Raw genomic sequence first — 114713 nt, forward strand, 5'->3', positions numbered from 1 at the left:
CGGCGACCACCGAGATCTACACGTAAGGAGTCGTCGGCAGCGTCAGATGTGTATAAGAGACAGCCCCTGTGCCCACCCCCCGCCATCGGGCAGCATGGCCCGCATGTCCCTCCTGACGCGCGACGAAGCGCAGACCCGATCCCAGCTCCTCGACGTCCAGCGCTACGCCGTCGACCTGGACCTCACCACCGGCGACACCACCTTCGCCTCCCGCACCCGCGTCCACTTCACCGCGCGCACCGCCGGGGACACCTTCATCGACCTGAACCCCGACCGCCTCCACACCGTCACCCTCGACGGCACCCCCCTCGACCCCGCCACCCTCGACGGCAACCGCTTTCCCCTCACCGGCCTCGCCCCCGGCCCCCACGAACTCACCGTCGAGGCCGACATGGCCTACTCCCGCACCGGCGAAGGCATGCACCGCTTCACCGACCCCGCCGACGGCGAGACGTACCTCTACACCCAGCTCTTCCTCGACGACGCCCGCCGCGTCTTCGCCGCCTTCGACCAGCCCGACCTCAAGGCCCACTTCGACCTCACCGTCACCGCCCCGCCGCACTGGACCGTCCTCGCCAACGGCACCACCACCCACCACGGCGACGGCCGCTGGACCGCCGCCACCACCCCCCTCATCTCCCCCTACCTCGTCGCCGTCGCCGCCGGGCCCTGGCACACCGTCCGCACCGACCACCGCGGCCTGCCCTTCGGCATCCACTGCCGCCGCTCGCTCGCCCCCCACCTCGACGCCGACGCCACCGAACTCCTCTCCACCACCACCGCCCTCTTCGACCGCTACCACGAGAAGTTCGACGAGCCCTACCCCTTCGACTCCTACGACCAGGCGTTCGTCCCCGAGTTCAACGCCGGCGCCATGGAGAACCCCGGCCTCGTCACCTTCCGCGACTCCTACGTCTTCCGCTCCGCCGTCACCGACGCCGAACGCTGCTCCCGCGCCGTCACCATCGCCCACGAGATGGCCCACATGTGGTTCGGCGACCTCGTCACCCTCACCTGGTGGGACGACATCTGGCTCAACGAGTCCTTCGCCGAGTACATGGGCTACCAGACCGTCGCCGAAGCCACCCGCTGGACCCACGTCTGGACCGACTTCGCCGCCGGCCGCAAGGACTGGGGCTACGACGCCGACCAGCGCCCCACCACCCACCCCGTCGCCCCCGACCCCGAGGCCGTCCCCGACACCGCCTCCGCCCTCCTCAACTTCGACGGCATCTCCTACGCCAAGGGCGCCGCCGCCCTGCGCCAGCTCACCGCCTGGCTCGGCGAGAAGGACTTCCTCGCCGGCATCAACCGCCACTTCACCCGCCACCGCTTCGGCAACGCCACCCTCGCCGACTTCCTCGACAACCTCGCCTCCGCCACCGACCGCGACGTCCACACCTGGGCCGCCGCCTGGCTGCGCACCAGCGGCGTCGACACCCTCACCGCCCACGCCACCGACACCGGCACCCCCGCCGCCCCCACCTGGCAGCTCACCGTCGACCGCGACGGCACCCGCCCCCACCGCATCACCGTCACCACCTGGGACCACACCCCCGAGACCGGACCCCCCACCCGCCGCGACCACCTCGACCTCGACCTCCCCCAGGACCAGCCCCTCACCCTCCCCGGCCACCGCCCCGACCTCGTCGTCCTCAACGACCAGGACCTCACCTACGCCAAACTCCGCCTCGACCCCACCTCCTGGACCACCGCGTCGGCCACCCTCGCCACCCTCCCCGACCCCCTCACCCGCGCCGTCCTGTGGAACACCGCCCGCGACCTCGTCCGCGACGGCCAACTGGCCCCCGCCGCCTACCTCGACGCCGCCCGCACCCACCTCCCGCACGAGAGCGACCTCGCCGTCACCACCGGCGTCCTCGGCTTCGCCTCCCGCCACGTCGCCGGCGTCTACACCCACCCCGACGACCGGCCCGCCGCCCTCGCCACCCTCACCGCCCTCTGCCGCGACCTGCTCCGCCGCACCGAAGGACTCAGCACCGAGGACTGGACCCGCGGCCAGGGCGGCGCCCACCGCACCGACACCCACCCCGGACTGCGGCTTGTCGCCGTCCGCCACTTCATCGACAGCGCCACCCAGCCCGCCACCCTCACCGCCTGGCTCGACGACGGCCTCGTCCCCGGCGGCCCCGACCTCGACCCCGCCCTGCGCTGGCGCATCCTGGGCCGCCTCGCCGTCCTCGGCGCCGTCGACGAAGCCGCCATCGACGCCGAACTCACCGCCGACCCCAGCGCCACCGGCCAGGAAGGCGCCGCCCGCTGCCGCGCCGCCCTCCCCGACCTCGACGCCAAACGCCGCGCCTGGGAGGCCATGTTCGAGGACGACACCCTCTCCAACTACCTCTTCACCGCCACCGCCCAGGGCTTCTGGCAACCCGAACAGACCGCCCTCGTCCGCCCCTACGTCCACCGCTACTACCAGGAAGCCCCCGGCCTCGCCCGCCGCCGCGGCGCCGCCCTCGCCACCGCCGCCGGCGCCGCCGCCTTCCCCGCGTACGCCGTCGACGACGAAGCCCTCGCCCTCGGCCGCGCCGCCCTCGCCCAGGACGACCTCGTCCCCGCCCTCCGCCGCCGCCTCGCCGACCAGATCGACGACCTCGCCCGCGCCCTGCGCGTCCGCTACCGCCAGGCCCAAGCCACCGGCTGAACCAGAGCCCGGCGAGGACCGGGCCGCGACACCGAAGAGGGCGGCGGGTCAGTGGACCCGCCGCCCTCAGCCGTACCCCCGCGCCCCAGGAACCGTCGGCCACGCCCTACCAGACCCACCCCGCGACCCGCCCGCCAACCCCGCCGTAATCCCCCTTTCGGATCCGTTTCCCGCACTCGCCGCCCGCCCGCCCGCCACCCCCCAACAAGCTGGAACTCCCTGCCCGCGTGCGTCCGAAGGACCAGCAGAAATTGAACACCCCGCCCCTCGCCGGAGGCACCGCCGGACCCGACGCGCTCGCGCCCCTCCTCGCCGCCGTCCTCGACGCCCTGCGCACCGGCGCCCTCGACCGCGGCGGACCCCTCCCCGCAGGCGGCCCCACCACCACCGCCCGCCGCGTCCACACCGCCGCCCACCCCCTCCTGCCCGACCACGGCACCGGCCCCGAAGCCGCCCTCGGCCCCCTCGTCCACGCCCTCACCCGGGGCGCCGCCGACCCCGCCGACCCCCTCTGCGCCGCGCACCTCCACGCCCCGCCCCTCGCGCTCGCCGCCGCCGCCGACCTCGCCGCCTCCGTCCTCAACCCCTCCCTCGACTCCTGGGACCAGGCCCCCGCCGCCTCCGCCCTCGAAGCCGAACTCACCCGCACCCTCGCCCGCGAGACCTACCCCGCCGCCGACCACCCCGACGCCCTCCTCACCACCGGCGGCACCGAGGCCAACCAACTCGCCCTCCTCCTCGCCCGCGAACGCCACCCCACCCCCCTCCACGTCGTCCACGGCGCCAACGCCCACCACAGCCTCCCCCGCGCCGCCTGGCTCCTCGGCCTCCCCGCCACCCACACCGTGCCCACCCCCACCGGCACCCTCGACCCCGAAGCCCTCCACCACACCCTCGCCTCCCTCACCGGCCACCCCGTCCTCGTCACCGCCACCGCCGGAACCACCGACTCCGGCGCCATCGACCCCCTCCCCGCCCTCGCCGACGTCTGCGCCGCCCACGGCGCCGACCTCCACGTCGACGCCGCCTACGGCGGACCCCTCCTCTTCAGCGAGCGCCGCAGACACGCCCTCCACGGCCTCGACCGCGCCCACTCCGTCACCCTCGACCTGCACAAACTCGGCTGGCAACCCGTCGCCGCCGGCATCCTCGCCGTCCACCGCACCAGCCGCCTCGACCCCCTCCAGCACACCGCCGACTACCTCAACTCCCACGACGACACCGAAGCCGGCCTCCCCGACCTCCTCGGCCGCAGCCTGCGCACCACCCGCCGCCCCGACGCCTTCAAGATGGCCGTCACCCTCCGCGCGCTCGGCCGCGACGGACTCGGCGCCCTCGTCGACCAGGTCTGCGACCTCGCCGACACCCTCGCCGACAAGATCCACCACCACCCCGCCCTCACCCTCCACGCACGGCCCGCCCTCAGCACCGTGCTGTTCCGCCCCGCCGACGCCGACGACGAGCAGGTCGCCGCCGTCCGCCGCACCCTCCTCGACGACGGCCACGCCGTCCTCGGCCGCGCCCACGCGCAGGGCCGCCTCTGGCTCAAAGCCACCCTGCTCAACCCGCACACCCAACCCGGCGACCTCGACCGGATGCTGAAACTGGTGGAAGGACACACCCCCCGATGACCGCGCAGCGCACCCCCGACCACGACCAGCCCCACGACCTGGTCGGCATCGGCATCGGCCCCTTCAACCTCTCCCTCGCCGCCCTCGCCCACGGCATCCCCGACACCCCCCGCACCGCCTTCTTCGAACAACGCCCCGCCTTCCACTGGCACCCCGGCATGCTCATCGACGGCGCCACCCTCCAAGTCCCCTTCCTCGCCGACCTCGTCACCCTCGCCGACCCCGCCAGCCCCTGGAGCTTCCTCAGCTACCTCCGCCACCGCCAGCGCCTCTTCCCCTTCTACTTCGCCGAGCGCTTCCACATCCACCGCGCCGAGTACGACGCCTACTGCCGCTGGGTCGCCGAGAACCTCCCCGGACTCCACTTCGGCCACCAGGTCGACGCCGTCCGCTGGAACCCCGAACGCGCCCTCTTCGAAGTCGACTACACCCAGACCGGCGCCGACGGCGAAGCCGAAGCCCTCGGCCGCGTCCACACCCGCAACCTCGTCCTCGGCGTCGGCACCGCCCCCCACATCCCCGAACCCCTCAAACCCCTCGCCGACGCACCCGTCGTCCCCGTCGTCCACTCCGCCGACTACCTCACCCACCGCGAACGGCTCCTCGGCGCCGACCACATCACCGTCATCGGCTCCGGCCAGTCCGGCGCCGAGATCTTCCTCGACCTCCTGCGCGCCCGCCCCGAAGGCCGCGAGAAGCTCCACTGGCTCACCCGCACCGAGGCATTCACCCCCATGGAGTACTCCAAGCTCGGCCTCGAACACTTCACCCCCGACTACACCCGCTACTTCCACTCCCTCCCGCAGACCGCCCGCGACCAGCTCCTGCCCCGCCAGTGGCAGCTCCACAAGGGCATCGACACCGAGACCATCGCCGCCATCCACGACGAGCTCTACCGCCGCACCCTCCACGGCGGCTGGCCCGACGCCACCCTCACCCCCGGCGTCGCCGTCCGCACCGCCGGACGCGTCGCCACCACCCAGGTCGAACTCCACCTCGAACACCTCACCCAGGGCACCCGCTCCCGCCTCACCACCGACGCCGTCGTCCTCGCCACCGGCTACCGCGAACGCCCCCTCGACCGCCTCCTCGGCGCCCTCGACCCCTACCTCCGCCGCGACCCCGCCGAACGCCCCCGCATCGACGACCGCTACCGCCTCCACCTCGACCCCGCCATCAGCCGCACCGGCAGCGCCGTCTACGTCCAGAACGCCGAACGCCACACCCACGGCGTCGGCGCCCCCGACCTCGGCCTCGCCGCCTGGCGCTCCGCCACCATCCTCAACACCCTCACCGGCACCCAGCCCTACCCCCTCCCCGACCGCACCGCCTTCACCACCTTCGGCCTGGAACGCCCCGGCGCCGAACCCCACCCCCGGCACACCCTCACCCCCCTCGCCGAACCCCACTGACCCGGGCCCGGCGGACACCCCGGCCACCAGACGGCCACCAGACGGCCGCGCGGCCGGAGGCAACCCCGCCCCCGGCCGCGCCACCCACACCCGCCGGCGCCTCAGAACACCGGCTCACCCTCCCGCGTCAGCCGCCACCCCACCGACGCGAACTCCGCCGGGTCCACCGTCCCCTTCTCCCGCACCCACTCGATGATCGTGTTCCGGATCTCCTCCGGGTCGGCCCACACCTGCTCCGCCGACGCCACGTGCGGGAACGCCCCGCCGCCGCTCGCCCGGTAGTTGTTCACCGCCAGCACGAACCGCGCGTCCGCCGCCACCGGCTCCCCCTCGAACGCCAGCCCCACGATCCGCGACCCCGCCGGCTGCGCCACGTCCACCTCGTACGTCACCCCCGACAACGCGTCGTAGTTGTAGTCCGGAATCCCGTCCGCGTTGGTCAGCGCCGCCGGGTCCACCGGCGCACCCGGCGCCGTCCGCACGTAGTACCGCGCCGAGAACTCCAGGTACTCCTTCAGCTGGGCCCCCGTCAGCACCCGCGCCTCCAGCGTGTTCTCGAACGGGTACAGACCCGCCGCGTCCTTGATCGTCACCTCACCCGCCGGCATCCGCGCCGTCCGCGAGAAACACGACGCCTGCGAGATCAACGGCAGCTCCGCGTACGCACCGCCCGCGAGACCCGCCCGCACCGTCTCCGTCTGCACATGGTTGATCAGGTCGATGATCGGCACGTCCTTCACCGGACCCTCGGCCGCCGACATCTCCGTCACCGACGTCCCGATCACCTGGTTCACGTAGGCGACCACCTTCTTGTGCTCCGCGGCCAGCAGCCGCACGATCCGCGGGTCCTCCTCGGCCGTGTTGGAGTTCCGCACCTCGGACGCCACCCGCTCCACCACCCAGCGGCCCCGCTCCCACACCACCTCGATGTCGAACAGCGTCAGCCGCTGCCCCCACTTCAGCGGCTCCGAGAGCACCACCGGCCGCCCCGACTCCTTGTTCTCCACCACGTACTCGGGGATCTCCTTGTGCGCGTGACCCACCAGGATCGCGTCGATCCCCGGCACCTCCTCGGCCACCTGCGCCGCCGCGTTCTCCACGTACGGCAGCTGGTCACCCCACGACGAGGTGCCGCTCGTCCCCGAGTGCGCCGACACCAGAACCACGTCCGCCCCCATCGACCGCAGCTTCGGCACCCACTTCGCCGCCTGCTCCACCAGCCCCGGGAAGACCATCCGGCCCTGCACGTTCACCTTGTCCCAGATCGCCACCCCGGGGTTGGTCAGCCCCAGCACCGCCACCCGCACATCCCGCCCGAACGGCGTCCGCATCCGCTTGATCACGTACGGGGCGAAGGCCGGCCGCAGCGACTTCGCGTCCAGCGCGTTGGCCCCCAGCAGCGGGAAACGGCACTGCTCCTCGAACTTCCGCAGCACCTCCATCCCGTAGTTGAACTCGTGGTTGCCGAGCGCCGCCGCGTCGTACCCGATCGCGTTCATCGCCCGCGCCATCGGATGCACCGGACCCCGGCGCTCCGTGATCGGGTCGACCTTCGCGTAGTAGTACGACAGCTGGGTGCCCTGGATCGTGTCACCCGCGTCGATCAGCAGCGTGTTGCGGTGGCCGCGCTCCTCGCGGATCTCCTTGACCATCGTGGAGATCTTGGCCAGGCCGACATCGTTGTGGTCCGCGTCGTCGAACTCCGCGTCCGTGAAGTAGTCCCAGTTCAGGACGTTGCCGTGCAGGTCCGTCGTGCCCAGCACGGTGAACGCGTACCGCCGCTCTCGACCGTGCCCGCCGTGGCCGCCTCCCTGCCCCGACCCGCCCGCCGCCGAGGCCGTACCCGCCCCCGCGCCGAGCGCCAGCCCCGCGCCCACCGCCGCCGAACCACCCACGAAACCCCTGCGGTTGACCGCCATCATCCACTCCTCGTTCGCTGAGACAACGCGCGTAGATTCTGGCGCAGAGGCCCCCTCCGCAACACCCCTCCCAGGTTTCCATCCGGTGACGCGGAGCCCATTCGTCCACACCTTCGCCCTTTCGCTCGAAAGGGGGTGCCGAACAGCTCGGGAACGCTCATCGGAGCGTGCCCGCGCACAATTCAACAGTTGTCAATACCCTTTCGCCAAAAGGTCGTTGAGCAGTCATGCGCGGCCAATCGTCTACCCGCCGGTAGGCCCTAGGGTCGAACCATGCGCCGAGCAAAAATCGTCTGCACCCTAGGACCGGCCACCGACTCGTACGGGCAGATCAAGGCCCTCGTCGAAGCCGGAATGGACATCGCCCGCCTCAACCTCAGCCACGGCCTCCACGCCGAGCACGAAGAACGCTACGCACGCGTCCGCAAGGCCGCCGACGAGACCGGCCGCAGCGTCGGCATCCTCGCCGACCTTCAAGGACCGAAGATCCGCCTCGGCCGCTTCACCGAAGGCCCTGTACTCCTTGAACGCGGCGACGACTTCACCATCACCGTCGAACCCGCGGCCGAGGGCGACCGCCACAGCTGCGGCACCACCTACCCCGGCCTCGCCGCCGACGTCACCCCCGGCGAACGCATCCTCGTCGACGACGGCCGGGTCACCCTCGAAGTCACCGCCGTCGACGGACCCCGCGTCCGCACCACCGTCGTCGAAGGCGGCATGGTCTCCGACCACAAGGGACTCAACCTCCCCGGCGTCGCCGTCTCCGTCCCCGCCCTCTCCGACAAGGACATCGAGGACCTCCGCTGGGCCCTGCGCACCGGCGCCGACGTCATCGCTCTCTCCTTCGTCCGCAGCGGCCGCGACATCGAGGACGTCCACCGCGTCATGGACGAGGAAGGCCGCCGCCTCCCCGTCATCGCCAAGATCGAGAAGCCCCAGGCCGTCGAGAACATCGAATCCATCGTCGCCGCCTTCGACGGCATCATGGTCGCCCGCGGCGACCTCGGCGTGGAGATGCCCCTGGAGCAGGTGCCGATCGTCCAGAAGCGCGCCGTCAAGCTCGCCAAGCGCAACGCCAAGCCGGTCATCGTCGCCACCCAGATGCTCGACTCGATGATCGACAACTCCCGGCCCACCCGCGCCGAGGCCTCCGACGTCGCCAACGCCGTCATCGACGGCACCGACGCCGTGATGCTCTCCGGCGAGACCAGCGTCGGCAAGTACCCGGTCGAGACCGTCCGCACCATGGGCCGCATCGTCGAGGCCGCCGAGAGCGACATCCTCGCCAAGGGGCTCCCGCCGCTCACCGAGGTCAACAAGCCCCGCACCCAGGGCGGCGCCGTGGCCCGGGCCGCCGCCGAGATGGGCGACTTCCTCGGCGCCAAGTTCCTGGTGGCCTTCACGCAGAGCGGCGACACCGTCCGCCGCCTCTCCCGCTACCGCTCGCCGATCCCGCTCCTCGCCTTCACCCCCGACCCGGCCACCCGCTCCCAGCTCAACCTCACCTGGGGCGTCGAGACCTTCCTCGGGCCGCACGTCGACTCCACCGACGCGATGGTCGACCAGGTCGACGAGTACCTCCTGAAGGTCGGCCGCTGCCAGCGCGGCGACACCGTCGTCATCACCGCCGGCTCACCCCCCGGTGTCTCCGGCTCCACCAACCTGGTCCGCGTCCACCACATCGGCGAGGACGACACCGCCCCCGCCACCCGCCCCTGACCCCACCCGGGTCCGCCGCCGCACGGGCCGGGGTGCTGGGGGGCAGGTCAGTACTTCGGCCCCACGTGGGCGTCCATGAGGGCCACGGAGGGTTTGCGGGCTACGGAGATGTTGAGTTCCCTGCCCGAGTGGCGCAGGACGCCCCATTCGACGCCGAGTGCGTCCAGGGTGTCGCTGTAGAGGCGGCGGATGTCGTCCGAGCGGTTGGTGAAGAAGTACCGCGTGTACTCGTACCGGCGGCGTTCCCCGCTCGCCAGTGTGCGCTCCGTCCAGTTGGTGAAGCGGCATCCGTCGGAATGGAAGAGACCGCGCACGAACTCCCAGGGATGGGCGTCCACGAGTTGCCGCTGCCAGGGCTCCAGGATGATGGGTCGTTCGTGCTTCTTCCCTGGCCCGTGCTGCGGAAAGGGGCAGCGCCAGTGCTTGCTGGAACTGGAGACCGCCACGCACCCGGGGTACTGGGTGCGCCAGACATTGTTCGGCAGCGCCTTGCCCATGGCGTCGGCGCAGGCGTCGATGAGCCCCGGCCAGGCGTCGGCACAGGCTATGCGCAGGACGTAGACGCCTTTCCGGCTGAGACTGAGGCAGCCGTCGCCCAGGTAGAGGCCGAGGAGGTAGACGTAGGCGGCCTGGTCGGCGGGGAGGGCCGGAGTGTCCGCGCAGCGGTAGCAGGTGGCGGGCCGCATGTGAGGCAGGGGCTCCACGCGTACGGTCCAGCTGCGGATCGTGGCCCGGGCGATGCCTGTCTGCTTGCTCACGCTGTTGAGACTCATCCCCGTGTCGAGGAGGGAGAGAGCGTGCTTTCTGGTGGTGCGATCGTACATACGGACGATCTTGTGCAGTGCGACTCGAAAGCAGTCGAATACGCGAAAAAGTCACCCTTTCGAGTGAAAGGGTGACTTCTGTGGTTTCACCTTTGAAAGTAAGGCTGGTGCCCCGGGTCGGACTCGAACCGACACCGAATGGAGTTTGAAGCCATCGTCTCTGCCAATTGGACTACCGGGGCCTACGAATCGAAGGTTGCTCTCGACCCGCTGGCGTCGAGTTTACCGCAGCTAGGTAGGCTCTCCATAGTAGGACCAGCAGAACCGCGCGCCCCGCCCTGAGCCAAGGAGCACCCCCGTGAGCGTCCCCGAGCCCGAGTCCCAGCCCGTCTCAGACGGTGACGTGTCGCACGTCCCTCCGCTGACGACCCGCGTGGTGATCGCCGAGGACGAGGCGCTGATCCGGCTCGATCTCAAGGAGATGCTGGAGGAGGAGGGGTACTCCGTCGTCGGCGAGGCCGGTGACGGGGCCAAGGCGGTCGAGCTGGCCCGGGAGCACCGCCCGGACCTGGTCATCCTCGATGTGAAGATGCCGGTCCTGGACGGCATCTCGGCGGCCGAGAAGATCGCCGAGGAGTCCATCGCCCCGGTGCTGATGCTCACCGCCTTCTCCCAGCGCGACCTGGTCGAGCGCGCCCGGGACGCCGGGGCCATGGCGTACCTGGTGAAGCCGTTCAGCAAGAGCGACGTGGTGCCGGCGATCGAGATGGCCGTCTCGCGCTTCACCGAGCTGCGGACGCTGGAGAAGGAGGTCGAGGACCTCTCCCAGCGCCTGGAGACCCGCAAGCTGGTGGACCGGGCCAAGTCGATCCTCCAGACCCAGTACGGACTGACCGAGCCGGCCGCCTTCCGGTGGATCCAGAAGACCTCGATGGACCGCCGCATGTCGATGCGGCAGGTCGCCGAGGCGGTCATCGAGGACGACGAGGAGAAGCGCGCCGCCAAGGGCTGAGCCCGGCGCCGTACGCGCACGAGCGGGCCCGCACCCCCCGAGGGTGCGGGCCCGCTCGCGTACCGCCGTGGGGTCAGTCCTCGCCGAGGTAGGCCTTGCGGACGGACTCGTCGTGGAGGAGGTCGGCGCCGGTCCCCGAGAGGACGATCTTGCCGATCTCCATGACGTGGCCCTGGTCGGCCAGCGAGAGCGCGGCCTGGGCGTTCTGCTCGACCAGCAGGATCGTGGTGCCCTGGGCCTTCAGCTCCGCGATGGTCTCCATGATCTTCTGCATCATGATCGGGGAGAGGCCCATCGAGGGCTCGTCCAGCATCAGCAGCTTGGGCTGGGACATCAGGGCGCGCCCCATGGCGAGCATCTGCTGCTCACCGCCGGAGAGGGTGCCCGCCGCCTGCCTGCGGCGCTCCCCGAGGATGGGGAAGCGCTCGTAGGAGCGTTCGATGTCGCGCTCGATGCCCTCGGCGTCCTTGCGGAGGAAGGCGCCGAGCTTGAGGTTCTCCGCGATGGTGAGGTTCGGGAAGATCCTGCGGCCTTCGGGCGAGTGGGCGAGGCCCTTGGCGACCACCTTGTGGGCGCCGACCCCGGTGATCTCCTCGCCGTCGAAGACGACGGAGCCGGAGACCGGCTTGAGGAGCCCGGAGAGGGTGCGCAGGGTGGTGGTCTTGCCGGCGCCGTTGGTGCCGATCAGGGTGACGATCTCCCCGGCGTGGACGGAGAAGGAGATGCCCTTGACGGCCTCGATCTTGCCGTAGGCGACCTTGAGGTCCTTGACCTCCAGCAGGGCGGTCATTCGGTGTCCCCTTCTTCTTCCGTGCGGGGCTTGCTGGTGGTGCTGGTGGCGCCGTCGGCGGCCTTGGCCTCGGCCGCGCGGACCTCGGCCACCTCCTCGTCGCCGGGGGCGCCTTCGAAGGGGGTGCCGAGGTAGGCGGCGACGACGCGTTCGTCGGCCTGGACGACGTCGGGGGTGCCCTCGACGAGCTTCTCGCCGCGGACGAGGACGGCGACGCGGTCGCAGAGGTTGAAGATGAACCGCATGTCGTGCTCGATGACGAGGACGGCGATGCCCTGGTCGCGGATGGCGAAGACCAGTTCCTGGGCGGCCTGGGTCTCCTGGGGGTTCATGCCCGCGGTGGGCTCGTCCAGGAGGAGCAGGCCCGGCTGGCTGGCCAGGGCGCGGGCGATCTCCAGCTTGCGCTGCTCGCCGTAGGGGAGGTTGCGGGCGAGGTGGTCGCGCTTGTGGGCGAGACCGGTGAACTCCAGGAGTTCCATCGCCGCCTCGTGGGACTCGCGCTCGGCCTTCTTGAAGCCGGGGCCGCGCAGGAGGGCCGACCAGAGCCCTTCCTTGGTGCGGGTGTGGCGGCCGACGAGGACGTTCTCCAGGACGGTCATGTTGGCGAAGAGCCGGATGTTCTGGAAGGTCCGCGCGATGCCCGCCTGGGTGACCAGGTGGGAGCGGGGCGGGAGCACCTTGTCCTTGTAGGAGACGGTGCCCTCGGTGGGGACGTAGAGCCCGGTCAGGCAGTTGAAGAAGGTGGTCTTGCCGGCGCCGTTGGGGCCGATGAGGCCGACGATCTCGCCCGCGTTGACCTGGAGGGAGACGTTGTTGACGGCGGTGAGGCCGCCGAACCGCATGATGACGCCGTTGGCGTCGAGGACCGGGGTGGTGGCCGGTGCCGGGTTGGTGCTGGTGGTCATGGTGGTTACACCCCCGCCTTGCTGAGGCCGATATCGCCCTTGGGTGTGTCTAGTTGCCCGGTCTCCTTGAACTCCAGCTGCTTGCGCCGGTCGGCGACGAGGCCCTCGGGGCGGAAGCGCATCAGGAGGACGAGCGCGATGCCGAAGAGGAGCAGCTGGTAGTCGGCCATGAACTGGAGCTTGGCCGGGATCAGGTAGAGCAGGGCGGCGCCGATGAGCGGTCCGCTGACCGTTCCCATGCCGCCGAGGATGACGGCGGCGAGGAGGAAGGCGGAGTTGGGCGGCATCGACTCGACGAACTTGTACTGGGCGGGGGTCACGGTGTACGTGACGTGGGCCTGTACGGTGCCGGCGAGGCCGGCCAGGGTGGCGCCGAGGGCGAAGGCGAGGAGCTTGAGCCGGAAGGCGTTGATGCCCATGGCGCGGGCGGCGGTCTCGTCCTCGCGGATGGCGACCCAGGCGCGGCCGATGCGCGACTGGTCGCTGCGGCGGAAGACGAGGACGACGACGATGGTGACGAGCAGCATCAGCAGGTAGTAGTTGGAGAACCTGCCGAGTTCCACGCCGAGGACGGTGTGGCTCTCACCGAAGTTGAAGCCGAACATCTCCAGGTCGGGGATGTTGGGGATGCCGTTGGGCCCGTTGGTGATGTCGGGTCCGCTGGTGCCGTCGAGGTTCTGCATGCCGATGCGGAAGATCTCGCCGAAGCCGAGGGTGACGATGGCGAGGTAGTCGCCGTGCAGCCGCAGCGTCGGGGCGCCGATGATGACGCCGAAGATCAGGGAGGCGAGGGCGCCGAGGAGGACGGCAGCCCAGAACGGCACGTGGACGTCGAAGGGGGAGTTGGGGGAGCCGGAGACCAGGGCCGCGGTGTAGGCGCCGACGCCGAGGAAGGCGACGTAGCCGAGGTCGAGGAGGCCGGCGAGGCCGACGACGATGTTGAGGCCGAGGGCGACGGTGGCGAAGATGAGGATGTTGGTGCCGACGCTGGTGTAGGCGTCGCTGGTCTGGGTGAACGGGAAGGCGAAGGCCGACACGAAGGCGGCGGTGACCGTCACGTTCTTGTGCTTGACGGTGAGGCCGGTGAGGCGGCGGCTGAGGCCGGACTTGTTGAGGGCGGCGACGCCGAAGCCGATGAGGAGGAGGAAGCCGAGGAAGTCCTCGGCGCCTTCCGTGCCGATGCCGTAGGTGAAGGCCAGCAGGCCGATGCCGAAGGCGACGGCGATGAGGAGGATCTCGGCCCAGCTGGGGAGTTCCTTGGCGGCTGCGGGGGCCGGGGCCTTGAAGAAGGCGGCGAACGTGGCCCAGCCGCTGGTTCCGGTGGGTTCGGCCTCGCGGGGGAGGGCGAAGGAGAGGGCCACGGTCAGCGCGGTGGCGACGGCGGCGAGCCAGGCGCCGGGTTCGAGGTTGACCAGGCCGCCGAGTTCGACGGCGATGGCGATGACGGTGAACCAGGTGGTGGCGAAGGTGGCGAGCGCCATGAGGCGGACGGAGGCGTACTTGCCGCCGGGGGTGGCCCAGCGCAGTCCGGGGATGCCGAGTCCGCCGAGAACGAGGACGGCGGTGAGCAGGGCGCCGGTGAGGGTGAGGAGCTGGAGGCCGCCGGGGTAGCCGTCGACGGTGAGGTTGCCGGGGAACTCGGCGGTCCAGGTCCAGGCCAGGAAGGTGCTGGCGAAGGAGAGGACGGCGCCGCCGAGGGTGGCGTAGCTCAGGGCCTTGGGGGCCTTGGGGGTGGCGGGTGCCTGGGTTTCGGTGGTGGTCTGGGTGGTCATCTGTATCACGCCCGATCCGCGCCGCGGCTGCCGAGGATGCCCTGGGGCCTCAGGAGGAGGACCAGGATCAGCAGGACGAAGGCCCAGACGTCCTTCCAGGCCCCGCCGCCGAACATGCTCATGCCGGGCACGTTCTCCATGTAGGCGGTGGCGAGGGTTTCGGCGACGCCGAGGACGAGGCCGCCGATCATGGCGCCGTAGATGTTGCCGATGCCGCCGAGGACGGCGGCGGTGAACGCCTTGAGGCCGGCGATGAAGCCCATGCGGAACTGGACTTCGCCGTACTTGAGGCCGTGGGCGACCGCGGCGATGGCGGCGAAGGCGGCACCGATGCCGAACGCGGTGACGATGATGCGGTCGGTGTTGATGCCCATGAGCTTGGCGGTGTCGGGGTCCTGCGAGGTGGCCTGCATGGCCCGGCCGGTGCGGGTCTTGGAGACGAAGACGCCGAGGGCGATCATGCAGACGGGGGCGGCGATGAGGAGGAAGAGGTCGCCGCGGCTGATGGAGAAGGCACCGAGGTCGATGCGTCCGCCCTCGAAGTGCGGGAAGCTGAGGGCGCCGTCCCGGGCCTTGGGGTAGAAGGACCAGACGAGTTGCTGGAGGACGAGCGAGAGGCCGATCGCGGTGATGAGCGGGGCGAGGCGGGGGCCGCCGCGCAGAGGCCGGTAGGCGAACCGTTCGGCGCCGATGGCGACGGTGACGGAGAAGACCATGCCGAGCAGGATCATGACGGGGAGGGCGACGAGGACGCCGGTGCCGTCGGGGAGCCAGAGCCAGGCGGTGAGGGCTCCGAAGCCTCCGATCATGAATATCTCGCCGTGGGCGAAGTTGATGAGCTGAACGATGCCATAGACCATCGTGTAACCGATTGCGATGAGTCCGTACAGCGCGCCGAGTAGCAGGCCGTTGGCAAGTTGCTGCGGCAGATCGTGCACCGCGGGGCCTCCGAGTGAGTGTGGTCAGATACGGCCGCGCGGGGGCGCTGGTGGCGCCCCCGCGCGGTTCAGGGATGTTCGTTCCGGGGCGGTGGGGAGAGGATCAGCCCTCGTACTCGCCGCTGTTGACCGGCTTGTGGGCCCCGTCGGTCACCTGGTAGAGGGAGAGCTGCTTGTTGGTGGTGTCGCCGTACTCGTCGAAGCCGACCTCGCCGGTGACGCCGCTGAACTTGACCGACTGCATGGCCTCGGTGACCTGCTTGCGGGCGTCCTTGGCGTCGGTGGGCAGCTTGCCGTCGTTCTTCTCGGCGACGGCCTTGACGGCCTGGATGATGGCCCAGGCGGAGTCGTAGGCGTAGCCGCCGTAGGCCTCCCAGGTGTTCTCGTACCCCTCGGCCTTGTAGTTCTTCATGAACTCCTTGGCGGTGTCGAGGGTGTCGAGGGGGGCGCCCACGGAGCTGGCGAAGTCGCCCTCGGCGTTCTTCTTGGCGAGCTTGATGTACTCACCGCTGAAGAGCGCGTCACCGCCGACGGTGGGGATCTTGGCGCCGGCGTTCTTGATCTGGCTGGCCAGGGGGGCGCCGGCCGGGTACTCGCCGCCGTAGTAGACGAAGTCGGCCTTGGACTTGGCGACCTTGCTGGCGACGGAGGAGAAGTCGCGGTCCTCGGGGTTGATGTGGTCGGAGCCGACCACCTTGCCGCCGAGCTTCTTGAACTCCGTGGAGAAGGTTCCGGCGAGGCCCGCGCCGTAGGTCTTCTTGTCGTCGATGACGAAGACGGACTTGAGTCCCTCTTCCTCGTACATGTACTTCGCCGCGTACGGGCCCTGGATGGCGTCGGTGGTGGAGGTGCGGAAGTACGTGTCGTACAGCCGCGCCTTCTTGCCGGACTGCCAGTCCTTGCCCTGGGTCAGCTCGGGGTTGGTGTTGGCCGGGGAGACCTGCACCATGCCGGCGTCGGCGAAGACCTTCTGCATGGACTGGCCGACGTCGGAGTTGAGCGGGCCGACCGCGCCGAGGACCTTGTCGTCGGCGATGAACTTGGTGGCGTTCTGCTGGCCGGTGGCGGCCTGGGCGGCGTCGTCCAGGGCCTGGAGCTTGAAGGTGACGCCGTCGACTTCGTTGTTCTTGTTGGCCGTCTTGACGGCCAGCTCGGCGGAGTTCTTGATGCCCTGGCCGAGCGCGGACAGGTCGCCGGTCAGCGGGGCGTCGAGGCCGATGACGACAGTCTGCTTGCCACCGCCACCGCCTCCTCCTCCGGCGCTGTCGTCGCGGGACCCGCAGGCGGACAGGGTCAGAGCCCCGGCGGTGACGGCGGTGGTGATGACGAGCAAGGAACGGTGGCGCACGATCAGTCCTCTCCCCTAACACGGCGTTTCCGTCGTGGAACGCCGGTCCTGCGCAGACCGAAGTGAATGGAAATCCGGTGGCGCGGTGACTGGCCGTGACTCTAAGCGCGCAGGTGGGCATGGTGGAGAGGTCAGGCCAATGATGTGACTCTCTTGTTATGACGGGGGCGTAATGCGGAGAGGCCCGGGGAGGGCGTTAAAGGGAAAAATCCCCCTCTTCTGTTTGTCCGGATGGTGAGAACGGGCAGAGTGGGCCGGGTTACGGGCTTGCAGAGGTGGGGAGTTGGGGCGGGACGCCCGGGGGTGGTCCGCGAATGGGGCGTTTCGGTCCTGCCGGGGAGGGCGGATTCCGGGGTGCCGTATTGCGTGGAGGTTACCTAGTGTTACACCCGGAAAATGGATGCTTGCATTCCGGGCCACTGTGTCGCAATTGCTCTCATGCGCACCTATGGGGAGTGGGCGGGGCTTTTCCTCCGCCGGAGAAAAGGGGCAGGCGGGTGGAGAGGGTCGGATAGGGGTTTCCGGGAGCGGTGGGGCGGAGTGTCCGATATTCGGAGAGGAGTGTTCGGAATCCGGGATTCAGGCGGTGCGGGGCCGGTGTACGGGCAGCCACCGCTCGGCGTGGGCGACGGCGGCGGCCAGCGGGAAGAGCCGCGCGGTGGCCCCGCCCACGGTGCCGCGCGCCACCGGACGGCTCCTCTCGAAGTCGGCCCCCAGCTCCGCGAACCCCTCGTCGCTGACGGAGGTGTCGGTCACGGTCGTCCAGTGGGGCCCCGAGGGGGTGCGGACGGCGAAGGAGTTGCGGACCCTCGGCCCGGCGATCCGGTACTCGGCCAGATGGAAGGCGGTGCAGCTCGCGTACCCGGTGCCCAGCAGCAGGACCCGTGCCCCGGCCTCCTCCAGGCGGGCGAGCGGGCTCTGCTCGCCGAGGCGGCAGTCGAGGGCGTGGCCCTCGACGAGGGCGCGGGCGCCCGGTCCGAGGGCGGCGAAGGAGGTCTGCGGGTGGGCGCTGCGCAGGGCGCCGGGCCAGGTGCGCAGGGTCTCCGGGACGACGCCCACGCCCCGGCTGGGGGTGGTGCGCGGGTCGTACGGCGGCATGTGCGCGCGGATCGCGGGCCACCAGGGTTCCGGGACGGGCGGGGCGCTCCAGCCGGCCGGGTCGGAGTTGTCGCCGGAATGGGTGGGGGCGGTCAGGGTGCCGTCCGGGCCCACCGCGTCGAGCAGGGCCTGGACGAGGGCGACGGCGCCGCCGCACACCCAGCCCAGCGAGCTGAGGGAGGTGTGGGCGAGGAGGGTCTCGCCCGGCCGGACGCCCAGGTCGCGCAGGGCGGCGGCGAGGGAGGCGCGGGTCTGGAGGGGGCCGGCGACCGGCGCGGGGGAGGGCATGGGCCGGGAGTCTGCCCCGGGGGCCGGGCGGGGGGCCACCGAATTCGGGCGGCCCCCGCCGGCGGAGGTCGCGTCTCAGCTCTGCGGGGCGGCCCCGCCCGCGTCACGGAGCATGCAGGTCAGGCGGGCCGAGCAGAGGCGCTTGCCCTGGTCGTCGGTGATGGCGATCTCGTACGTGGCGGAGGAGCGGCCGCGGTGCACGGGGGTGGCGACGCCGGTGACCAGGCCGGAGCGGGCGCCGCGGTGGTGGGTGCAGTTCAGGTCGACGCCGACGGCGAGCTTGTGGGGGCCGCCGTGGAGCATGGCGCCCACCGAGCCGAGCGTCTCGGCGAGGACGGCGGAGGCGCCGCCGTGCAGCAGGCCGTAGGGCTGGGTGTTGCCCTCGACGGGCATGGTGCCGACGACGCGGTCGGCGGACGCCTCCAGGATCTGGACGCCCATCCGGGTGCCGAGGTGTCCGGCGGAGAAGAGGGCGGCGAGGTCGACGCCGAGCGACGCGTACTCGTCGAGAACCTCCTGCGGGAACTTGACGGTCTGCTGTTCACCCATGGTCCGGCTCCGTTCACGAAAGCTGCTCTGAGCAAGCGCTCATTCACGGCTACCGTAACCGCCGGAAGGCCGCCGCGGCAGGGGGTCCCGCCGGGCGGCCTCCGGAGCCGGGCCCTCAGCTGCCGGACGGCTCCAGCCGGATCACCACCGACTTGCTGGCCGGGGTGTTCGAGGTGTCGGCGGTGGAGTCCAGCGGCACCAGGACGTTGGTCTCCGGGTAGTAGGCGGCGGCGCAGCCGCGCGCCGTCGGGTAGTGCACCACCCGGAAGCCGGGCGCGCGCCGCTCCACGCCGTCCTTCCACTCGCCGACCAGATCGGCGTACGCGCCGTCGGCGAAGCCCAGCTCCCGGGCGTCGTCCGGGTGGACCAGCACGACCCGGCGGCCGCCCCGGATGCCGCGGTAGCGGTCGTCGAGGCCGTAGATCGTGGTGTTGTACTGGTCGTGCGAGCGCAGGGTCTGGAGCAGCAGGCGGCCCTCGGGCAGGTGCGGGTGCTCGACCGGGGCGTCGGTGAAGTGGGCCTTGCCGCTGGGGGTGGGGAAGCGGCGCTCGTCGCGCGGGGCGTGCGGCAGGGCGAAACCGGCCGGGTCGGCGACCCTGGCGTTGAACTCCTCGAAGCCGGGGACGACGCGGGAGATCCGGTCGCGGATCAGCGCGTAGTCCCCCTCGAACTCCTCCCACGGGGTGGCCGACCCCTCGCCGAGGACGGCGCGGGCGAGGCGGCAGACGATCGCGGTCTCGGAGAGCAGCGCGGGTCCGGCCGGCTCCAGGCGGCCGCGGGAGGCGTGGACCATGCCCATCGAGTCCTCGACGGTGACGAACTGCTCGCCGCCCGCCTGGACGTCCCGCTCGGTGCGGCCGAGCGTCGGCAGGATCAGGGCGTGGGCGCCGGTGACCGCGTGCGAGCGGTTGAGCTTGGTGGAGACGTGGACGGTCAGCCGCGCCCTGCGCATCGCCGCCTCGGTGACCTCGGTGTCGGGGGAGGCGGCGACGAAGTTGCCGCCCATGGCGAGGAAGACCTTGGCCTCGCCGTCGCGCAGCGCGCGGATGGCGCGGACCACGTCGAGGCCGTGGTGGCGGGGCGGGGTGAAGCCGAACTCGCGCTCCAGCGCGTCCAGGAAGGCGGGGGCGGGGCGCTCGAAGATGCCCATGGTGCGGTCGCCCTGGACGTTGGAGTGGCCGCGGACCGGGCAGACGCCGGCACCCGGGCGGCCTATGTTGCCGCGCAGCAGGAGGAAGTTGACCACTTCGCGGATGGTCGGCACGGAGTGCTTGTGCTGGGTGAGGCCCATCGCCCAGCAGACGACGGTGCGCTCCGAGGCCAGCACCATCCGCAGCGCCTCCTCGACCTCGGCCCGCTGGAGCCCGGTCGCGGTCAGCGTCTCCTCCCAGCCGGTCTTGGCGGCGGTGGCGGCGAACTCCTCGTACCCCTCGGTGTGGGCGGCGACGAACTCCTCGTCGACGGCGCCCGGCGTCTTCAGGATGAGCGAGTTGAGCAGGCGGAACAGGGCCTGGTCGCCGCCGAGCCGGATCTGGAGGAAGAGGTCGGTCAGCGCGGTGCCGCGGGCCATGCCCTTGACGGTCTGCGGGTTCTTGAACCGCTCCAGGCCGGCCTCGGGCAGCGGGTTGACCGTGATGATCTTCGCGCCGCCCTGCTTCGCCTTCTCCAGCGCCGAGAGCATCCGGGGGTGGTTGGTGCCCGGGTTCTGCCCGGCGACGATGATCAGGTCGGCCTGGTACAGGTCCTCCAGGAGCACGCTGCCCTTGCCGACGCCGATGGTCTCGGTCAGCGCGGAGCCGGACGACTCGTGGCACATGTTCGAGCAGTCGGGGAGGTTGTTGGTGCCGAACTCGCGGGCGAAGAGCTGGTAGAGGAAGGCGGCCTCGTTGCTGGTGCGGCCCGAGGTGTAGAAGAGGGCCTCGTCGGGGGAGGAGAGGGCCTTCAGCTCACCGGCGATCAGCTCGAAGGCCCGCTCCCAGCTGACCGGCGTGTAGTGGTCGGCGCCCTCGGCCAGGTGCATCGGTTCGGTGAGGCGGCCCTGCTGGCCCAGCCAGTAGCCGCTGCGCTCCGCGAGGTCGGCGACGGAGTGCTCGGCGAAGAAGGCCGGCGTGACCCGGCGCAGGGTGGCCTCCTCGGCGACGGCCTTCGCGCCGTTCTCGCAGAACTCCGCCGCGTGCCGCTTGTCCGGCTCGGGCCAGGCGCAGCCCGGGCAGTCGAAGCCGTCCTTCTGGTTGACCCGGAGCAGGGTCAGGGCGGTGCGGCGCACGCCCATCTGCCGGGCGGACATCCGCAGGGAATGGGCGACCGCGGGCAGACCCGCCGCGGCGTGCTGGACCTCCCCGACCTCGGGGGCGTCCTGGACGGGGTCACCGGTGGGCGGCTTGGCTGCCATGCTGCGCTCCCCTTCGAGCGTGGTGCCGGGCCGGCGGGGGCCGGTCCGGGCGCCTTCTGTGCTGGACCTTCCACGATCCTGTCATGCCGGTCCGGCGGCCGTCAGTGACCTGCGGTGAGCTTGTTGTGAGGAGGCCGGGGAGCGGCGGCGCGGGGCCGGTTGTCACAGCGGCGTGGCAGGATCGGAGGCGTGGCAGAGACAGCATCGAAGAAGAAGTCCGCAGTGGTCGCCGATCCGGCAGCCGACCGCCCCCGCCTCATGCTCATGGACGGGCACTCCCTGGCGTACCGGGCGTTCTTCGCGCTGCCCGCGGAGAACTTCACGACCGTGACCGGCCAGCCGACCAACGCGATCTACGGCTTCGCGTCCATGCTGGCGAACACCCTGCGTGACGAGCAGCCGACGCATTTCGCCGTCGCCTTCGACGTCTCCCGCAAGACGTGGCGGTCCGAGGAGTTCACGGAGTACAAGGCGAACCGCTCCAAGACCCCCGACGAGTTCAAGGGCCAGGTCGAGCTGATCGGCGAGCTGCTCGACGCGATGCACGCGCCGCGCTTCGCGGTCGACGGCTTCGAGGCCGACGACGTCATCGCCACCCTCGCCACCCAGGCGGAGGCGGCGGGCTTCGAGGTCCTCATCGTCACCGGCGACCGCGACTCCTTCCAGCTGATCAGCGACCACACCACGGTGCTCTACCCGACCAAGGGCGTCTCCGAGCTGACCCGCTTCACCCCGGAGAAGGTCTTCGAGAAGTACGGGCTGACCCCCGCCCAGTACCCGGACTTCGCCGCCCTGCGCGGCGACCCCTCCGACAACCTCCCGGGCATCCCCGGCGTCGGCGAGAAGACGGCCGCGAAGTGGATCAACCAGTTCGGTTCCTTCGCCGAGCTGGTGGAGCGCGCCGAGGAGGTCAAGGGCAAGGCCGGGCAGAACTTCCGCGACCACCTGGAGGCGGTGAAGCTCAACCGCCGCCTCACCGAGATGATCCGCGACGTCGAGCTGGACCGCACCGTCACCGACCTGGAGCGCGCCCCGTACGACCGCAAGGCGCTCACCCTGGTCCTGGACACCCTGGAGATCCGCAACCCCTCGCTGCGCGAGCGGCTGCTCGCCGTCGACCCGGGGGCGGCCGAGGAGGAGACCGCCACCGAGCCGGCCGTCGAGATCGACGGCGCGGTCCTCGGCGCGGGCGAGCTGGAGCCCTGGCTCGGCGAGCACGGCGGTTCGCTGCTCGGCATGGCCACCGTCGACACCTGGAAGCTCGGCGAGGGCTCGGTCACCGAGGTCGCGCTGGCCGCGCCCGGCGGGGCCGCCGCCTGGTTCGACCCGGCGCGGCTGGACGAGGCCGACGAGAAGGCGTTCGCCCAGTGGCTGGCCGCCGCCGACCGCCCGAAGATCCTGCACAACGCCAAGGGCGTCATGCGGGTCTTCGCCGAGCACGGCTGGCGCGTCGAGGGCGTCACGATGGACACCGCCCTCGCCGCCTACCTGGTCAAGCCGGGCCGCCGCTCCTTCGCGCTGGACGCACTCTCCCTGGAGTACCTGGGCCGTGAGCTGGCCCCGGCCACCGCCGACGGGCAGCTCACCCTCGGCGCCGACGACGAGGCGGAGGCGCACGCCCTGATGGTGCAGGCCCGCACCGTCCTCGACCTCGGCGCGGCCTTCGGCGAGCGACTGGAGCAGGTCGGCGCGACGGGGCTGCTGGCCGACGTGGAGCTGCCCACCTCGATCCTGCTGGCCAGCCTGGAGCGGGCTGGCATCGCCGCCGACCGGGACCATCTGGAGGCGATGGAGCGGCAGTTCGCCGCCGCCGTCCAGCAGGCGGTGAAGGAGGCGCACGACGCGGTCGGCCGCGAGTTCAACCTCGGCTCGCCCAAGCAGCTCCAGGAGGTCCTCTTCGGCGAGCTGAACCTCCCGAAGACCAAGAAGACCAAGACCGGTTACACCACCGACGCCGACGCTCTCGCCTGGCTCGCCGCGCAGACCGACCACGAGCTGCCGGTGATCATGCTGCGCCACCGCGAGCAGGCCAAGCTCCGCGTCACCGTCGAGGGCCTGATCAAGTCGATCGCCACCGACGGCCGCATCCACACCACCTTCAACCAGACCGTCGCCGCCACCGGCCGGCTCTCCTCCACCGAGCCGAACCTGCAGAACATCCCCGTCCGCACCGACGAGGGCCGCGCCATCCGCCGCGGCTTCGTGGTCGGCGAGGGGTACGAGTCGCTGATGACGGCCGACTACAGCCAGATCGAGCTGCGCGTCATGGCCCACCTCTCCCAGGACGAGGGCCTCATCGAGGCGTTCACCTCCGGCGAGGACCTGCACACCACGGTCGCCTCCCAGGTCTTCGGCGTCGAGCGGGACGCCGTCGACGCCGAGATGCGCCGCAAGATCAAGGCCATGTCGTACGGCCTGGCGTACGGGCTCTCCGCCTTCGGCCTCTCCCAGCAGCTGAACATCGACGCGGGCGAGGCACGCGCGCTGATGGACACCTACTTCGAGCGGTTCGGCGGTGTCCGCGACTACCTGCGGCACGCCGTGGACGAGGCCCGCGCCACGGGCTACACCGAGACGATGCTCGGCCGCCGCCGCTACCTCCCGGACCTCAACAGCGACAACCGCCAGCGCCGCGAGACCGCCGAGCGGATGGCGCTCAACGCCCCCATCCAGGGCACCGCCGCCGACATCGTCAAGATCGCCATGCTGCGGGTCCACCGCGCCCTGACCGAGGCCCGGCTCAGCAGCCGGATGCTCCTCCAGGTGCACGACGAAATCGTGCTGGAGATCGCCCCGGGCGAGCGGGAGCGGGTCGAGGAGATCGTCCGCCGCGAGATGGCGGACGCGGTGCGGCTCCGCGCCCCGCTGGACGTCTCGGTCGGCGTCGGCCAGAACTGGGAGGCGGCCGCGCACTGACGCGGCCGCGCCGTACGCGCGAGTGCCCAAGGGCCGTCCGCCCGGGAGGAGTTCCGGGCGGACGGCCCGTCGGCGTTCCGGCGGCGCCGCCGGGTGGAGGAATCGTGCCGGTTCCCCGCCCGCGTACAACCCTCCTGTGTGCTGCTGTGTCGAAAGGGTCAGCCGGTGCGTAGCTGACGTGCCGACCACGCGCATGTGGCCAAGTGGTGAATACCGGTCAGCGACGGGTGCCCGTGCGCGGCAGGGTCCCGTAGGGTCGCCAGAGCCGTCCGACCGGGCGCCGGCGCTCCGGGGACGGTTCGTCGACGCGGGAGGGGTTCCAGACAATGGCGGCACTGTTCGGACGGCGGATGCGGCGGGGAGCGGCCAGTACGGCCGTCGCGGCGGCGGCGATGGCGGCACTCTCCGCCTCCGGGGCCCCCTCGGCCGTGGGTGAGCAGCCGGCGGCTTCGGCCGCCGAGCGGCCCTCGGCGGGCGCGTCCGGCCAGGAGGACCCGTCGGTCACCGGCGACTCCCCGTACCACACCGACCTGCCGCCGCTGAAGGGCCCGGGGCGGAACGATCCGCCGGACGAGACGCCGGCCACCGGTTCCGCCGAGTCCGGGATACCCGCGACCGTCCTCGACGCCTACCGCAAGGCCGAAGCCTCCCTCGCCGCCAGCAACCCCCGCTGCCGCGTGCCCTGGGAACTCCTCGCCGCCATCGGCAAGGTGGAGTCCGGCCACGCCCGCGGCGGCCGCCTCGACACCAACGGCACCACGCCCTCCCCGATCCTCGGCCCCGTCCTCAACGGCGTCGGCTTCGCCAACATCTCCGACACCGACGGCGGCGCCTACGACGGCGACACCCTCCACGACCGCGCCGTCGGCCCCATGCAGTTCATCCCGCAGACCTGGGAGAGCTGGGGCCGCGACGGCAACGGCGACGGCAGGCGCGACCCGAACAACATCTACGACGCCGCCCTCGCCGCCGGCAGCTACCTCTGCGCCCACGACCGCGACCTGACCGTCGAACGCGACCTGCACCAGGCGATCCTCGGCTACAACCGCTCGCAGGAGTACCTGCGGACGGTCCTGCACTGGTACGACTACTACCGCAAGGGCGCCCACGAGGTCCCCGACGGCAGCCAGCCCGCTCCGGGCGCCCCGACCGGCAGCGGCGGCACGACGCCGTCGCCCGCCCCGGTCCGCCCCGGCACGCCGAGCCCGTCGCCCACCAAGCCGGGCAAGCCCACCAAGCCCGCCAAGCCCGGCGACGGCAGCTCCTCCAAGCCGACGCCGCCGCCGACCACACCCCCGCCGACCACGCCGCCCCCGACCACCCCGCCGCCCACGACGCCCGCGCCCGCCACCCGCCTGGTCGACCTCGGCGACGGCGCGCTCAGCGCCCCCGCCGGGGAGCGGTTCGCCGAGCGCCCGGCCGTGCGGGCCGAACGCGCCGACAAGAAGCCGGCCGCCCAGGCCAAGGTCCGCTTCACTCTGACCGGGGAGACCGGCACCACCTTCGAGGGCGGCGCCACCACCGTCACCGTCACCACCAAGGCCGACGGCGTCGCCAAGGCCCCCGCCCTGCTCGCCGGCGGCAAGCCCGGCGCCCTCACCGTCAAGGCCACCCTCCTCGGCACCACCGAGCCCGTCACCCTCGGCCTGCGCGGCGAGGTCACCGCGCCCCGCGCCGACAAGCTGGTCCGCACCGACGAGACGGAACTGACCTGCGAGGCCGGCGCCACCTTCGAGGGCCGCGTCGCCCTGACCGCCACCCGGGACGGCCAGGCGGCCCCGGGCGTCGCCGCCACCGCCACCGTCCTCGCCGGCGCCGACCCCGCCGACGGCGAGAAGGCCGCCGACCAGGGCCCCTACTTCCTCACCCCCGGCGACGAGCCCGCCGAGGACCGCCGCACCCGCGAACTCACCCTCACCACCGACGCCAAGGGCAACCTCCTGCTCCCCGAACTCCACACCGACGACACCACCGGCACCTTCCGCCTCCGCGTGGAGACGACGGGCGGGGCGGTCATGGTGCTGGAGCTGAAGGTGACCGACCCCACCTGACGGGCAAGTCCACCCCGCACCGCCCCCGGTCCCGTGCGAACCGGGGGCGGTGCGGTGCGGCGCGCACAAGGCGGTGCGGGATGCCCGTCCCGGCGAGCCGCCGGCCGCTTCCCTGGCCAGGCCCGGTGTGCCTGCGGGTGCCCCTTGCGGCTCTGGCCGACCGCCCCCCGTCCGAGCCGTGGCGCGGCCGCCGTCAGCCCCCGCCCCGCCCCTCCCGCTCCGCCCGTGCCTTGGTGTGGCGGGTCGGTGTCGCCGTGGCCGGGTTCTCAGGCCAGGGGTGTTTCGGGTAGCGGCCGCGGAGTTCGGCGCGGACGGCGCGGTAGCCGTCCGCCCAGAAGGAGGCCAGGTCGGCGGTGACGGCGGCGGGGCGGCCCGCGGGGGAGAGGAGGTGGACGAGGACGGGGACGCCGGCGACCAGCGGGGTCCCGGTGAGGCCGAAGAGTTCCTGGAGCTTGACGGCGAGGACCGGGCGCTCGGGATCGGTGTAGTCGAGGCGGACGCGCGAGCCGCTCGGTACCTCCAGCCGCTCCGGGGCCAGTTCGTCCAGGCGGCCCGCCTCACCGCCCGCCCACGGCAGCAGGCGGCGCAGGCAGCCACCCGCGTCGATGCGGCCCAGGTCGGCGCGGCGCCGGGCCCGTCCCAGCTCCGGCTCCAGCCACTCCTCGGCGCGGGACAGCAGGGCCTCCTCCGAGACGTCCGGCCAGGCGCCGCCCACCGCCCGGTGCAGGAAGGCGAGGCGCCGCCGCAGTTCGGCGGCCTCCCTGCTCCAGCGCAGCAGCCCGAGCCCCTCGCGCTCCAGACCCGTCAGCAGCGCCGCCCGGACCTGACCGGCGCCGCCCGTGCCGGTCAGCGGCCGTACCGCCAGTTCGACGGCGCCCAGCCGCTCCACCCGGCGGGCGACCACGTCGCCGCCGGTCCAGCCGATCTCCTCGCCGTCCCGGTGCAGCGGCGCCGCCGCCCACCGGGCCGTCGCCTCGTCGACCGGGGCCGCCAGCCGCACCCGGGCCCGCGCCCGGTCCACCGGCCGGTCCGCGACCGCCACCGCCAGCCAGCGGCTCTCCCGCAGCGCCGAACCGGGGCCCAGTTCCGCGCCGGTGCCCGAGACCATGAGGTAGCCGTCGCCGGCGCGGGCCCGTGCCAGCCGTTCGGGGAAGGCCAGCGCGGCGACGAGCCCGGCCGCCGCGTCGTCACCGGCCGTGCCCTCGCGCGGGGCCCCGCGTACCGAGGACGCCAGCCGCTTCGCCTCGCGGCGCCAGCGGGCCGCGTACGCGTCCTGGCCCCGGCGCGCGGTCCGCCAGGCGGCGGCCAGGTCGTCGCCGTAGGCGCGCGGCGGCTCCTCGCTCAGCAGGGCGACCAGCTCGGCCGCCCGCGCGCCGCCGACCTCGGGCGCCCCGTCGAGCAGCGCCCGGGCCAGCCGGGGATGGACCCCGACGCCGGCGAACCGCTCGCCCCGCGCGGTGACGGCGCCCTGGTCGGTCACCGCGCCGAGGGCGGTCAGCACCTCGCGGGCGGCGGCCATCGCTCCGGCGGGAGGCGCATCGAGCAGGGCCAGGCCCGAGGCGTCCGGGTCACCCCAGGAGGCGGCCTGGAGGGCGAAGTCGGTGAGGTCGGCGACCTTGATCTCCGGCGGCGGGAAGCGCGGCAGCCGGGCGTCCTCCGCCTCGGCCCAGCAGCGGTAGACGGTCCCCGGCGCCTCCCGTCCCGCCCGGCCCGCGCGCTGGCGCCCCGACGCCTGCGAGGCCCGGACCGTGGTCAGCGCGCTGAGGCCGCGGGCGTGGTCGGTACGTGGTTCGCGGGCCAGCCCCGAGTCGACCACCACCCGCACCCCGGGCACCGTCAGGCTCGACTCGGCGACCGAGGTGGCCAGCACCACCCGGCGCCCCGGCGACCCGGCGAGCACCGCGTCCTGCACCGCGGCCGGCGCCCGCCCGTGTACCTGGAGCACCTCCACCTCCGGCAGCGCCCCCAGCTCCCCGGCCACCCGCCCGATCTCCCCGACCCCGGGCAGGAAGCACAGCACGTCCCCCTCGCGCTCGGCCAGCGCCCGCCGCACCGTCGCCGCGACATGGCCCAGCAGCGCCGGGTCGACCCGCATCCCGTGCGGCGGCCGGATAGTCCCGGGCGGCGGCGCCCACACCGTCTCCACCGGGTGGCTCACCCCCTCGGCGGTCACCACCGGCGCCCCGCCCAGCAGCCGCGCCCACCCCTCGGCGTCCGTGGTCGCCGACGCCGCCACCAGCCGCAACTCCGGCCGCAGCGCCGCGCGTACGTCCAGCAGGAAGGCGGCGGCGGTGTCCGCGTCGAGGTGCCGCTCGTGGCACTCGTCGATGATCACGACGTCGACGCCCGGCAGCTCCTGGTCCCGCTGGAGGCGGCGGACCAGCACACCCGTGGTCACCACCTCGACCCGGGTCTCCGGCGAGACCACCCGCTCGCCGCGCACCGTGTGCCCGACGCGGCGCCCCGGCTCCTCGCCGAGCAGCCAGGCCATCCGCCGGGCCGCCGCCCGCGCGGCGATCCGGCGGGGCTCGGCGACCAGTACCCGGCGCGGCGGCCCGTCCCCGAGCAGCCCGGCGAGGGCGAGCGGGACCAGCGTCGTCTTGCCGGTACCGGGCGGCGCGCACAGCACCGCCGTACCCGGCCCGTCCAGCGCCTCGCGCAGCGCGGGCAGCACGGAGCGGACGGGCAGCTGGGCCAGGGCGTCGGTACGGATCATGCCCCCAGTCTCGTACGGACGTCCGGGCCGGTCAGTCGCGGGCGCAGACGAAGATCGCGGTGCCCGGGATCAGGTTGCCGCGCAGCGGGGACCAGCCGCCCCACTCCTGGGTGTTCCAGGCCGGCCACTCCGGCTCGACCAGGTCCACCAGGCGCATCCCGGCGCCGACCACGTCGCGGACCCGGTCCCCGAGGGTGCGGTGGTGCTCGACGTAGACGGCCTGCCCGTGCTCGTCCTGCTCGACGTAGGGGGTGCGGTCGAAGTAGGAGGCGGCGACGGAGAGCCCCTCGGGGCCCGGCTCGTCAGGGAAGGCCCAGCGGACCGGGTGGGTCACCGAGAAGACGAAGCGGCCGCCGGGCCGCAGCACGCGGCGCACCTCGCGCACCACCTCGACCGGCTCGGCGACGAAGGGCAGCGCCCCGTAGGCCGAGCAGGCGAGGTCGAAGGAGCCGTCCGCGAAGGGCAGCGCCCCGGCGTCCGCCTCGACCAGCGGCACCTCGCCGCCGATCCGCAGGGCGTGCTGGAGCTGGCGGTGCGAGAGGTCCAGGGCGACGGGGCGGGCGCCCTCGGCGGCGAGCCAGCGGGAGCACTGGGCGGCGCCGGCGCCGATCTCCAGGACGTCCAGCCCGTTCAGGCTCCCCTCGGGGCCCAGCAGTCGGGCGTCGGCCTCGTCGAGCCCCTCGGGGCCCCAGACGAAGCGGTCGTCGCCGAGGAAGGCGCCGTGCTCGCGCTGGTACTCGTCGGCGTTGCCGTCCCACCAGCCGCGGCTGGCCCGGCTGCTCTCGGCGGGGGAGGCGGTGCGGCGGGTCGCCTCCGGTTCCGGGGCCTCGTCGGCGGCGGACCGGGGCGGTACGGGCTCTTGGATGATCGGCTCCCTCGTCGTACTCTCCGTACTTCCACCGGAGCCGCGCCCCGGTGCGGCGGCCGGGCGCGGGACGGGCCACGTGGCCTCAGGCAACGGGAATTGTGCCGGGTTTGCGGCTTGCGCCCCGGGTGTGCGCCTTCGCGCATTGACCCTGTCCGGCTGCCCCCGTATGCTACAAGTTGCGCTGCGAGCCTGCGCTCCTCAGACCTAGCAGGATGTGCTCGCTTCTGTTGTGTGTCCCCTCGGTTGTACGAGGCGAGGACCCCCGGTTTCCCGGAGGTCGCGCCTCTGAAGGCTGTCCGACTGCTGCAGAGTGAAACCGGCTCCGTGCGCGGCAGTACCTACGACTTCATGTCCGTACCGGAGCCCTTTCCCACATGACGAGCAGCACCGAGACCACCGCCACCACCCCGCAGGTTGCGGTCAACGACATCGGTAACGAGGAAGCTTTCCTCGCCGCGATCGACGAGACGATCAAGTACTTCAACGACGGCGACATCGTCGACGGCGTCATCGTGAAGGTCGACCGGGACGAGGTCCTGCTCGACATTGGTTACAAGACCGAAGGCGTGATCCCGAGCCGCGAGCTCTCGATCAAGCACGACGTCGACCCCAACGAGGTCGTCGCCGTCGGCGACGAGATCGAGGCCCTGGTTCTCCAGAAGGAGGACAAGGAAGGCCGCCTGATCCTGTCCAAGAAGCGCGCTCAGTACGAGCGTGCCTGGGGCACGATCGAGAAGATCAAGGAAGAGGACGGGATCGTCACCGGTACCGTCATCGAGGTCGTCAAGGGTGGTCTCATCCTCGACATCGGCCTCCGTGGCTTCCTGCCGGCCTCCCTCGTCGAGATGCGTCGCGTCCGCGACCTCCAGCCCTACGTGGGCAAGGAGCTCGAGGCCAAGATCATCGAGCTGGACAAGAACCGCAACAACGTGGTCCTGTCCCGCCGTGCCTGGCTGGAGCAGACCCAGTCCGAGGTCCGCCAGACCTTCCTCACGACCCTCCAGAAGGGTCAGGTCCGTTCCGGCGTCGTCTCCTCGATCGTCAACTTCGGTGCCTTCGTGGACCTGGGTGGCGTCGACGGTCTGGTCCACGTCTCCGAGCTGTCCTGGAAGCACATCGACCACCCGTCCGAGGTTGTCGAGGTCGGCCAGGAAGTCACCGTCGAGGTCCTCGACGTCGACATGGACCGCGAGCGTGTCTCCCTGTCGCTGAAGGCGACCCAGGAAGACCCGTGGCAGCAGTTCGCCCGGACGCACCAGATCGGCCAGGTCGTTCCCGGCAAGGTCACCAAGCTCGTTCCCTTCGGTGCGTTCGTCCGCGTCGACGAGGGCATCGAGGGTCTGGTCCACATCTCCGAGCTGGCCGAGCGCCACGTGGAGATCCCGGAGCAGGTCGTCCAGGTCAACGACGAGATCTTCGTCAAGGTCATCGACATCGACCTCGAGCGCCGCCGCATCAGCCTCTCGCTGAAGCAGGCCAACGAGGCCTTCGGCGCCGACCCGTCGGTCGTCGAGTTCGACCCGACCCTGTACGGCATGGCCGCGTCCTACGACGACCAGGGCAACTACATCTACCCCGAGGGCTTCGACCCCGAGACCAACGACTGGCTCGAGGGCTACGAGACCCAGCGCGAGGCGTGGGAGACCCAGTACGCCGAGGCGCAGCAGCGCTTCGAGCAGCACCAGGCCCAGGTCATCAAGTCCCGCGAGGCCGACGCCCAGGCTGCGGCCGAGGGCACCGACACCGCTGGTGCGGCCCCGGCCGCTTCCGGTGGCACCGGTGGCGGCGGCGGCTCGTACTCCTCGGAGTCCGCGGACAACTCCGGCGCCCTGGCGTCGGACGAGGCCCTGGCTGCCCTGCGCGAGAAGCTGGCCGGCGGCCAGAGCTGAAGCACCACGCTCTGACCGGCTGACAAGCCCGCACGGAAGGCCCGCTCCCCTCGGGGGGCGGGCCTTCCGCCATTTATGGCGGCGGGGTGCGGCGGGTGGTTACGGCGTGACGGGGATGTTGGTGAGCCCCTTGCCGCCGGTCACCGTGTTGGAGGCGTGCACGGTGGTGGGGCACTCCGCCGAGCGGTGGGTGACGTTGACGGCCAGCTGGTGCGGGCCGGTGGCGCCCGTCAGGTCGCTGTGGTTGTCCCGGAAGACGGTGCCGCAGCCCCAGCCGGGCTGCTGCTGGTGGGTCTCGAAGCCGTTGTTGGTGGTGTTGCGGCCGGTGTTCCCCGCCACCAGCACGCCGTTGCCCTTCACGTCCACCCACGAGTCGTCGTAGTTGGCGCCGGTCAGGCCCCGCCCGTCGAAGGTGTTGCCCAGGACGCGGGCGCCCGTGGTGCCCTCCTTGATGTCGACGGACTCGCCCCGGACGTCCGGGCCGATGGTGTTGTTCTCGATGGTGATCCGGTCGCTGCGGTCGGTGAGGGTGTTGGCGGTGCCGACGTAGACCCCCTCGCCCATGCCGCGGCCGTCGCGCCCGGTGTCGTAGATCCGCGAGTCGCGCAGGGTGCCGTCGCTGCTGGACTGCCGGAAGTGGACGCCCTCCATGGTCAGGCCGTGGACGGTGACCCCGGTGACGAGGACGCCGTCCGCCGCGTCCACCATGATTCCCTTCTGCCCGCCGGTGACGGTCAGGTTCTCCACCGTCCAGTGCGCGGCCCCGTTCAGGTGGAGCCCGTACCCGCCGGAGGCGGTCAGCACGGCGCGGGGAGAGCCGGTCAGGGTGATGCGGGCGCCGGCGGTGGCGGGGACGGTCGCCTTGAAGTTGCCGGTGTACGTGCCGTCGGCGAGGCGGATGGTGTCGCCGGGGCGGACGGCGGTGAGGGCGGCCTTCAGCTCCTTGGCCGTGGTCACCTCGATCACGGCGGCGGGGGCTGCCGTCGCGGTGCCGGGGCCGCCGACGAGGAGGGCCGCCGAGGCGAGGGCCGTGGCCAGCAGGGCAGGGGCGGTGCGCATGAGGGATGCCTTCCGACGGACCTGTCGGGGGAGGTGCGGGGCCGGTGGTCGCGCCGGGCGGTGACGCTAGGGACGGGGCGCGACCCTGTCAAGGTCTGGACCAATGCGGGGGCGGATGTGGTGCCTTCACCCGGTGAAAGCGGGGCCACGGCGGGAATGACGGTGCCCGGTGGGACGTTCTGCACTAGGGACACGAGGAGGAACGGTCACAGTGCAGGATCGAGACCCGCAGGATCTGTACGCATGGGAGCCGAAGGGGCTCGCCGCGGTGGACACCGCGCTGGCCCAGGAGTCGGCCGGGCTCGTCATGCTCTACCACTTCGAGGGATACATCGACGCCGGGCAGACCGGGGAGCAGATCGTCGACGAGCTGCTGGAGAACCTCCCGCACCAGCCCGTCGCCCGCTTCGACCACGACCGGCTCATCGACTACCGGGCCCGCCGGCCGCTGCTCACCTTCAAGCGCGACCGCTACACCGACTACGAGGTCCCGGCGCTCGAACTCCACCTGGTGCAGGACGCCACCGGCGCCCCCTTCCTGCTGCTCTCCGGGCCCGAACCGGACGTGGAGTGGGAGCGGTTCGCCGCCGCCGTCCAGCAGGTGGTCGAACGCCTCGGGGTGCGGCTGACCGTCAGCGTCCACGGCATCCCGATGGGCGTCCCGCACACCCGCCCCGTGGGCCTCACCCCGCACGGCAACCGCACCGACCTGGTCCCCGGCCACCCCACCCCGTTCGACCAGGCGCAGGTGCCCGGCAGCGTCGAGGCGCTCATCGAGTACCGCCTCATCCAGACCGGCCACGACGTCCTCGGTGTCGGCGCCCATGTCCCGCACTACGTCGCCCGGTCCGCCTACCCGGACGCCGCGCTGACCGCGCTGGAGGCGATCACCGCCGCCACCGGCCTGGTGCTGCCCACCGTCGCGCACACCCTGCGCACCGAGGCGCAGCGCACCCAGACCGAGATCGAGCGGCAGGTCGGCGAGGGCGACGAGGAACTCGTCGCGCTGGTCCGGGGGTTGGAGCACCAGTACGACGCGGTGGCCGGTGCCGGGTCGCGCGGCAACATGCTGGCCGAGCCCGCCGACCTGCCCTCCGCGGACGAGATCGGGCGCGAGTTCGAGAAGTTCCTCGCGGAGCGCGAGGGGGAGTAGCCCGCGGGGCGGGGGCGGCCGGACGTTAGGCTGCCCCCGCCCTGCCACCGGTGCGGGGCCGGGCGAGTGGGAGGAGACGCGGCGTGCTGATCGTGGGGCTGACGGGCGGGATCGGGGCCGGCAAGAGCGAGGTGTCCCGGCTGCTGGTGGAGCACGGGGCGCACCTGGTCGACGCGGACCGGATCGCCCGCGAGGTGGTGGAGCCCGGGACGCCGGGGCTGGCCGCCGTGGTCGAGGCGTTCGGGGAGTCGGTGCTCGCGGCCGACGGTTCGCTGGACCGCCCCAAGCTGGGTGAGATCGTCTTCGCCGACCCCGAGCGGCGAGCCGTGCTGAACGGGATCGTCCACCCGCTGGTGGGGGCCCGGTCGGCCGAGCTCCAGAGCCAGGCCCCCCAGGACGGCGTGGTCGTCCACGACGTGCCGCTCCTCACCGAGAACGGCCTGGCCGAGCTGTACGACCTGGTGATCGTGGTGGACGTCGAGCCCCGGACGCAGGTGGAGCGGCTGGTGCGCTCGCGGGGGATGAGCGAGGAGGAGGCCAGGGCGCGGATGGCCGCGCAGGCCGGACGCGAGGAGCGGCTCGCCGTCGCCGACATCGTGATCGACAACGAGGTGTCGCTCGACGCGCTGCGGGGGAGGGTCGCTGAGGTGTGGACCGAACTCGACGCCCGGGCCAAGGCCGGCCGCTGACCCGCCGCCCGGCGGGGAACATTTCGGCGCGGGGGCGTGTTCGCGGGTGAGGACGAGGAAAGGGGCCGGGGTGGCCGAGGGTAGTCCGGAGACGGATGTCATCGATTATCGGGCGGCCGAGCAGCTGCTCGCGGCCCGGGACCCACGGGGTGCCGTGAAACTGCTGGACTCGGTGATCGCCCGCCATCCCGAGCACACGGCGGCCCGGCTGCTGCGGGCCCGCGCCTTCTTCCTCTCGGCGCAGCTGCGCGCGGCGGAGCTGGAGTTCACCGTGGTGCTGGAGCGCGAGCCGGACAACGCCTTCGCCCACTTCGCCCTCGCCCGCACCTACGAGCGCGCCAACCGCCCCGAACAGGCCCGCCGTCACTTCCGCCTCGCCGCCGCCCTCGATCCCCGGCCCGACTACCTGGCGGCGGCCCGCTTCGACGACTAGGACCTGTCCGGTCCGTGCGCCCTGACCTGCGGAAATACGGTGGTGCCCCGGAGCGGCCCTCCCGTAGGGTGCGGCGCATGAACCAGGTAGCCCGTCCCGCCGTCCGTCCCGTACGCGCCGATGAGTGGCGGGAGGCGAAGGAGCTGCGGCTGGCCGCGCTGCGGGACCCGGTGGCCCCGATCGCCTTCCTGGAGACGTACGAGCGGGCCGTCGCGGAACCGGACTCCTTCTGGCGGGAACGGACCGAAGGGGCGGCCGACGGGACGCGGGTGCGCCAGTTCGTCGCCGAGGGCCCGGACGGGACCTGGGGCGGCACCGTGACGGTGCTGGTCGAGGACGAGGGCGCGGACGACGCGTTGGGCGGGACGGTGCGGCGGCGGCAGACGCACCTCGTCGCTGTCTACGTCCGCCCCGGGTGCCGGGGCGCCGGGGTGATCGACGCGCTCATCGAGGCGGCCGTGGCATGGTCGTGGTCGGTCGCGGAGGTGACGCGGGCACGGCTCTACGTGCACGAGGACAACGCGCGGGCCGAGCGCGTCTACCGGCGGTGCGGTTTCCGGCGCTCCGGGGAGACCGTCCCGATGCGGGGCGAGCCCACCAAGGTCGAGCGGGAGATGATCCTCGACCGGCTCTAGGGTGCGCCCGGAATGCGCACGCCCGGCTCCTCCCTCACCTCGCGCTTAGTTCGGCTCGCTGGGCGAGGGACGCGAGTCTGCTCGTCGTCGCCCTCACGCGTCGGCGGGTCGATGACACCGGGCTGCTCCACTCCGACTTCGCGGACACCCAGCTGCGTTCCGCCCCGTGGTCAGCGGCGGAGGAACCGCCGGATCTCGCTCACTGATCGTCCCGCCGCTTCTCCGGGGGCCGGGTCGAGCGGCCCGGCGGGACGAGCTGCGGCGGCTGGGTGTGGTGGCGGATGCGGCGGGTGACGACCACGAGGTCGAGGACCGCTACCAGCCAGAGGACGGCGCAGAGCGCCGCCCAGCGGGGCTCGTCGACGAGGGCGAAGGCGACCACTCCCGCCAGGGTCCAGACGACGCCGAAGACGCCGAGGGCCCGGCGCATGCGCAGTGGACTGCGTGCCGTCGTCGGTTCGGTTCCCGTGCGGCCTGTGCGCATCGCTCTCACCTCCGCTCCCTTTCCATGGTGCACCCGGGGGAGGGGGTGGCGGGAGCGGCTCAGCCGTCCAGGCCGCGCAGCCGCTCCATCTCGCGGCGGTCCCGCTTGGTCGGGCGGCCCGCGCCCCGGTCGCGTACGCCGGCGGGGGCGACCGCCTCGCGCGGCGGCGGGGGCGGGCTGTTGTCGACGTAGGCGGTGACGGCGACCGGGGCGCCGACCCGCTTGCGCAGTACGGCGCTCACCTTCACCAGGCGGTCCCGGCCGCCGTACCGCAGCGCGACCTCGTCGCCGACGCGGACCGGCTGGGCGGGCTTGGCGCGCTCGCCGTTGACCCGGACGTGCCCGGCGCGGCACGCGGCCGCCCCCGCCGACCGGGTCTTGACCAGCCGTACCGCCCAGATCCAGGCGTCCACCCGTACCGAACCGCCGCCCTGCGAAGCCTCCGTAGCCATGCGTCGAGCATAGAACGGGAGCCCCGGCGTGCCGTCCCGCTGCCGCCACGGACCCCTGCGGATATTGCGGGCTGTTCCGGACGAAGCAGGTGATCCCGCCGAGGTGGCGGGCCGGTGAGGGGGCGGTATGGAACCGGGGAGCACGCCCGCGCGGAAGTTCGCCTTCCCCAGCGCGATCACCGTCCTGGCCGCCGTCACCCTCGCCGTCTGGCTGCTGGCCTTCCTCATCCCCTCCGGCCGGTACGAGCGGAACGCCGACGGCGCGCCCGTCGAGGGGACGTACCGGCGGGTCGAGAGCGGGCAGAGCCTCACCGACCGGTTCGACGACCTCTTCCTCGCCCCGGTCAACGGCCTCTACGGCATTCAGGACGCCGCCTCGGGCGAGGTCGGCCCCGACTTCAGCGGCGAGCTGTACGGCAGCGCCGGCGTCTTCCTCTTCGTCCTCGCCATCGGCGCCTTCATCACCGTCGTCCTCGCCACCGGCGCCCTCGACCGGGGTATCAGCCGCCTCGCGCACCGGCTGCGCCGGCGCGGCACCCTGCTGATCGCCGGGATCATGGGGATCTTCTCGCTGCTGGGGACGGTCGAGGGCTGGGCCGAGGAGACCCTGGGCTTCTACGGCCTGATCGTCCCGCTGATGCTGGCCCTCGGCTACGACCGGATGGTGGCCACCGGCACCATCATCCTCGGCTCCGGCGTCGGCGTGCTCTGCTCCACGGTCAACCCCTTCGCCACCGGCGTCGCCTCCTCGGCCGCCGGCATCTCGCTGGGTGACGGCATCGTGCTGCGCGCCGCGATGTGGCTGGTGCTCACCGCCGCCACCATCGCCTACGTCGCCCGGTACGCGGGCCGGGTGCGGCGCGACCCGGCCCGCTCGCTCAGCGGCTTCCTCCCCGGCGACCGCGAGCAGGCGGCCGAGGCGGCGGGGGAGCCGCCGGGACTGACCGGGTTGCACCGGGCCGTGCTGGTCGTGGTCGCCCTGGTCTTCGCCTTCATGGTCTTCTCCGTGGTGCCCTGGTCCAGTGCGCTGACCGGGGACGCCGACGCCGAGCCGTACGGCTTCGAACTCGGCTGGTCCTTCCCGCACCTCGCCGCGCTCTTCCTGGCCGCCGCCGTGCTGGTGGGGCTGGTGGCGCGGATGGGGGAGCAGCGGCTGAGCGCGACCCTGGTCCAGGGCGCGGGGGACTTCATCTCCCCGGGCCTGGTCATCGTGCTGGCCCGCGGGGTCACGGTGATCATGAACAACGCGCAGGTCACCGACACCGTGCTGCACTCGGTGGAGAGCGCCGTGCGCGGCACCTCCTCGGCGCTCTTCGCGGTCGTCGTCTTCGTCGTCAACCTCCCGCTGGCCTTCCTGATCCCCTCCAGCTCGGGCCACGCCACGCTCTCCATGCCGATCCTCGCGCCGCTCGCCGACTTCGCCGGGGTTTCCCGGGCCGTCGTGGTCACCGCCTGGCAGTCGGCCAGCGGCTGGATGAACCTGTGGGTGCCCACCACCGCCGTCACCATCGTTGCGGGGTCGCGCTGGCCAAGGTCCGCTACCTGCGGTTCGCCGCGCCCCTGCTCGCCGTCCTCGCCGTGCTGATCTGCGGGTTCCTGGCGCTGGGGGCCGTGCTCAGCTGACCGGGCCCGGCGCCCTGAGCGGATAGGTGACCCGGTCCCGCCAGCCGAGCCCGTCGTGGACGATGAGGCGGACGCCGGTGACGCGGCAGGTGACGGGCAGGGCCGGGGCCAGCCGCGCCCGGACCGCGCCGAACTGTTCGCCGTGGGCCACCGTGACGTGCGGCTCCAGCCCCTCGGGCCCGAAGATCCCCCGGTACGGCACGGCCTCGGGCCAGTGGGCGCGTACGGCGCCGGTGAGCGCGGCCAGCGGGCCGGCGGGTTCGGGGGCGAGGAAGAGCACGCCCGGCTCCTCGCGGAAAGCGGCGAAGCGGAGCGTGAAGGGGGCGTGCGAGGCGAAGAGGGCGCGCAGCGTCGCTTCCGTGCCGCCGGGGTCCGCCGAGCCGGGCCGGACGCGGGCGACGGGGAGGAAGGGGTAGAGGACCGTGGCGTGGGCGCGGATGCCGGTGGTCACCAGCGGGTCCAGTGCCGGGAGCGGAACGGTGAGCGCGGTGTCCCCGGCGCGGTCGCCCCAGCCGTTCTCCTCGGCGGGGCCGTCCTGGCGGGCGGAGAGCTGCTCGGTCACGAGGAGCCATGCTCGCATCCGTACCGCTGCGCGCGGGGTGCGGGTTCCGGGTGGGTCAGTCCTCGCCGCGCCGGGGCGGCGGGAAGTGGCCGGCGCCGACCGTCCGCGACCAGGCGGGGGTGGTGCCGGTGAGCCGGCAGAGCGCCAGGTAGAGCGGGATGGGCGGGGTGTACGGCGCGTCGCCGTCGGGGCAGTGCAGCAGCACCGGCGCGGCGTCGGTCTCCGGGAGCAGCGCGCCGGGCGAGTAGTAGGAGGGCATCGGCCATTCCAGCGCGACGTCCGAGCCGGCGGGGACCACCCACCACCACAGGCCCTGGTCGGCGTAGACGCAGCCGACGCGGGGGAGGCGGGTCATGATCCGGTGCGAGAAGTCCTCAGGGATGCCGACCGCGTCGCAGCCCAGCTGGGTGCGCATGCCCGGCGGCAGCTCCAGGCGCCGGGGCGGCGGGGGGACGCTCTGCCGGGTCCGGGAGAGCCGTGTCAGCGTGTCCATGCTCAGCCGTCGCGATGTGAGTGTCCGCAAGTTTCAGGCCCCGCTTCCCAGGTCGTGCGACGGTCGCGCCGGTAGTTCCGCCCAGACGGTGAGCCCCGTGCCGGTCTCCGCCTCCAGCGCGCCCCAGGCGCTGGCGAGGGCGGCGACGAGCAGCAGGCCCCGGCCGTGCTCCTCGGCGGGTCTGCCCTCGGCGGGGCGCGGCCCGGAGCCGGCGTGCCCCTCGTCGCGGACGGCTATCCGCAGGCACTCGCCCTCGCGCAGGCTGCGCAGCTCGCAGGTGATGCGGCGGCTCGTGGTGTGCACGATCGCGTTGGTCACCAGCTCGGAGACGACCAGGTCGGCCGCCTCGCGGGTGTCCGGGCACACCGGCCAGCCCGCCAGTCGCTCGCGGGTCAGTCTGCGGGCCTCGGAGGCCGAGCGCGGATGGGCGGCCACGTCGAAGCTGCAACAGCGTTCGGCGGCGGCGCCCTGCGGGGGGAGGACGGCGGGAGCTAAGGGGGCGGGCGGAGTCACGTCAGCCACTATCGCCCCGCCACAGACACTTGGCAAGGGTCACTCTGAAAAGTTCACAGTGCAGTGTCCTGAGGGCGATACGCATGGCACACTGCTCGCTAACAGCTCGTCAGTGGAGGTCGACGTGAGCGAACCGCGGTCCGCACCGACCGTCGGCCAGGTCGTGCTGGGCAGACGCCTGCAGGACCTGCGCGAAGGCGCGGGACTGAAGAGGGAGGAGGCGGCGCGCGTCCTACGGGTCGCCCCCGCCACCGTGCGCCGGATGGAGACCGCCGAGGTCGCCCTCAAGATCCCCTACCTGCACCTCCTGCTGAAGGCGTACGGCGTCGGCGACGAGGAGGCGGAAGCCTTCATCACCCTCGCCGAGGAGTCCAACCGCCCCGGCTGGTGGCAGCGGTACCACGACATCCTGCCCGGCTGGTTCAGCATGTACGTGAGCCTGGAGGGCGCCGCGACCCTCCTGCGCAGCTACGAACCGCACTTCGCCCCCGGACTCCTGCAGACCGAGGAGTACGCCCGGGCCGTCCTGGTCTCGGGGGCGGTCGGGCAGACCAGCCCGGACGACATCGAACGCCACGTCGCCCTGCGGATGCAGCGGCAGAGCCTGCTGGAGCGCGAGGACGCGCCCCGGCTCTGGGTGGTGATGGACGAGACGGCGCTGCGCAGGCCCGTCGCCGAACCAGCCGTGATGCGGGCCCAGATCGACCGACTGCTGGACATGGCCGAACGGCCGCACATCACCCTGCAGATCAGCGAGTTCGCGTCCGGACCCCATCCGGGCACGTACGGCCCCTTCGTCCTCTTCCGGTTCGGCGAGCCCGAACTCCCGGACATGGTCTACAGCGAGTACCTGACCGGTGCCGTCTACCTCGACGCCCGCGCCGAGGTGGTCACCTACCTGGAGGTCATGGACCGCATGGCGGCGCATGCCGCGACAGCACATCGCACCAAGGAAATCCTCAAGGATCTCCGCAAGGAGTACTAATGGACCGGTCCCCCATATACAGCGGCATGCCCGCCCGCGAACTCGGCACCTCCGGCTGGCGCAAGCCCTGGAGCGGCGGCAACGGCGGCAACTGCGTGGAGGCCATGCGGCTGGACGACGGGCGCGTCGCGGTGCGCCAGTCCGCCGACCCGGACGGGCCCGCGCTCATCTACACCCACGGCGAGATCAGCGCCTTCATCCAGGGCGCCAAGACCGGCAAGGCCGACTTCCTGATCTCCTGACCCTCGTCCCCGCGCCCCTACGGGCCCTCGTGCGCCACCCATCGTCGTGAACCGGCCAGGTGCCCGAGGGCCCTTGCCGTCCCCGGGCCGATCACGTGTACTCGGCTCCTGCGCACCGGCCCCGCCGCCGGGTCCGCGTCCGATCGCTGATACTCGTCCACAGGGAGCGTGCATGACCGGGCAGGAACAGAACTCCGTGTACATCGACACCACGAAGCCCCACCCGGCCCGCATCTACGACTGGTTCCTGGGCGGCAAGGACAACTATCCGGTCGACGAGGAGATGGCCCGCCAGCTCCTCACCCTCGACGCCCGCGGCCGCGACATGGCCAGAACCAACCGGGCGTTCATGCACCGCTCCACGCGCTGGCTGGCCGGCCCCGGCGGGATGCGCCAGTACCTCGACATCGGCACCGGCATCCCCACCGAACCCAACCTCCACCAGCTCGCCCAGCAGAGCGCGCCCGACTCGCGGATCGTCTACACCGACAACGACCCGATCGTCCTGCGCCATGCCGAGGCCCTGCTCCGCTCCACGCCCGAGGGCGTCACCGAGTACCTCCAGGCCGACGCCAGGGAGCCCCGCAGCATCATCGAACAGGCCGCCAAGGTCCTCGACTTCTCCCGGCCCGTCGCCCTCTCGCTCAACGCCCTCCTCCACTTCGTCTCCGACGAGGACGGCGCCTACGAGCTGGTCCGCGACCTGGTGGCGCCGCTCGCCCCCGGCAGCCACCTCGCCCTTTCGCACGTCGCCTCCGACTTCGACCCGGAGGGCGCCGAGAAGGCCCGGCAGCTCTACGCCCAGCGCGGCCTGACCCTGGCCCCGCGCACCCGCGAGCAGTTCAGCCGCTTCTTCGACGGCCTGGAGCTGGTCGAGCCCGGTATCTCGCTCGCCGCCGAATGGCGCCCCGAGCTGGGCGAACGCGTCGAGGTGACCGGCGACGACCCGATCCCGGGCTGGGTCGCGGTGGCCCGCAAGCCCTGACGGCCGCGTAGCCGGGTGCCTCAGCCGAGCGGGGCCGCCGCGAAGCAGGCGCAGGCCGCCGCGCAGGCGGCGCCCCGGACGTGGTTCCACACCGTCCACTCGGCGACGAACTCGCGCCACGGCGCCTCGCTGCCCGGGTCCTCGGCGTCCAGGGCGGCGAGGCGGTCGTTGCGCGGGACGTTGGCCGCGACCGTCACCCCGAACCCGCCGACCAGGTACAGGGCCGCGCCGAGGACGGCCACGACCAGGCCGTTCTCCGGGCGCAGGACCAGCGCCAGCACGGCCAGCACCGCCGAGAGCGCCGCCGTGCCGAGGAAGACCGCCAGGAACCAGCCCTTCACGATCACCACGTTGATCCGCTGCATCGCCGCGATGCCCTGCGCCGCGGGCAGCCCGGCGAGCGTGCGCATCACCGAGGTCGAGAAGGCGAAGAAGACCCCCGCCACCACGCCGCTGCCCACCGCGGCGACCACGGCCGACGCGGCGAAGATTCCCTCGGACATGGCGGCTCCTCGCTGAGACGGCCCCTGACGGAGCCTCGGATCGACGGTTCAGCATCCTCGCCCGCCCGCCCCTCCCCGGCAAGGGCCCTGGGGTCCCCGCCGCCCGCCGGGGCAGGATGGGACCGTGCGCTTCGAACCGATCAGCCGGGACCGCCTCGCCGATGTCCTCGCCGCCCGTCTGGACGACTTGACCCCCGCCGAGGACGCCACCCGCACCCGGGTCGCCGTCGACGGCGCGGACGCCGCCGACCCCGGGCGGCTCGCCGCCGAACTCGCCGAGCGGCTGCGCGCCCGCGGCCGGCCCGTCCTCACCGTCCCCACCCACGGCTTCCTGCGCCCCGCCTCCCTGCGGTACGAGTACGGCCACCGCGACCCGGACAGCTACCGCGACAGCTGGTTCGACGAAGGCGCCCTGTGGCGCGAGGTGTTCGGCCCGCTGGAGACCGGCGGCAGCGGCACCGTCCTGCCCGACCTCTGGGACCCCGCCACCGACCGGGCCACCCGCAGCGCCCGCCGCGCCCTGCCGCCCGGCGGCGTCCTGCTGCTGTCCGGGCCGATGCTGCTGGGCCGCTGGTTCCCCTTCGACCTCACCGTCCACCTGCACCTGACGCCCGCAGCCCTGCGCCGCCGCACCCCGGCGGACGAACAGTGGACCCTGCCCGCCCTCGCGCGCTACGCCGAGGAGGCCGAACCCACCACCGCCGCCGACGTCGTGGTCCGCCTGGACGACCCCGAGCGCCCGGCCTGGACGGGCTGACCGGACGTCAGGAGGCCCCCCATCGGCACCTGATGTCCGAACATCGCGGTGAATCGCCTTGTGGCGCGTACCCCGGAGTCCCAGACTGAGCGCCATGTCCCAGACCACCGAACCGTCCTCCGCCGGACAGCGCCCCCGCCTCGACCACCTGGTGCTGTGGGTGGCCGACCCGGCCGCCTCGGCCGTCTTCTACCAGGAGACGCTCGCCGCCCAGCCCGTGCGCCTCGCCGAGTTCACCGCGGGCGAGGTCCCCTTCCCCTCCGTCCGGCTCAACGACGACACCATCCTCGACCTGATGCCGCACACCATGGCCCCGCGCACCGAGGTCTTCCCCGGCGCCCACAACGGCTCCGGCCACCCCCTGAACCACTTCTGCGTCGCCCTCACCGGCACCGGGTTCGACGCCCTGGCGGCCCGGCTGGAGCGCCTGGGCGCACCCGTCTCCGAGACCGGCCGGGGCTCCTTCGGCGCCCGGGGCGCGGCGACCCGCAGCTTCTACTTCGGTGACCCCGACGGGAACGTGATCGAGGCCCGCCACTACGACGAGGAGCCGGGCGCCGCCCGTTCCTCCGGCGAGGACGCCGGGGCCTGAGCCGGTCCGGGCAGACCGCCGTCGGGCCCGGCGCTCTCCCCGGCGGGGGCCCGGGTCAGCGCCGTGAACAGGGTGAGCGCCGTCAGCGGCAGCAGCAGGGCGGCCGCCAGCAGGTTCAGCACGCTGTACCCGGCGCCCGCCATGACCAGCCCGGCCACGGCTCCGCCGATCCCGGCCGAGGCGTTCATGGTCAGGTCCGACAGGCCCTGCACCGCCGGGCGCACCCCCTGCGGCACGGCGTCGGTGAGCAGCGCCGACCCCGCGACCAGCCCGGCCGACCAGCCGAGCCCCAGCACGAACAGTCCGGCCGCCGTCCGCCCGTGGCTGGCGCCCGCCGTCCCCGCCAGCAGGGCCGCGCAGCCCAGCAGGGCCACACAGAGCCCGATCACCGGCAGCCGGCCCCGGTCCGCGAGCCGGCCCATCAGCGGTGAGAACGCGTACATCCCCGCGATGTGCCCGCTGATGACCAGGCCGATCAGTTCGATCCCGGCGCCGTGGTGACCCAGCTCCACCGGGGTCATCGACATCACCGAGACCATCACGGTGTGGCTGACCGCGATGACGGCCAGCGCCAGCCGCGCCTGCGGCGAGGTGCGCACGGCGGCCGCCGCCGCCCGGAACGACCGGCCCTTGGGCGTCCGGTCGGCCTCCGGGGCCAGCGCCCGCGCCGTCAGCAGCGGATCGGGCCGCAGCAGCACGGCGACCAGCAGGGCGGCGGCGAGGAAGACGACCCCCGCCCACAGGAACGGGCCCGCCGCCTCCGGCACCCCGAGCCCGGCGACGCTGCGGCCCGCCGGGGCGGCCAGATTGGGGCCGAGCACCGCGCCGATCGTGGTCGCCCAGACCACCAGCGAGATCGCCCTGGCCCGGCGGCCGGGCTCGGCCAGGTCGGCGGCGGCGAACCGGGACTGGAGGTTGGCGCAGGACGAGGCGCCGAAGGCGGCCATGCCCGCCAGCAGCAGGGCGAAGTGCTCCAGCACCGCGCCCGCCACCACCACCCCGGCGCCGGCCGCGCCGATCAGATAGCCGAGCACCAGCCCCGGCCTGCGCCCGCGCGCCGTCATCAGCGCGGCCAGCGGGACCGAGAGCAGGGCCGTGCCCGCCACGGTGGCGGTCGGGGCGAGCCCGGCCACCGCCTCGGTGCCGCCGACCTGCCGGGCCAGCAGCGGGGAGAGCGCCACCCCCACGGCGACCCCGAGTCCGCCGAGGATCTGCCCGGCCACCAGGACCCCGGTCGTCCGGCGGCGCAGGGCTGCCAGCTCCTCGGGGCCGGGCGGCGCGGGTCGGTGCGTGCTGGTCGCGAGGCCGTCGGCTATGTCCACCGCAGCAGTGTGGCAGCGCTCCCGGCGGACGGGAACGCGATTTCGCGGCTCAGAAGAGCGGGGCCGGGAGCACCCCTTCCAGGGCGAGCAGCCGGCGCTTGGTCTCCAGGCCGCCGCTGAAGCCGCCGAGCCCGCCGTCGCTCTCCACCACCCGGTGGCAGGGGACCACCACCGGCAGCGGGTTGGCGCCCATCGCCATGCCGACCGCCTGGGCCCCGCCCGGACGGCCGCTGCGCCGGGCCAGTTCCCCGTAGCCGGTGACGGTGCCGTACGGCACGGAGGTGGCGAGCAGGCGCAGGGCCTCCTGGGTGAATCCCTCGGTCAGCGACCAGTCCAGGTCGAGGCGGAACTCCCTGGTCCGTCCGGCGAAGTACCCCGCCAGCTGCTCGCGCGGGGCCGCCAGCGAGGGCGCCTCCGGTGCCTCGACCGGATCGGTGCCCAGGTGTGCGGCCAGACGGGTGAGGGTGCGCCGGAGCACCGCCCCCTGGGCGTGGAAGGCCACCTGGAGCAGGCCGCGGTCGGTCGCGGCGAGCAGAAGCGGGCCGACCGGGGTGTCGAGCACCGTCCAGTCGGCCCGTCGAGCGGGAAGGTCCCGGGAGTCGTCGGTCACGCGTCCACGGTACGGGCGGCCACCGACAGCCGGGTCAGCCGATCGCGTCCTTCACGACGTCCGGGAAGTTGGTGATGACACCGTCGACCCCGGCGTCGCGGACCTTGCGGGCGGTGGCGGCGTCGTTGACGGTCCAGGTGTAGACCTCCAGCCGCTTGCCGTGCGGGCCCTTGAGGGCCTGGACGGCGTCCACGTACGAGGGGGTGACCGTCGAGTGGGTGGGGTTGATCTGGTCGGCGAAGGCGGCGTACGCGGGCAGCTCGGCCTCGGCCGGGGTGCCGAGGAAGCCGGTCTTCACGTCGGGCCGCAGCTGGTGGACCCGGCGGACCGCGTCGGCCCCGAAGCTCTGCACGACCAGCCGGTCCCGCACGTGCCCCCGGTCCAGCCAGCCCGCCCGGCGCAGCGCGGTCAGCGTCTCCCGCTCGATGCCCGGGTACAGCTCGGGGGCCTTCAGCTCCAGCAGGAGGCTGAGGCGCTGCCGGCTCATCCGCTTGAGGAACTGGTCGAGGGTGGGCACCTTGGCGCCCTTGAACTCGGGGCCGAACCAGCTGCCCGCGTCCAGCCGGGCGATCTCCCGGGCGGTGAAGTCCTTCACGTTCCACGGCGAGCGGCCGGGGAAGACCTCCTCGACGTTCGTGGTGCGGGCGAGCGTCGTGTCGTGCACCACCACCAGGACCCCGTCCTTGGTGCGCTGCACGTCGTTCTCCACCCAGCGCACCCCCAGCTCGCGCGCCTTGTCGACGCCCGCGAGCGTGTTCTCGGGGGCGTATCCGGAGGCGCCGCGGTGCGCCACCAGAGTGGGGCCGCCGCCGTCCGGGGCGGCGGCGACGGGGCGGACGGAGAAGCGGGGGCTCGCCTGGGTCCCGGAGGACGCCTGGGCGGTGGGGGTGGCGGCGGTCGCGGCGCGGGTGGGGACGACGAACGCGGTGCCTGCCATCAGCAGGGCGGCCGTGAGGGAGAGGGGGCGAGCGAACACGGGGGGGACTCCTCACTCAAAGTGATCGTGGACCGCTCGAGAGTGACAGCCAGGGGCCAATTGCGGACAGGTGCGGGATGGCCACACGTTGAACAAAGTGGTGCGTCTCGGTGCGGTGAGGCGATGAAGGTGTGTCGGAGCTGCGATTCTTTGCCGCAAAATCGGTCGTACGTTCGCTGTGCGTCATACTCTCTGCCGCAGTACGCCACGCCCTCCGCCTGGGACTATGCGGAGGGACACGCGCGGCCGGGGGGCCGTGCCGGACTGTCGGGGCCAGGGCGCATGATGGCGCGAACACTTCGCCGCGCGGTCGCCGCGCGGTCGCCGCGCGGAGTGGACAGGAACCGGAAGGATCTCTCGCAGGGGAGGAAGGCAGACCGGTATGCAGGGGACGGTCGACGGATTCAGCTACGGCCTGGTGACGCCGGTGGCGGCGTACCTGATGGCCTGCCTGGGCGGGGCGCTCGGGCTGCGCTGCACCACCAGGTCGCTGCTGGTGACCCGGACCTGGCGGCCGGGCTGGCTCGCGCTGGGCACCGGAGCGATCGGCTCCGGTATCTGGACCATGCACTTCATCGCCATGATGGGCTTCTCCGTCACCGGGACCCCGGTCCGCTACGACGTGCCGACGACCTTCGCCAGTCTGGGCGTCGCCATCGTCATGGTCGGCATCGGGATCTTCGTCGTGGGCTATCGAGGCGCCACCGGCTCCGCCCTGTTCACGGGCGGTACGGTCACCGGTCTCGGCATTGCCTCCATGCACTATCTGGGGATGGCCGGAATGCGTCTCAACGGTAGCCTGGAGTACTCCATTCCGCTCGTGACGGCCTCCGTCCTCATCGCCGTCGCGGCCGCCACAGCCTCCCTCTGGGCCGCCGTCCAGGTCCGCGGATTCCGCTGGAGCGTGGGCGCCGCCCTGCTCATGGGGGTCGGCGTGAGCGGTATGCACTACGTCGGGATGGCCGCTGCGTCCGTCCATCTTCACCCGGTCGCCGACACCGCGGGTGACCCGGCCGGGCGACTGATCGCCCCGCTCATGATCGGCCCGCTGCTCTTCCTGCTCCTGGCCGGCGTCGTGGTGGTGCTCGACCCGCGGATGGTCAGCGGCGCCGTCGCCCCCGGCCCCCCGCCGCCGCCCGGCTACCGCGTCCCGGTCCGCGACAGCTACCGCCTGCCGCCCGCCGAGGACCGCCGCACCGTGCCGTGCCCCCGCCCCGAGCGGCCCGCCCGCGCCTCCCGCGACCACCGCACCGCCCGGCCCCCGGCCCGCCCCGCCGCCCGCCGCAGAACCGGCCCGCACGCCGGGCAGCGGCGCTGACGCCGACGGTTGTCGGTGGGGGGTCGTACGGTGGATTCCATGCGGCCTGTATCGAAGATCGAACGCACGGTGGCGCCCTTCGAGGTCGTCAGCCCCTACCAGCCCAGCGGCGACCAGCCCGCAGCCATCGCCGACCTGGACCGCCGGGTCCGCGCCGGTGAGAAGGACGTCGTCCTGCTCGGCGCCACCGGTACCGGCAAGTCCGCCACCACCGCCTGGATGATCGAGAAGCTCCAGCGCCCCACCCTGGTGATGGCCCCCAACAAGACCCTCGCCGCGCAGCTCGCCAACGAGTTCCGCGAGCTCCTCCCGAACAACGCGGTCGAGTACTTCGTCTCGTACTACGACTACTACCAGCCCGAGGCGTACGTCCCGCAGTCGGACACCTACATCGAGAAGGACTCCTCGATCAACGAGGAGGTCGAGCGGCTGCGCCACTCCGCGACCAACTCGCTCCTCACCCGCCGCGACGTCGTCGTGGTCGCCTCGGTCTCCTGCATCTACGGTCTGGGCACCCCGCAGGAGTACGTCGACCGGATGGTCCCCCTCAAGGTCGGCGAGGAGATCGACCGCGACGCCCTGCTGCGCCGCTTCGTCGAGATCCAGTACACCCGCAACGACCTCGCCTTCACCCGCGGCACCTTCCGCGTCCGCGGCGACACCATCGAGATCTTCCCGGTCTACGAGGAGCTGGCCGTCCGCATCGAGATGTTCGGCGACGAGATCGAGACGCTGACCACCCTCCACCCGCTCACCGGCGAGATCATCAGCGACGAGCAGCAGCTCTACGTCTTCCCCGCCTCGCACTACGTCGCGGGCCCCGAGCGCATGGAGCGCGCGGTCAACGACATCGAGCAGGAGCTGGGCGAGCGGCTCACTGTCCTGGAGAAGCAGGGCAAGCTGCTGGAGGCCCAGCGGCTGCGGATGCGCACCACCTACGACATCGAGATGCTCCGCCAGATCGGCTCCTGCTCCGGCATCGAGAACTACTCGATGCACTTCGACGGCCGCGAGCCCGGCACCCCGCCGCACACCCTCCTCGACTACTTCCCCGAGGACTTCCTGCTGGTCATCGACGAGTCGCACGTCACCGTCCCGCAGATCGGCGCGATGCACGAGGGCGACGCCTCCCGCAAGCGGACCCTCGTCGACCACGGCTTCCGGCTCCCCTCCGCCCTGGACAACCGTCCCCTGAAGTGGGAGGAGTTCCAGGAGCGGGTCGGCCAGACGGTCTACCTCTCGGCGACCCCGGGCAACTACGAGCTGTCCCGCTCCGACGGCTTCGTCGAGCAGATCATCCGCCCCACCGGCCTCGTCGACCCGGAGGTCGTCGTCAAGCCCACCGAGGGCCAGATCGACGACCTGGTGCACGAGATCCGCACCCGCACCGAGAAGGACGAGCGGGTCCTCGTCACCACCCTCACCAAGAAGATGGCCGAGGACCTCACCGACTACTTCCTGGAACTCGGCATCCAGGTCCGCTACCTCCACAGCGACGTCGACACCCTGCGCCGCGTCGAGCTGCTGCGCGAGCTGCGCGCCGGCGAGTACGACGTCCTGGTCGGCATCAACCTCCTCCGCGAGGGGCTCGACCTGCCCGAGGTCTCCCTGGTCGCCATCCTCGACGCCGACAAGGAGGGCTTCCTGCGCTCGGGCACCTCCCTGATCCAGACCATCGGCCGCGCCGCGCGCAACGTCTCGGGCCAGGTCCACATGTACGCGGACCGGATCACCCCGGCGATGGAGAAGGCCATCGACGAGACCAACCGGCGCCGCGAGAAGCAGATCGCCTACAACACCGAGAACGGCATCGACCCGCAGCCGCTCCGCAAGAAGATCAACGACATCGTCGCCACCATCGCCCGCGAGGACGTCGACACCGAGGCCCTGCTGGGCACCGGCTACCGCCAGACGAAGGACGGCAAGGCCAAGGCCCCCGTCCCGGACCTCGGCGGCGGGTACGACGCCCCGAAGGCGGCCAAGGGCGGCAAGAAGGCGGCCAAGAAGGCCGCCGGTACGCCCACCGACCGCCCGGCGGCCGAGCTGGCCGGGCAGATCGAGGAGATGACCAACCGGATGCGCGCCGCCGCCGCCGACCTCCAGTTCGAGGTCGCCGCCCGGCTGCGCGACGAGGTCGGCGAGATGAAGAAGGAGCTGCGGCAGATGAAGGAGGCCGGCCTCGCCTGAGCCGGCCTCCGGGGGTGTGTTGCAAGAGCGACACAATGCGTGGCCGGGGGGTACGGGGGCCGGCCGCCCGGTGCGTAGGGTGCGACGTGGCGGCCGCCCGGACCTGGCGGCCGGGGATTGCGTAGAAGAGGGGACACGCGCGTGACGGTCAATCTGAACAAGGGCCAGGGCATCAGCCTGGAGAAGAAGGACGGGGGAGTCCTCTCCGCGGTACGCATGGGGCTCGGCTGGCAGGCGGCCCCCCGGCGCGGACTCTTCGGCAGCCGCACCCGTGAGATCGACCTCGACGCCTCCGCGGTCCTTTTCGCGGACAAGCAGCCGGTCGACGTGGTGTTCTTCCGCCACCTCGTCAGCGACGACGGCTCCGTGCGCCACACCGGTGACAACCTCGTCGGCGGAGCCGGCCAGGGCGGCGACGACGAGTCGGTCCTCGTCGACCTCCAGCGGGTACCCGTCCACATCGACCAGATCGTCTTCACGGTGAACTCCTTCACCGGGCAGACCTTCCAGGAGGTGCAGAACGCCTTCTGCCGCCTGGTCGACGAGACCAACGGCCAGGAGCTGGCCCGCTACACCCTCGACGGCGGCGGCCAGTACACCGCCCAGATCATGGCCAAGGTCCACCGGGCCGACGGCGGCTGGCGCATGACGGCACTGGGCACCCCGGCCAACGGCCGGACCTTCCAGGACCTGATGCCGTCGATCCTGCCGCTCCTCTGACCCACCCGGACGTACGGAAGGCGGAGGCGGAGCCCGGGGAGGGCTCCGCCTCCGCCTTCCGTGGCACGGCACCACCACACGACACGCACCGCGGACACCGCACGAGCCGGGGACCGGCGACGCGCCCGGGGCACAGTAGGGGGACAGGGACGATGACGGCTGAGCTGGTCCGAGGGCAGAACCAGGCCCTGCCGTGGACCCGGCTGGAGATCGGCGTGGAGGCCGACCGGGCGCTGGCGCTCGGCGCGGTACTCGTCGGCGAGGCGGGCCACGCCCTCGGCGGCGCGGAGGGCATCGCCCTGCCCGGCGTCCCGCCGCCGCCCGGCCTCGCCGCGCCTGGACCGCCCGCCCCCACGCACCGCCTCGCCGTCGACCTCGGCGCGCTGCCCTCCGCCGCCACCCGCCTCGACCTCTTCCTCGCCCTGCCCGACGGCCCCGGCGCGCCCGCCCGCTTCGGCGCGCTGGCCGCCCCGCGCGTGCTCCTGCTGGGGCCCGGCGGCGAAAAGGCGGCCGGGTTCGCGGTCACCGGGCTGGCCGAGGAGACGACGGTCGTCGCCGTCGAGCTGTACCGCAGGAACGGCGCCTGGAAGATCCGCGCCGTCGGCCAGGGCTACCAGGGCGGCGTCCCCGCCCTCCTCACCGACCGGGGGATCGACCCCGAGACCGCCCGCCGCCTGGCCGCCGTCGCCCAGGCCCACCCCGTCGCCCCGCTTCCGCCCGCGCCCCGGCCGGACCCGGAGCCGGTCCCGGCCGGTCCCGCCACGCCCTCCGGCGGCCGCGTGGACTACACCCACCCGGGCCGCCGCCCCACCGCCCCGGCCGGTCGCCACCCGTACGCCACACCGGCGCCCGCCGCCCCCGCGCCGCCCACCGCCCCGGCCGCGCCCGTGGCCGGGGACGCCTCCGGCTGGAGCATGGAGGAGCGGCTCCACAACCAGGTCTGGGGCATGTTCGAGGACCTGGCCCGCACCGTGGCCGCCTACCGGGGTGCCGTCGAGTTCGCCGAGGACCGCCGCGAACGCGAGCTGGACGCCGTACTCGACGACCCCCGCGGCCGTACCGGCCAGGGAGCGGCGGCCGCCCGCGCGGCGGCCTCCGAGCGGTACGAGACGCTGGTCGCCCGGGCCCAGGAGGCGCTCGACCGCGACCTCGCGCAGCTCGCCGGCGAGTCCCAGGTGGTCGAGCCCGCGCTGTCTCCCGCCCTGGCGGGCTGGGAGAGCCCCGTCTGGCACGCCTACCGGCCGCCGGAGCAGCCGCCGCTCTCGGTGCGCCTCGGTGACCTGGGGCTGCCCGAGGCGCCGGAGCTGCGCATCCCGATGCTGGTACGGCTCCCGCTGGAGCGCGGGCTGTGGATCGACGCCGGGCGGCTGAGCGACGGGGAGGGGGAGTCCCGGCCCGCCGGGCTGCGGGCGCTCGCCGCCGGTTCCGCCGCGCTGCACGCCACCCGGCTGCTGGCGGTGCACCCGCCCGGCGGCCTCACCGTCCACCTGCTCGACCCGGCGGGCTCCGGCGCGGCGGCCTTCGCCGGGCTGCGGAACGCCGGGCTGCTGGCGCCCGCGCCGCCCGCCGGGGCGGCCGGGGTCGCGGAGGTGCTGGAGCGGCTGACCCGGCGGGTCGACCTGGTGCACATGGCGGTGCGCGGCGGTGCCCGCGACGCGCTGCCGCCCGGCCTCGACACCGCCGAGCAGCTCCTGGTCGTCCACGACTTCCCGCACGGCTTCGACGACCGGGCCGTCACCCGGCTCCGGTACCTCGCCGACGAGGGCCCGGCGGTCGGCGTCCACCTGCTGCTGGTCGCCGACCGTGACGACGCCGCCGGGTACGGGCCGCTGCTCGACCCCCTCTGGCGCGGGCTGCTGCGGATCACGCCGCTCCCCGACCGCCATCTGGCGGATCCCTGGGTCCATCACCTCTGGACATTCACGCCGCCGTGTGTGCCGAGGGGCAGCGCGGTGCTGGAGACGGTGGTCGGTGCCACGGCGCGGGCCCGGCGCCCGGGCCGCTGACACGGCTGCGGCCCAAGGGGCCCGATGCGGTCCTGAGCTGCGACTTTGGTGATCGTTTAGCTCCGTCTTTACCAACCGTTGGCAATTCGCGTAGGCTTCCCGGTGCGGAGGGGAGTACTCCTGGCGCGGCGAGCCCGTCAATACGGATCGGTACGGATATTCCGGCCCGATCCCGGGCCGTCGATCCGATGACCGCGCGCCTCGCGCGGTTCTCGGGTGGAAGAGACCTCCGGCAGCGATGACGCTGAGAGATGCCGTTACGTACTGCCGGAGGCGCAGTGGAAGTTTCCGTGACCCTATGGGTCCTTACTGTTGTCGGCCTGATCGTGCTGATCGGGGCCGACTTCTTCATCGGGCGCAAGCCCCATGACGTGTCCATCAAGGAAGCCGGGATCTGGACGATCGTCTGGATCGTCCTGGCCGCCCTGTTCGGCGTGGGCCTGCTCATCTTCGGAGGCGGGCAGCAGGCCGGTGAGTTCTTCGCCGGCTACATCACCGAGAAGTCGCTGAGTGTCGACAACCTCTTCGTCTTCGTGCTGATCATGGCGAAGTTCTCGGTCCCCTCGCAGTACCAGCAGCGCGTGCTGCTGATCGGCGTCCTCATCGCCCTGGTGCTGCGCGCGATCTTCATCGCGGCGGGCGCGGCGATCATCGCCAACTTCTCGTGGGTCTTCTACATCTTCGGCGCGTTCCTGATCTACACCGCCTGGAAGCTCATCCAGGAGGCCAGGTCCGGCGACGACGACGAGGACTGGGAGGAGAACCGCCTGCTCAAGGCGGCCGAGCGGCGGTTCGGCGTGGCCGACCGCTACCACGGCACCAAGCTGTTCATCGAGAAGAACGGCAAGAAGATCATGACGCCGATGCTGGTCGTCATGCTGGCGATCGGCACCACCGATCTCCTCTTCGCCCTCGACTCGATCCCGGCGATCTTCGGCCTGACCCAGGACCCGTACATCGTCTTCACCGCCAACGCCTTCGCCCTGATGGGCCTGCGGCAGCTGTACTTCCTCCTCGGGGGTCTGCTCCGCAAGCTGGTCCACCTCAGCTACGGCCTGTCGGTGATCCTCGGCTTCATCGGCGTCAAGCTCGTGCTGCACGCGCTGCACGAGTCGGGCGTCCACGTGCCGGAGATCTCCATCCCGGTCTCGCTGGGAGTGATCTGCGCCGTCCTGGTGGTCACCACGATCACCAGCCTCTACGCCTCGCGGAAGCAGGCGGAGGCCGAGAAGGCCGGTGCCGTCACCGGTTCCGGCGGCGAGGACGACAGCCGCAAGGACAGCGAGAGCTGACGGGTGCGGCGGGCCGCGCCGGCCCGTCGTGATAGATGTCGGCCCAGGCCGAATGAGCCCGCGTCCCCTTCGGGGGGCGCGGGCGCACCCGTTTCCGGAGGACCGCGATGACCCGCCCCGCCCACACCCTCGCCACCGCGCCGATCATGATTCTCAACGGCCCGAACCTGAACCTGCTGGGGCAGCGGCAGCCGGAGATCTACGGGTCCGAGACGCTGGCCGACGTGGAGCGGCTCTGCGCCGAGGAGGCGGCGGCGCTCGGCGGCACCGTCGACCTGCGCCAGTCCAACCACGAGGGCGTCCTGGTCGACTGGATCCACGAGGCCCGCACCGGCGCGGCCGGCCTTGTCATCAACCCCGCCGCCTACTCGCACACCTCTGTCGCCCTGCTCGACGCGCTCAACGCCTGCGACGGGCTCCCGGTGATCGAGGTCCACATCTCCAACATCCACCGCCGCGAACAGTTCCGGCACCACAGCTACGTCTCCCTGCGCGCCGACGGCGTCATCGCCGGCTGCGGCATCCAGGGCTACGCGTTCGCCGTCCGCCGGATCGCGACCTTGCTGGCCGACCAGAGCTGACCCGGGCGACCTCCCGCCCGGGGCACCTCCAGCCGGTCACCTCCGGCCCGGGCCACCTTCAGCCCGGCTAGATCCCGCCTGGCCACCTTCAGCCCGGCCGGCGTTTGAGGCCGTCTTTGACCTGAACGGTCGAGCGATGCGGCACCACATCCAGCCCGGCCGGCGCTTGAGGCCATCGGTGACCGGCACGGTCGGACGTGTCCGCACCAGAACCCAGCCCGGCCGGGCTGTAGGCCCCGGCCGGGTTGTAGGTCCCGGCCTGGCTGAAGGCCCCGGCCGGACTCACCAACCCCGCTCGCGCCAGGCGGCCAGGTGCGGCCGCTCCGCCCCCAGCGTGGTGTCGTCCCCGTGCCCGGGGTAAACCCACGTCTCGTCCGGCAGCGCAGCAAAGATCTTGGTCTCCACGTCACCCAGCAGCTGGGCGAAGGCATCCGGGTCCTGGTGGGTGTTGCCCACCCCTCCGGGGAAGAGGCAGTCCCCGGTGAAGACGTGCGGGTGGCCGTGCGGGTCGTCGTAGACCAGGGCGATCGAGCCGGGCGTGTGCCCGACCAGGTGGAGGACGGTCAGCTCCACCCGGCCGACCCGCACGGTGTCCCCGTCGTCCAGCAGCACATCGGTGGGAACCGGAATCCCCTCCGCGTCGTACCGCCCGGCCTGGGTCCGCGCATCGGTCGCGGCCACCACCTCCGCCAGCGCCTGCCAGTGGTCGCCGTGGCGGTGGGTGGTGACGACGGAGGCGACCGAGTCCCGGCCGATCAGCTGCAGCAGGGTCCCGGGCTCGGCGGCCGCGTCGATCAGGAGCTGTTCGCCGGTGGCCCGGCAGCGCAGCAGGTACGCGTTGTTGTCCATGGGGCCCACGGCGACCTTGGAGATCATCAGCCCGGTCAGTTCGTGCACGTCGGCGGGTCCGCCGACCTTCACCGCTCCGCTGTACGTCATGGCCGTCACCCTACCGAGGCGGGTGCCGCCGCCCCGGCTGTGCGGGGCTCACAGCGGCGGCAGGGCGGGCAGCGGGCCGCCGTCGGTCTTCAGGCCGTCCGGAGCACGGCGTCCGGCGAGCCAGCCGAGCAGATCGGCCGGGGTGCCGGTGACGGTGAGCGGCTCCTCGCCCGGGGCGGCGGCACGGCCACTGGTGAGGGCGGGGGAGCCGGCCGGGCGGAGCAGCAGCGGCGGTACGTCCGGGTGGCCGGTGAAGCGGTCGGCGAGGAAGGCGTTCTCGGCGTCGGTGAACTCCGCCGGCAGGTCCTCCAGCTCGCGCCCGGCACCCAGGTCGACCTGGTGCAGCTCCACCTCGACCAGCCGCCGGAAGGGGACGCGGGCGAGCCGGTCGGTGACACCGTTGCGCAGCTCCACCACGCGCTCCCAGTCCCCGGGCTCGGCCAGGGCGGCTGCGAGCCGGGCGGCGCTCAGCCGCACCTCCTCGGCGAGGGCCTCGGCGGGCAGGGTGGCGCCCGCCTCGATGTCGGCGTCGCGGGCCTCGGCACTGGCGTACATGGGGCGGCCCGCGACCACGTTGAGCAGGGCGTCGGCGTTGCGGGCGAGATGGCTGAGGACGTGGCCGCGGGTCCAGCCCGGCAGCCGCGAGGGCTCGGCCAGCGCCGCGTCGTCCAGCGTGCCCGCGACGGTGAGGAGCCGGGCGGTGGCCTCGTCCAGCCTTGTGAGATCGCGCACAGGATCAGTCATGGGACGACCCTAGCGGCACCGGATCGGTCCACTCGTTCGGGTGAAGCAGGCGCCAGGATCCTGGGAATCGAATGTACGTGCTATACGCTCGGTTCCCGGAAGAGGCATCCTGGATGTAGCCGGGATGCGATCCCCCGACGACGGCCCGGTGCCGCCCTCGGTCCGAAGTCCCCCGCCCCCGATCGCTCATCCCTTCCACCGCTGCCGCGGCACTCCCGTACGTTGTTCCCGGGGGTTCCGCTCCCGCTTCACTCCAGAAAGGTGCGGACCGGCGTGGCCGACCGTCTCATCGTCCGTGGTGCCCGCGAGCACAATCTGAGGAATGTCTCGCTCGACCTGCCGCGTGACTCCCTCATCGTCTTCACCGGGCTCTCCGGGTCGGGCAAGTCCTCGCTCGCGTTCGACACGATCTTCGCCGAGGGCCAGCGGCGGTACGTCGAGTCCCTCTCCTCGTACGCCCGGCAGTTCCTCGGCCAGATGGACAAGCCCGACGTCGACTTCATCGAGGGCCTCTCGCCCGCAGTCTCCATCGACCAGAAGTCCACCTCGCGCAACCCGCGCTCCACGGTCGGCACCATCACCGAGGTCTACGACTACCTCCGCCTGCTCTTCGCCCGGATCGGCAAGCCGCACTGCCCGGTCTGCCACCGCCCGATCTCCCGCCAGTCGCCGCAGGCCATCGTGGACAAGGTGCTGGGCCTGCCCGAGGGCAGCCGCTTCCAGGTGCTCTCCCCGCTGGTCCGTGAGCGCAAGGGCGAGTTCGTCGACCTCTTCGCCGACCTCCAGACCAAGGGGTACAGCCGCGCCCGCGTCGACGGCGCCACGGTGCAGCTCTCCGACCCGCCGAAGCTGAAGAAGCAGGAGAAGCACACCATCGAGGTGGTCGTCGACCGCCTCACGGTCAAGGAGAGCGCCAAGCGCCGCCTCACCGACTCGGTGGAGACCGCCCTCGGCCTCTCCGGCGGCATGGTCGTGCTCGACTTCGTCGACCTCCCCGAGGACGACCCCGAGCGCGAGCGGATGTACTCCGAGCACCTCTACTGCCCGTACGACGACCTCTCCTTCGAGGAGCTGGAGCCGCGCTCCTTCTCCTTCAACTCGCCGTTCGGCGCCTGCCCCGACTGCACCGGCATCGGCACCCGCATGGAGGTCGACCCGGAGCTGATCGTCCCGGACGAGGACAAGTCCCTGGACGAGGGCGCCATCCACCCCTGGTCGCACGGGCACACCAAGGAGTACTTCGGCCGGCTGGTCGGCGCCCTCGCCGACGCGCTGAACTTCCGCACCGACGTGCCCTTCGCCGCGCTCCCGCAGCGCGCGAAGAAGGCCCTGCTCCAGGGCCACAAGACCCAGATCGAGGTCCGCTACCGCAACCGCTACGGCCGCGAGCGGGTCTACACCACCGCCTTCGAGGGCGCCGTGCCCTACGTCAAGCGGCGCCACTCCGAGGCGGAGAGCGACTCCAGCCGGGAGCGGTTCGAGGGGTACATGCGGGAGGTCCCCTGCCCGACCTGCGAGGGGACCCGGCTCAAGCCGATCGTGCTGGCGGTCACGGTGATGGGCAAGTCCATCGCCGAGGTCTCCGCCATGTCGATCACCGACTGCGCCGACTTCCTCGACAAGCTCACCCTCTCCGGCCGCGACCTCAAGATCGCCGAGCGCGTCCTCAAGGAGGTCAACGAACGCCTCCGCTTCCTGGTCGACGTCGGCCTCGACTACCTCTCCCTCAACCGCCCGGCGGGCTCCCTCTCCGGCGGTGAGGCCCAGCGCATCCGGCTGGCCACCCAGATCGGCTCCGGCCTGGTCGGCGTGCTCTACGTCCTGGACGAGCCCTCGATCGGCCTCCACCAGCGCGACAACCACCGGCTGATCGAGACCCTGGTCCGCCTGCGCGACATGGGCAACACGCTGATCGTGGTGGAGCACGACGAGGACACCATCAAGGTCGCCGACTGGATCGTGGACATCGGCCCGGGCGCCGGTGAGCACGGCGGCAAGGTCGTCCACTCCGGTTCGCTGGACGAGCTGCTCGCCAACAAGGAGTCGATCACCGGCCAGTACCTCGCCGGCAAGCGTTCCATCCCGGTACCGGAGATCCGCCGCCCGGTCGACCCGGCGCGGCAGCTGACGGTGATCGGTGCCAAGGAGAACAACCTCCGCGACATCGACGTCTCCTTCCCGCTCGGCGTCCTCACCGCCGTCACCGGAGTCTCCGGCTCCGGCAAGTCGACGCTGGTCAACGACATCCTCTACACCCACCTGGCCCGCGAGCTGAACGGCGCCAAGAGCGTCCCCGGCCGCCACACCCGGGTCGAGGGCGACGACCTCGTCGACAAGGTCGTGCACGTCGACCAGTCGCCGATCGGCCGCACCCCCCGCTCCAACCCGGCCACGTACACCGGCGTCTTCGACAACGTCCGCAAGCTCTTCGCCGAGACGATGGAGGCCAAGGTCCGCGGGTACCTCCCCGGCCGCTTCTCCTTCAACGTCAAGGGCGGCCGCTGCGAGAACTGCCACGGCGACGGCACCATCAAGATCGAGATGAACTTCCTGCCCGACGTGTACGTCCCCTGCGAGGTCTGCCACGGGGCGCGCTACAACCGGGAGACCCTGGAGGTCCACTACAAGGGCAAGTCCATCGCCGAGGTGCTGGACATGCCCATCGAGGAGGCGCTCGGCTTCTTCGAGGCGGTCCCCACCATCGCCCGCCACCTGCGCACGCTCAACGAGGTCGGCCTCGGGTACGTCCGCCTCGGACAGCCCGCGCCGACCCTCTCCGGCGGCGAGGCGCAGCGCGTCAAGCTCGCCGCCGAGCTGCAGAAGCGCTCCACCGGGCGCACGGTCTACGTCCTGGACGAGCCCACCACCGGCCTGCACTTCGAGGACATCAGCAAGCTGATCACCGTCCTCTCCGGTCTGGTCGACAAGGGCAACTCGGTCATCGTGATCGAGCACAACCTCGACGTGATCAAGACCGCCGACTGGGTCGTCGACATGGGCCCCGAGGGCGGCAACGGCGGCGGCCTGGTCGTCGCCGAAGGCACCCCCGAGGAGGTGGCCGGCGTCCCCGCCAGCCACACCGGCAAGTTCCTCCAGGACGTCCTCGGCGCCGACCGGATCAGCGAGGCCTCGGCCGCGCCCCGCTCCGGCGGTGCCCGCAAGACGGGGGCCACCCGCAAGGCGGTCGCGGCCAAGAAGCCCGCCGCGAAGAAGGCGGCGGCCAAGAAGACGGCGGCCAAGAAGGCCCCGGCGAAGAAGGCACCGCGCACCACCAAGTGACGGCCGGGGGAGTGGCGGCGGGGTGACCGGAAACCACCACCCCGCCTCGCGCCCCGGCCCGTCCGCGCAACGCCGTCCGCCGCCTCCGCGTCCTCACCGGCGCGGGGGCGGCGGCGGCCTGCCCGGCCGCCCCGCAGGAAGCGGGGTGAACAGCCGCTAATGTGACATTCATGATCGCGATGGGGAGTACCGCCCGCTCCCTGGCCGGGCGCGTCGCGGCCGCCGCGCGCAAGCCCTACTGGCAGCGCCCCGGCCCCACCTATCTGGTCCGCCGCTGGCCCGACCTGACCGCCACCTGCGTGGCCACGGTCTTCTTCTGGTTCTCCCTGACCCCCTCGCTGGTGCCCCGCCCCTGGTTCCTCCAAGGGCTCATCGGCGGCATCAACGCCGCCATCGGCTACGCCCTCGGTGTCACCCTCAGCTGGCTCTTCCGGCTCCTGGTCGCGCGCCGGCCGAGCCAGGCCGTCCGCGCCCACGCCTGGCAGGCGTACTTCCTGATCAGCCCCGTCTGCACGGTCTGGCTCATCTCCGAGAGCGCCCACCTGCAACGCCAGCTCCGCGCCCTGCAGGGGCTGCCGCCGTCGCTGACCTGGCACACCCCGATGATCGCCCTGATCACCGTCGCGCTCTGGGCGGTGCTGCTCCTGCTGGCCCGCGCCGTCCGGCTCGGCGCCAGCCGCCTGATCCGGCTGCTCGGGCGGCTCCTGCCCCGGCCCGCCGCCGTCGGGCTCGGGCTGCTGCTCTCCAGCCTCGCCGTCCTCTTCTGCGTCCAGGACCTGGTCTTCGAACGCGGCGTGGTCGACGTCGCCGACCGCATCTCCAAGGCCACCGACGGCGGCACCAAGGAGGGCGTCACCCCGCCCACCTCGCGGCTGGTCTCGGGCGGCCCCGGCTCGTACATCCGCTGGCGGGATCTCGGCTTCCAGGGGCGCAACTTCGCCGGTTCCGTCCTGACCAGCGAGGAGATCACCGACTGGACCGGGCGGGACGCCGTGGACCCCGTCCGGATCTACGCAGGATCGGCCGCCCCGGAGGCGTTCGCCTACGACGAGGACCCGGTCGCCGCCCAGGTCGACCTCGCCATGAAGGAGCTGGACCGGACCCGCGCCTTCGAGCGGGACGTCCTCGCCATCGCCGGGACCACCGGCACCGGCTGGGTCAACGCCAACGTCGTGGAACCCCTCGAATACATGCACGACGGCAACACCGCCACCGTCGCCCTCCAGTACTCCTACCTGCCCAGCTGGCTCTCCTTCCTCGTCGACAAGGAGAAGGCCGCGCACGCCACCCGCGAACTGGTCGACGCCGTGCGGGCCCGCTGGGCCGCCCTGCCCCCGGACGAGCGCCCCCTTCTCGTCGTCACCGGCGAGAGCCTCGGCGCGTACGCCGTCGAAGCCTCCTACGAGCGGCCCGGTGAGCTGCTGGACAACGTCGACGGGGCCCTGCTGCTCGGCCCGCCCAACTTCTCGCCGATCTCGCAGGAGATCCGCGCCCACCGCGACCCGTCCAGCCCCGTCTGGCGGCCCCTCTACGAGGAGGGGCGCCACTTCCGCTTCGCCCAGTTCCCCCGCCGGGACCTCGCCCGCCCCGCCGGGCCCTGGCAGGAGCCGCGCGTCGTCTACCTCCAGAACGCCTCCGACCCCGTCGTCTGGTGGTCCTACGACCTCCTCCTCCAGCGCCCCGCGTGGCTGGACGACCCGCTCGGCCCCGACATCACCCCCGAGATCACCTGGTTCCCCTTCGTCACCTTCTGGCAGACCAGCGTGGACATGGCCGTCAGTTACGGCGTCCAGGCACCGCACGGCCACCGGTACGGGGCGAGCCCCGTGGACGGCTGGGCGGCGGTGGCGCCCCGCGAGGGGTGGACCGACGCCGACACCCGCCGCCTGCACGACTTCATCGCCTCCCGGGACACCCCCTACTGACCGGGTCCGGGGCAGGCCCCGGCTAGGGTCGGGACCGCACCGAGCCGCCCACGGACCTCAGCGGAGGCACCATGTCCGCCCACCCCCTCTCCCGCCGCACCGTCCTGCGGGGCGCGGCCCTGGTCCCGGCCGCCGGGCTGGGGGCGGCGGCCTGCGCCCCGCCGGACGACGGGCGCGCCGAGGGGCCCGCCGAGCCGGTGGAACTGGGCTCCGCCGACGCCGTGCCGAAGGGCGGGGCGGAGATCTTCCGCGAGCACCACGTGGTCGTGAGCCGTTCCGAGGCGGGGGAGTACCGCGCCTTCAGCGCCGTCTGCACCCACCGGTCCTGCCCGCTGCACCAGATCAAGGGCACCGTCTCCACCTGCACCTGCCACGGCAGCCGGTTCGACGTCACCACCGGAGAGGTGCTGCGGGGCCCCGCCGTCGCCCCGCTCACCGAACTCGACGTCTCCGCCGACGGCGGCCGCCTCGTCGCCCGCCCCCGGCCCGCCTGACCCGGCCGCCCCTCGTCCCGGCCCCGTCACTGCGGGTGACGTCGGAGTGTCGGTGGCCGACAGTAGGGTGTCTGACATGGCCGACCCCTCCAGCTACCGTCCGAAGCCGGGGCAGATCCCTGACTCCCCGGGCGTCTACCGCTTCCGCGACGACCACCGCCGGGTGATCTACGTCGGGAAGGCGAAAAGCCTGCGCCAGCGCCTCTCCAGCTACTTCCAGGACCTGGCCGGCCTCCACCCGCGCACCCGCACCATGGTCACCACCGCCTCCTCCGTGGAGTGGACGGTGGTCTCCACCGAGGTCGAGGCGCTCCAGCTGGAGTACACCTGGATCAAGGAGTTCGACCCCCGGTTCAACGTCAAGTACCGCGACGACAAGAGCTATCCGTACCTCGCGGTGACGATGAACGAGGAGTTCCCCCGCGTCCAGGTCATGCGCGGCCAGAAGAAGAAGGGCGTGCGGTACTTCGGCCCGTACGGCCACGCCTGGGCCATCCGCGACACCGTCGACCTGCTGCTGCGGGTCTTCCCCGTCCGCACCTGCTCGGCCGGCGTCTTCAAGAACGCCGCCCGCACCGGCCGCCCCTGCCTGCTGGGGTACATCGGCAAGTGCGCCGCCCCCTGCGTCGGCCGCATCAGCCCCGAGGACCACCGCGATCTGGCCGAGGAGTTCTGCGACTTCATGGCCGGCCGCACCGGCGCCTACCTGCGCCGCCTGGAGCGGCAGATGCAGGAGGCCGCCGAGGAGATGGAGTACGAGCGGGCCGGGCGCCTGCGCGACGACATCGAGGCGCTGCGCCGCGCCATGGAGAAGTCCGCCGTCGTCCTCGCCGACGCCACCGACGCCGACCTCATCGCCGTCGCCGAGGACGAACTGGAGGCGGCCGTCCAGATCTTCCACGTGCGCGGCGGCCGGGTTCGCGGCCAGCGCGGCTGGGTCACCGACAAGGTCGAGGCGGTCGACACCGCCGGCCTCGTCGGCCACGCCCTCCAGCAGCTCTACGGCGAGGAGCGCGGTGAAGGCGTCCCCAAGGAGGTCCTGGTCCCCGCCCTTCCCGAGAACACCGAGGCCGTCTCCCAGTGGCTCGGCGACCGGCGCGGCACCCAGGTCTCCCTGCGCATCCCGCAGCGCGGCGACAAGAAGTCCCTGATGGAGACGGTCCAGCGGAACGCCCAGCAGTCCCTGGTCCTGCACAAGACCAGACGCGCCTCCGACCTGACCACCCGCTCCCGCGCCCTGGAGGAGATCGCCGAGGCGCTGGAGCTGGAGAGCGCCCCGCTGCGCATCGAGTGCTACGACATCTCCCACTTCCAGGGCGACGACGTGGTGGCCTCGATGGTGGTCTTCGAGGACGGGCTGGCCCGCAAGAGCGAGTACCGCCGCTTCCAGATCAAGGGCCGGGCCGGCGACACCCAGCTCTGGCACGGCCAGGGCCAGGACGACGTCCGCTCGATGCACGAGGTGATCACCCGCCGTTTCCGCCGCTACCTGAGCGACCGGGAGCGCACCGGCGAGTGGACCGAGGAGCAGGACGCCACGGAGGGCGGTGAGGTCACCGCCTCCCTCACCGACGAGGACGGCCGCCCCAAGCGGTTCGCCTACCCGCCGCAGCTCGTCGTGGTCGACGGCGGCCAGCCCCAGGTCGCCGCCGCGCAGCGGGCCCTGGACGAACTGGGCATCGACGACATCGCCGTCTGCGGCCTCGCCAAGCGCCTGGAGGAGGTCTGGGTCCCCGGCCAGGACGACCCGGTCGTCCTGCCCCGCACCAGCGAGGGCCTCTACCTCCTCCAGCGCATCCGCGACGAGGCCCACCGCTTCGCCATCACCTACCAGCGGGCCAAGCGCTCCAAGCGCATCCGCACCAGCCCCCTCGACGACGTCCCCGGCCTCGGCGAGACCCGCAAGCAGGCCCTGGTCAAGTACTTCGGCTCGGTCCGCAAACTCCGCGCCGCCACCGTCGAGCAGATCTGCGAGGTCCCCGGCATAGGCCGCAAGACCGCCCTCGCCGTCGCCGCCACCCTGGCGCAGTCCGCTCCCTCGGTCGCGGTCAACACCGCCACCGGCGAGATCGTCGGGGACGACGACACCGACGAGTCACCGGAGAACAGGGAGGCTCCCGCGACTTCGGGGGAGAGCGACGGCCCGGACACCGGGGGCGGGACAGGCCCGTCCACTCCGGAGAGCCGGGGAGCGGACCGTCCGGCGACCGGCTCCGAGGGGGAACAGGACAGTCCGGCGGACGGCTCGGCCCAGGGGGACAGCCCCTCGGCGGAGCCCGTCGAGGGGGAGCCCGCCGGTTCCGGTGAGGCGGAGCCCGGCGCCGAGGGCCCGGGCGGGCCGCTCGCCGCCGGCCTCCCGCAGGACGAGCCCGCTCCGCAGGAGACCGCCCCGGCACCGCCCGCCCTGGGCCTGCCGCAGGACGGGCCCCGGTCGTACGGCGACGCGCTTCCGCTCGTCCACCCGGCCCCGTCGGCGCCCCAGCCGGGCGACGCGCGGACCGCGCGGGTGCCAGGGGAGGGGGACGCCGCGCCGATCCAGGGGGTGGCTCCGCAGCCCGCCCAGGGGGAAGCGGCCCCCGGCGGGGGCGTCGCGGCCGGGCCGGGTGGCAATTCCCCGGGCCCGCACCGCGCGGCCGGTTCCCCGGATGGCGGTGTGGCGGGACAGACTGGAGATCCGGAGGTGTCCGGCCCGGCCGAGCAGGAGAGGCCGGGCGACCGGACAGCACCGGACGGCGGGCCTGACCAGGCGCCGCCGCAGACCGCACCGAAGAACCGGGGGCAGCAGACATGACCGAGCACGACGGAGACGAGGCACAGGTGGGTACGGGCACGACCGGCGAGGCGGTGGAGGCCACCGAGACGGCCATCCCCGAGCTGGTGATCATCTCCGGGATGTCCGGCGCGGGGCGCAGCACCGCCGCCAAGTGCCTGGAGGACCTCGGCTGGTTCGTCGTGGACAACCTGCCGCCCGCCCTCATCCCCACCATGGTGGAGCTGGGCGCCCGCTCGCAGGGGAACGTCGCCCGGATCGCCGTCGTCGTGGACGTGCGCGGCCGCCGCTTCTTCGACAACCTCCGCGAGTCCCTCGCCGACCTCGACGTCAAGAACGTCACCCGGCGGATCGTCTTCCTGGAGTCCTCCGACGACGCGCTGGTGCGTCGCTTCGAGTCGGTGCGCCGCCCGCACCCCCTCCAGGGCGACGGCCGCATCGTCGACGGCATCGCCGCCGAGCGCGACCTGCTGCGCGAGCTGCGCGGCGACGCCGACCTGGTCATCGACACCTCCAGCCTCAACGTCCACGAGCTGCGCGCCAAGATGGACGCCCAGTTCGCGGGCGACGAGGAGCCCGAGCTGCGGGCCACGGTGATGTCCTTCGGCTACAAGTACGGCCTGCCCGTCGACGCCGACCTCGTCGTCGACTGCCGCTTCCTGCCCAACCCGCACTGGGTCCCCGAGCTGCGCCCCTTCACCGGCCTGAACGAAGAGGTGTCGAACTACGTCTTCAGCCGCCCCGGCGCCAAGGAGTTCCTGGACCAGTACACGGAGCTGCTCCAGCTGATCGCCCGCGGATACCGCCGCGAGGGCAAGCGGTACGTGACGATCGCCGTCGGGTGTACCGGCGGCAAGCACCGCTCCGTGGCCATGTCCGAGAAGCTCGCCTCGCGTCTCGCCTCCGAGGGCGTCGAGACCGTCGTCGTCCACCGCGACATGGGCCGGGAATGACCGGCCGCCCCTCGCGCCTGCGGCGGATGCGGCGGACCACCCCGCCCGCGGCACCTCTGGGGTGGACGCCCCGCCCGCGCCCCCGGGGCCGCGGCGCCCAGCCCAAGGTCGTCGCCCTCGGCGGCGGCATGGGGCTGTCCGCCTCGCTGACCGCGCTGCGCCGCATCACCGGGGACCTGACCGCCGTCGTCACCGTCGCCGACGACGGCGGCTCCAGCGGCCGTCTCCGCGACGAACTGGGCGTGCTGCCCCCGGGGGACCTGCGCAAGGCGCTGGCCGCGCTCTGCGGGGACGACGACTGGGGCCAGACCTGGTCCCGGGTGATCCAGCACCGCTTCCACTCCCGTGGCGACCTGCACGACCACGCCGTGGGCAACCTGCTGATCGTCGCCCTCTGGGAGCAGCTCGGCGACCACGTCCAGGCGCTGGACCTGGTCGGCACCCTGCTCGGCGCGCACGGCAGGGTGCTGCCCATGTCCGCCGTCCCCCTGGAGCTCCAGGCGCTGGTGCGGGGCCACGACCCGGCCCGCCCGGACGACGTGGACACGGTGCGCGGCCAGGCGACCGTGGCGCTGACCCCCGGCGAGGTCCAGTCGGTGCACCTGGTGCCGCACGACCCGCCGGCCGTGCCGGAGGCGGTCGAGGCGGTCCTCGACGCGGACTGGGTGGTGCTCGGTCCGGGCTCCTGGTTCTCCTCGGTCATCCCGCATCTTCTGGTGCCCGAACTGCTCGACGCGCTGCTCTCCACCAAGGCCCGCCGGGTCCTCTCGCTCAACCTCGCGCCGCAACCCGGAGAAACCGAGGGGTTCTCCCCGCAGCGTCATTTGGAGGTTTTGGCCCGACACGCCCCTAAACTCGCCCTGGACGTGGTGCTCGCCGACGAGGCGGCCGTGCCCGACCGTCTCTCCCTCGACGACGCCGCCCGGCGTCTGGGCGCGACGGTCGAGCTGGCGCCCGTGGCCCGCCCTGACGGCAGCCCCCGGCACGACCCGGAGCTGCTGGCGGCCGCGTACGACCGTATTTTCCGGATGCATGGAAGGATCGGCCCATGGCGATGACGGCAGCGGTGAAGGACGAGGTCTCCCGGCTTCCCGTCACCCGCACCTGTTGCAGGAAGGCGGAGGTCTCCGCGCTCCTGCGGTTCGCGGGTGGGCTGCACCTGGTGAGCGGCCGCATCGTGATCGAGGCGGAGCTGGACACGGCGATGGCCGCCCGGCGCCTCAAGCGGGACATCCTGGAGATCTTCGGACACAGTTCCGAACTGATCGTGATGGCCCCCGGCGGGCTGCGCCGGGGTTCGCGGTACGTGGTGCGGGTGGTGGCCGGCGGTGACCAGCTGGCCCGGCAGACGGGGCTGGTCGACGGCCGGGGCCGCCCGATCAGAGGGCTGCCGCCGCAGGTCGTCTCCGGCGCCACCTGCGACGCCGAGGCCGCCTGGCGGGGTGCCTTCCTCGCCCACGGCTCGCTCACCGAGCCCGGCCGCTCCTCCTCCCTGGAGGTCACCTGCCCCGGCCCGGAGGCGGCCCTCGCCCTGGTCGGCGCGGCCCGCAGGCTCTCCATCGCCGGCAAGGCCCGCGAGGTGCGCGGCGTGGACCGGGTCGTGGTCCGCGACGGCGACGCCATTGGCGCCCTGCTGACCCGCCTCGGCGCCCACGAGTCGGTCCTCGCCTGGGAGGAGCGGCGGATGCGGCGCGAGGTGCGCGCCACCGCCAACCGCCTGGCCAACTTCGACGACGCCAACCTCCGCCGCTCGGCGCGGGCCGCCGTCGCCGCCGGCGCCCGGGTCCAGCGCGCCCTGGAGATCCTGGGCGAGGAGGTCCCCGAGCACCTCGCCGCCGCCGGCCGGCTCCGCATGGAGCACAAGCAGGCGTCGCTGGAGGAGCTGGGCGCCCTCGCCGACCCGCCGCTCACCAAGGACGCCGTCGCCGGACGCATCCGGCGCCTGCTGGCCATGGCCGACAAGCGCGCCCAGGACCTGGGCATCGCCGGCACCGAGGCCGGTCTCAGCGAGGATCTGGCCGACCACCTCGTCGGCTGACGCACCCCCTGGTCAACGCGGGCGGCCCCGGCTCGCCCGTACGGATGAAGCACCGACCGGCCCCGCCTCCCGGACACGGGAGAGCGGGGCCGTTCCGGTCGCGGCCGGGGGCAACCGCGCGTACCCTGCGGCCGGTTGACGGAGCGTGACGAGAGGGCCGTGGCGGGGGTGCGCGGAACCGCCGTACCGGCTACCGGACAGTAGCGCCGGGGACGCCCCGGGCGGTCTCCTCCGATGTCACTCCCCGGGCCCCGGAGAGGTAGGGTCGGAGGCGGTCGGGGACATCCCATACAGCTCGCCGGCGTCGAAAACCGGCGTACCAACGAGGAGATCGGCTCGTGACGATCCGCGTAGGCATCAACGGCTTCGGCCGCATCGGTCGCAACTACTTCCGCGCGCTTCTGGACCAGGGCGCGGACATCGAGATCGTGGCTGTCAACGACCTGGGTGACACCGCGACCACCGCACACCTGCTGAAGTACGACACCATCCTCGGCAAGCTCTCCGAAGAGGTCTCGCACACCGAGGACACCATCACGGTCGGCGACAAGACCGTCAAGGTGCTCTCCGAGCGCAACCCGGCCGACATCCCCTGGGGTGAGCTGGGCGTCGACATCGTCATCGAGTCGACCGGCATCTTCACCAAGAAGGCCGACGCGGAGAAGCACCTCCAGGGCGGCGCCAAGAAGGTCATCATCTCGGCTCCGGCCAAGGATGAGGACATCACCATCGTGATGGGCGTCAACGAGGACAAGTACGACCCCGCCACCGACAACATCATCTCCAACGCCTCCTGCACCACCAACTGTGTGGCGCCGATGGCCAAGGTTCTGGATGAGAACTTCGGCATCGTCAAGGGCCTGATGACGACGGTGCACGCGTACACCAACGACCAGCGGATCCTGGACTTCCCGCACAAGGACCTGCGCCGCGCCCGCGCCGCCGCGGAGAACATCATCCCGACCACCACGGGCGCCGCCAAGGCCACCGCGCTGGTCCTGCCGCAGCTCAAGGGCAAGCTCGACGGCATCGCGATGCGCGTCCCGGTCCCCACCGGCTCCGTCACCGACCTGGTGGTCGAGCTGAAGCGCGAGGTCACCAGGGACGAGATCAACGCCGCGTTCGAGAAGGCGTCCCAGGAGGGGCAGCTGGCGGGCAAGCTCGTCTACACCGCCGACCCGATCGTCTCCTCGGACATCGTCTCGACCCCGGCCTCCTGCACCTTCGACTCGCTGCTGACCATGGCCGAGGGCACCACGGCCAAGATCATCGGCTGGTACGACAACGAGTGGGGCTACTCCAACCGCCTCGTCGACCTCACCGTCTTCGTGGGCGAGCGGCTCTGACCGCTCCCCGCACGGCAGGCAGCACCGCACGATGAGTGACAGGGTCCGGACCCGCGCGACGCAGCGCGGTCCGGGCCCTGTCGCACGCCGGACGCGCCCGCCCCACGACCATGCAGCACGAGAGCAGAGCCACGAGTCCAGGAGAGCAGTCATGAAGACGATCGACGAACTTCTCGCCGAGGGCGTGAGCGGCAAGCGGGTCTTCGTCCGCGCCGACCTCAACGTCCCCCTCGCCGACGGGCAGATCACCGACGACGGCCGTATCCGTGCCGTCCTGCCCACCGTCGAGGCCCTCACCGGCGCCGGCGCCAAGGTGATCGTCGCCTCGCACCTCGGCCGCCCCAAGGGCGCCCCCGACCCGGCCTTCTCGCTGCTGCCCGCGGCCGAGCGGCTCGGTGAACTCCTCGGCAAGCCGGTGGCGTTCGCCCAGGACACCGTCGGCCCCGCCGCCCACGCCGCCGTCGACGGGCTGGAGCCCGGCCAGGTCGCGGTCATCGAGAACCTCCGCTTCAACCCGGGCGAGACCAGCAAGGACGACGCCGAGCGCGCCACCTTCGCCGACGAACTCGCCGCGCTGGCCGACGTCTACGTGGGCGACGGCTTCGGCGCCGTGCACCGCAAGCACGCGTCCGTCTACGACCTCCCGGCCCGCCTGCCGCACTACGCCGGCTACCTCATCGCCACCGAGGTCGGCGTCCTCCAGAAGCTGACCGAGGAGGTCCAGCGCCCCTACGCGGTGGTCCTCGGCGGCGCCAAGGTCTCCGACAAGCTCGGCGTCATCGACAACCTGCTGGAGAAGGCCGACCGCATCCTGATCGGCGGCGGCATGGTCTTCACCTTCCTCAAGGCCAAGGGGTACGAGGTCGGTGCCTCGATGCTCCAGGAGGACCAGATCCCGGTCGTCCAGGAGTACCTGAAGCGCGCCGAGGAGAAGGGTGTGGAGTTCGTCCTCCCCGTCGACGTGGTCGTCTCCGGCGGCTTCCCCGACCTGAAGGCCAAGGAGCCCACCCACCCCGACACCGTCCCCGCCGACGCCATCCCCGCCGGTCAGGTGGGCCTGGACATCGGCCCCGCCACCGCGGAGCTGTACGCCGCCAAGCTCGCCGACGCCCGCACCATCTTCTGGAACGGGCCGATGGGGGTCTTCGAGCACCCCGACTACGCTGGCGGCACCCGGGCAGTGGCCCAGGCCCTGCTCGACTCCCCGGCCTTCACGGTCGTCGGCGGCGGCGACTCCGCCGCGGCCGTCCGGCTGCTGGGCTTCGACGAAAACGCATACGGACACATCTCGACCGGCGGCGGCGCCAGCCTCGAATACCTCGAGGGCAAGACGCTCCCCGGCCTCGCCGCACTGGAGGACTGAACCACCGTGACTGACACCCAGGGACGTACCCCGCTCATGGCGGGCAACTGGAAGATGAACCTCAACCACCTGGAGGCCATCGCCCACGTCCAGAAGCTGGCGTTCGCCCTGTCCGACAAGGACTACGACGCCGTCGAGGTCGCGGTCCTGCCGCCCTTCACCGACCTCCGGTCGGTCCAGACCCTGGTCGACGGCGACAAGCTCAAGATCAAGTACGGCGCCCAGGACATCTCGGCCCACGACTCCGGCGCCTACACCGGCGAGATCTCCGGCCCGATGCTGGCCAAGCTCAAGTGCACCTTCGTGGCCGTCGGCCACTCCGAGCGCCGCCAGTACCACAACGAGACCGACGAGCTGTGCAACGCCAAGGTGAAGGCCGCCTTCAAGTACGGCATCACCCCGATCCTCTGCGTCGGCGAGGGCCTCGACGTCCGCAAGGCCGGCGAGCAGGTCCCGCACACCCTCGCCCAGGTCGACGGCGGCCTCAAGGACGTCCCCGCCGAGCAGGCCGAGACGATCGTCATCGCCTACGAGCCGGTGTGGGCCATCGGCACCGGCGAGGTCGCCACCCCCGAGGACGCCCAGGAGGTCTGCGGGGCGATCCGCGGCCGCCTGGCCGAGCTGTACTCGCAGGAGCTGGCCGACAAGGTCCGCATCCAGTACGGCGGCTCCGTCAAGGGCGGCAACGTCGCGGCGATCATGGCCCAGCCCGACGTGGACGGCGCCCTGGTGGGCGGTGCCGCGCTGGACACGGACGAGTTCGTCAAGATCGTCCGCTTCCGCGACCAGTGAGCCCGCGCTTCCGCGACCAGTGAGTATGCGGTAGAGCGGAATCGTCGTACCCTTGCGGGGGCCGGGGGCACCCGGCCCCCGCAGTCCATCCAGTTCCGAGGAAGTTGGTCCAGCCGTGGTTATGGGGTTCTCGATCGCCCTGATCGTCTTCAGCCTGCTGCTGATGCTGCTGGTGCTGATGCACAAGGGAAAGGGCGGCGGCCTCTCCGACATGTTCGGTGGCGGCATGCAGTCCTCCGTGGGTGGCTCCTCGGTCGCCGAGCGGAACCTCGACCGGATCACGGTCGTCGTCAGCCTGCTCTGGTTCGCCTGCATCGTGGTGCTCGGCCTGCTGATGAAGCTGGACTGAGCCACCCGGCACCGTCGACGCCGGTCCCGATCCGGGCGTGCCGCCTATCATGAGGCGTGCGCCCGGCGGGTGCCGGGTCCGCGGAGCCCTCAACTCCGCTCCCTGGACCCCCGTCGCGGCATCCGTACACTGGTGCGCCCGCGGCGGAGCCGGTCACGCTTCGCGGCACCATCACGCAGGGAGTGACGACTGTGGCAAGTGGCAACGCGATCCGCGGCAGCCGGGTCGGAGCGGGGCCCATGGGGGAGGCCGAGCGGGGCGAGTCCGCACCGCGCCTGCGGCTCTCCTTCTGGTGCGCCAACGGACACGAGACCCAGCCGAGCTTCGCCAGCGACGCGCAGGTCCCCGACACCTGGGACTGCCCCCGCTGCGGCTTCCCCGCCGGCCAGGACCGGGACGACCCCCCGGCGCCGCCGCGCACCGAACCGTACAAGACGCACCTCGCCTACGTCCGTGAGCGGCGCTCCGACGCCGACGGGGAGGCGATCCTCGCCGAGGCCCTGGCCAAGCTCCGCGGCGAGATCTGAGCCGTCCGCCGTCCGGCCACCGGCCGTTGTCCCGGTGGCCGTCTCCCGGCCTCTCTGTGGCACCACCGCGAGCGCCCCGCCATCAATTAGGTTGGTGGGGCAGCGGGGCAAGCCCAGACGAGAGAAGGCGGAAAGTCACCGATGAACCCAGCAAGCCGAACCGGGCTGTCCCAGCGGCCGCAGTGGACCGCGCTCGCCGACCACCGCGCGGCGCTCGGCGAGGTGAGCCTGCGTCAGCTCTTCGCCGACGACCCGGACCGCGGTGAGCGGTACACCCTCCGCGTCGGCGACCTGCACATCGACTACTCCAAGCAGCTCGTCACCGACGAGACGCTGACGCTGCTGCGGGAGCTGGCCGAGGTCACCGACGTGGCCGGGTGGCGCGACGCGATGTACCGCGGCGAGCGCATCAACACCACCGAGAACCGCGCCGTCCTGCACACCGCGCTCCGCGCCCCGCGCGGCGCCGTCGTCGAGGACGGCGGCCCCGGCGGCCCGAACGTCGTCCCCGAGGTCCACCAGGTCCTCGACCGCATGGCCGACTTCGCCGGCCAGGTGCGCTCCGGCGCGTGGACCGGCGCCACCGGACGCCCGCTGCGCAACATCGTCAACATCGGCATCGGCGGCTCCGACCTCGGCCCCGCCATGGCCTACGAGGTGCTGCGCGCCTTCTCCGACCGCGACCTGACGGTGCGTTTCGTCTCCAACGTCGACGGCGCCGACCTCTACGAGTCGGTCCGCGACCTCGACCCGGCCGAGACGCTCTTCATCGTCGCCTCCAAGACCTTCACCACCATCGAGACCGTCACCAACGCGACCTCGGCCCGCCGCTGGCTCCTCGACGGCCTCGGCGCCGGCCCCGAGGCCGTCGCCCGGCACTTCGTGGCGCTCTCCACCAACGCCGAGAAGGTCGCCGAGTTCGGCATCGACCCGGCCAACATGTTCGAGTTCTGGGACTGGGTCGGCGGCCGCTACTCCTACGACTCGGCCATCGGCCTCTCGCTGATGATCGCCATCGGCCCCGAGCGGTTCCGCGAGATGCTCGACGGCTTCCACCTGGTCGACGAGCACTTCCGCACCGCGCCCCCCGAGGAGAACGTGCCGCTGCTGCTCGGCCTCCTCGGCATCTGGTACGGCAACTTCCACGACGCCCAGTCGCACGTGGTGCTGCCCTACTCGCACTACCTCTCCCGCTTCGCCGCCTACCTCCAGCAGCTCGACATGGAGTCCAACGGCAAGCGCGTCCAGCGCGACGGCGAACCCGTCGCCTGGCAGACCGGTCCGGTGGTCTGGGGCACGCCGGGCACCAACGGGCAGCATGCCTACTACCAGTTGCTCCACCAGGGCACCAAGCTGATCCCCGCCGACTTCATCGGCTTCGCCCGGCCCGTCGAGGAGCTGCCGGACGGCCTCGCCGCCCAGCACGACCTGCTGATGGCCAACTTCTTCGCCCAGACCCAGGCGCTGGCCTTCGGCAAGACCGCCGAGGAGGTCCGCGCCGAGGGCGTCCCCGAGGAACTGGTGCCGCACCGCACCTTCCCCGGCAACCGGCCCACCACCACCATCCTCGCCGACGAGCTGACCCCCTCGGTCCTCGGCCAGCTCGTCGCCCTCTACGAGCACAAGGTGTTCGTGCAGGGCGCCGTCTGGGGCATCGACTCCTTCGACCAGTGGGGCGTGGAGCTCGGCAAGGTCCTCGCCAAGGAGGTCGAGCCGCTGCTGACCGCCAAGGACGGCGAGCGCTCCACCGACTCCCTGGACAGCTCCACCGCCGCCCTCGTCGCCCGCTACCGCGTGCTGCGGGGCCGCTGACCTCCGTCCGTACGCGCCAGGGCCCGGCCTCCCCGAGGGGAAGCCGGGCCCTGGCGCCGCGTAGTTCGGCCTGGCTCAGGCGGACGCCTGCGGGTACAGCTCGCGCGGCAGCTGCGAGGCGGCCGCGCCGTCCAGCAGCCACAGCGTCCGCGACCAGCCGTACGCGCCGGCCGCCGGAGCCTGGATCTCCCCGGCGCCGGAGAGGGCGATGGCCGCGGCGTCGGCCTTGTCCTCGCCCGCCGCCAGCAGCCACACCTCGCGGGCCGCGCGGATCGCCGGGAGCGTCAGCGTGATCCGGGTCGGCGGCGGCTTGGGCGCGCCGTGCACCGCGACCACCGTGCGCTCCGTCTCGCGCACCGCCGGCAGCTCCGGGAAGAGCGAGGCCACGTGGGTGTCCGGGCCGACGCCGAGCATCAGCACGTCGAAGTCGGGCACCCGGCCGTGGTCGTGGTGCCCGGCCGAAGCGGCCAGCTCGGCGGCGTACGCCTCGGCGGCCGCCTCCGGGTCGTCGCCCCAGGGTCCGTCCGAGGCCGGCATCGGGTGGACCCGGTCCGGGTCGAGCGGGACGGCGTCGAGCAGGGCCGCGCGGGCCTGGGTGACGTTCCGCTCGGGGTCGCCCTCGGGCAGGAACCGCTCGTCGCCCCACCACAGGTCGACCCGGCGCCAGTCCACCGCGTCCCGCGCCGGGGAGGCGGCGAGCGCGGCGAGCAGGCCGTTGCCGTTGCGGCCGCCGGTGAGGACCAGCGAGGCGTGGCCGCGCGCCGCCTGGGCGTCGACCACGTGCGTGATCAGCCGGGCGGCGGCCGCCTCGGCCATCAGCTCCTTGTCCCGGTGGACCACCAGCTGCGGGGTACGGGTCACTTGGCGCCCTTCTTCGCGGCGGTCGCCTTGGTCGTCCGCTTCACCGGCGCGTCCTTGTGGCCCTCCGCCCGGTGCGGGGCGTCGGGCGTGTCCGCGACCCGGGGCACCTCGTGCTCGTCCAGGCGCTCCACCCCGTACCGCAGGGCGGCCGCGTAGGTGTCGTCCGGGTCGAGGCGGCGCAGCTCCTCGGCGATCAGCTCGGCGGTCTCGCGGCGCTTGAGGGCGACCGCCCGCTTCGGCTGGCCCTCGATGGAGAGGGTGGCCAGCGCCCCGTCGGCCCGGTCCAGGACGATCGGGCCGCAGTCGGTCTCCATCCGTACCCCGGTCAGCCCGGGGCCCGGGGAGGCCTTGCGGGCCACCGGCACCTGGAGCCGCTCGGCGAGCCACATGGCGAGCAGCTCGCAGCTCGGGTTGAACTCCTCGCCCTCCACCTCGACGGCGGTGACCTGGCAGACCACCTGGTCGAGCGCGGCGGCCAGCATCGAGCGCCACGGGGTGATCCGCGTCCACGCCAGGTCGGTGTCGCCCGGCGTGTAGGAGGCGGCCCGCTCGGCCAGCTCCTTGATGGGCTGCTCGGCGGCGTAGGTGTCGGTGACCCGGCGCTGGGCGAGGGCGCCCAGCGCGTCCTTGGCCGGGTCCAGCGGACCGTTCACCGGCCACCAGGCGACGACCGGGGCGTCGGGCAGCAGCAGCGGCAGCACCACCGACTGGGCGTGGTCGACGATCTCGCCGTAGAGCCGCAGGATGACCGTCTCGCCGGTGGAGGCGTCGGCGCCCACCCGGATCTCGGCGTCGAGCCGCGAGGTGGTGCGGTTGCGCGGGGAGCGCGAGACCCGCTTGATGACGACCAGGGTGCGCGAGGGGTGCTCGCGCGACGCCTCGTTGGCCGACTTCAGCGCGTCGTAGGCGTTCTCCTCGTCGGTGACGATGACCAGGGTCAGCACCATGCCGACGGCGGGGGTGCCGATCGCCCGGCGCCCCTGCACCAGCGCCTTGTTGATCTTGCTGGAGGTGGTGTCCGTCAGATCGATCTTCATGGCCGGCGCCAGCTCCGTCCGTCTCGTGCGAGCATCTCGTCCGCCTCCTTGGGGCCCCAGCTGCCGGCCGGGTACTGCGCCGGCTTGCCGTGGGTGTCCCAGTACTCCTCGATCGGGTCGAGGATGCGCCAGGAGAGTTCGACCTCCTCGGTGCGCGGGAAGAGGTTGGCGTCGCCGAGCAGCACGTCGAGGATGAGCCGCTCGTACGCCTCGGGGCTGGACTCGGTGAAGGACTCGCCGTAGGCGAAGTCCATCGACACGTCCCGGACCTCCATCGAGGTGCCGGGCACCTTCGAGCCGAACCGCACCGTCACGCCCTCGTCCGGCTGGACCCGGATGACCAGGGCGTTGTGGCCCAGCTCCTCCGTGGTCGTGGTGTCGAACGGGGAGTGCGGGGCGCGCTGGAAGACCACCGCGATCTCGGTGACCCGGCGGCCCAGCCGCTTGCCGGTCCGCAGGTAGAAGGGGACGCCCGCCCAGCGGCGGTTGTCGACCTCCAGCTTCACGGCGGCGTAGGTGTCGGTCTTGGAGCGGGGGTTGATCCCCTCCTCCTCCAGATAGCCGACGGCCTTCTCGCCGCCCTGCCAGCCCGCCGAGTACTGCGCGCGGACCGTGTCCTTGCCCAGGTCCTCGGGGAGCCGGACGGCGCCGAGGACCTTGGCCTTCTCCGCCACCAGCGCGTTGGCCTCGAAGGAGGCGGGCTCCTCCATGGCGGTCAGCGCCATCAGCTGGAGCAGGTGGTTCTGGATGACGTCGCGGGCGGCGCCGATGCCGTCGTAGTAGCCGGCCCGGCCGCCGATGCCGATGTCCTCCGCCATGGTGATCTGCACGTGGTCGACGTACGACCGGTTCCACAGCGGCTCGAACATGGTGTTGGCGAAGCGGAGCGCCAGGATGTTCTGGACGGTCTCCTTGCCGAGGTAGTGGTCGATCCGGAACACCTGGTCCGGGGCGAACACCTCGTGCACGATCTCGTTGAGCTCGCGGGCCGAGGCCAGGTCGTGGCCGAACGGCTTCTCGATGACGGCGCGGCGCCACGAGCCCTCGGGGGCGTCGGCCAGGCCGTGCTTCTTGAGCTGCTGGACGACCTTGGGGAAGAACTTCGGCGGGACGGAGAGGTAGAAGGCGAAGTTGCCGCCCGTGCCCTGCTCCTTGTCCAGCTCCTCCATGGTCGCCTTGAGGGTCTCGAACGACTCGTCGTCGTCGAAGGTGCCCTGGACGAACCGCATGCCCTGGGCCAGCTGCTGCCAGACCTCCTCGCGGAAGGGCGTGCGGGCGTACTCCTTGACGGCGTCGTGGACGACCTCGGCGAAGTCCTGGTCCTGCCACTCGCGCCGGGCGAACCCGATCAGGGAGAAGCCCGGGGGCAGGAGGCCGCGGTTGGCCAGGTCGTAGACGGCCGGCATCAGCTTCTTGCGGGACAGGTCGCCGGTGACGCCGAAGATGACCAGGCCCGACGGCCCCGCGATACGCGGGAGCCGTCGGTCCGCGGCGTCACGAAGCGGGTTCGCTCCGTGCAGTGCGGTCAAGGGGATCAGCCCTCCGAGGAGGCGAGCCGGTCCAGCTCGGCCTTGGTCGAGGTGAGGAGGTCCTTCCAGGACGCCTCGAACTTGTCGACGCCCTCGTCCTCCAGGAGCTGGACGACCTCGTCGTACCCGATGCCCAGCTTCGCCACGGCGTCGAGCACGGCCTGCGCCGACTCGTACGTGCCCGAGACGGCGTCGCCGGTGATCTCGGCGTGGTCGGCGGCGGCCTCCAGGGTCGCCTCCGGCATCGTGTTGACGGTGCCCGGCGCGACCAGGTCGTCGACGTACATCGTGTCCTTGTACGCCGGGTCCTTGACGCCGGTCGAGGCCCAGAGCGGGCGCTGCCGGTTGGCGTGCGCCTTCTCCAGCTCGGCCCAGCGGGCGGAGGCCGGGGTGGTGCCGTCGAGCGAGCCGAAGACCTTCTCGTACGCCTGGTAGGCGAGACGGGCGTTGGCCAGGGCCGAACGGCCCTTCAGCGCCTTGGCCTCGTCGGTGCCGATCGCGTCGAGCCGCTTGTCGATCTCGGAGTCGACGCGCGAGACGAAGAAGGACGCCACCGAGTGGATCTTCGAGAGGTCCAGGCCCGCGGCCTTCGCCTTCTCCAGACCGGCCAGGTAGGCGTCCATCACCTCGCGGTAGCGCTCCAGCGAGAAGATCAGCGTGACGTTGACGCTGATGCCCTTGCCGATCACCTCGGTGATGGCGGGCAGCCCGGCGCGGGTGGCGGGGATCTTCACCAGCGTGTTCGGCCGGTCCACCAGCCACGCCAGCTGCTTGGCCTCGGCGACGGTGGCCTTGGTGTTGTGCGCCAGCAGCGGGTCGACCTCGATCGACACCCGGCCGTCCTGGCCGTCGGTGGCGTCGAAGACCGGCCGCAGGATGTCGGCGGCGTCGCGGACGTCGGCGGTGGTGATCATGCGGACGGCCTCGTCGACCGAGACCTCCCGCGCGGCGAGGTCGGCGAGCTGCGACTCGTAGCCGTCGCCCTGCGAGATCGCCTTCTGGAAGATCGACGGGTTGGTGGTGACCCCGACGACGTTGCTCTCGTCGATGAGCTCGGCGAGGTTGCCGGACGTGATGCGCTTGCGCGACAGGTCGTCCAGCCAGATCGCCACGCCCTCGTCCGAGAGGCGCTTCAGTGCGTCTGCCATGGAAAAAACATCTCCTACAGCTACAGAGTGGTATGCCGTCGTCAGCGCTGAGCGGCGGCGAGGGATTCCCGGGCGGCCTCGGCGACCGCGTCCGCGGTGAAGCCGAACTCGCGGAACAGCACCTTCGCGTCCGCCGAGGCACCGAAGTGCTCCAGCGAGACGATCCGGCCGGCGTCGCCCACGAAGCGGTACCAGGTCAGGCCGATGCCGGCCTCGACCGCCACCCGTGCGCGCACGGCACGCGGCAGCACCGACTCGCGGTACGCCTCGTCCTGCTCCTCGAACCACTCGACACACGGCACGGAGACCACCCGGGTGGGCACGCCGGCCGCCTGGAGCTGCTCGCGGGCGCCCACGGCCAGCTGCACCTCGGAGCCGGTGCCGATCAGGATGACCTGCGGCTCGCCGCCCTCGGCCTCCGCGAGGACGTAGCCGCCACGGGCCGCGTTCTCGTTGAGCTCGTAGGTCGGCACACCCTGACGGGTCAGCGCCAGACCGTGCGGGGCACCCTTGCCGTACACCTTGGTCCACCGGCGCATGATCTCCCGCCAGGCGACGACCGTCTCGTTGGCGTCGGCCGGGCGGACCAGGTTGAGGCCCGGGATGGCGCGCAGGGCGGCCAGGTGCTCCACCGGCTGGTGGGTCGGGCCGTCCTCGCCGAGGCCGATCGAGTCGTGCGTCCAGACGTAGGTCACCGGCAGGTGCATCAGCGCGGAGAGGCGCACCGCGTTGCGCATGTAGTCGGAGAAGACCAGGAACGTGCCGCCGTAGATACGGGTGTTGCCGTGGAGCTGGATGCCGTTCATCTCGGCGGCCATCGCGTGCTCACGGATGCCGAAGTGGATGGTTCGGCCGTACGGGTCGGCCTCCGGCAGCGGGTTGCCCGCGGGCAGGAACGACGAGGTCTTGTCGATCGTCGTGTTGTTCGAGCCGGCCAGGTCGGCGGAGCCGCCCCACAGCTCGGGCACGACCGCGCCGAGCGCCTGGAGGATCTTGCCGGAGGCGGCACGGGTGGCGACGGCCTTGCCGGTCTCGAAGACCGGCAGCGCGTCCTCCCAGCCCTCGGGCAGCTCACCGGCGGCGACGCGGTCGAAGAGCGCGGCGTGCTCGGGACTGGCGGTGCGCCAGGCGGCGTACCCCTTCTCCCACTCGGCGCGCAGCTCGCGGCCGCGGTCCAGGGCGCCACGGGTGTACGCGAGGACCTCGTCGGAGACCTCGAAGCTCTTCTCCGGGTCGAAGCCGAGGACGCGCTTGGTCGCGGCGACCTCGTCGTCGCCGAGCGCCGAGCCGTGCGCGGCCTCGGTGTTCTGCGCGTTCGGGGCCGGCCAGGCGATGATCGAGCGCATCGCGATGAAGGAGGGACGCCCGGTCTCCGCCTTCGCCGCCTCGATCGCCTCGTACAGGGCGGCCGGGTCCAGGTCGCCGTTCTCCTTGGGCGCCACCCGCTGCACGTGCCAGCCGTACGCCTCGTACCGCTTGAGGGTGTCCTCGGAGACGGCCGTCTCGGTGTCGCCCTCGATCGAGATGTGGTTGTCGTCCCACAGCATGATCAGGTTGCCGAGCTTCTGGTGCCCGGCGGTGGAGGAGGCCTCGGCGGAGATGCCCTCCTGGAGGCAGCCGTCACCGGCGATGCAGTAGATGTGGTGGTCGAACGGGGAGGTGCCCTCGGCCGCCTCCGGGTCGAACAGCCCGCGCTCGTACCGCGCGGCCATGGCCATGCCCACCGCGTTGGCCACACCCTGCCCGAGCGGGCCGGTGGTGGTCTCCACGCCGGTGGTGTGGCCGTACTCCGGGTGCCCGGGGGTCTTCGAGCCCCAGGTGCGGAAGGCCTTCAGGTCGTCCAGCTCCAGGCCGAAGCCGGCCAGGTAGAGCTGGATGTAGAGGGTCAGGGACGAGTGGCCCACGGAGAGGACGAAGCGGTCGCGCCCTGTCCAGTTGGCGTCCGCCGGGTCGTGCCGCATCACCTTCTGGAAGAGGGTGTACGCGGCCGGCGCGAGGCTCATGGCCGTACCGGGATGGCCGTTGCCGACCTTCTGTACGGCGTCTGCGGCCAGGACGCGGACGGTGTCGACGGCCCGCTGGTCCTCTGCGGTCCACTCGAAGTCTGTGGTGGTCGGCTTGGTGCTCACCCTGGGTCAGGGCTCCTCTCCACATGTCGAACGCCGGTGACGTCGGGACACCGGACGCGGTCGAGCCTACCGGTGACGGAAGGTGCTGATCCTTCCGTCGGCCACCGCCGACGCCCCGCCCTCGGCACCAGCCTGCCGGGGCCCGGCGCCGCGCGCCTGCCGGGCGCCGCCGGCGCGCGCCCCGCCCGGGCCCGGACGAACACGTTCCGTCAACCGGGTGGTGTCCGCGGCCCCGTACGGGCGCCCGCCGGACACGCTCCGTGCACCGGGGGCGGGCGCCAACACGACGGACCCCCCGCGAGGGGCGGGGGACAGCAACGTCTAAAGTGACCAGGAAGGCGCGAGTCCTGACCGGTCCTCCACGACCGGTGACTTGCTGGAAATGTCTCTGTCAGGGGTGTGCGTGACGGCCGTTGAATCCCGTCCTGCGGGAGCGCTCGGGTCCAGCCCAGGCCATCGGCCGTTCGGGGCCCGCGCCAAGGCATTCGTGGCGATGACCAAGCCGCGGATCATCGAACTGCTCCTCATCACCACCGTGCCGGTGATGTTCCTCGCCGAGCAGGGGGTCCCCTCGCTGTCGCTGGTCCTGGTGACCTGCCTCGGCGGCTACCTCTCGGCGGGCGGCGCCAACGCCCTGAACATGTACATCGACCGGGACATCGACGCCCTGATGGAGCGGACCTCGCAGCGTCCGCTGGTCACCGGCATGATCAGCCCCCGCGAGGGCCTGGTCTTCGGCCTCGCGCTCGCGGTGATCTCGACGCTCTGGTTCGGCCTGCTGGTCAACTGGCTCTCCGCCTGGCTCTCGCTCGGCGCCCTCCTCTTCTACGTGGTCGTCTACACGATGATCCTGAAGCGGCGCACCGCGCAGAACATCGTCTGGGGCGGCATCGCCGGGTGCATGCCGGTCCTCATCGGCTGGTCGGCGGTGACCAACACGGTCTCCTGGGCCGCCGTCATCCTCTTCCTCGTCATCTTCTTCTGGACGCCGCCGCACTACTGGCCGCTGTCGATGAAGGTCAAGGAGGACTACGCCCGGGTCGGCGTGCCGATGCTCCCGGTGATCGCCTCCAACCGGGTGGTCGCCCGGCAGATCGTGATCTACAGCTGGGTCATGGTCGGCGTCTCGCTGCTGCTCCAGCCGCTCGGCTACACCGGCTGGTTCTACACCGCGGTCGCGCTGGTCACCGGCGGCTGGTGGCTCTGGGAGGCGCACGGTCTGCAGAACCGCGCCCGGCAGGGCACGACCGGCGCCAAGCTCAAGGAGATGCGCCTCTTCCACTGGTCCATCACCTACGTCTCCCTGCTCTTCGTCGCGGTCGCCGTCGACCCGTTCCTGCGCTGACCGCCCGCGCGGCACCAGCTCCCAGCACCCTCGCCGACGGGCGGGGCGCGTGGCCAAGGCCACCCGCCCCGCCCGTCGCCGCTTGATCTACCGCTCGGTAGCATCTGGCCATGGCCAACACACAGCAGGACGACACCAAGCCGAACACCCGCGACGCGCGCCGCGCGGCCAAGGCCGCCAAGTCCATCACCGCCTTCGCCGCGGCCCACGGCGGCGCCGAGGCGCAGTTCGCCCACCTCGGCGAGAAGGGCGCCCGCATCGTCCTCGTCTGCGGCGACGGCGCCTGGGGCGACGTGGTGGTGGACAGCATGGAGGTGGCCCGCGCCGCCACCGAGAAGGCCGGCGTCACCGTCCACGACGAGTTCAGCGGCGAGTTCGCCGCCAAGGTCGTCACCGGCCCGTACGAGTGGTGCCGGATGGCCGGCATCCAGATCGGCAGCCCCAGCCACCCGCGCCCCGGCCGCTCCGCCGCCTGACGGCGAGGGCCCGCCCCGCTCCCGGGGCGGGCCGGGCGACACCTGACGCCCCCTCCGCCCGTTAGGCACCGCGGCAGCGCCGCGCCGACGGGGGGAACCCATGACCGACACACCGCCGCTCCTGGTGGCCGACACGCCGAACCTGGTCGACCAGTACTGCCACGGACTCGTCCGGGAGGAACTGGGGCTGGCCACCTTCGAGGCCCGGCTGGGGCGCGGCAGCCCCGCCCAGGGGACCACCTTCTTCGACAGCCGCACCGGCTTCGCCGTACGCCGCTGGTGCCCGCCCCTGCTCGGCCTGGACCCCCACTGCCCGCCCGCGGCCTATCTGGCCCGCCGCCGTGAGCTGGGCTTCCTGGAGTCCGGCCGGCGGCTGCTGCGGGCCGGCGGGATCGCCGCCCACCTGGTGGACACCGGAACCGCCGAGGAGCTGACCGGACCGCCGGAACTGGCGGCCACGGGCGGGACGGTGGCGCGCGAGGTGGTGCGCCTGGAACACCTCGCCGAACAGGTGGCCGACACCTCCGGCACCGCCGAGGCCTTCCTCGCCAACCTCTCCGAGGCGGTGCACGCCGTCTCCGCCACCGCCGCCGCCTTCACCTGCCTCGACGGGCCCGGCGAGGACGCCGCGAGCGCGGGCGCCCCGCCCGGGCCCGGCGCCGTACGGGCCGCCGCCGTCACCTGGCTGGCCGGGCGGGCGGCGGGGGGCAGGCTCGCCGAACCGGTGCTCCTCGCCCATCTGTGCTGGGTCGCGCTGACCACCGGCCGGCCGCTCCAGCTGCACGCGCGGCCCGGTCCGCGCAGGGCCGCCGCGCTCACCGCCTTCGCCGAGGCCACGGCCGGGCTCGGCACCGACGTGGTCCTGCTGGGCGGCGGCGGGCCGCACGACCACACCGCGCGGCTCGCCGCCCTCCACCCGCACGTCTACGCGGGGATCGGCCCGGTCGACCCGTACGGCGGGCCGCCGGTGCGGGACGCGCTCGCCGGCGCGCTGGAGCGGGCGCCCTTCGGCAAGCTGATGTACGCCAGCGGCGCGGGCGGCCTGCCGGAGCTGCACGTGGTCGCCGCCCGCGAGTTCCACCAGGCGCTCGACGAGGTGATCGGCGGCAAGATCGCCCAGGGCGCCTGGTCCGCGCGGGACGGCCGCCGGGTCGCCCGGATGATCGCCGCCGAGAACGCCCGGCGCGTCTACGGGCTCGGCTGACGGAGCCCGGACACGACGGCGCCCCCGCTCCCACGGACGGGGAACGGGGGCGCCGGGGCCAGGTTCAGCGGGCCGCCGCGACCGGGTTCTCCGGCTGGGCCGGGACCTGCCCGGGCGTGGCGTACGGGCGCTCGCGCAAGGCGAGCAGGAGGCGTACGACCCCGATCCAGACCAGGCACGAGCCCAGCATGTGCAGGCCGACCAGGATCTCCGGCAGGTCGGTGAGGTACTGGACGTAGCCGATGGCGCCCTGGAGGAGCAGGATCACGAAGAACTCGCGGGTGCGGGCCAGCGGGCCGGCGGGCGCGTCGACCGCCTTGAGGACGAACCAGAGGGCGAAGGCCAGCGCCACCACGACCCAGGCCAGCACCGCGTGCACGCGGCTGACCATCTCCCAGTCGAGCGGCATCCGGGGGACGTCGCTGGAGTCGCCCGCGTGCGGTCCCGCACCGGTCACCACGGTGCCCACCGCGATCAGCAGGGCCGTCACCGCGACCATCACCTGGACCAGCTGGCGCAGCGGCTTGCCGACCAGCGGCCGGGCCGGCTCGTCGCCCTCCCTGGTCCGCTGCCACATCACGGTCGCCAGCGCGATCAGCGCGGTGGAGAGCAGGAAGTGGGCGGCGACGGTGTACGGGTTGAGGCCGACCAGGACGACGATGCCGCCGAGAATCGCGTTGCCCATGACGACCCAGAACTGCGCCCAGCCGAGCCGGGTGAGGGCGCGGCGCCGGGGCTTGGCCGACCGGGCGGCGATGATGGCCCAGCCGACGGCGGCGCAGAGCACGTAGGTCAGCATCCGGTTGCCGAACTCGATGGCGCCGTGCAGCCCCATCTCGCGCGTGGAGGTCAGCGAGTCCTCGGTGCACTTGGGCCAGGTCGGGCAGCCCAGGCCCGAGCCGGTCAGGCGGACGGCGCCGCCGGTGACCACGATGACCACCGCCATCACGAGCGCGGTGAGCGCCGCCCGGCGGACGATCCCGGGGGACGGGGTCCACCGGGCGGCGATGAAGGCGAGCGGGTTGCGTGCGGCCTCGACGGCGGTGGCACGGGTCTTCTCAGGCACGGAGGACATGCTAGGCCGAAGCTTGTGCACGGTTTCACTTGGGGTGCCCGGCGGGTCGGCGGCTCACTCCCAGCGGAAGAAGCGCCCCGCCGCCGCCAGCGCGGCCACCGCCCACACCGCGAGGATGCCCACCTGGGCGAGGGGCAGCCCCGCACCGTCCTGGAGGACGGCCCGCAGCCCCTCGGAGAGCGCCGAGATCGGCAGCCATCCGAGTGCCGCGCCCACCGCGTCGGGGAACTTCGACAGCGGCACGACCACCCCGCCGCCGACCAGCAGCAGCAGGAAGACCAGGTTGGCGGCGGCCAGCGTCGCCTCCGCCTTCAGCGTGCCCGCCATCAGCAGACCGAGCCCGGAGAAGGCGGCCGTACCGAGTGCCAGCAGCAGGAGCACGGCGAGCGGGTTGCCGTGCGGGGACCAGCCGAGCGCCAGCGCGATCACCGCCAGCAGCACCACCTGGAGCACCTCGGTCACCAGCACCGCCAGCGTCTTCGAGGTCATCAGCGCCCAGCGGGGCAGCGGCGAGGCGCCGAGCCGCTTGAGGACGCCGTAGCGGCGCTCGAAGCCGGTGGCGATGGCCTGGCCGGTGAAGGCGGTCGACATCACCGCCAGCGCGAGGATGCCCGGGGCGAGGAAGTCGACCGGCTCGCCGTCGCCGGTGTCGACGACGTCCACCGTCGAGAAGAGCACCAGGAGCAGCGACGGGATGATCACGGTGAGCAGCAGCTGCTCGCCGTTGCGCAGCAGCAGCCTGGTCTCGAAGGCCGCCTGGGCGGCGATCATGCGGCCCACCGGCGCCGCCCCGGGCTTCGGGGCGTAGGTACCGGTCCTCATGCGCGCAGCTCCTTGCCGGTCAGTTCGAGGAAGACGTCCTCCAGGGTGTGCCGCTCCACCGAGAGCTGGTCGGGCATGACCCCGTGCTGGGCGCACCAGGAGGTGACGGTGGCCAGCAGCTGAGGGTCGACGGTGCCGGTCAGCCGGTACGAGCCGGGGGCCAGCTCGACGGCGGCGGTCTCCGCGGGCAGCGCCTTCAGCAGCGAGGCCAGGTCCAGGCCGGAGCGGCCGGTGAAGCGCAGGGTGTTCTCGGCGCCGCCCCGGCACAGCTCCTCGGGGCTGCCCTGGGCCACGACACGCCCGGCGTCGATGATCGCCACGTCGTCGGCGAGCTGTTCGGCCTCGTCCATCGCATGGGTGGTCAGCACCACGCTGACGCCGTCGGCGCGCAGCTCGCGCACCAGCTCCCAGGTGGAGCGGCGGGCCTGCGGGTCGAGCCCGGCGGTCGGCTCGTCGAGGAAGACCAGTTCGGGGCGGCCCACCACGGCCATGGCGAGGGCGAGCCGCTGCTGCTGCCCGCCGGAGAGGCGCCGGTAGGTGGTGCGGCCGCAGGAACCGAGGCCGAGGCGCTCGATCAGCGCGTCCACGTCCAGCGGGTGGGCGTGCAGCTTCGCCATGTGGCGGAGCATCTCGTCGGCGCGTGCGCCGGAGTAGACACCACCCGACTGGAGCATCACGCCGATCCTCGGGCGCAGCGCGGCCGCCTCGCGGACCGGGTCGAGGCCGAGCACCCGCACGGTGCCGGCGTCGGGCCTGCGGTACCCCTCGCAGGTCTCGACCGTGGTGGTCTTGCCGGCGCCGTTGGGGCCGAGGACGGCGGTGACGCCGGCCCGGGCGGTGAGGTCGAGGCCGTCGACGGCCGTCTTGGTGCCGTACCGCTTGATCAGGCCCCGCACCTGGAGAACGGGCTCCGGCGGGGTGGGCCGGGGGATCTCGCCCGGTGGGGTGCTGCGCATACCGGAGAGTCTAGGGACGGGCCGCCGCACACCGGCACGTGGGCCGGGGCGCCCGGGGCCCGGGAGGCCCCTGGGGCCACTACCACAGCACGGCCGGTTAGGTAACCCTAAGTGATCGAAACCACCCTGAGGCTGCCACCTGGGCGGTTGTCGCGTCCGGACGAATTACGCAACAATGGCGTTGTGAAAAAGGCTGGCGAGGCTCCGCAGGAGGAACTCGCGACCGGTGAGCGGTCCACCCGCAACCGTGTCGCGCGCTCCATCCTGGACCACGGCCCCTCGACGGTCGCCGCCCTCGCGAAGCGGCTCGGGCTCACCCAGGCCGCCGTCCGCAGGCACCTCGACGCCCTCGGCACCGACGGCGTCGTCGAACCTCGCGAACAGCGCGTCTACGGCGCCCGGACCAGGGGCAGGCCCGCCAAGGTCTTCGCTCTCACCGACTGCGGACGCGACGCCTTCGACCAGTCCTACGACTCCCTCGCCGTCGACGCGCTGCGCTGGATCGCGGAGACGGCCGGACCCGACGCGGTCGCCGCTTTCGCCCGCGCCCGGGTCGCCGCCCAGGCGGAGCAGTACCGCGCCGCCATGGACGAGGCGGACCCGGCGGACCGCGCCCACGCGCTGGCGAAGGCGCTGAGCGCCGACGGGTACGCTGCTACGGCGCGTAGCGCCCCCGAGCCGCAGCAGGGCGAACAGCTCTGTCAGCACCACTGCCCGGTCGCGCACGTGGCCGAGCAGTTCCCACAGCTCTGCGAGGCGGAGACCGAGGTCTTCTCCCAGCTCCTGGGCACCCACGTCCAGCGCCTCGCGACCATCGCGCACGGAGACGGCGTCTGCACGACGTTCATCCCGCGCGCCACCCCGCAGACCACGGCACATCAGCCCACCGACACATCAGCAAGCACGGCCGGGAGGAACCCCGCATGACGCTCCCCACGGAGACTGCCCACCCCGAACTCGAGGGCCTGGGTACGTACGAGTACGGCTGGGCCGACTCCGACGCGGCCGGAGCCTCCGCCCGGCGTGGCATCGGCGAGGACGTCGTCCGCGATATCTCGTCCAAGAAGGACGAGCCGGAGTGGATGACCAAGCTCCGCCTCAAGGGCCTGAAGCTCTTCGGCAAGAAGCCCATGCCGAACTGGGGCTCGGACCTCTCCGGCATCGACTTCGACAACATCAAGTACTTCGTGCGGTCCACCGAGAAGCAGGCCGAGTCCTGGGAGGACCTGCCGGAGGACATCAAGAACACGTACGACAAGCTCGGCATCCCCGAGGCGGAGAAGCAGCGCCTCGTCGCCGGCGTCGCCGCGCAGTACGAGTCGGAGGTCGTCTACCACCAGATCCGCGAGGACCTGGAGGAGCAGGGCGTCATCTTCCTCGACACCGACACCGCGCTGAAGGAGCACCCGGAGCTCTTCCAGGAGTACTTCGGCACCGTCATCCCCGCCGGTGACAACAAGTTCGCCGCGCTCAACACGGCCGTGTGGTCCGGCGGCTCCTTCATCTACGTGCCGAAGGGCGTGCACGTCGAGATCCCGCTCCAGGCCTACTTCCGGATCAACACCGAGAACATGGGCCAGTTCGAGCGGACGCTGATCATCGTCGACGAGGACGCCTACGTCCACTACGTCGAGGGCTGCACCGCGCCGATCTACAAGACCGACTCGCTGCACTCCGCGGTCGTCGAGATCATCGTCAAGAAGGGCGGCCGCTGCCGCTACACGACCATCCAGAACTGGTCGAACAACGTCTACAACCTGGTCACCAAGCGCGCCGTGGCGTACGAGGGCGCGACCATGGAGTGGATCGACGGCAACATCGGTTCCAAGGTCACCATGAAGTACCCGGCCGTCTACCTGATGGGCGAGCACGCCAAGGGCGAGACCCTCTCCATCGCCTTCGCCGGCGAGGGCCAGCACCAGGACGCGGGCGCCAAAATGGTCCACATGGCCCCCAACACCTCCTCCAACATCGTCTCCAAGTCGGTGGCGCGAGGCGGCGGCCGCACCTCCTACCGCGGTCTCATCGAGATCGGCGAGGGTGCCCCGGGCGCCAAGTCGAACGTCCTGTGCGACGCGCTGCTGGTCGACACCATCTCCCGCTCGGACACCTACCCCTACGTGGACGTCCGCGAGGACGACGTGTCCATGGGCCACGAGGCGACCGTCTCCAAGGTCTCCGAGGACCAGCTCTTCTACCTGATGAGCCGCGGCCTCACCGAGTTCGAGGCGATGGCGATGATCGTGCGCGGCTTCGTCGAGCCGATCGCCAAGGAACTCCCCATGGAGTACGCCCTCGAGCTCAACCGGCTGATCGAGCTCCAGATGGAAGGCTCCGTCGGCTGACGCCGAGCCCGCAGCACACGAAGTCCTCCGGCTCGGTTCGCTGAGTCCGACGCAGAGAGAGAGCACCACGACAGCCATGGCTGAGGCCCAGAACGCCCCCGTCCAGGGGGGCACCGTGCCGGCGGGTTCCACCACCGCCGGTCAGATCGCGGTGGCCGCCGAGTCGACCGTCGCCACGCGCATGAGCGCGCCCCCCTCGTACGACGTGGCGGACTTCCCGGTCCCGCACGGCCGCGAGGAGGAGTGGCGGTTCACGCCGCTGGAGCGGCTGCGCGGCCTGCACGACGGCAGCGCCGTCGCCGACGGCGGCATCCGTGTCGAGATCTCCACCCCGGACGGGGTCACCCAGGAGACCGTCGGCCGTGACGACGCCCGCGTCGGCCGGGCCGGCAAGCCCGTCGACCGCGTCGCCGCCCAGGCGTACAGCGCCTTCGAGAAGGCGTCGGTCGTCACCGTGCCCAAGGAGGCGCGCCCCGAGGAGCCGATCCGGATCACCGTGCACGGCGAGGGCGGCACCGCCTACGCCCACCAGGTGATCGAGCTCGGCGCCTTCGCCGAGGCCGTCGTGGTCATCGACCACACCGGTGACGCGGTCCTCGCCGCCAACGTCGACTACGTCCTCGGTGACGGCGCCAAGCTGACCGTCGTCGCCGTCCAGGACTGGGACGACAACGCCGTCCACGTCGCCCAGCACAACACGCTGGTCGGCCGCGACGCCTCGTTCAAGTCCGTCGTCGTCACCTTCGGCGGCGACCTGGTCCGGCTGCACCCGCGCGTCAGCTACGCGTCCACCGGTGGTTCGGCCGAACTGATCGGCCTGTACTTCACCGACCAGGGCCAGCACCAGGAGCACCGTCTGCTGGTCGACCACAACCAGCCGCACTGCTCCTCGAACGTCGTCTACAAGGGCGCGCTCCAGGGCGACGACGCGCACGCCGTCTGGATCGGCGACGTCCTCATCGAGGCCGCCGCCGAGGGCACCGACACCTACGAGATGAACCGCAACCTCGTCCTCACCGACGGCGCGCGGGTCGACTCGGTGCCGAACCTCGAGATCGAGACCGGCGAGATCGTCGGCGCCGGCCACGCCTCGGCGACCGGCCGCTTCGACGACGAGCAGCTCTTCTACCTGATGGCCCGCGGCATCCCCGAGGCCGACGCCCGCCGTCTGGTGGTCCGCGGCTTCTTCGCCGAGCTGGTCCAGCAGATCGGCCTGCCCGACGTCGAGGAGCGGCTGCTCGCCAAGATCGAGGCCGAACTGGAGGCCGCGGTCTGATGGCCATCGCGTACGTGAGGGCGTGCGGCCTCGGCGAGCTGGAGGAGGACACCCCCAAGCGGGTGGAACTCGACGGCACGCCGGTCTCCGTGGTGCGCACGGAGGGCGAGGTGTTCGCGATCAACGACATCTGCTCGCACGCCAACGTCTCGCTCTCCGAGGGCGAGGTCGAGGACTGCCAGATCGAGTGCTGGCTCCACGGCTCCGCCTTCGACCTGCGCACCGGCAAGCCCTCCGGGCTGCCGGCCACGCGCCCCGTCCCCGTATACCCCGTAAAGATCGAAGGGGACGACGTGCTCGTCTCCCTCACCCAGGAGTCCTGAGGCACCATGGCAACGCTTGAAATCCGCGACCTGCACGTCACCGTCGAGGCCGACAACGCCACGAAGGAGATCCTCAAGGGCGTCGACCTGACCGTGAAGCAGGGCGAGACGCACGCCATCATGGGCCCGAACGGCTCCGGCAAGTCGACGCTCGCCTACTCGCTGGCAGGCCACCCCAAGTACACGATCACCGGCGGCACCGTCACCCTCGACGGCGAGGACGTCCTGGAGATGTCCGTCGACGAGCGGGCCCGCGCCGGCCTCTTCCTCGCCATGCAGTACCCGGTCGAGGTCCCCGGCGTCTCCGTCTCCAACTTCCTGCGCACCTCCGCCACCGCCGTGCGCGGCGAGGCCCCCAAGCTGCGTACCTGGGTGAAGGAGGTCAAGGAGGCCATGGAGCGTCTCCACATGGACCCCGCCTTCGCCGAGCGCAACGTCAACGAGGGCTTCTCCGGCGGTGAGAAGAAGCGCCACGAGATCCTTCAGCTGGAGCTGCTCAAGCCCAAGGTCGCCATCCTCGACGAGACCGACTCCGGCCTCGACGTCGACGCCCTGCGCGTCGTCTCCGAGGGCGTCAACCGCGTCCGCGAGGGCGGCGAGGTCGGCACCCTGCTGATCACGCACTACACCCGCATCCTGCGGTACATCAAGCCCGACCACGTCCACGTCTTCGCGGGCGGCCGCATCGCCGAGTCCGGCGGCGCGGAGCTGGCCGACAAGCTGGAGGCGGAGGGCTACGAGTCCTACGTGAAGGGTGGCGCATCCGCGTGACTGTGGCCCATCAGGGGCTCTCCGGCCTCCTCGACACCGAGGCGATCCGCAAGGACTTCCCGATCCTCCACCGGGAGATCCACGACGGCAGGAAACTCGTCTACCTGGACAACGCGGCGACCTCCCAGACGCCCCGCCAGGTGCTCGACGTGCTCAGCGAGTACTACGAGCAGCACAACGCCAACGTCCACCGCGGCGTGCACGTGCTCGCCGAGGAGGCAACGGCGCTGTACGAGGGTTCCCGCGACAAGGTCGCCGCCTTCATCAACGCCCCGAGCCGCGACGAGGTGATCTTCACCAAGAACGCCTCCGAGTCGCTCAACCTCGTCGCGAACATGCTGGGCTGGGCCGACGAGCCCTACCGCGTCGACGCCGACACCGAGATCGTCATCACGGAGATGGAGCACCACTCCAACATCGTGCCGTGGCAGCTGCTCTCGCAGCGCACCGGCGCGAAGCTGAAGTGGTTCGGGCTGACCGACGACGGCCGCCTCGACCTCTCCGACATCGACGAGATCATCACCGAGAAGACGAAGATCGTCTCCTTCACCCTCGTCTCCAACCTGATGGGCACGGTCAACCCGGTCGAGAAGATCGTCCGGCGCGCCCAGCAGGTCGGCGCCCTGGTCCTCATCGACGCCTCGCAGGCCGCCCCGCACATGCCCCTGGACGTCCAGGCGCTCCAGGCCGACTTCGTGGCCTTCACCGGCCACAAGATGTGCGGGCCGACCGGCATCGGCGTCCTGTGGGGCCGCCAGGAGCTGCTGGAGGACCTGCCGCCCTTCCTCGGCGGCGGCGAGATGATCGAGACCGTCTCGATGCACTCCTCGACGTACGCTCCCGCGCCGCACAAGTTCGAGGCCGGCACGCCGCCGATCTCCCAGGCCATCGGTCTGGGCGCGGCGGTGGACTACCTCAGCTCCATCGGCATGGAGAAGATCGCCGCCCACGAGCACGCGATCACCGAGTACGCCGTCGAGCGCCTGCTCCAGGTCCCCGACCTGCGCATCATCGGCCCGGCCTCGGCCGAGGACCGGGGTGCGGCGATCTCCTTCACGCTGGGCGACATCCATCCGCACGACGTCGGGCAGGTCCTCGACGAACAGGGCATCGCGGTCCGCGTGGGACACCACTGCGCGCGCCCCGTCTGCCTGCGGTACGGAATTCCCGCGACCACGCGGGCGTCGTTCTATCTGTACTCCACGCCCGCCGAGGTCGACGCCCTCGTGAACGGGCTGGAGCACGTACGGAACTTCTTCGGCTGAGGGACGTGTCGTGAAGCTGGATTCGATGTACCAGGACGTGATCCTGGACCACTACAAGAACCCGCACGGGCGGGGGCTGCGCGACGGCGACGCCGAGGTGCACCACGTCAACCCCACGTGCGGGGACGAGATCACCCTGCGGGTCAAGTACGACGGCGAGCGCATCGCCGACGTCAGCTACGAGGGGCAGGGCTGTTCCATCAGCCAGGCCAGCGCCTCGGTGCTGAACGACCTGCTGGTCGGCAAGGAACTGGCCGAGGCGCGGAAGATCCAGGGCACCTTCCTGGAGCTGATGCAGTCCAAGGGCCAGATCGAGCCGGACGACGCCATGGAGGAGGTGCTGGAGGACGCGGTCGCGTTCGCCGGTGTCTCCAAGTACCCGGCACGCGTCAAGTGCGCGCTGCTGAGCTGGATGGCGTGGAAGGACGCGACCGCCCAGGCCCTGGGCGAGGACGCGAGCGACAACACTGCGAGGAGGACGGCATGAGCGAGAACGCAGAGGCCACTCTGAAGCCCGCCTCTGAGGAGGAAGTCCGCGAGGCGCTGCTGGACGTCGTCGACCCCGAGCTGGGGATCGACGTCGTCAACCTGGGCCTGATCTACGGGGTCCACGTCGACGACGCGAACATCGCGACCATCGACATGACCCTGACCTCGGCGGCCTGCCCGCTGACCGACGTCATCGAGGACCAGGCCAAGTCGGCCACCGACGGCATCGTCAGTGAGCTGCGGATCAACTGGGTCTGGATGCCGCCGTGGGGTCCCGACAAGATCACCGACGACGGGCGCGAGCAGCTTCGGGCACTGGGCTTCAACGTCTGAGTTCCCCACGCGCCACGGCGCGCCCGAGGGAGGCGGGGTCCACCGGTCACGGCCGGTGGGCCCCGCCTCCTCGTCCAGCTCCCGGGCTCGGTTGGCCCGGGCGGGGTGGGGCCGGTTAGGTTGCCCTCATGACCGACTCGACTGCTACTCGCACCACCGGCGCCGTCGCCGCCGGCCTGGCCACGCTCACCGCCGACGGCGTGGTGCTCGACACCTGGTTCCCGGCGCCCGAACTGACCGACACCCCCGGGCCCGCGGGCACCGAACGGCTCACCGCGACGCAGGCCGCCGAATTCCTCGGCGAGGCCGCCGCCCAGGCGCTGGGCGAGGACCCGCGCCGCGGGGTGGAGATCGTCGCGGTGCGTACGGTCATCGCCTCGCTCGACGACAAGCCGCTCGACGCCCACGACGTCTACCTGCGGCTCCACCTGCTCAGCCACCGCCTGGTCCGCCCGCACGGCCAGAACCTGGAGGGCATCTTCGCCCACCTCGCCAACGTCGCGTGGACCTCGCTCGGGCCGGTTCCGGTCGACTACCTGGAGCAGGCCCGCCTCAACGCCCGCGCCGCCGGCCTGCACCTCCAGGTCACCTCGGTGGACAAGTTCCCCCGGATGACCGACTACGTGGCCCCCAAGGGCGTCCGCATCGCCGACGCCGACCGGGTCCGCCTCGGCGCCCACCTCGCCGAGGGCACCACCGTGATGCACGAGGGCTTCGTCAACTTCAACGCCGGCACCCTCGGCACCTCCATGATCGAGGGCCGCATCTCGGCCGGCGTCGTCGTCGGCGACGGCTCCGACATCGGCGGCGGCGCCTCCACCATGGGCACCCTCTCCGGCGGCGGCAACGTCATCATCTCCCTCGGCGAACGCTGCCTGGTCGGCGCCGAGGCCGGCGTGGGCATCGCCCTGGGCGACGAGTGCGTGGTCGAGGCCGGCCTCTACCTCACCGCCGGCACCCTGGTCACCCTCCCCGACGGCGAGATCGTCAAGGCCCGCGAACTCAGCGGCGCCTCGAACATCCTCTTCCGCCGGAACTCCCTGACGGGCAAGGTCGAGGGCCGGCCGAACAACGCGGTCTGGGGCGGACTGAACGAGGTGCTGCACAGCCACAACTGACCCGGCCCCGCCCGGCGACGTACGCGGAAGGGCCCGCCCCGGAGACCGGAGCGGGCCCTTCGTCGTGCCCGGGGTCAGGGCCGGAACCGCAGCACCTGCGGGTCGTGGTCGCTGTTCTGGTCGGCGAACTCGGCGTTGATGTGGACGCTGTCGTAGTGGAAGTGCTTGACGGCGGGGGTGACCAGGATCTGGTCGAGGATCTGGCTGTTGCCCTGGAAGACGTAGGAGTAGCGCTCGGCGGGCGGGAGGGAGAGGGCGGCGGGCTTGAGGGCCTTGCCGGCGGTGAGGGTTTGGGTGGTGGCGGAGAACTCGAAGTCGTTGATGTCGCCGAGGACGAGGACCTTGGCCTTGCGGTCGGCCGACAGGAGCTTCTTGACGAAGGTGTTGACCGAGGCGGCCTGGGCGTGGCGCTGGGTCTCCGAGGAGCGGGTGGGGGGCTGGCGGTGGCCGGCCAAGGGCTCGTCGCCGCCCTTGGAGGCGAAGTGGTTGGCGATCAGGAAGACGCGCTCGCCGCGGAAGGTGAACTCGCCCGCCAGCGGCTTGCGGCTGTTCTGCCAGGCCGGGTCGGCCGGGTCGACGCGGCCGGGGGAGTGGGTGAGGGCGGCGCCCCCGCGTTCGCGGACCACGCCGGTCGCGGTGGTGGCGTCGCCGCCGGGGCGGTCGGTGAAGGAGACCCGGGCCGGGTTGAAGAGGAAGGCCTGGCGGATGTTGCCGCCGGGCTCGCCGCCGTCCGCCTTGTCGACCGGGTCGATACCGCGCCAGTCGTAGCGCGGCCCGCCCGCCGCCGTGATCGCCTCGGTGAAGCGGCGCAGCGTCTCGTCGGCGGAGACCGTGCCGTCGTCGGTGGGCCCGTTGTCGTCCTGGATCTCCTCCAGCGCCAGCACGTCGGGGGAGGCGAGGTTGGTGACGACGGCCCGGGCCAGCGCGTCGAACTTCTCCTGCGGGTCGCCCGGGTCGAGGTTCTCGACGTTGTACGTGGCCACCGCCAGCTCGTTCTTGGCCTGGGCCTTGGTCTTCTCCCGCTTCAGGCCCCGGCTCTCCACCTCGCCCAGCTCGCGGGCGGCCAGCGTGTACCCGCCGTACTGGTTGTAGTCGAGCGGGCCCTCGGTGCGGCCGGTGAGGCGGTCGCCCACGTCGGCCTGGGGGAAGGGGCTCTCGGCGAGCGGGGCGAGCTGCTGGACCTGGAGCCGCCCGGTGTTCTGCGCGGTGTACGAGCCGTAGACGGTGCCGCCGCGGGCGCTCGGCCGCTCGCCCGGCTTCACCGTCACCCACAGCTCGGCGTACGGGTCGGTGGCGCCGACGACGCGGGAGCTGCCGATGCGGACGTTCATGCCCTCCAGGGACTCGTAGAAGTCCAGGGCGTACGAACGAGGCTTGAGGGGGAGGGAGTTGACGGAGCCCTGGGCCGCCGGGTCGCCCGCCGGGGTGTAGCGGGACGGGACGGCGCGGGCGTCGATCACCTGGGCGGGCGGCAGCGGGTTGCCGGACGAGACGACAGTGACCGAGGGCTGGGTGAGCTGGGTGAGCGACTGGTTGCCGCTGGAGGCGCCGCCCGGGACGTACTCGGTGACCGTGCCGGTGACCTCGACGGCGTCGCCGGCCTTCACCGTGGGGGCGCTGCTGGTGAAGACGAAGATGCCTTCGCTGGTGGCCGGGTCGGCGTCGGGGCGGGTGTCCTGGAACCAGAAGCCGCGCGAGCCGTACGTCCGGACGCCGGTGACGATGCCGGGGACCGCCTCCACCCGCTGCCCCACCAGCGGCGAGATCCGGGTCGTGCCCTGGATGTCGTGGATGCGCACGGTGTCGGCGGCGGCCTGCGGCGAGGCGGCCACCAGCAGGCCCGCGCCGAGCGCCACCGCGCAGAGGGCGGCGACGGCGGGGGAGCGGTGCGGCAGCGTGGCGCGAGCGGCGAGGCGGGGAGAACCGGCCATGGAGGGCTCCGAACGTGGTGGAGAACGGGGACACGAGACAGGGGACGCGAGCCGGTCCGCCGGGCGGCACCGGCCCACGGGTGCGGCTCTACGCGCGTCAATCTCTTGGAGGGCGGGGGGAGTTGTCAAGGGACGGCAGATGTACACCGGGTGACGCGGGCCGGAACCGGTCGGCATGCCAACAAATCCGTCTACGCTGAACCGGCACCAGGACACGCCGCCGACCGAGGAGAACCACCCGATGCCCGCACACCCCCCGGCCCTGCCCCCGGTCAGGCTCACCTCCGAGGCGGAACTGGCGCGGGACGCGCTCGCCACCCCACTGCTGGGCCGCGCCGTGCGGCTCGCCCGCTGGGCGGGACCGGCCACCCAGGTCGGCGCGGGCGGCGAACTCCTCGACGACCAGTTGCCCGAGGCCGCCGAGGCGCTCGGGCTGCCCGCCGGGGAGGAGGGCGAGGCGCTGGCCGGGGAGGCGTGGCGGGTCGCCGTGGACACCGGCCTGGTCACCGTCGAGGACCCGCAGGAGGGCGCCGGCGGCGAGGAGACGCCCGGCACCGCCGAGGCCGGGCCCGAGCTGGCGCTGCTCACCGGCGGCAGCCCCCAGGACGTCCTGGGCGTCTGGGAGGCGGCCCTGGAGACCGTCCTCGCGGATGCCGCCGTGCCGGATCTGGAGGGGCTGGCCGAGATGGTCGAGGCGGGCGGGGAGTTCGATCTCGACGCGCTCGACTGGGACCCCGAGGCCGAGGAGGAACTGCTCGAACTCGCCCTCACCAACCTCTACACGCTGACGCTGACCGCCGGCGCCGAGGCCGGCACGCCGGTGCCGCTGCCCGCCCTCGCCGCCACGATGGTCGCCTCGGACGAGCCGATGGGCGAACCCTCCGACGAGGTCCTGGAGTTCGTCTCCGACACGATGATGCGGCTGGACGACTACTTCCGGGCGCTGGAGCCGGTCGGGCTGGTCGAGTTCTGGCCGGTCGACGAGGAGCTGATGGCCGACGCCGACGAGGAGCCCGGGGCGCCCGAGCCGGAGGAGGACATCAGCCGCTACGGCATGGTCCGCCTCACCGCCCTCGGCCGCCACGCCCTGCGCCTGCGTCTCGCCGAGGCCGGTTACGAGGTTCCCGTCGTGGGCGACCTGGCCGGCAAGGGTGCCGACGCGCTCCTCGACGGGATCGCCGGCTACCCGCCGGAGGCCGTCCGGGACGAGCTGGCCGCCTGGCTGGCCGGGCGCGAGGCCCCCGCCGCCGCCCGCGACCTGCTCGCCGCCGCCCGGGGCGCCGACGAGGGCGCGCCGCTGCGCCGGCTCCGCTGCCAGGAGGCGCTGTCGCTGGTCGGCAGCGAGGCGGAGGGCGCGCTGCGGGAGGTGCTGGACGACCCGGAGCTGGGCGGGCTCGCCCGGGTGTGGCTGGCGGAGCGGGGCGCCGGAGACGTTCCGCCGCCCTCGCAGGAGCTGGTCTTCTGGCTGACGGTGGACACCATCGCGGCCCAGCTGGCGGCGGAGGGCAACTCCGAGGAGCTGCGGGCTCTGGTGGAGGGCCTCGCCGACAAGCACAGCGGTTTCTTCGACGCGGCCTGGCGGGTGGAGCACCCCGCCACCGCCGACGTGCTGGAGGCGATGGGGCGGCTCCACCCGGACCGCAAGGTGGCGAAGGTCGCCCGCAAGGCCGCCTTCAAGGCGCGGTCACGCCAGGGGGTGTGACGGCGGGGGGCGCCAGTTCCCGTACAGGGAAAGGCTCTTGGCGGGCCCCCGGAAACGCGGCGGCGGCCCGGACCGGTGAAGGTCAGGGCCGCCGCCGTCGTGTGTGCCTGGGGGCGTGCGTGGTGTCGTCCCGTCCGTCCCGGCGCCCGGCCGGGGGCGTCAGGCCGCTTCGACCATCTCGTCGCGGATGGCCGCAGCCCATTCGGTGACCAGCCGCTGGTACTCCGCGGCCTCGTCAGGGGAGAGGGAACCGCCCGCACGCAGCCACAGGCCGCGGATCTGCTCGTTCAGCACGGCTGCCGTACGCCGTGCGGGGCCGGAATGAGGGTGGTTCGTGGACATGCCGCCAAGCCTAGGGGAAAGAACTGACGTTCCGCCACGGAGCAGTCACTGATCGCACCGAGACACGGCTGTGACCTGGGGGTTCTTCGTGGGGATGCTGTGAGGATCACATTCGCCGCCGGTGTAGCGAGCCGCCGTACGGGGCAGGGCCGCTTCCTCCGGGGCGCATGAGGGGGCTCACAGGGGCACGGGGGCGCATGGTCCGGTCGTGCGGTACGGGTGGCCTGGGCGGCACGGGCCGGCCGCCCGGCCGTGGCGGAGCCCTGGGGGCTTACGCGGCCTCGGGCTCGCCCGTGTTGACGGCGGTGGCCCACTCCTCCACCAGCGCCTCGTACTCCGCGCGCTGTGCCGCCGTGAGCCGTCCGGCAGAGCGCAGCATGAGGGCGCGGATCTGCTCGTTGATGACGGACGGGGGGCGCACGCGGGCGGTTACGGGGATGGAGGACATGTGAACAGAGTAGGGGCTCCGTGTGATCCCTCGCTGCGCATTGTCGGTCACCGAAGTGACACCTCCGTCGGGGAACCCGCTCTGACCTGCGCATACGCGCGAATTTCGGCCCCATGGCGGCCGATTGTGACGTTCGACGCCTCACTGTCCCGGCGCGTTACCCGCAAAGACTGCGCCCCGTGGCGGAAAAGCGTCGTTCAGGGGCGGAGGCTGGACGCGCAGGTGCCGGAGGGGACGGCACGGGTGGCCACCGACGGGCGCGGGGTGCGGGAGGTGGCGGCGCTGACGGGGTGGCTGGGATGAGCCGGTGAACGGGGCCGTCCGGGTGGCCGGGGGCCGCACGGATGGCGAGCCCGGACGGACGGCGGGGCGGCACCGGCGCTGCTCGTCGGTGCCGCCCCGTGCGGGTGCCGGGTGGGGCGCGCTACAGCGCCTGTGCGCCCGGCTTCACCATGCCGCGTACGGTGCGGGACTTCACGAAGTCGCCGATGGCGGTCATCTCCCACTCGCCGGAGTACTGGCGGATCAGCTTGGCCATCAGGACGCCGGTCTGCGGCTCGGCCGAGGTGAGGTCGAAGCGGACCAGCTCCTCGTCGGTGGCCGCGTCGACCAGGCGACAGTACGCCTTGGCGACCTCGGTGAACTTCTGGCCGGAGAAGGAGTTGACGGTGAAGACGAGGCCGCTGACGTCGGCCGGGAGGCGGCCGAGGTCGACCACGATGACCTCGTCGTCGCCGCCGCCCTCGCCGGTGAGGTTGTCGCCGGAGTGCTTGACGGCGCCGTTGAGGATCGACAGGCGGCCGAAGTAGCAGCTGTCCAGCTGGTTGCGCTGGGGGCCGTAGGCGATGACGGAGGCGTCCAGGTCGATGTCCTTGCCCCGGAAGGCGGGCTCCCAGCCCAGGCCCATCTTGACCTGGGAGAGGAGCGGGCGGCCGCCCTTGACCAGGGAGACCGTCTGGTTCTTCTGGAGGCTGACCCGGCCCTTGTCCAGGTTGATCTTCCCGGCGCCGGGAGCGGGGGCGGCCTGCGGGGCGGCGGGCGGCGGCGTCGACATGGCGGCGCGCGGGTCCGGGGCGGCGGGCGCGGCTGCCGGGGCGGCGGCGGGCGCCGGGGTCGCCGCGGCCGGCTCCTCCTCGACGCTCACCCCGAAGTCGGTGGCGATGCCGGCCAGTCCGTTCGCGTACCCCTGGCCGACGGCGCGGGCCTTCCAGGCGCCGTTGCGGCGGTAGACCTCGACGACGACGAGGGCGGTCTCGGCGCCGAGCTGCGGCGGGGTGAAGGTGGCGAGCACCTGGCCGTCGGCGCCGCGGACGGTGGCGGTGGGCTCGATGCCCTGGAAGGTCTGGCCGGCGGCGTCCGGGCTGGCCGTGACCACAATCTTCTCGATCTGGGCCGGGACCGACGCCGTGTCGACCACGATCGCGTCGGGGGCCGAGCCGCCGCCCGAGCGGTAGGTGACACCGGCGCCGGTGGGCTGGTTGTAGAAGATGAAGTCGTCGTCGGAGCGCACCTTGCCGTCGGCGGTGAGCAGCAGGCCCGAGACGTCGAGCCGCACCGGGGCGGAGACGTCCACCGTCACGCTGGTGGCGGTGAGAGGGATGTTCGAGCCGGGGGTCATAGCTGTCATGCCTGGAGGAACGAACGACCCCGCTTTGCCGTTCCCTTACCTACGCGGAACTTCCTCCGCTTCCCCCGAACGGACGCCCCGCCCCCGCGCCGGTACGGCGGCGCAGCCCAGGGCCGCCGTACCGGTGACCGCCAGCAGCACCCGGTGGTCCGTGACGGCGACCAGCCCGGCGCCCGCCACCAGCGCCACCGCGTTCGGCGCGTACAGCAGGGTGTGGACCCGGCCGGCCGTCACCCCGAGCCGGTCGGCGGGGGTCTCCCGCTGCACCGCCGTGAGCGCGGCGATCAGGACGCAGGGCAGCCCCGCGCCGATCAGCAGGCTCCCTGCCAGCACCGGGGCGTCGCCCGGCAGCGCCCGCACCGCGACGCCCAGCCCGAAGAGGGCGCAGCCCCCGGCGGCGAAGCCCCGTTCGCCGAGGCGTCGCATCAGCGTCCCGGCGGCGAGGCCCGTCGCGACCGACCCGGCGCCCTGCACCGCGTACAGGACGCCCGCCCAGCTCGGGGCGCGGCCCAGCCCCGCGTCGACCACGGCGTAGAGGCTCGCGCCGTTCACCCCGGCGAGCAGCATCGTGCAGGCCCCGGCGGTCACCAGGGCGCGCAGGGTGGGGGAGGGCGGCAGCAGGGGGCCGCGAGGGCGGTGGCGGGGGCGGGGTTCCGGGAGGGAGTCCGGGGTGCGGAGCAGGGTGTACAGGGCTGCCGCGCACAGGAAGGTGAGGGCGTCGAGGAGGGCGACGGCGGGGCCGCCGTACCAGGTGAACAGGGCGGCGCCGGTGAGCGGGGCGAGGAGCTTCATGCCCTCGTTCGCGGTCAGCCGCAGGCCGTTGAAGGTGCCCAGGAGGCGGGGGTCGAGGGTGGTGGCGGCGAGGGCGGTGCCGGCCGCGTCGTGGACGGTGCCGCACACCCCGTACAGCGCCAGCACGGTGAGGATCAGCCAGAGCCGGCCGGGGGCGGCGGTGGCGGCGAGGAGCAGGAGGAGCGCCGCGGCGGCGAGATCGGTGGCGACGAGGAGGGGGCGGCGGGGGAAGCGGTCGGCGAGGGCGCCGAGCCACGGCGCGGCCGGGACGGCGGCCCACAGGGCGGCGGTGGCCAGGGCGGCGAGGCTGTCCGAGGCGGTCAGCTCCTTCACCCAGACCCCGGCCACCAGGGCCGTCGCCGAGGAGCCGAAGCCCGAGACGAGGACCGCGCCCAGGATCAGGGACGCCTCCCGGTCGCGGAGGAGGTGGCGCGCGGTGCGCGGGGTGGTGGTCATGGGCGCAGGGTCGCGGCGCAGGGGGCGGCCGGACATCGGGCAGATGCCCCGGTGGAGGGGGTCGGAGGGGACCGGTTGCGGCCTGAGGAGGGGTGCCCGCAGCCGTCGTGGTGGCTAAGGACCCGTCAGGCCCGCCTCGTAGGCGGCGATGACGGCCTGGGTGCGGTCGCGGGTGCCGGTCTTGGCGAGGACCGCCGCCACGTGCGACTTGACGGTGGCGGGGCCGACCGTGAGACGGGCGGCGATCTCCGCGTTGGTCAGGCCGGTGGCCATCAGGCGCAGCACCTCGCGTTCGCGGTCGGTGAGCCGGGCCGCCCACGGTGGTTCGGCGGCCTGGCGCGGGCCGTGGGCCAGGGCCAGCGCGCGTACCGAGGACGGGAACAGCAGGGTGTCCGAGCGGGCCACCACGCGGACCGCGTGGAGCAGGGTCTCGGCCTCCGCGCGCTTCAGCAGGAAGCCGGCGGCGCCCGCGCGCAGCGCCGCGAGGACGTGGTCGTCGTTCTCGAAGGTGGTCAGGACGAGGACGCGCGGTGCCCGCTCCCCGCCCGCCGCCAGGACGCGTTCGGTGGCGCGGATGCCGTCGACCTCCGGCATCCGGACGTCCATCAGCACCACGTCCGGGGCGGTGGCCCGCACCACGGAGACCGCCTCCGCGCCGGTGGCCGCCTCGCCCACCACCTCCAGGTCCGGTTCGGCGCCCAGGATGGCGCGCAGCGCGGTCCGCACCATGCGTTCGTCGTCGGCCAGGACCAGGCGGATGGTCATCGGGTCTCCTCTCCGGTACGGGGGACGGGCGCGGCGCCCGTCGGCAGGGTGACGTCCAGGACCCAGTCGCCCCCGCACGGCCCCGCCGTGGCCGAGCCGCCGAGCAGCCGGGCCCGTTCGGCGACGCCCGCCAGACCCCGGCCGCCCCCGGCGGACGGGGACGGGGGGACGGGTGGGAGCGGCTGGGCGACCCGCACCGACAGCCCGGACGCGGTCCGCTCCAGCCGCAGCAGCACGGGCGCGCCGGGGGCGTGCTTCAACGCGTTGGCCAGCCCCTCCTGCACGATCCGGTACGCCTCCCGGTCGAGCGGCGGCGGCAGCACGCCCGGCGGCGGCGTCCCGCGCACCGTGACCCGGCACCCCGCCGCCCGGGTCCGGTCCAGCAGCGCGGGCAGCTCCTCCGCGAGGCCCGGCGCGGCGGTGCCGGGATCGGGGCCGCTCTCGCGCAACACGCCCAGCACGGCGTCGAGTTCGCCGACGGTACGCCGGGCCGTCTCCTCGATCGCCGACAACGCCTCCCCCGCGAAGGCGCGGCCCTCGGCGGCGGGCCCGTCCAGCAGCCGGCGGGCCGCCGTGGCCTGGAGGGCGATCGCGCTCAGCGCGTGCCCCACCGAGTCGTGCACCTCACGGGCGAGCCGGTTGCGCACCGCCAGCTCCGCCGCCCGCCGCTCGGCCCGCTCCAGCCGCTCCCGGGGCGAGGGCCCGAGCAGCACGGGCGCCGCCCGGGCCAGCACCGCGCCCGCCCCGGCGGCCACGCCCGCCAGCGCGGCCAGCAGCGCCAGGCCCGCGAGCGGCGCGAGGTACAGGGCCGGACCCGCCGTGGGCAGGGCGTACGGGGAGCCGGGGCCGGGACGCACCACGGGGAGGGCCAGCAGCAGCACGGCGAACGGCGGCACCGCCAGCGTCGCCCCCGCCACCACACCGCCCAGCCCCAGGTGCAGCACGTACCAGCAGGCCGTGCGGGACCGGTCCACCCGGCCCCGGGCCGGCCCGTCGGCCAGCGTGTCCGGCGCCGCACCCGTCAGGCCCCGCGCCAGCGCCACCGCCGGTGGCCGCGCCGCCGGGACCAGCGCGGTGACCGCCACCAGCGGCAGCGCCAGCGTGAAGGTGAGCGCCAGCGCGGGCGGGTCGGTGAAGAAGTCCGGGACCCCGAGCAGCGCCAGCACCACCGTTCCCACGAAGAGGAAGTACGGCATCAGCAGCGCCCCGCCCACCACCAGGTGCAGCCAGCGCCGCGCCGTCGCGGCCGTCATACGGACTCCGCCGCACCGGCTTGCCCGGTCCGGGTGCGCAGGAAGCCGAGCAGGGCGACGCCGGCCACCGCGCCCACCAGGGTCCGCGCCACGTGGACGAGGAGCGGCAGTGCCGACGTCTGGTCACCGGCCGCCCCCGTCACCATCGGCAGCAGCATCCACAGGGCCCAGCACAGGGTGGCCCCCGACCCGAGCCAGGCCGCTCCCAGCGGCGCCGCGAGCGGCAGCCGGCGCGGGCGGCGCCAGGCCAGGCCGAGCGTCCCGGCGACGGCCAGCAGCAGGGAGCAGGCGTGGGTGGCCGCGACGATGCGGCTGTCGACGGAACCGGGCCCGTCGAGCCCCGCCCCGGACCCGGCCGCCCACGCCAGTTGCAGCGCCAGCGGGAAGGGCGTGAGGACCAGTACGCCCGCCACGAGCAGGCGCGAGGCCGCGCGTGAGCCGCCCGGCCGGAACTGGCCCGGCCGCCCCCGCGCCACCCCGGCCCAGCGGCGCCCGGCGTACCGGAGGAAGAGGGTGGTCAGCGCCAGGGCCTGCACGATGAAGCCGCCGTAGACCACGGCGAAGACCCAGCTGTCCAGGAAGGGTTCGGCGTCGGAGGTGGAGCCGGAGCCGCCCGCGCCGAGTGCGCCGGCGACCAGCTGGGCCGGGTAGCCGAGGACGATCGGGAGCAGCAGCCCCGTCGCGATCCACACCGGGACCAGCAGCAGCCACCCGGGTGCCCGCAGGCCCCAGGGCCGGACCAGGAGGAGGACCAGCACGATCACGGCGCCGTCCATCACCACCGTCCCGGCGTTGGCGAGGCGCAGCACCAGGGTGTGGTCGAGCAGCGGGCTCTCCGGCGGGATGCCGAGCGAACTGCCCGCCACCCAGGCCGTCTTCAGCGTCAGGTAGGGGAGGCAGGCGAGGGCGGCCACCCAGGCGGCCACGTGGTCGAGGCGGCCGGGCGGGGCAGGGGAGCGGAGGACGGCTGTGCCGTGGTCGGTCGTCATGGACTCAGCCTCGCGAGGGGCGTTCGCCGCCACCTCCTCCACCACGGTGAACCGGCTCCGCCGCGCGGGGGAGAGGGGCGGGCGGAGGTCGGCCCGGAGGGTGAGGCGGGGCACCCGCGGCCCGGCGGTGCGGGCCCGGTCCGCCCCTGCTCGCGCCGTCAATTCCCCGGCTGCGTAAGCCCCGGCGCTCCGCGTCTGTGTCGCCCGTCCCCTCACCCCGGCAGTCTCCCGCGTCCGTACCCGCGCCGACCAGAGGCTTTCGGGGCGGGCGCCCCTTGACCCCCGCGAGCGGCCCCGCATACCCTCCGCGCCCAAGAGCTCCGCCACCAGGAGCCCTGTCCCCCCATCTGACGAGACCGCACCCCCGATGTGACCGCGCGCCCGGTACGGACGGCGCCGTCGGTTGTGGCCCGTACCGAAGGAGCCCCCGCCGTGGCAGCAGCAGCCGTATGGAGTGTCGACCCCCGGACCGGCAGGGAGCGGGAGCAGGTCGCCGTGGAGGCGAGCGGGGCCGAGGTGGACGCGGCGGTGCGCGCCGCCCACGCCGCCCGGGGCGCCCTCGCCGACCGTGCCGTACGCGCCGCGCTGCTGCGGGCCGCGGCCGCCCGGCTCGACGGCGCCCGCGCCCACCTGGTGGAGGCCGCCGACGCCGAGACCGCGCTCGGGCCGGTCCGGCTCGACGGCGAACTGACGCGCACGACCAACCAGTTGAGGAGCTTCGCCGACCTCGTCGACGAGGGCGCCTTCCTCGGCATCCGGATCGACCACCCCGACCCGGCCGCCGCACCGCCCGTCCCCGACCTGCGCCGCATGTGCGTGCCGCTCGGCGTGGTCGCCGTCTACGCGGCCGGGAACTTCCCCTTCGCCTTCTCCGTCCCGGGCGGCGACACCGCCAGTGCCCTCGCGGCCGGCTGCCCCGTCGTCGTCAAGGCCCACCCGGACCACCCGGCCACCTCCGAGTTCGTCCTCGCCCTGCTGCGCCGGGCCGCCGCCGACACCGGCGTCCCCCCGGAGGTCTTCGGCCTGGTCCACGGCTTCGACGCCGGAGTGGCCCTGATCGGCCACCCGCTGCTCGCCGCCGCCGGGTTCACCGGGTCCGTACGCGGCGGACGCGCCCTCTTCGACGCGGCCGCCGCCCGGCCCGTGCCGATCCCCTTCCACGGCGAACTGGGCAGCCTCAACCCGGTCCTCGTCACCCCGGGTGCCGTGGCCGAGCGGCCCCGGGAGGTCGCCGAGGGGCTGGCGGCCTCGATGACGCTGGGGACGGGCCAGTTCTGCGTCAAGCCCGGACTGGTGCTCGTCCCGGCGGGCGAGGACGGCGACCGGCTGGTGACGGCGCTGACGGCGACGGTCAGCGACACCGAGGCCGGGGTCCTCCTCGACGCCCGCATCCGCGACGCCTTCCTCGCCGGGGTCACCGAGCGGGCCGCACTGGACGGCGTGGCGAGCCCGGTGACGCCGGGCGCGGCCGGTGAGCACACGGTGGCCGCCGGGTTCCTCACCGTGGACGCCGCCCGGCTCGCCGCCGAGGGCCCGCACGACCTGCTCCTGGAGGAGTGCTTCGGGCCGGTCACCGTACTCGCCCGCTACGACGGGCCCGCCGGGGCCGAGGCGCTCCTGGCCCGGCTGCCCGGCAACCTCACCGCCACCCTGCACCTCTCGGCCGCCGAGGAACGCGGCGAGGGCGACGCCGCCGCGCTGCTGGAGCGGCTCACCCGCCTGGCCGGCCGGGTCGTCGTCGGCGGCTGGCCCACCGGGGTGGCGGTCGCCGACGCCCAGCACCACGGCGGCCCCTACCCGGCGGCGACCTCCACGGCTACCTCGGTCGGCACCGCCGCCGTGGAGCGCTGGCTGCGCCCGGTCGCGTACCAGACCACCCCCGAGGCGCTGCTGCCGCCGGAGCTGCGGGACGGCAACCCGCTGGGGCTGCCCCGGCACGTGGACGGGCGGGCCGAACGCGGGGCCTGAGGCGGAGGCCGGGGTGACCCGGGCCGGTCCGGAATGCACCGGTCCGCCCCCGCGTTGCAGCAGAGCGGAGGCACCCTCCGTACCCTGGTGTCCGCACGCCCCGGGAGACCGCTCCCGGCACCCCCGACCTGCCCGGTCCCCGGGCCGAGGAGTTGAACCGCAGCCATGCGCGTCGAGATCTGGTCCGACATCGCCTGTCCCTGGTGCTACGTAGGAAAGGCGCGGTTCGACAAGGCGCTCGCCGCCTTCCCGCACCGCGACCGGATCGAGGTCGTGCACCGCTCCTTCGAGCTGGACCCGGCCCGCCCCAAGGGCGACCCCGAGCTGGTCCTGCCGATGCTCGCCAAGAAGTACGGCATGAGCGAGGCCCAGGCCGCCGAGGCCGAGCGGAACCTCGGGCAGAACGCCGCCGCCGAGGGCCTGCCCTACCTCACCGAGGGCCGCGACCACGGCAGCACCTTCGACATGCACCGGCTGCTCCACCTCGCCAAGGCGCGCGGCCGCCAGGACGAGCTGCTCGCCGTGCTGTACCGCGCCAACTTCGCCGAGACCGCGACCGTCTTCGGCGACGACGAGCGGCTCGTCGCCCTCGCCGTCGAGGCCGGACTGGAGGAGGCCGAGGCCCGCGAGGTCCTCGCCGACGAACAGCGGTACGCCGCCGAGGTCCGCGCCGACGAGCGCGCCGCCACCGAACTGGGCGCGAGCGGCGTCCCGTTCTTCGTCCTCGACCGACGGTACGGCGTCTCCGGCGCCCAGCCCGCCGACGTCTTCACGCAGGCCCTCACCCAGGCGTGGGAGAGCCACGTCCCCGCCTCCGGGCTGGCCACCCCGGCCGGCGCCGAGGGCGGCGAAGCGTGCGGTCCCGACGGCTGCGAGGTCCCGAAGGGCTGACCCCCGCTCCGTCCCGGCCCGCCACCCGCCCCGGCGGGGCGGCGGGCCGGACCCGTACCCACCAGGGACGGTTCGGCGGTCGCCGCACCATGGACGGCTGCCGCGCGAGGGTGCACAGTGGCCGCATGGACCTCGCCCGCAGCCTGGCCGAAGACGAGTTCAAGCCCTCCCGGACGCACCTGGCGACCGCCGGCACCGGCCTCCTGCCGCTGAGCGCGGCCCGGGCCGTGCACGAGGCGGTCGACGCCGCCGCGGCCGGCACCCCGCCCGACATGTTCGGCGCCCGGGACGCCGCCCGGGCCTCCTTCGCCCGGCTGGTGGGCGTCCCCGCCACCCGCGTCGCCACCGGATCCTCGGTGGCGACCTTCACCGGCCTGATCGCCGCCGCGCTGCCCGACGGCGCCGAAGTGCTCACCGCCGAAGGCGACTTCAGCTCGCTGGTCAACCCCTTCCACGTCCGGCCGGGAGTGAGCGTACGGACCGTGCCGCTGGAGCGGATCGCCGAGCACGTCACCGGGACGACCGACCTGGTCGCGGTCAGCGCCGTGCAGTCCGCCGACGGCCGCCGCGCCGACCTCGCCGCCGTCCGCGAGGCGGCCCGCGCCCACGGCGCCCGCACCCTGGTCGACGCCTCCCAGGCGGCCGGCTGGGACATCTTCGAGGCCGGCGCGTACGACTACACGGTGGCCGTCGGGTTCAAGTGGCTGCTCGCCCCGAAGGGCACCGCCTTCCTCACCGTCCCGCCGGAGCCCGGCACCCTGCCCCCGCTCCTCGCGGGCTGGGTCGCGGGCGACTCCCCGTTCGACAGCTGCTACGGACCCGTCACCGGCCTCGCCCCCGACGCGCGCCGCTACGACGAGAGCCCCGCCCCGCTCGTCTGGACCGGCGCGCAGCACGCCCTCGCCCTGCTGGAGCGGATCGGCACCGAGGCCGTCGGCGCCCACGACGTGGCGCTCGCCGACCGCTTCCGGGAGCGGCTGACCCGCGCCGGACACGCCCCCGTACCGGCCCCCGGTTCGGCCATCGTCTCCGTACCGGGGCTGGGGGAGCGGGCGGCGGCCCTCGGGGAGCGGGGGATCACCGTCTCCGACCGGGCCGGGATGCTGCGGGCCGCCTTCCACCTGTACAACACCGAGAGCGACGTCGACCGGCTGGTGGCGGCGCTCGACGGCTGAGCCGCGCGGGCTACTCCGCCTCGGGGCAGCCGCCCGCCCGGTCGCAGAGGTTGGCCTCCACCGCCGTCAGCAGGCGGAGCAGTTCGGCGCGGTCGGCGGGGGTGAGGCCGGCCAGGGCGTGCTCCTCCAGGCCGGCCCAGGCGGACTCGACCTGGCGGCTCAGCGCGCAGCTCAGCTCGGTCGCCTCGACCAGGACGGCCCGCCGGTCGGCGGGGTCGGGGGCGCGGGTGACGTGCCCGGACTGCTCCAGCCGCTGCAGGGTCTTGGTCACCGTGGAGGGGTCGAGTTCGACCGCCTTGATCAGGTCGGACTGGCGGACCGGGCCGTCCGCCTCCCAGAGGTGGCCGAGGACGATCTCCTGGCCCGGGTAGAGACCGGACTCGCGCAGCGCCCGGCCGGCGGCGGTCCGGTGCAGCCGCGCCACCCGGGTGACGAGATGGCCGACGGGCCCGCCGGGCGGGGCCGCGCCCCGCTCGGCGGGCCAGGTACAGGGGGCCTGCTCGGGGCCGGTCGCCTCGTTCATCCACGTCTCCCGCTGGGTCGTCCTCGTCCCGGTCTCCGCCCGACTATACCTTTGGTCGGCCAATGAATGGGTTACAGTGGCTCCCGGCCCCATTGATTGGCCGACCATGCAATGCGTCGGCCGGGCCCCGCTCTGCCCGGAACCGCCCGTTCCCCCACTGGAGACCGCCCGTGAGCACTGCCTTCGAGCCCCTCGACCTGTCCGGCACCAAGCTCCCGCACCGCATCGCCATGGCCCCCATGACCCGCAGCCGCTCCGGCGCGGCGGGGGCGCCGACGGCGCTCATGGCCGAGTACTACGCGCAGCGTGCCTCGGCCGCCCTGATCGTCACCGAGGGCATCCAGCCCTCCGCCGTCGGCCAGGGGTACCCGGACACCCCCGGACTCCATTCGGCCGAACAGGTGACGGGGTGGCGCGCGGTCACCTCCGCCGTGCACGCCGCGGGCGGCCGGATCTTCGCCCAGCTCATGCACGCCGGCCGGATCGGCCACCCCTCGCTGCTGCCGGAGGGCGAGGTCAACGTCGCCCCCTCGGCGGTCGCCGCCACGGGCCAGGTGTACACCGCCGAGGGACCGCAGGACTTCGTCACCCCGCGTGAGCTGACCGACGAGGAGATCCGCGCCACCCTCGCCGACTACGTCACGGCCGCCCGCAACGCGGTCGACGCCGGTTTCGACGGGGTCGAGCTGCACGGAGCCAACGGGTATCTGATCCACCAGTTCCTCGCCCCCGGCTCCAACCGCCGCACCGACGGCTGGGGCGGCTCGGTCGAGGGCCGCATCCGGTTCGCCGCCGAGGTCACCGAGGCGGTCGTCGCCGAGATCGGCGCCGCCAGGACCGCCCTGCGCCTCTCGCCCGGCAACGCCTTCAACAGCATCGAGGAGCCCGAGCCGGAGCCGGAGTACACCGCGCTGGTCGCCCGGATCGCCCCGCTCGGCCTCGCCTACCTGCACCTCGCCGAGGACGGCCCCGCCCGCCGGGCGCTCATCCTGCGCCTGCGCGAGCTCTTCGACGGCCCGCTGATGCTCAACCCGGCCGACAGCCCGACCGGTCCCGAGGCGCTGGCCCTGGTCGAGGAGGGCACCGCCGACCTGGTCAGCAACGGCCAGCTCTTCCTGGCCAACCCCGACCTGCCCGCGCGACTGCGCGCCGGGGGGCCGTTCAACGAGGCCCGGCGCGCCACGATGTACGGCGGCGGGGCCGAGGGGTACACCGACTACCCGGCGCTCTGACCCGCGCGCGGGCGGAGAAGGCCCGTGAAACGCAACCGGACCGGGAGCGGCCCGCCTGTGGCCGCCCCCGGTCCCGTGGCCCGGGCGCCGTGTGCGCCGGTGCGTGATGAGCCCGCTGTCAGCGGCTCGTCCGGTGCGCCTGCTCCACCTGGGTGAAGCGGGGCGTCACCGGCTCACCTCACCGGAGTGAAGTCACGCGCCCCGATGAACTCCGGACGCCGCACCGGCGCCGCGAAGGGCTCCTCAGCAGCGTTGTCGACGCTGTTGAAGACGATGAACACGTTGCTGCGCGGGTACGGGGTGATGTTGTCCCCGGAGCCGTGCATGGCGTTGCAGTCGAACCAGGTGGCCGACCCGGCCTTGCCCGTGAAGAGCTTGATGCCGTGGCGGTCGGCGAACTCGGTCAGCACCTCGTCGGAGGGGATGCCCGCGTCCTGCATCTGGAGGGACCGCTTGTAGTTGTCCTTCGGCGTCACGCCGTTGCACCCCACGTACGTGCGGTGCGACCCCGGCATGATCATGAGGCCGCCGTTGGTGTCGTAGTTCTCGGTCAGCGCGATCGAGACGGACACCGCGCGCATCCTCGGCAGCCCGTCCTCGGCGTGCCAGGTCTCGAAGTCCGAGTGCCAGTAGAAGCCGGAGGCGCCGAAGCCGGGCTTCACGTTGATCCGGGACTGGTGGACGTAGACGTCCGAGCCGAGGATCTGCCGGGCGCGGCCCAGCAGCCGCTCGTCACGGACCAGGCCGGCGAAGATCTCGCTGATCTTGTGGATCTCGAAGACGGAGCGGACCTTCTCCGACTTGGGCTCCACGATGGCCCGCTCGTCGGCCCGGATGAGCGGGTCGGCGACCAGCCGGTCCAGTTCCGACCGGTAGACGCTGACCTCCTCGGGGGTGATCAGCTCCTCGACGGCGAGGAAGCCGTTGTCCTCGTACGACTGCAGGTCGGACCGCGTAATGGGTCCAGGGGCGTCCTGCGGGGACCACACCACGGGGTCCTTGCGCGGGATCGTCACCTCGGTTGCAGTCCGGCTCGGGTAGAGATCGGTGCGTTCCGACGCGACAGTCATGACTCAGTCCTCCTCGGTCAGCAGCGGGTAGACGCCGTTCTCGTCGTGGTCCTCCCGTCCGGTCACAGGAGGGTTGAAGACGCAGACGCAGCGAAAATCTGTCTTCGGCCTCAGGGTGTGCTTTTCGTGGCCGTTCAGCAAGTACATGGTGCCGGGCTCGATCCAGTGGGTCTCGCCCGTCTCGCGGTTGGTCAGCTCGGCCTCACCCTCGACGCAGAGCACGGCCTCGATGTGGTTGGCGTACCACATGTCGGTCTCGGTGCCCGCGTAGAGGATGGTCTCGTGCAGCGAGAAACCGACCTTCTCCTTGGCGAGCACGATGCGCTTGCTCTCCCAGGTGCCGGACGCCGACTTGACGTGCCGGTCGGTGTTCTCGATGTCCTTGAACGATCGGACGATCACAGTGTGGTCGTGCCCTTTCTTCCGTCGTTGTGTGTCAGGCCGTCTCTCGGACGGCGCGGGCGAGGATGCGCAGACCCTCGTCCAGCTCGTCCGGGCTCACGGTGAGCGGCGGCAGCAGCTTGACCACCTCGCTCTCCGGCCCGGAAGTCTCGACCAGCAGACCCAGCTCGAAGGCGCGCTTGGAGACGGCGCCCGCGCGGGACTTGTCGGCGAACTCCATGCCCCAGACCAGGCCCCGGCCGCGGACGGAGACGATGGCCTCGCCGCCGTGCTCGTCGAGGATGGCGGTGAGCGCCTGCTCGACCTGCTCACCCCGGGCGAGGGTCTGCTTCTCCATCTGGCCGTCGCTCCAGTACGCGTCCAGCGCGGCGGCGGCGGTGACGAAGGCCGGGTTGTTGCCCCGGAAGGTGCCGTTGTGCTCGCCCGGCTCCCAGATGTCCAGCTCCGGCTTGAACAGGCAGAGCGACATGGGCATGCCGTAGCCGCCGATGGACTTCGACAGGGTGACGATGTCCGGGGTGATGCCCGCCTCCTCGAAGGAGAAGAACGGGCCGGTGCGGCCGCAGCCCATCTGGATGTCGTCGACGATCAGCAGCATGTCGCGGCGCTTGCACAGGTCGGCGAGGGCGCGCAGCCACTCGGGGCGGGCCACGTTGATGCCGCCCTCGCCCTGGATGGTCTCGACGATGACCGCGGCGGGGGTGTTGAGGCCCGAGCCCTGGTCCTCCAGCAGCCGCTCGAACCAGAGGAAGTCCTGCACGGTGCCGTCGAAGTAGTTGTCGAACGGCATCGGCGTGCCGTGCACCAGCGGGATGCCGGCCCCGGCGCGCTTGAAGGCGTTGCCGGTCACGGCGAGCGAGCCCAGCGACATGCCGTGGAAGGCGTTGGTGAAGGAGACGATGGACTCGCGGCCCTTGACCTTGCGGGCCAGCTTCAGCGCCGACTCGACGGCGTTGGTGCCCGTCGGGCCGGGGAACATGACCTTGTACGGCAGGTCACGCGGGCGCAGCAGCACGTTCTGGAAGGTCTCCAGGAACGCGCGCTTGGCGGTGGTGCCCATGTCCAGGCCGTGGGTGATGCCGTCGCGCTCGATGTAGTCGATCAGCGCGCGTTTCAGCACCGGGTTGTTGTGGCCGTAGTTGAGGGCGCCGGCGCCGGCGAAGAAGTCGAGGTAGGTGTGGCCGTCCTCGTCGTACAGGTAGCTGCCCTGGGCCCGGTCGAAGACGGCGGGCCAGCTGCGGCAGTAGCTCCGTACCTCCGACTCAAGGGTCTCGAAGACGCTCAGGGCGGGCGGGGTGATGGTCACGACTGCTCTCCTGGGAGATGGGGGGTGAAGCGGGGCGGAAGTCAGGGATACGTGCGGAAGGGCGGCCGGGGGCTTGCCTTCCGGCCGGACCTGGAGTTGCTGTGCGGGCGTTCGCGCTGGTCAGTCGGTGAACGGTCCGATGCGGTACAGCACCTCGGGGTCGTGCCCCCCGTCGGGGAAGAGCCCGGCACCGAAGAGGACCTCGCGCTCCAGCTCGGCGCCGTGGCGCTTGGCGTAGGAGGTGAAGAGGCGCTCGGAGGGCGTGTTGCCCGGGGTGATGGTGGTCTCGATCCCGTCCAGCCGCCCCTTCTCACGGAGCAGGTCGGTGAGCCCGTCCAGCAGGGCGGCGGCGAGGCCCCGCCCGCGCTGCGAGGCGTCCACGGCGACCTGCCAGACGACGAGGGTGTGAGGGCGCTCGGGCCGGAAGTATCCGGTCACGAACCCGACCGGCTCGCCGGCGGCGTCGCGTGCCACCACGGAGGTGCCGGCGAAGTCGCGACACCACAGGAGGTAGCTGTAGGAGGAGTTGAGGTCGAGGGTGCGCGAGTCGCGGGCGATACGCCAGATGGCTGCCCCGTCCTCGACGCCCGGGTGGTCCAGGCGCAAATCCTCTGGCATTTCCTTCATGGTGGATCGGCCACGTTCAAGGTCGGCTTGTGCGGCGGTCATGCAAATTGAATTTACCGATCCACTCTGAAAAATGCATCGCGGGTCGGGGTTACATGGCAGCGCTTTCTGTGTTATCGGGCGCGGGGGTGCGCCTGCGCGAACGACCGCCTGAAGATGGTGATTTGTCCAGGATGTAAGCCGCGAAACGGTCACGGTGTGGAGTCAGTCACAAGTGCGTAACGCACGCGTGACGCGTCCGAATTACGCGGTTTCGGTGTCCGGAAAATCGATGCGTTTAGCTTCGGGGAGAGCGGGCAGACGAATAGGGGAAGGTGAGTGCGAAAGAATTCGGAATTCCCTGTAATAGGTCTACCGATTAAGAATATCGTTCGCTGTCCGCGCCGAAGTCGGTGCGGACTTCGCTGTGCCCGGGAACGGAAAAGCGCGACGGGCCGCCCCGCGCACGGCGTGCGCCGCGCACCGGACGGCCCGCCGGGGCCGGATCAGCCCGCGGGGCGCTCCCAGGCTGCGGTCGCCGCGCGCCGCGCCGCGTCCGGGTCGACCGACCGGCCCGTGAGG

The 114713-nt window shown here is 72.6% G+C and carries 99 protein-coding genes, 1 tRNA gene and 1 pseudogene (1 of these 101 running past the window's edge); 54 read left to right on the top strand and 47 right to left on the bottom strand.

Annotated features, from left to right (window positions below; translation table 11 throughout):
* The first annotated feature begins 103 nt into the window (after nt 1-103).
* From pepN to IF45_RS0117925, 3 genes are all read left to right on the top strand, one after another.
* Entirely contained in the window at nt 104-2668 is a 2565-nt protein-coding gene (gene pepN / locus IF45_RS0117915; RefSeq protein ID WP_030308344.1) for an aminopeptidase N, read from the top strand.
* A gap of 251 nt (nt 2669-2919) precedes the next feature.
* Nucleotides 2920-4299, top strand: coding sequence for a pyridoxal phosphate-dependent decarboxylase family protein (locus tag IF45_RS0117920; protein WP_030308345.1), 1380 nt, complete (start codon nt 2920-2922; stop codon nt 4297-4299).
* Nucleotides 4296-5711, top strand: coding sequence for a lysine N(6)-hydroxylase/L-ornithine N(5)-oxygenase family protein (locus IF45_RS0117925; protein WP_008414287.1), 1416 nt, complete (start codon nt 4296-4298; stop codon nt 5709-5711). Before IF45_RS0117920 ends, IF45_RS0117925 begins: the two co-directional genes overlap by 4 nt.
* Nucleotides 5712-5812: 101 nt before the next feature.
* On the opposite strand, the gene IF45_RS0117930 is transcribed toward IF45_RS0117925, so the two are convergent.
* Nucleotides 5813-7630, bottom strand: coding sequence for a bifunctional metallophosphatase/5'-nucleotidase (locus IF45_RS0117930; RefSeq protein WP_030308347.1), 1818 nt, complete (start codon nt 7628-7630; stop codon nt 5813-5815).
* A 273-nt stretch (nt 7631-7903) separates the two neighbouring features.
* Between IF45_RS0117930 and pyk the strand changes: the two genes are divergently transcribed.
* Nucleotides 7904-9352: a pyruvate kinase gene (gene pyk, locus IF45_RS0117935; RefSeq protein ID WP_003947512.1), complete on the top strand. Its 1449-nt coding sequence runs from the start codon at nt 7904-7906 to the stop codon at nt 9350-9352.
* Nucleotides 9353-9399: 47 nt separating this feature from the next.
* On the opposite strand, the gene IF45_RS0117940 is transcribed toward pyk, so the two are convergent.
* Both IF45_RS0117940 and IF45_RS0117945 read right to left on the bottom strand, forming a co-directional pair.
* Complete coding sequence (locus tag IF45_RS0117940; RefSeq protein WP_030308349.1) at nt 9400-10176, bottom strand: hypothetical protein; 777 nt, start codon at nt 10174-10176, stop codon at nt 9400-9402.
* Between the two features lie 105 nt (nt 10177-10281).
* Nucleotides 10282-10358: transfer RNA gene (locus tag IF45_RS0117945), tRNA-Leu, on the bottom strand.
* A gap of 116 nt (nt 10359-10474) precedes the next feature.
* Between IF45_RS0117945 and IF45_RS0117950 the strand changes: the two genes are divergently transcribed.
* A complete protein-coding gene (locus IF45_RS0117950; protein WP_010637162.1) occupies nt 10475-11128 on the top strand; it encodes an ANTAR domain-containing response regulator in 654 nt (217 codons plus the stop codon).
* Between the two features lie 73 nt (nt 11129-11201).
* Here the strand turns inward: IF45_RS0117950 and IF45_RS0117955 are convergent, their stop codons facing one another.
* The 8 genes from IF45_RS0117955 to IF45_RS0117990 all read right to left on the bottom strand — a co-directional run bounded on the left by IF45_RS0117955 (nt 11202) and on the right by IF45_RS0117990 (nt 21208).
* Nucleotides 11202-11918 (bottom strand): ABC transporter ATP-binding protein, encoded by a 717-nt coding sequence (locus tag IF45_RS0117955; protein WP_003947509.1) that lies wholly within the window; start codon nt 11916-11918, stop codon nt 11202-11204.
* Nucleotides 11915-12823, bottom strand: coding sequence for an ABC transporter ATP-binding protein (locus IF45_RS0117960; protein ID WP_003947508.1), 909 nt, complete (start codon nt 12821-12823; stop codon nt 11915-11917). Before IF45_RS0117960 ends, IF45_RS0117955 begins: the two co-directional genes overlap by 4 nt.
* Nucleotides 12824-12828: 5 nt before the next feature.
* Nucleotides 12829-14595: a branched-chain amino acid ABC transporter permease gene (locus IF45_RS0117965; protein WP_030308350.1), complete on the bottom strand. Its 1767-nt coding sequence runs from the start codon at nt 14593-14595 to the stop codon at nt 12829-12831.
* Nucleotides 14596-14600: 5 nt separating this feature from the next.
* A complete protein-coding gene (locus IF45_RS0117970) occupies nt 14601-15533 on the bottom strand; it encodes a branched-chain amino acid ABC transporter permease (RefSeq protein ID WP_003947506.1) in 933 nt (310 codons plus the stop codon).
* A 103-nt stretch (nt 15534-15636) separates the two neighbouring features.
* Nucleotides 15637-16881 (bottom strand): branched-chain amino acid ABC transporter substrate-binding protein, encoded by a 1245-nt coding sequence (locus IF45_RS0117975; protein ID WP_008414297.1) that lies wholly within the window; start codon nt 16879-16881, stop codon nt 15637-15639.
* Nucleotides 16882-17460: 579 nt separating this feature from the next.
* On the bottom strand, nt 17461-18267 hold the full coding sequence (locus tag IF45_RS0117980) for an AAC(3) family N-acetyltransferase (RefSeq protein ID WP_030308352.1): 807 nt from the start codon (nt 18265-18267) through the stop codon (nt 17461-17463).
* A gap of 75 nt (nt 18268-18342) precedes the next feature.
* Nucleotides 18343-18816, bottom strand: coding sequence for a PaaI family thioesterase (locus IF45_RS0117985; RefSeq protein ID WP_008414302.1), 474 nt, complete (start codon nt 18814-18816; stop codon nt 18343-18345).
* Nucleotides 18817-18931: 115 nt separating this feature from the next.
* Nucleotides 18932-21208 (bottom strand): FdhF/YdeP family oxidoreductase, encoded by a 2277-nt coding sequence (locus tag IF45_RS0117990; protein ID WP_018470554.1) that lies wholly within the window; start codon nt 21206-21208, stop codon nt 18932-18934.
* Nucleotides 21209-21397: 189 nt separating this feature from the next.
* Between IF45_RS0117990 and polA the strand changes: the two genes are divergently transcribed.
* Entirely contained in the window at nt 21398-24124 is a 2727-nt protein-coding gene (gene polA, locus IF45_RS0117995) for a DNA polymerase I (protein WP_030308354.1), read from the top strand.
* Between the two features lie 326 nt (nt 24125-24450).
* Nucleotides 24451-26175 (top strand): lytic transglycosylase domain-containing protein, encoded by a 1725-nt coding sequence (locus IF45_RS0118000; RefSeq protein ID WP_030308356.1) that lies wholly within the window; start codon nt 24451-24453, stop codon nt 26173-26175.
* A gap of 193 nt (nt 26176-26368) precedes the next feature.
* On the opposite strand, the gene hrpB is transcribed toward IF45_RS0118000, so the two are convergent.
* Both hrpB and IF45_RS0118010 read right to left on the bottom strand, forming a co-directional pair.
* Nucleotides 26369-28891 (bottom strand): ATP-dependent helicase HrpB, encoded by a 2523-nt coding sequence (gene hrpB, locus IF45_RS0118005; RefSeq protein WP_030308358.1) that lies wholly within the window; start codon nt 28889-28891, stop codon nt 26369-26371.
* A 31-nt stretch (nt 28892-28922) separates the two neighbouring features.
* On the bottom strand, nt 28923-29849 hold the full coding sequence (locus IF45_RS0118010) for a class I SAM-dependent methyltransferase (RefSeq protein WP_030308360.1): 927 nt from the start codon (nt 29847-29849) through the stop codon (nt 28923-28925).
* A 284-nt stretch (nt 29850-30133) separates the two neighbouring features.
* Here IF45_RS0118010 and rpsA point away from each other — a divergent pair, with 284 nt between their 5' ends.
* Entirely contained in the window at nt 30134-31648 is a 1515-nt protein-coding gene (gene rpsA, locus IF45_RS0118015; protein WP_003947498.1) for a 30S ribosomal protein S1, read from the top strand.
* 99 nt (nt 31649-31747) lie between these two features.
* Here rpsA and IF45_RS0118020 read toward each other — a convergent pair whose 3' ends face one another.
* Complete coding sequence (locus IF45_RS0118020) at nt 31748-32707, bottom strand: right-handed parallel beta-helix repeat-containing protein (protein ID WP_030308362.1); 960 nt, start codon at nt 32705-32707, stop codon at nt 31748-31750.
* A gap of 211 nt (nt 32708-32918) precedes the next feature.
* Here IF45_RS0118020 and IF45_RS0118025 point away from each other — a divergent pair, with 211 nt between their 5' ends.
* The 4 genes from IF45_RS0118025 to IF45_RS0118040 all read left to right on the top strand — a co-directional run bounded on the left by IF45_RS0118025 (nt 32919) and on the right by IF45_RS0118040 (nt 35617).
* Nucleotides 32919-33860, top strand: coding sequence for a PAC2 family protein (locus IF45_RS0118025; protein WP_003947496.1), 942 nt, complete (start codon nt 32919-32921; stop codon nt 33858-33860).
* Between the two features lie 83 nt (nt 33861-33943).
* Nucleotides 33944-34549 carry a dephospho-CoA kinase gene (gene coaE / locus IF45_RS0118030; RefSeq protein ID WP_010637123.1) on the top strand — a complete coding sequence of 202 codons (606 nt, stop codon included), beginning with the start codon at nt 33944-33946 and terminating at the stop codon, nt 34547-34549.
* Between the two features lie 70 nt (nt 34550-34619).
* Nucleotides 34620-34982, top strand: a complete 363-nt coding sequence (locus IF45_RS0118035) for a tetratricopeptide repeat protein (RefSeq protein ID WP_008405210.1) — start codon at nt 34620-34622, stop codon at nt 34980-34982.
* A 77-nt stretch (nt 34983-35059) separates the two neighbouring features.
* The gene (locus tag IF45_RS0118040) at nt 35060-35617 is read left to right on the top strand and encodes a GNAT family N-acetyltransferase (protein ID WP_030308370.1); all 558 of its coding nucleotides are present in this window, start codon (nt 35060-35062) and stop codon (nt 35615-35617) included.
* Between the two features lie 199 nt (nt 35618-35816).
* Here the strand turns inward: IF45_RS0118040 and IF45_RS0118045 are convergent, their stop codons facing one another.
* Nucleotides 35817-36101 carry a DUF6343 family protein gene (locus IF45_RS0118045; RefSeq protein WP_030308372.1) on the bottom strand — a complete coding sequence of 95 codons (285 nt, stop codon included), beginning with the start codon at nt 36099-36101 and terminating at the stop codon, nt 35817-35819.
* 59 nt (nt 36102-36160) lie between these two features.
* Nucleotides 36161-36682, bottom strand: a complete 522-nt coding sequence (locus IF45_RS0118050; protein ID WP_242534390.1) for an RNA-binding S4 domain-containing protein — start codon at nt 36680-36682, stop codon at nt 36161-36163.
* Between IF45_RS0118050 and IF45_RS31440 the strand changes: the two are divergent.
* Nucleotides 36681-38176: pseudogene (locus tag IF45_RS31440) on the top strand (YfcC family protein). The gene IF45_RS0118050 and the pseudogene IF45_RS31440 sit on opposite strands and share 2 nt — an antisense overlap.
* On the opposite strand, the gene IF45_RS0118060 reads toward IF45_RS31440, so the two are convergent.
* The 3 genes from IF45_RS0118060 to IF45_RS0118070 are packed head-to-tail and all read right to left on the bottom strand — an operon-like array spanning nt 38169 to nt 39744.
* Entirely contained in the window at nt 38169-38738 is a 570-nt protein-coding gene (locus tag IF45_RS0118060; RefSeq protein ID WP_030308374.1) for a 2'-5' RNA ligase family protein, read from the bottom strand. The pseudogene IF45_RS31440 and the gene IF45_RS0118060 sit on opposite strands and share 8 nt — an antisense overlap.
* Nucleotides 38739-38793: 55 nt before the next feature.
* The gene (locus tag IF45_RS0118065) at nt 38794-39231 is read right to left on the bottom strand and encodes a hypothetical protein (protein WP_003947488.1); all 438 of its coding nucleotides are present in this window, start codon (nt 39229-39231) and stop codon (nt 38794-38796) included.
* 33 nt (nt 39232-39264) lie between these two features.
* Nucleotides 39265-39744: an ATP-binding protein gene (locus IF45_RS0118070; protein ID WP_015508053.1), complete on the bottom strand. Its 480-nt coding sequence runs from the start codon at nt 39742-39744 to the stop codon at nt 39265-39267.
* A gap of 124 nt (nt 39745-39868) precedes the next feature.
* On the opposite strand from IF45_RS0118070, the gene IF45_RS0118075 reads away from it, so the two are divergent.
* The 3 genes from IF45_RS0118075 to IF45_RS0118085 all read left to right on the top strand — a co-directional run bounded on the left by IF45_RS0118075 (nt 39869) and on the right by IF45_RS0118085 (nt 41956).
* On the top strand, nt 39869-40729 hold the full coding sequence (locus IF45_RS0118075; protein ID WP_003947486.1) for a Sco1979 family transcriptional regulator: 861 nt from the start codon (nt 39869-39871) through the stop codon (nt 40727-40729).
* Nucleotides 40729-40971: a DUF397 domain-containing protein gene (locus IF45_RS0118080; protein ID WP_003947485.1), complete on the top strand. Its 243-nt coding sequence runs from the start codon at nt 40729-40731 to the stop codon at nt 40969-40971. Before IF45_RS0118075 ends, IF45_RS0118080 begins: the two co-directional genes overlap by 1 nt.
* 172 nt (nt 40972-41143) lie before the next feature.
* Nucleotides 41144-41956, top strand: coding sequence for an SAM-dependent methyltransferase (locus tag IF45_RS0118085; RefSeq protein ID WP_003947484.1), 813 nt, complete (start codon nt 41144-41146; stop codon nt 41954-41956).
* 20 nt (nt 41957-41976) lie between these two features.
* On the opposite strand, the gene IF45_RS0118090 is transcribed toward IF45_RS0118085, so the two are convergent.
* On the bottom strand, nt 41977-42459 hold the full coding sequence (locus IF45_RS0118090; protein ID WP_003947483.1) for an anthrone oxygenase family protein: 483 nt from the start codon (nt 42457-42459) through the stop codon (nt 41977-41979).
* 124 nt (nt 42460-42583) lie between these two features.
* Here IF45_RS0118090 and IF45_RS0118095 point away from each other — a divergent pair, with 124 nt between their 5' ends.
* Both IF45_RS0118095 and IF45_RS0118100 read left to right on the top strand, forming a co-directional pair.
* Nucleotides 42584-43216 (top strand): nucleoside/nucleotide kinase family protein, encoded by a 633-nt coding sequence (locus IF45_RS0118095; RefSeq protein WP_003947482.1) that lies wholly within the window; start codon nt 42584-42586, stop codon nt 43214-43216.
* Between the two features lie 94 nt (nt 43217-43310).
* Nucleotides 43311-43808 carry a VOC family protein gene (locus IF45_RS0118100; protein ID WP_003947481.1) on the top strand — a complete coding sequence of 166 codons (498 nt, stop codon included), beginning with the start codon at nt 43311-43313 and terminating at the stop codon, nt 43806-43808.
* Here the strand turns inward: IF45_RS0118100 and IF45_RS0118105 are convergent.
* Genes IF45_RS0118105 through IF45_RS0118115 form a run of 3 tightly spaced genes read right to left on the bottom strand, consistent with a single transcriptional unit; the run spans nt 43754 to nt 46716 of the window.
* Nucleotides 43754-45130 carry an MFS transporter gene (locus tag IF45_RS0118105; RefSeq protein WP_030308379.1) on the bottom strand — a complete coding sequence of 459 codons (1377 nt, stop codon included), beginning with the start codon at nt 45128-45130 and terminating at the stop codon, nt 43754-43756. The genes IF45_RS0118100 and IF45_RS0118105 overlap by 55 nt on opposite strands.
* A 49-nt stretch (nt 45131-45179) precedes the next feature.
* Complete coding sequence (locus IF45_RS0118110) at nt 45180-45740, bottom strand: methylated-DNA--[protein]-cysteine S-methyltransferase (RefSeq protein WP_003947478.1); 561 nt, start codon at nt 45738-45740, stop codon at nt 45180-45182.
* Nucleotides 45741-45774: 34 nt separating this feature from the next.
* Nucleotides 45775-46716 (bottom strand): glycerophosphodiester phosphodiesterase, encoded by a 942-nt coding sequence (locus tag IF45_RS0118115; RefSeq protein WP_008405235.1) that lies wholly within the window; start codon nt 46714-46716, stop codon nt 45775-45777.
* A 382-nt stretch (nt 46717-47098) separates the two neighbouring features.
* Here IF45_RS0118115 and IF45_RS0118120 point away from each other — a divergent pair, with 382 nt between their 5' ends.
* The 6 genes from IF45_RS0118120 (at nt 47099) to aroQ (ending at nt 54820) form a co-directional block, all read left to right on the top strand.
* Nucleotides 47099-48034, top strand: a complete 936-nt coding sequence (locus IF45_RS0118120) for an MHYT domain-containing protein (RefSeq protein WP_003947476.1) — start codon at nt 47099-47101, stop codon at nt 48032-48034.
* A gap of 39 nt (nt 48035-48073) precedes the next feature.
* Nucleotides 48074-50221 carry an excinuclease ABC subunit UvrB gene (uvrB, locus tag IF45_RS0118125; protein WP_003947475.1) on the top strand — a complete coding sequence of 716 codons (2148 nt, stop codon included), beginning with the start codon at nt 48074-48076 and terminating at the stop codon, nt 50219-50221.
* Nucleotides 50222-50362: 141 nt separating this feature from the next.
* Complete coding sequence (locus IF45_RS0118130) at nt 50363-50941, top strand: TerD family protein (RefSeq protein WP_003947474.1); 579 nt, start codon at nt 50363-50365, stop codon at nt 50939-50941.
* A gap of 152 nt (nt 50942-51093) precedes the next feature.
* On the top strand, nt 51094-52947 hold the full coding sequence (locus IF45_RS0118135) for a TerD family protein (RefSeq protein WP_030308386.1): 1854 nt from the start codon (nt 51094-51096) through the stop codon (nt 52945-52947).
* A gap of 278 nt (nt 52948-53225) precedes the next feature.
* Nucleotides 53226-54239 carry a TerC family protein gene (locus tag IF45_RS0118140; RefSeq protein ID WP_030308387.1) on the top strand — a complete coding sequence of 338 codons (1014 nt, stop codon included), beginning with the start codon at nt 53226-53228 and terminating at the stop codon, nt 54237-54239.
* Between the two features lie 107 nt (nt 54240-54346).
* The gene (gene aroQ / locus IF45_RS0118145) at nt 54347-54820 is read left to right on the top strand and encodes a type II 3-dehydroquinate dehydratase (protein WP_030308389.1); all 474 of its coding nucleotides are present in this window, start codon (nt 54347-54349) and stop codon (nt 54818-54820) included.
* A gap of 282 nt (nt 54821-55102) precedes the next feature.
* Here aroQ and IF45_RS0118150 read toward each other — a convergent pair whose 3' ends face one another.
* The gene (locus IF45_RS0118150) at nt 55103-55759 is read right to left on the bottom strand and encodes an MBL fold metallo-hydrolase (RefSeq protein WP_030308390.1); all 657 of its coding nucleotides are present in this window, start codon (nt 55757-55759) and stop codon (nt 55103-55105) included.
* 48 nt (nt 55760-55807) lie between these two features.
* Nucleotides 55808-56503 (bottom strand): maleylpyruvate isomerase family mycothiol-dependent enzyme, encoded by a 696-nt coding sequence (locus IF45_RS0118155; RefSeq protein WP_003947469.1) that lies wholly within the window; start codon nt 56501-56503, stop codon nt 55808-55810.
* Nucleotides 56504-56776: 273 nt separating this feature from the next.
* Between IF45_RS0118155 and uvrA the strand changes: the two genes are divergently transcribed.
* The 13 genes from uvrA (at nt 56777) to pgi (ending at nt 74151) form a co-directional block, all read left to right on the top strand.
* Nucleotides 56777-59782 carry an excinuclease ABC subunit UvrA gene (uvrA, locus tag IF45_RS0118160; RefSeq protein ID WP_030308392.1) on the top strand — a complete coding sequence of 1002 codons (3006 nt, stop codon included), beginning with the start codon at nt 56777-56779 and terminating at the stop codon, nt 59780-59782.
* A 170-nt stretch (nt 59783-59952) separates the two neighbouring features.
* Nucleotides 59953-61707 carry an alpha/beta hydrolase gene (locus IF45_RS0118165; protein WP_030308394.1) on the top strand — a complete coding sequence of 585 codons (1755 nt, stop codon included), beginning with the start codon at nt 59953-59955 and terminating at the stop codon, nt 61705-61707.
* Between the two features lie 71 nt (nt 61708-61778).
* Nucleotides 61779-62201, top strand: a complete 423-nt coding sequence (locus tag IF45_RS0118170; protein ID WP_030308399.1) for a Rieske (2Fe-2S) protein — start codon at nt 61779-61781, stop codon at nt 62199-62201.
* Nucleotides 62202-62277: 76 nt separating this feature from the next.
* Nucleotides 62278-64992, top strand: coding sequence for an excinuclease ABC subunit UvrC (gene uvrC, locus IF45_RS0118175; RefSeq protein ID WP_030308401.1), 2715 nt, complete (start codon nt 62278-62280; stop codon nt 64990-64992).
* Entirely contained in the window at nt 64989-65924 is a 936-nt protein-coding gene (gene rapZ / locus IF45_RS0118180) for an RNase adapter RapZ (protein ID WP_003947464.1), read from the top strand. The genes uvrC and rapZ overlap by 4 nt, the downstream gene beginning before the upstream one ends.
* On the top strand, nt 65921-66982 hold the full coding sequence (locus tag IF45_RS0118185) for a gluconeogenesis factor YvcK family protein (RefSeq protein ID WP_003947463.1): 1062 nt from the start codon (nt 65921-65923) through the stop codon (nt 66980-66982). The genes rapZ and IF45_RS0118185 overlap by 4 nt, the downstream gene beginning before the upstream one ends.
* Nucleotides 66973-67962, top strand: coding sequence for a DNA-binding protein WhiA (whiA, locus tag IF45_RS0118190; protein ID WP_003947462.1), 990 nt, complete (start codon nt 66973-66975; stop codon nt 67960-67962). Before IF45_RS0118185 ends, whiA begins: the two co-directional genes overlap by 10 nt.
* Before the next feature lie 338 nt (nt 67963-68300).
* On the top strand, nt 68301-69308 hold the full coding sequence (gene gap / locus IF45_RS0118195; RefSeq protein ID WP_003947461.1) for a type I glyceraldehyde-3-phosphate dehydrogenase: 1008 nt from the start codon (nt 68301-68303) through the stop codon (nt 69306-69308).
* 151 nt (nt 69309-69459) lie between these two features.
* Nucleotides 69460-70671, top strand: a complete 1212-nt coding sequence (locus IF45_RS0118200; protein WP_030308403.1) for a phosphoglycerate kinase — start codon at nt 69460-69462, stop codon at nt 70669-70671.
* A 36-nt stretch (nt 70672-70707) separates the two neighbouring features.
* A complete protein-coding gene (gene tpiA / locus IF45_RS0118205) occupies nt 70708-71463 on the top strand; it encodes a triose-phosphate isomerase (protein ID WP_010637073.1) in 756 nt (251 codons plus the stop codon).
* Nucleotides 71464-71584: 121 nt separating this feature from the next.
* Nucleotides 71585-71812 (top strand): preprotein translocase subunit SecG, encoded by a 228-nt coding sequence (secG, locus tag IF45_RS0118210; protein WP_008406068.1) that lies wholly within the window; start codon nt 71585-71587, stop codon nt 71810-71812.
* A 191-nt stretch (nt 71813-72003) separates the two neighbouring features.
* Nucleotides 72004-72339 carry an RNA polymerase-binding protein RbpA gene (locus IF45_RS0118215; protein ID WP_003947458.1) on the top strand — a complete coding sequence of 112 codons (336 nt, stop codon included), beginning with the start codon at nt 72004-72006 and terminating at the stop codon, nt 72337-72339.
* A gap of 141 nt (nt 72340-72480) precedes the next feature.
* Entirely contained in the window at nt 72481-74151 is a 1671-nt protein-coding gene (gene pgi / locus IF45_RS0118220; RefSeq protein ID WP_030308406.1) for a glucose-6-phosphate isomerase, read from the top strand.
* Between the two features lie 75 nt (nt 74152-74226).
* Here the strand turns inward: pgi and pgl are convergent, their stop codons facing one another.
* From pgl to tkt, 5 genes are read right to left on the bottom strand one after another with little or no spacing between them, the layout of a single operon-like run.
* A complete protein-coding gene (gene pgl, locus IF45_RS0118225; protein ID WP_003947456.1) occupies nt 74227-75012 on the bottom strand; it encodes a 6-phosphogluconolactonase in 786 nt (261 codons plus the stop codon).
* Nucleotides 75009-76049 (bottom strand): glucose-6-phosphate dehydrogenase assembly protein OpcA, encoded by a 1041-nt coding sequence (gene opcA / locus IF45_RS0118230; protein WP_030308408.1) that lies wholly within the window; start codon nt 76047-76049, stop codon nt 75009-75011. The genes pgl and opcA overlap by 4 nt, the downstream gene beginning before the upstream one ends.
* On the bottom strand, nt 76046-77569 hold the full coding sequence (gene zwf, locus IF45_RS0118235; RefSeq protein ID WP_003947454.1) for a glucose-6-phosphate dehydrogenase: 1524 nt from the start codon (nt 77567-77569) through the stop codon (nt 76046-76048). Before zwf ends, opcA begins: the two co-directional genes overlap by 4 nt.
* A gap of 14 nt (nt 77570-77583) precedes the next feature.
* A complete protein-coding gene (gene tal / locus IF45_RS0118240; protein WP_003947453.1) occupies nt 77584-78726 on the bottom strand; it encodes a transaldolase in 1143 nt (380 codons plus the stop codon).
* Between the two features lie 41 nt (nt 78727-78767).
* Nucleotides 78768-80855 (bottom strand): transketolase, encoded by a 2088-nt coding sequence (tkt, locus tag IF45_RS0118245; RefSeq protein WP_003947452.1) that lies wholly within the window; start codon nt 80853-80855, stop codon nt 78768-78770.
* A gap of 382 nt (nt 80856-81237) precedes the next feature.
* On the opposite strand from tkt, the gene IF45_RS0118250 reads away from it, so the two are divergent.
* The 3 genes from IF45_RS0118250 to IF45_RS0118260 all read left to right on the top strand — a co-directional run bounded on the left by IF45_RS0118250 (nt 81238) and on the right by IF45_RS0118260 (nt 83880).
* The gene (locus tag IF45_RS0118250) at nt 81238-82200 is read left to right on the top strand and encodes a heme o synthase (protein ID WP_003947450.1); all 963 of its coding nucleotides are present in this window, start codon (nt 81238-81240) and stop codon (nt 82198-82200) included.
* A gap of 110 nt (nt 82201-82310) precedes the next feature.
* Nucleotides 82311-82676, top strand: coding sequence for a hypothetical protein (locus IF45_RS0118255; protein WP_008406083.1), 366 nt, complete (start codon nt 82311-82313; stop codon nt 82674-82676).
* A 100-nt stretch (nt 82677-82776) separates the two neighbouring features.
* Nucleotides 82777-83880, top strand: coding sequence for an amidohydrolase family protein (locus IF45_RS0118260; protein WP_030308412.1), 1104 nt, complete (start codon nt 82777-82779; stop codon nt 83878-83880).
* Nucleotides 83881-83944: 64 nt separating this feature from the next.
* Here the strand turns inward: IF45_RS0118260 and IF45_RS0118265 are convergent, their stop codons facing one another.
* The 3 genes from IF45_RS0118265 to IF45_RS0118275 are packed head-to-tail and all read right to left on the bottom strand — an operon-like array spanning nt 83945 to nt 86733.
* Complete coding sequence (locus tag IF45_RS0118265; RefSeq protein WP_010637059.1) at nt 83945-84955, bottom strand: COX15/CtaA family protein; 1011 nt, start codon at nt 84953-84955, stop codon at nt 83945-83947.
* A 54-nt stretch (nt 84956-85009) separates the two neighbouring features.
* A complete protein-coding gene (locus IF45_RS0118270; protein WP_008406089.1) occupies nt 85010-85777 on the bottom strand; it encodes an ABC transporter permease in 768 nt (255 codons plus the stop codon).
* Entirely contained in the window at nt 85774-86733 is a 960-nt protein-coding gene (locus IF45_RS0118275; protein ID WP_003947444.1) for an ABC transporter ATP-binding protein, read from the bottom strand. The genes IF45_RS0118270 and IF45_RS0118275 overlap by 4 nt, the downstream gene beginning before the upstream one ends.
* A 183-nt stretch (nt 86734-86916) precedes the next feature.
* On the opposite strand from IF45_RS0118275, the gene IF45_RS0118280 reads away from it, so the two are divergent.
* From IF45_RS0118280 to dapD, 9 genes are all read left to right on the top strand, one after another.
* The gene (locus tag IF45_RS0118280; RefSeq protein WP_003947443.1) at nt 86917-87660 is read left to right on the top strand and encodes a helix-turn-helix transcriptional regulator; all 744 of its coding nucleotides are present in this window, start codon (nt 86917-86919) and stop codon (nt 87658-87660) included.
* Entirely contained in the window at nt 87657-89078 is a 1422-nt protein-coding gene (gene sufB / locus IF45_RS0118285) for a Fe-S cluster assembly protein SufB (RefSeq protein WP_003947442.1), read from the top strand. The genes IF45_RS0118280 and sufB overlap by 4 nt, the downstream gene beginning before the upstream one ends.
* A 76-nt stretch (nt 89079-89154) precedes the next feature.
* Complete coding sequence (gene sufD / locus IF45_RS0118290) at nt 89155-90354, top strand: Fe-S cluster assembly protein SufD (RefSeq protein WP_003947441.1); 1200 nt, start codon at nt 89155-89157, stop codon at nt 90352-90354.
* A 5-nt stretch (nt 90355-90359) separates the two neighbouring features.
* Nucleotides 90360-90677: a non-heme iron oxygenase ferredoxin subunit gene (locus IF45_RS0118295; RefSeq protein ID WP_026047963.1), complete on the top strand. Its 318-nt coding sequence runs from the start codon at nt 90360-90362 to the stop codon at nt 90675-90677.
* Between the two features lie 6 nt (nt 90678-90683).
* Nucleotides 90684-91448, top strand: a complete 765-nt coding sequence (sufC, locus tag IF45_RS0118300) for a Fe-S cluster assembly ATPase SufC (protein ID WP_003947439.1) — start codon at nt 90684-90686, stop codon at nt 91446-91448.
* Nucleotides 91445-92713: a cysteine desulfurase gene (locus IF45_RS0118305; RefSeq protein ID WP_008406098.1), complete on the top strand. Its 1269-nt coding sequence runs from the start codon at nt 91445-91447 to the stop codon at nt 92711-92713. The genes sufC and IF45_RS0118305 overlap by 4 nt, the downstream gene beginning before the upstream one ends.
* A 10-nt stretch (nt 92714-92723) precedes the next feature.
* On the top strand, nt 92724-93200 hold the full coding sequence (gene sufU, locus IF45_RS0118310; RefSeq protein ID WP_018895204.1) for a Fe-S cluster assembly sulfur transfer protein SufU: 477 nt from the start codon (nt 92724-92726) through the stop codon (nt 93198-93200).
* Complete coding sequence (locus IF45_RS0118315; RefSeq protein WP_003947436.1) at nt 93197-93535, top strand: metal-sulfur cluster assembly factor; 339 nt, start codon at nt 93197-93199, stop codon at nt 93533-93535. The genes sufU and IF45_RS0118315 overlap by 4 nt, the downstream gene beginning before the upstream one ends.
* Nucleotides 93536-93663: 128 nt before the next feature.
* Nucleotides 93664-94653 (top strand): 2,3,4,5-tetrahydropyridine-2,6-dicarboxylate N-succinyltransferase, encoded by a 990-nt coding sequence (gene dapD, locus IF45_RS0118320; protein ID WP_003947435.1) that lies wholly within the window; start codon nt 93664-93666, stop codon nt 94651-94653.
* A gap of 74 nt (nt 94654-94727) precedes the next feature.
* Here the strand turns inward: dapD and IF45_RS0118325 are convergent, their stop codons facing one another.
* The gene (locus IF45_RS0118325) at nt 94728-96584 is read right to left on the bottom strand and encodes a DUF8508 domain-containing protein (RefSeq protein ID WP_030308415.1); all 1857 of its coding nucleotides are present in this window, start codon (nt 96582-96584) and stop codon (nt 94728-94730) included.
* 241 nt (nt 96585-96825) lie between these two features.
* Here IF45_RS0118325 and IF45_RS0118330 point away from each other — a divergent pair, with 241 nt between their 5' ends.
* Nucleotides 96826-98286, top strand: coding sequence for a hypothetical protein (locus tag IF45_RS0118330; protein ID WP_030308416.1), 1461 nt, complete (start codon nt 96826-96828; stop codon nt 98284-98286).
* Nucleotides 98287-98445: 159 nt separating this feature from the next.
* On the opposite strand, the gene IF45_RS31445 is transcribed toward IF45_RS0118330, so the two are convergent.
* The 7 genes from IF45_RS31445 to IF45_RS0118365 form a co-directional block, all read right to left on the bottom strand.
* Nucleotides 98446-98628: a hypothetical protein gene (locus IF45_RS31445; RefSeq protein ID WP_003947432.1), complete on the bottom strand. Its 183-nt coding sequence runs from the start codon at nt 98626-98628 to the stop codon at nt 98446-98448.
* 271 nt (nt 98629-98899) lie between these two features.
* Complete coding sequence (locus tag IF45_RS33370; RefSeq protein WP_010637046.1) at nt 98900-99076, bottom strand: hypothetical protein; 177 nt, start codon at nt 99074-99076, stop codon at nt 98900-98902.
* A 424-nt stretch (nt 99077-99500) separates the two neighbouring features.
* On the bottom strand, nt 99501-100694 hold the full coding sequence (locus tag IF45_RS0118345; protein WP_030308417.1) for a TerD family protein: 1194 nt from the start codon (nt 100692-100694) through the stop codon (nt 99501-99503).
* Between the two features lie 45 nt (nt 100695-100739).
* The gene (locus IF45_RS0118350) at nt 100740-101951 is read right to left on the bottom strand and encodes an MFS transporter (RefSeq protein ID WP_030308418.1); all 1212 of its coding nucleotides are present in this window, start codon (nt 101949-101951) and stop codon (nt 100740-100742) included.
* Nucleotides 101952-102065: 114 nt separating this feature from the next.
* The gene (locus tag IF45_RS0118355) at nt 102066-102716 is read right to left on the bottom strand and encodes a response regulator transcription factor (RefSeq protein WP_030308419.1); all 651 of its coding nucleotides are present in this window, start codon (nt 102714-102716) and stop codon (nt 102066-102068) included.
* On the bottom strand, nt 102713-103969 hold the full coding sequence (locus tag IF45_RS0118360) for a sensor histidine kinase (RefSeq protein ID WP_030308420.1): 1257 nt from the start codon (nt 103967-103969) through the stop codon (nt 102713-102715). The genes IF45_RS0118355 and IF45_RS0118360 overlap by 4 nt, the downstream gene beginning before the upstream one ends.
* A complete protein-coding gene (locus tag IF45_RS0118365) occupies nt 103966-104958 on the bottom strand; it encodes a histidine kinase (RefSeq protein WP_234373510.1) in 993 nt (330 codons plus the stop codon). Before IF45_RS0118365 ends, IF45_RS0118360 begins: the two co-directional genes overlap by 4 nt.
* Nucleotides 104959-105390: 432 nt before the next feature.
* Here IF45_RS0118365 and IF45_RS0118370 point away from each other — a divergent pair, with 432 nt between their 5' ends.
* From IF45_RS0118370 to IF45_RS0118380, 3 genes are all read left to right on the top strand, one after another.
* Nucleotides 105391-106926 (top strand): aldehyde dehydrogenase family protein, encoded by a 1536-nt coding sequence (locus IF45_RS0118370; protein ID WP_078842893.1) that lies wholly within the window; start codon nt 105391-105393, stop codon nt 106924-106926.
* A 165-nt stretch (nt 106927-107091) separates the two neighbouring features.
* Nucleotides 107092-107817, top strand: a complete 726-nt coding sequence (locus tag IF45_RS0118375; RefSeq protein ID WP_008412186.1) for a DsbA family oxidoreductase — start codon at nt 107092-107094, stop codon at nt 107815-107817.
* A 125-nt stretch (nt 107818-107942) separates the two neighbouring features.
* Nucleotides 107943-108992 carry an aminotransferase class V-fold PLP-dependent enzyme gene (locus tag IF45_RS0118380; protein WP_030308424.1) on the top strand — a complete coding sequence of 350 codons (1050 nt, stop codon included), beginning with the start codon at nt 107943-107945 and terminating at the stop codon, nt 108990-108992.
* A 10-nt stretch (nt 108993-109002) separates the two neighbouring features.
* Here the strand turns inward: IF45_RS0118380 and IF45_RS0118385 are convergent, their stop codons facing one another.
* Nucleotides 109003-109515, bottom strand: a complete 513-nt coding sequence (locus tag IF45_RS0118385; protein ID WP_018470511.1) for a MarR family winged helix-turn-helix transcriptional regulator — start codon at nt 109513-109515, stop codon at nt 109003-109005.
* Nucleotides 109516-109685: 170 nt separating this feature from the next.
* On the opposite strand from IF45_RS0118385, the gene IF45_RS0118390 reads away from it, so the two are divergent.
* Nucleotides 109686-110747 (top strand): alkene reductase, encoded by a 1062-nt coding sequence (locus tag IF45_RS0118390; protein ID WP_030308425.1) that lies wholly within the window; start codon nt 109686-109688, stop codon nt 110745-110747.
* A gap of 173 nt (nt 110748-110920) precedes the next feature.
* Here the strand turns inward: IF45_RS0118390 and thpD are convergent, their stop codons facing one another.
* The 5 genes from thpD to IF45_RS0118415 all read right to left on the bottom strand — a co-directional run.
* Entirely contained in the window at nt 110921-111817 is an 897-nt protein-coding gene (thpD, locus tag IF45_RS0118395) for an ectoine hydroxylase (protein WP_030308426.1), read from the bottom strand.
* A 3-nt stretch (nt 111818-111820) separates the two neighbouring features.
* A complete protein-coding gene (locus IF45_RS0118400) occupies nt 111821-112219 on the bottom strand; it encodes an ectoine synthase (protein ID WP_003947422.1) in 399 nt (132 codons plus the stop codon).
* Between the two features lie 34 nt (nt 112220-112253).
* On the bottom strand, nt 112254-113525 hold the full coding sequence (gene ectB, locus IF45_RS0118405; protein ID WP_018470508.1) for a diaminobutyrate--2-oxoglutarate transaminase: 1272 nt from the start codon (nt 113523-113525) through the stop codon (nt 112254-112256).
* Nucleotides 113526-113645: 120 nt separating this feature from the next.
* Entirely contained in the window at nt 113646-114152 is a 507-nt protein-coding gene (gene ectA, locus IF45_RS33625) for a diaminobutyrate acetyltransferase (RefSeq protein ID WP_008412174.1), read from the bottom strand.
* A gap of 485 nt (nt 114153-114637) precedes the next feature.
* Nucleotides 114638-114713, bottom strand: the end of a protein-coding gene (locus IF45_RS0118415; RefSeq protein ID WP_030308427.1) for a pyridoxal-phosphate-dependent aminotransferase family protein. 1040 nt of this gene lie beyond the right edge of the window; the window shows 76 of its 1116 coding nt (coding positions 1041-1116); its start codon lies off the right edge, out of view — the gene reads right to left on this strand; it ends in the stop codon at nt 114638-114640.

Source organism: Streptomyces albidoflavus, assembly GCF_000719955.1.
Taxonomy (GTDB): domain Bacteria; phylum Actinomycetota; class Actinomycetes; order Streptomycetales; family Streptomycetaceae; genus Streptomyces; species Streptomyces albidoflavus.

Bases quoted from the DNA above. Each gene is read 5' to 3' on its own strand.
- pepN (WP_030308344.1), top strand. From the start codon at position 104: ATGTCCCTCCTGACGCGCGACGAAGCGCAGACCCGATCCCAGCTCCTC.
- IF45_RS0117925 (WP_008414287.1), top strand. From the start codon at position 4,296: ATGACCGCGCAGCGCACCCCCGACCACGACCAGCCCCACGACCTGGTC.
- IF45_RS0117930 (WP_030308347.1), bottom strand. From the start codon at position 7,630: ATGGCGGTCAACCGCAGGGGTTTCGTGGGTGGTTCGGCGGCGGTGGGC.
- pyk (WP_003947512.1), top strand. From the start codon at position 7,904: ATGCGCCGAGCAAAAATCGTCTGCACCCTAGGACCGGCCACCGACTCG.
- IF45_RS0117940 (WP_030308349.1), bottom strand. From the start codon at position 10,176: ATGTACGATCGCACCACCAGAAAGCACGCTCTCTCCCTCCTCGACACG.
- IF45_RS0117955 (WP_003947509.1), bottom strand. From the start codon at position 11,918: ATGACCGCCCTGCTGGAGGTCAAGGACCTCAAGGTCGCCTACGGCAAG.
- IF45_RS0117960 (WP_003947508.1), bottom strand. From the start codon at position 12,823: ATGACCACCAGCACCAACCCGGCACCGGCCACCACCCCGGTCCTCGAC.
- IF45_RS0117965 (WP_030308350.1), bottom strand. From the start codon at position 14,595: ATGACCACCCAGACCACCACCGAAACCCAGGCACCCGCCACCCCCAAG.
- IF45_RS0117980 (WP_030308352.1), bottom strand. From the start codon at position 18,267: ATGCCCTCCCCCGCGCCGGTCGCCGGCCCCCTCCAGACCCGCGCCTCC.
- IF45_RS0117985 (WP_008414302.1), bottom strand. From the start codon at position 18,816: ATGGGTGAACAGCAGACCGTCAAGTTCCCGCAGGAGGTTCTCGACGAG.
- IF45_RS0117990 (WP_018470554.1), bottom strand. From the start codon at position 21,208: ATGGCAGCCAAGCCGCCCACCGGTGACCCCGTCCAGGACGCCCCCGAG.
- IF45_RS0118000 (WP_030308356.1), top strand. From the start codon at position 24,451: ATGGCGGCACTGTTCGGACGGCGGATGCGGCGGGGAGCGGCCAGTACG.
- hrpB (WP_030308358.1), bottom strand. From the start codon at position 28,891: ATGATCCGTACCGACGCCCTGGCCCAGCTGCCCGTCCGCTCCGTGCTG.
- rpsA (WP_003947498.1), top strand. From the start codon at position 30,134: ATGACGAGCAGCACCGAGACCACCGCCACCACCCCGCAGGTTGCGGTC.
- IF45_RS0118020 (WP_030308362.1), bottom strand. From the start codon at position 32,707: ATGCGCACCGCCCCTGCCCTGCTGGCCACGGCCCTCGCCTCGGCGGCC.
- IF45_RS0118040 (WP_030308370.1), top strand. From the start codon at position 35,060: ATGAACCAGGTAGCCCGTCCCGCCGTCCGTCCCGTACGCGCCGATGAG.
- IF45_RS0118045 (WP_030308372.1), bottom strand. From the start codon at position 36,101: ATGCGCACAGGCCGCACGGGAACCGAACCGACGACGGCACGCAGTCCA.
- IF45_RS0118065 (WP_003947488.1), bottom strand. From the start codon at position 39,231: ATGGACACGCTGACACGGCTCTCCCGGACCCGGCAGAGCGTCCCCCCG.
- IF45_RS0118080 (WP_003947485.1), top strand. From the start codon at position 40,729: ATGGACCGGTCCCCCATATACAGCGGCATGCCCGCCCGCGAACTCGGC.
- IF45_RS0118085 (WP_003947484.1), top strand. From the start codon at position 41,144: ATGACCGGGCAGGAACAGAACTCCGTGTACATCGACACCACGAAGCCC.
- IF45_RS0118090 (WP_003947483.1), bottom strand. From the start codon at position 42,459: ATGTCCGAGGGAATCTTCGCCGCGTCGGCCGTGGTCGCCGCGGTGGGC.
- IF45_RS0118100 (WP_003947481.1), top strand. From the start codon at position 43,311: ATGTCCCAGACCACCGAACCGTCCTCCGCCGGACAGCGCCCCCGCCTC.
- IF45_RS0118120 (WP_003947476.1), top strand. From the start codon at position 47,099: ATGCAGGGGACGGTCGACGGATTCAGCTACGGCCTGGTGACGCCGGTG.
- uvrB (WP_003947475.1), top strand. From the start codon at position 48,074: ATGCGGCCTGTATCGAAGATCGAACGCACGGTGGCGCCCTTCGAGGTC.
- IF45_RS0118135 (WP_030308386.1), top strand. From the start codon at position 51,094: ATGACGGCTGAGCTGGTCCGAGGGCAGAACCAGGCCCTGCCGTGGACC.
- aroQ (WP_030308389.1), top strand. From the start codon at position 54,347: ATGACCCGCCCCGCCCACACCCTCGCCACCGCGCCGATCATGATTCTC.
- IF45_RS0118150 (WP_030308390.1), bottom strand. From the start codon at position 55,759: ATGACGTACAGCGGAGCGGTGAAGGTCGGCGGACCCGCCGACGTGCAC.
- IF45_RS0118155 (WP_003947469.1), bottom strand. From the start codon at position 56,503: ATGACTGATCCTGTGCGCGATCTCACAAGGCTGGACGAGGCCACCGCC.
- IF45_RS0118165 (WP_030308394.1), top strand. From the start codon at position 59,953: ATGATCGCGATGGGGAGTACCGCCCGCTCCCTGGCCGGGCGCGTCGCG.
- IF45_RS0118170 (WP_030308399.1), top strand. From the start codon at position 61,779: ATGTCCGCCCACCCCCTCTCCCGCCGCACCGTCCTGCGGGGCGCGGCC.
- uvrC (WP_030308401.1), top strand. From the start codon at position 62,278: ATGGCCGACCCCTCCAGCTACCGTCCGAAGCCGGGGCAGATCCCTGAC.
- rapZ (WP_003947464.1), top strand. From the start codon at position 64,989: ATGACCGAGCACGACGGAGACGAGGCACAGGTGGGTACGGGCACGACC.
- IF45_RS0118185 (WP_003947463.1), top strand. From the start codon at position 65,921: ATGACCGGCCGCCCCTCGCGCCTGCGGCGGATGCGGCGGACCACCCCG.
- whiA (WP_003947462.1), top strand. From the start codon at position 66,973: ATGGCGATGACGGCAGCGGTGAAGGACGAGGTCTCCCGGCTTCCCGTC.
- IF45_RS0118200 (WP_030308403.1), top strand. From the start codon at position 69,460: ATGAAGACGATCGACGAACTTCTCGCCGAGGGCGTGAGCGGCAAGCGG.
- tpiA (WP_010637073.1), top strand. From the start codon at position 70,708: ATGGCGGGCAACTGGAAGATGAACCTCAACCACCTGGAGGCCATCGCC.
- secG (WP_008406068.1), top strand. From the start codon at position 71,585: ATGGGGTTCTCGATCGCCCTGATCGTCTTCAGCCTGCTGCTGATGCTG.
- pgi (WP_030308406.1), top strand. From the start codon at position 72,481: ATGAACCCAGCAAGCCGAACCGGGCTGTCCCAGCGGCCGCAGTGGACC.
- opcA (WP_030308408.1), bottom strand. From the start codon at position 76,049: ATGAAGATCGATCTGACGGACACCACCTCCAGCAAGATCAACAAGGCG.
- tal (WP_003947453.1), bottom strand. From the start codon at position 78,726: ATGGCAGACGCACTGAAGCGCCTCTCGGACGAGGGCGTGGCGATCTGG.
- IF45_RS0118250 (WP_003947450.1), top strand. From the start codon at position 81,238: ATGTCTCTGTCAGGGGTGTGCGTGACGGCCGTTGAATCCCGTCCTGCG.
- IF45_RS0118255 (WP_008406083.1), top strand. From the start codon at position 82,311: ATGGCCAACACACAGCAGGACGACACCAAGCCGAACACCCGCGACGCG.
- IF45_RS0118260 (WP_030308412.1), top strand. From the start codon at position 82,777: ATGACCGACACACCGCCGCTCCTGGTGGCCGACACGCCGAACCTGGTC.
- IF45_RS0118265 (WP_010637059.1), bottom strand. From the start codon at position 84,955: ATGTCCTCCGTGCCTGAGAAGACCCGTGCCACCGCCGTCGAGGCCGCA.
- IF45_RS0118270 (WP_008406089.1), bottom strand. From the start codon at position 85,777: ATGAGGACCGGTACCTACGCCCCGAAGCCCGGGGCGGCGCCGGTGGGC.
- IF45_RS0118275 (WP_003947444.1), bottom strand. From the start codon at position 86,733: ATGCGCAGCACCCCACCGGGCGAGATCCCCCGGCCCACCCCGCCGGAG.
- sufB (WP_003947442.1), top strand. From the start codon at position 87,657: ATGACGCTCCCCACGGAGACTGCCCACCCCGAACTCGAGGGCCTGGGT.
- sufD (WP_003947441.1), top strand. From the start codon at position 89,155: ATGGCTGAGGCCCAGAACGCCCCCGTCCAGGGGGGCACCGTGCCGGCG.
- sufC (WP_003947439.1), top strand. From the start codon at position 90,684: ATGGCAACGCTTGAAATCCGCGACCTGCACGTCACCGTCGAGGCCGAC.
- IF45_RS0118315 (WP_003947436.1), top strand. From the start codon at position 93,197: ATGAGCGAGAACGCAGAGGCCACTCTGAAGCCCGCCTCTGAGGAGGAA.
- dapD (WP_003947435.1), top strand. From the start codon at position 93,664: ATGACCGACTCGACTGCTACTCGCACCACCGGCGCCGTCGCCGCCGGC.
- IF45_RS0118325 (WP_030308415.1), bottom strand. From the start codon at position 96,584: ATGGCCGGTTCTCCCCGCCTCGCCGCTCGCGCCACGCTGCCGCACCGC.
- IF45_RS0118330 (WP_030308416.1), top strand. From the start codon at position 96,826: ATGCCCGCACACCCCCCGGCCCTGCCCCCGGTCAGGCTCACCTCCGAG.
- IF45_RS31445 (WP_003947432.1), bottom strand. From the start codon at position 98,628: ATGTCCACGAACCACCCTCATTCCGGCCCCGCACGGCGTACGGCAGCC.
- IF45_RS33370 (WP_010637046.1), bottom strand. From the start codon at position 99,076: ATGTCCTCCATCCCCGTAACCGCCCGCGTGCGCCCCCCGTCCGTCATC.
- IF45_RS0118345 (WP_030308417.1), bottom strand. From the start codon at position 100,694: ATGACCCCCGGCTCGAACATCCCTCTCACCGCCACCAGCGTGACGGTG.
- IF45_RS0118350 (WP_030308418.1), bottom strand. From the start codon at position 101,951: ATGACCACCACCCCGCGCACCGCGCGCCACCTCCTCCGCGACCGGGAG.
- IF45_RS0118355 (WP_030308419.1), bottom strand. From the start codon at position 102,716: ATGACCATCCGCCTGGTCCTGGCCGACGACGAACGCATGGTGCGGACC.
- IF45_RS0118360 (WP_030308420.1), bottom strand. From the start codon at position 103,969: ATGACGGCCGCGACGGCGCGGCGCTGGCTGCACCTGGTGGTGGGCGGG.
- IF45_RS0118365 (WP_234373510.1), bottom strand. From the start codon at position 104,958: ATGACGACCGACCACGGCACAGCCGTCCTCCGCTCCCCTGCCCCGCCC.
- IF45_RS0118375 (WP_008412186.1), top strand. From the start codon at position 107,092: ATGCGCGTCGAGATCTGGTCCGACATCGCCTGTCCCTGGTGCTACGTA.
- IF45_RS0118380 (WP_030308424.1), top strand. From the start codon at position 107,943: ATGGACCTCGCCCGCAGCCTGGCCGAAGACGAGTTCAAGCCCTCCCGG.
- IF45_RS0118385 (WP_018470511.1), bottom strand. From the start codon at position 109,515: ATGAACGAGGCGACCGGCCCCGAGCAGGCCCCCTGTACCTGGCCCGCC.
- thpD (WP_030308426.1), bottom strand. From the start codon at position 111,817: ATGACTGTCGCGTCGGAACGCACCGATCTCTACCCGAGCCGGACTGCA.
- ectA (WP_008412174.1), bottom strand. From the start codon at position 114,152: ATGAAGGAAATGCCAGAGGATTTGCGCCTGGACCACCCGGGCGTCGAG.